Annotated in this window: 90 protein-coding genes, 1 tRNA gene, 2 pseudogenes and 1 riboswitch (1 of these 94 running past the window's edge); of the genes and pseudogenes, 48 read left to right on the forward strand and 45 right to left on the reverse strand. The window is 46.4% G+C overall.

All coding sequences use genetic code 11. The annotated features are described in order from the left end of the window. Positions 1-269: pseudogene (locus T491_RS15655) on the forward strand (hypothetical protein); the annotation flags it as partial. Positions 270-574: 305 nt separating this feature from the next. Here the strand turns inward: T491_RS15655 and T491_RS15660 are convergent. The 3 genes from T491_RS15660 to T491_RS0104485 are packed head-to-tail and all read right to left on the reverse strand — an operon-like array spanning position 575 to position 5902. Then, the gene (locus T491_RS15660) at positions 575-2587 is read right to left on the reverse strand and encodes an alpha-L-arabinofuranosidase C-terminal domain-containing protein (RefSeq protein WP_081773239.1); all 2013 of its coding nucleotides are present in this window, start codon (positions 2585-2587) and stop codon (positions 575-577) included. A gap of 14 nt (positions 2588-2601) precedes the next feature. Then, complete coding sequence (locus tag T491_RS0104480) at positions 2602-5001, reverse strand: beta-L-arabinofuranosidase domain-containing protein (RefSeq protein ID WP_231480177.1); 2400 nt, start codon at positions 4999-5001, stop codon at positions 2602-2604. 16 nt (positions 5002-5017) lie between these two features. After that, the gene (locus tag T491_RS0104485) at positions 5018-5902 is read right to left on the reverse strand and encodes a PfkB family carbohydrate kinase (protein ID WP_028902827.1); all 885 of its coding nucleotides are present in this window, start codon (positions 5900-5902) and stop codon (positions 5018-5020) included. A 169-nt stretch (positions 5903-6071) separates the two neighbouring features. Here T491_RS0104485 and T491_RS15665 point away from each other — a divergent pair, with 169 nt between their 5' ends. The 3 genes from T491_RS15665 to T491_RS0104500 are packed head-to-tail and all read left to right on the forward strand — an operon-like array spanning position 6072 to position 12076. Then, positions 6072-7352 (forward strand): glycoside hydrolase family 28 protein, encoded by a 1281-nt coding sequence (locus T491_RS15665; protein WP_231480178.1) that lies wholly within the window; start codon positions 6072-6074, stop codon positions 7350-7352. 55 nt (positions 7353-7407) lie between these two features. Beyond that, positions 7408-10422: a SusC/RagA family TonB-linked outer membrane protein gene (locus tag T491_RS0104495; protein WP_369699740.1), complete on the forward strand. Its 3015-nt coding sequence runs from the start codon at positions 7408-7410 to the stop codon at positions 10420-10422. Positions 10423-10441: 19 nt separating this feature from the next. Continuing rightward, complete coding sequence (locus T491_RS0104500) at positions 10442-12076, forward strand: RagB/SusD family nutrient uptake outer membrane protein (RefSeq protein ID WP_051522962.1); 1635 nt, start codon at positions 10442-10444, stop codon at positions 12074-12076. A 91-nt stretch (positions 12077-12167) separates the two neighbouring features. Here the strand turns inward: T491_RS0104500 and T491_RS0104505 are convergent, their stop codons facing one another. Next, on the reverse strand, positions 12168-13625 hold the full coding sequence (locus tag T491_RS0104505; protein ID WP_231480179.1) for a glycoside hydrolase family 28 protein: 1458 nt from the start codon (positions 13623-13625) through the stop codon (positions 12168-12170). Between the two features lie 82 nt (positions 13626-13707). Here T491_RS0104505 and T491_RS0104510 point away from each other — a divergent pair, with 82 nt between their 5' ends. From T491_RS0104510 to T491_RS0104530, 5 genes are all read left to right on the forward strand, one after another. Beyond that, a complete protein-coding gene (locus T491_RS0104510; RefSeq protein WP_155950033.1) occupies positions 13708-14667 on the forward strand; it encodes an ABC transporter substrate-binding protein in 960 nt (319 codons plus the stop codon). A gap of 16 nt (positions 14668-14683) precedes the next feature. Next, a complete protein-coding gene (locus T491_RS0104515) occupies positions 14684-16597 on the forward strand; it encodes a SpoIIE family protein phosphatase (RefSeq protein ID WP_028902832.1) in 1914 nt (637 codons plus the stop codon). A 170-nt stretch (positions 16598-16767) separates the two neighbouring features. Then, positions 16768-19110 carry a glycoside hydrolase family 3 protein gene (locus T491_RS0104520; protein WP_036915295.1) on the forward strand — a complete coding sequence of 781 codons (2343 nt, stop codon included), beginning with the start codon at positions 16768-16770 and terminating at the stop codon, positions 19108-19110. A 17-nt stretch (positions 19111-19127) separates the two neighbouring features. Continuing rightward, a complete protein-coding gene (locus tag T491_RS0104525) occupies positions 19128-20234 on the forward strand; it encodes an esterase family protein (RefSeq protein ID WP_028902834.1) in 1107 nt (368 codons plus the stop codon). Between the two features lie 27 nt (positions 20235-20261). After that, positions 20262-21503 carry an esterase gene (locus T491_RS0104530; protein WP_028902835.1) on the forward strand — a complete coding sequence of 414 codons (1242 nt, stop codon included), beginning with the start codon at positions 20262-20264 and terminating at the stop codon, positions 21501-21503. Between the two features lie 63 nt (positions 21504-21566). Here the strand turns inward: T491_RS0104530 and T491_RS0104535 are convergent, their stop codons facing one another. The 3 genes from T491_RS0104535 to T491_RS0104545 are packed head-to-tail and all read right to left on the reverse strand — an operon-like array spanning position 21567 to position 25097. Then, the gene (locus T491_RS0104535) at positions 21567-22016 is read right to left on the reverse strand and encodes an MgtC/SapB family protein (protein WP_028902836.1); all 450 of its coding nucleotides are present in this window, start codon (positions 22014-22016) and stop codon (positions 21567-21569) included. 2 nt (positions 22017-22018) lie between these two features. Next, positions 22019-23149, reverse strand: coding sequence for a hypothetical protein (locus tag T491_RS0104540; RefSeq protein WP_028902837.1), 1131 nt, complete (start codon positions 23147-23149; stop codon positions 22019-22021). A gap of 52 nt (positions 23150-23201) precedes the next feature. After that, positions 23202-25097 (reverse strand): AAA domain-containing protein, encoded by a 1896-nt coding sequence (locus T491_RS0104545; protein WP_028902838.1) that lies wholly within the window; start codon positions 25095-25097, stop codon positions 23202-23204. 76 nt (positions 25098-25173) lie between these two features. Between T491_RS0104545 and T491_RS0104550 the strand changes: the two genes are divergently transcribed. The 3 genes from T491_RS0104550 (at position 25174) to T491_RS0104560 (ending at position 29903) form a co-directional block, all read left to right on the forward strand. Next, positions 25174-25986, forward strand: a complete 813-nt coding sequence (locus T491_RS0104550; protein WP_028902839.1) for a bifunctional hydroxymethylpyrimidine kinase/phosphomethylpyrimidine kinase — start codon at positions 25174-25176, stop codon at positions 25984-25986. Beyond that, the gene (locus tag T491_RS0104555) at positions 25968-27335 is read left to right on the forward strand and encodes an RluA family pseudouridine synthase (RefSeq protein ID WP_369699739.1); all 1368 of its coding nucleotides are present in this window, start codon (positions 25968-25970) and stop codon (positions 27333-27335) included. Before T491_RS0104550 ends, T491_RS0104555 begins: the two co-directional genes overlap by 19 nt. A 63-nt stretch (positions 27336-27398) precedes the next feature. Then, complete coding sequence (locus T491_RS0104560; RefSeq protein ID WP_197018795.1) at positions 27399-29903, forward strand: M1 family metallopeptidase; 2505 nt, start codon at positions 27399-27401, stop codon at positions 29901-29903. A gap of 16 nt (positions 29904-29919) precedes the next feature. Here the strand turns inward: T491_RS0104560 and T491_RS0104565 are convergent, their stop codons facing one another. Then, positions 29920-32814 carry a DUF4450 domain-containing protein gene (locus T491_RS0104565; RefSeq protein WP_028902842.1) on the reverse strand — a complete coding sequence of 965 codons (2895 nt, stop codon included), beginning with the start codon at positions 32812-32814 and terminating at the stop codon, positions 29920-29922. 490 nt (positions 32815-33304) lie between these two features. On the opposite strand from T491_RS0104565, the gene T491_RS0104575 reads away from it, so the two are divergent. The 11 genes from T491_RS0104575 (at position 33305) to T491_RS0104630 (ending at position 42878) form a co-directional block, all read left to right on the forward strand. After that, positions 33305-34801: a site-specific integrase gene (locus T491_RS0104575; protein WP_036915297.1), complete on the forward strand. Its 1497-nt coding sequence runs from the start codon at positions 33305-33307 to the stop codon at positions 34799-34801. Between the two features lie 102 nt (positions 34802-34903). Further along, positions 34904-36328 carry an RNA-binding domain-containing protein gene (locus T491_RS0104580; RefSeq protein WP_028902844.1) on the forward strand — a complete coding sequence of 475 codons (1425 nt, stop codon included), beginning with the start codon at positions 34904-34906 and terminating at the stop codon, positions 36326-36328. A 20-nt stretch (positions 36329-36348) separates the two neighbouring features. After that, complete coding sequence (locus T491_RS0104585) at positions 36349-37236, forward strand: hypothetical protein (protein WP_028902845.1); 888 nt, start codon at positions 36349-36351, stop codon at positions 37234-37236. A 187-nt stretch (positions 37237-37423) separates the two neighbouring features. Further along, positions 37424-37723 (forward strand): helix-turn-helix domain-containing protein, encoded by a 300-nt coding sequence (locus tag T491_RS0104590; protein ID WP_028902846.1) that lies wholly within the window; start codon positions 37424-37426, stop codon positions 37721-37723. Between the two features lie 5 nt (positions 37724-37728). Beyond that, positions 37729-38553: a DUF6291 domain-containing protein gene (locus T491_RS16940; RefSeq protein ID WP_255327027.1), complete on the forward strand. Its 825-nt coding sequence runs from the start codon at positions 37729-37731 to the stop codon at positions 38551-38553. After that, positions 38531-39247, forward strand: a complete 717-nt coding sequence (locus tag T491_RS15675) for a DUF6633 family protein (RefSeq protein ID WP_197018796.1) — start codon at positions 38531-38533, stop codon at positions 39245-39247. The genes T491_RS16940 and T491_RS15675 overlap by 23 nt, the downstream gene beginning before the upstream one ends. Positions 39248-39335: 88 nt before the next feature. Beyond that, positions 39336-39845, forward strand: a complete 510-nt coding sequence (locus tag T491_RS0104605) for a hypothetical protein (RefSeq protein ID WP_155950036.1) — start codon at positions 39336-39338, stop codon at positions 39843-39845. A gap of 21 nt (positions 39846-39866) precedes the next feature. Then, on the forward strand, positions 39867-40328 hold the full coding sequence (locus T491_RS0104610) for a hypothetical protein (RefSeq protein WP_028902848.1): 462 nt from the start codon (positions 39867-39869) through the stop codon (positions 40326-40328). Positions 40329-40590: 262 nt separating this feature from the next. After that, entirely contained in the window at positions 40591-41037 is a 447-nt protein-coding gene (locus T491_RS15680; RefSeq protein ID WP_051522967.1) for a hypothetical protein, read from the forward strand. Beyond that, the gene (locus tag T491_RS0104625) at positions 41034-42347 is read left to right on the forward strand and encodes a hypothetical protein (protein ID WP_028902849.1); all 1314 of its coding nucleotides are present in this window, start codon (positions 41034-41036) and stop codon (positions 42345-42347) included. The genes T491_RS15680 and T491_RS0104625 overlap by 4 nt, the downstream gene beginning before the upstream one ends. Before the next feature lie 9 nt (positions 42348-42356). Further along, a complete protein-coding gene (locus tag T491_RS0104630) occupies positions 42357-42878 on the forward strand; it encodes a hypothetical protein (RefSeq protein WP_028902850.1) in 522 nt (173 codons plus the stop codon). Between the two features lie 79 nt (positions 42879-42957). On the opposite strand, the gene T491_RS18235 is transcribed toward T491_RS0104630, so the two are convergent. The 14 genes and pseudogenes from T491_RS18235 to T491_RS0104695 all read right to left on the reverse strand — a co-directional run bounded on the left by T491_RS18235 (position 42958) and on the right by T491_RS0104695 (position 62476). Next, entirely contained in the window at positions 42958-43977 is a 1020-nt protein-coding gene (locus tag T491_RS18235) for a helix-turn-helix domain-containing protein (protein ID WP_369699741.1), read from the reverse strand. 273 nt (positions 43978-44250) lie between these two features. Beyond that, positions 44251-46059, reverse strand: a pseudogene (gene recQ, locus T491_RS18010) (DNA helicase RecQ); the annotation flags it as partial. Positions 46060-46074: 15 nt separating this feature from the next. Beyond that, on the reverse strand, positions 46075-46833 hold the full coding sequence (locus T491_RS17855) for a hypothetical protein (RefSeq protein WP_197018797.1): 759 nt from the start codon (positions 46831-46833) through the stop codon (positions 46075-46077). A 29-nt stretch (positions 46834-46862) separates the two neighbouring features. Then, positions 46863-47381: a hypothetical protein gene (locus tag T491_RS15690; protein ID WP_051522968.1), complete on the reverse strand. Its 519-nt coding sequence runs from the start codon at positions 47379-47381 to the stop codon at positions 46863-46865. 2 nt (positions 47382-47383) lie between these two features. After that, entirely contained in the window at positions 47384-49582 is a 2199-nt protein-coding gene (locus tag T491_RS0104650) for an AAA family ATPase (RefSeq protein WP_028902852.1), read from the reverse strand. 6 nt (positions 49583-49588) lie between these two features. Further along, a complete protein-coding gene (locus T491_RS0104655) occupies positions 49589-49867 on the reverse strand; it encodes a hypothetical protein (protein ID WP_028902853.1) in 279 nt (92 codons plus the stop codon). A gap of 14 nt (positions 49868-49881) precedes the next feature. After that, positions 49882-51315 carry a BREX system Lon protease-like protein BrxL gene (brxL, locus tag T491_RS0104660; protein ID WP_028902854.1) on the reverse strand — a complete coding sequence of 478 codons (1434 nt, stop codon included), beginning with the start codon at positions 51313-51315 and terminating at the stop codon, positions 49882-49884. 9 nt (positions 51316-51324) lie between these two features. Continuing rightward, on the reverse strand, positions 51325-53748 hold the full coding sequence (gene pglZ, locus T491_RS0104665) for a BREX-4 system phosphatase PglZ (RefSeq protein WP_028902855.1): 2424 nt from the start codon (positions 53746-53748) through the stop codon (positions 51325-51327). Further along, entirely contained in the window at positions 53738-57175 is a 3438-nt protein-coding gene (locus T491_RS0104670; RefSeq protein ID WP_028902856.1) for a hypothetical protein, read from the reverse strand. Before T491_RS0104670 ends, pglZ begins: the two co-directional genes overlap by 11 nt. 3 nt (positions 57176-57178) lie before the next feature. Further along, positions 57179-57577, reverse strand: a complete 399-nt coding sequence (locus T491_RS0104675; protein WP_155950037.1) for a hypothetical protein — start codon at positions 57575-57577, stop codon at positions 57179-57181. Positions 57578-57632: 55 nt separating this feature from the next. Next, entirely contained in the window at positions 57633-60134 is a 2502-nt protein-coding gene (locus tag T491_RS0104680) for a phosphoadenosine phosphosulfate reductase family protein (RefSeq protein WP_028902858.1), read from the reverse strand. 5 nt (positions 60135-60139) lie between these two features. Further along, complete coding sequence (locus tag T491_RS0104685) at positions 60140-60364, reverse strand: helix-turn-helix transcriptional regulator (protein WP_028902859.1); 225 nt, start codon at positions 60362-60364, stop codon at positions 60140-60142. 229 nt (positions 60365-60593) lie between these two features. Further along, the gene (locus T491_RS0104690) at positions 60594-62069 is read right to left on the reverse strand and encodes a leucine-rich repeat domain-containing protein (protein ID WP_028902860.1); all 1476 of its coding nucleotides are present in this window, start codon (positions 62067-62069) and stop codon (positions 60594-60596) included. 149 nt (positions 62070-62218) lie between these two features. After that, the gene (locus T491_RS0104695) at positions 62219-62476 is read right to left on the reverse strand and encodes a hypothetical protein (RefSeq protein ID WP_028902861.1); all 258 of its coding nucleotides are present in this window, start codon (positions 62474-62476) and stop codon (positions 62219-62221) included. Next, a riboswitch (SAM-I-IV-variant riboswitch) is annotated at positions 62475-62588 on the reverse strand. Its footprint overlaps the gene before it by 2 nt. A 124-nt stretch (positions 62589-62712) precedes the next feature. Here T491_RS0104695 and T491_RS0104700 point away from each other — a divergent pair. The 5 genes from T491_RS0104700 to T491_RS18170 all read left to right on the forward strand — a co-directional run bounded on the left by T491_RS0104700 (position 62713) and on the right by T491_RS18170 (position 64518). After that, positions 62713-62928, forward strand: coding sequence for a hypothetical protein (locus tag T491_RS0104700; RefSeq protein ID WP_028902862.1), 216 nt, complete (start codon positions 62713-62715; stop codon positions 62926-62928). 24 nt (positions 62929-62952) lie between these two features. Beyond that, positions 62953-63189 carry a hypothetical protein gene (locus tag T491_RS0104705; RefSeq protein WP_155950038.1) on the forward strand — a complete coding sequence of 79 codons (237 nt, stop codon included), beginning with the start codon at positions 62953-62955 and terminating at the stop codon, positions 63187-63189. 10 nt (positions 63190-63199) lie between these two features. Beyond that, positions 63200-63421: a DUF1896 family protein gene (locus T491_RS15695; protein WP_091860488.1), complete on the forward strand. Its 222-nt coding sequence runs from the start codon at positions 63200-63202 to the stop codon at positions 63419-63421. A gap of 439 nt (positions 63422-63860) precedes the next feature. Beyond that, entirely contained in the window at positions 63861-64331 is a 471-nt protein-coding gene (locus T491_RS0104720) for a DUF559 domain-containing protein (RefSeq protein ID WP_028902865.1), read from the forward strand. Between the two features lie 55 nt (positions 64332-64386). After that, positions 64387-64518 (forward strand): hypothetical protein, encoded by a 132-nt coding sequence (locus T491_RS18170; protein ID WP_255327028.1) that lies wholly within the window; start codon positions 64387-64389, stop codon positions 64516-64518. Positions 64519-64668: 150 nt separating this feature from the next. Here the strand turns inward: T491_RS18170 and T491_RS0104730 are convergent. Beyond that, positions 64669-64742: transfer RNA gene (locus T491_RS0104730), tRNA-Ile, on the reverse strand. Between the two features lie 133 nt (positions 64743-64875). On the opposite strand from T491_RS0104730, the gene ribF reads away from it, so the two are divergent. Together ribF and T491_RS0104740 are read left to right on the forward strand one after the other, a co-directional pair. Next, positions 64876-65817: a riboflavin biosynthesis protein RibF gene (gene ribF / locus T491_RS0104735; RefSeq protein WP_028902866.1), complete on the forward strand. Its 942-nt coding sequence runs from the start codon at positions 64876-64878 to the stop codon at positions 65815-65817. Continuing rightward, positions 65814-66572: a CPBP family intramembrane glutamic endopeptidase gene (locus T491_RS0104740; RefSeq protein ID WP_028902867.1), complete on the forward strand. Its 759-nt coding sequence runs from the start codon at positions 65814-65816 to the stop codon at positions 66570-66572. The genes ribF and T491_RS0104740 overlap by 4 nt, the downstream gene beginning before the upstream one ends. Before the next feature lie 173 nt (positions 66573-66745). On the opposite strand, the gene T491_RS0104745 is transcribed toward T491_RS0104740, so the two are convergent. The 12 genes from T491_RS0104745 to T491_RS0104800 form a co-directional block, all read right to left on the reverse strand. Then, the gene (locus tag T491_RS0104745; protein WP_028902868.1) at positions 66746-67219 is read right to left on the reverse strand and encodes a hypothetical protein; all 474 of its coding nucleotides are present in this window, start codon (positions 67217-67219) and stop codon (positions 66746-66748) included. After that, positions 67209-67727, reverse strand: coding sequence for an RNA polymerase sigma factor (locus T491_RS0104750; protein ID WP_028902869.1), 519 nt, complete (start codon positions 67725-67727; stop codon positions 67209-67211). The genes T491_RS0104745 and T491_RS0104750 overlap by 11 nt, the downstream gene beginning before the upstream one ends. A 59-nt stretch (positions 67728-67786) precedes the next feature. Further along, entirely contained in the window at positions 67787-68560 is a 774-nt protein-coding gene (gene argB / locus T491_RS0104755; protein ID WP_028902870.1) for an acetylglutamate kinase, read from the reverse strand. A 17-nt stretch (positions 68561-68577) separates the two neighbouring features. Next, positions 68578-69624 carry a GTP pyrophosphokinase family protein gene (locus tag T491_RS0104760; protein WP_036915306.1) on the reverse strand — a complete coding sequence of 349 codons (1047 nt, stop codon included), beginning with the start codon at positions 69622-69624 and terminating at the stop codon, positions 68578-68580. Continuing rightward, the gene (locus tag T491_RS0104765) at positions 69624-69926 is read right to left on the reverse strand and encodes an STAS domain-containing protein (protein WP_028902872.1); all 303 of its coding nucleotides are present in this window, start codon (positions 69924-69926) and stop codon (positions 69624-69626) included. Before T491_RS0104765 ends, T491_RS0104760 begins: the two co-directional genes overlap by 1 nt. Next, a complete protein-coding gene (locus T491_RS0104770; protein WP_197018798.1) occupies positions 69923-72349 on the reverse strand; it encodes a SpoIIE family protein phosphatase in 2427 nt (808 codons plus the stop codon). Before T491_RS0104770 ends, T491_RS0104765 begins: the two co-directional genes overlap by 4 nt. A gap of 25 nt (positions 72350-72374) precedes the next feature. Then, positions 72375-73640, reverse strand: a complete 1266-nt coding sequence (locus T491_RS0104775; protein WP_028902874.1) for a phosphatidylserine decarboxylase — start codon at positions 73638-73640, stop codon at positions 72375-72377. 8 nt (positions 73641-73648) lie between these two features. Beyond that, complete coding sequence (gene speA / locus T491_RS0104780; protein ID WP_028902875.1) at positions 73649-75541, reverse strand: biosynthetic arginine decarboxylase; 1893 nt, start codon at positions 75539-75541, stop codon at positions 73649-73651. Then, positions 75538-76065, reverse strand: a complete 528-nt coding sequence (locus tag T491_RS0104785; RefSeq protein WP_028902876.1) for a shikimate kinase — start codon at positions 76063-76065, stop codon at positions 75538-75540. Before T491_RS0104785 ends, speA begins: the two co-directional genes overlap by 4 nt. Next, a complete protein-coding gene (gene topA, locus T491_RS0104790; protein ID WP_028902877.1) occupies positions 76062-78440 on the reverse strand; it encodes a type I DNA topoisomerase in 2379 nt (792 codons plus the stop codon). The genes T491_RS0104785 and topA overlap by 4 nt, the downstream gene beginning before the upstream one ends. Positions 78441-78526: 86 nt before the next feature. Continuing rightward, positions 78527-79060, reverse strand: a complete 534-nt coding sequence (locus T491_RS0104795; protein WP_028902878.1) for an NUDIX domain-containing protein — start codon at positions 79058-79060, stop codon at positions 78527-78529. Between the two features lie 5 nt (positions 79061-79065). Next, positions 79066-80517 carry a sialate O-acetylesterase gene (locus tag T491_RS0104800; protein ID WP_028902879.1) on the reverse strand — a complete coding sequence of 484 codons (1452 nt, stop codon included), beginning with the start codon at positions 80515-80517 and terminating at the stop codon, positions 79066-79068. 95 nt (positions 80518-80612) lie between these two features. On the opposite strand from T491_RS0104800, the gene T491_RS0104805 reads away from it, so the two are divergent. Together T491_RS0104805 and T491_RS0104810 are read left to right on the forward strand one after the other, a co-directional pair. Beyond that, complete coding sequence (locus T491_RS0104805) at positions 80613-81461, forward strand: alpha/beta hydrolase (protein ID WP_028902880.1); 849 nt, start codon at positions 80613-80615, stop codon at positions 81459-81461. A 10-nt stretch (positions 81462-81471) separates the two neighbouring features. Continuing rightward, a complete protein-coding gene (locus T491_RS0104810) occupies positions 81472-81765 on the forward strand; it encodes a DUF4491 family protein (RefSeq protein ID WP_028902881.1) in 294 nt (97 codons plus the stop codon). A gap of 76 nt (positions 81766-81841) precedes the next feature. Here the strand turns inward: T491_RS0104810 and T491_RS0104815 are convergent, their stop codons facing one another. Then, positions 81842-82996: a TlpA disulfide reductase family protein gene (locus T491_RS0104815; protein WP_028902882.1), complete on the reverse strand. Its 1155-nt coding sequence runs from the start codon at positions 82994-82996 to the stop codon at positions 81842-81844. A 167-nt stretch (positions 82997-83163) separates the two neighbouring features. On the opposite strand from T491_RS0104815, the gene pnp reads away from it, so the two are divergent. From pnp to T491_RS0104845, 6 genes are all read left to right on the forward strand, one after another. Next, entirely contained in the window at positions 83164-85506 is a 2343-nt protein-coding gene (gene pnp, locus T491_RS0104820; protein ID WP_028902883.1) for a polyribonucleotide nucleotidyltransferase, read from the forward strand. Positions 85507-85837: 331 nt separating this feature from the next. After that, positions 85838-86299, forward strand: coding sequence for a 50S ribosomal protein L13 (gene rplM / locus T491_RS0104825; RefSeq protein ID WP_028902884.1), 462 nt, complete (start codon positions 85838-85840; stop codon positions 86297-86299). A gap of 9 nt (positions 86300-86308) precedes the next feature. Further along, on the forward strand, positions 86309-86695 hold the full coding sequence (gene rpsI, locus T491_RS0104830) for a 30S ribosomal protein S9 (RefSeq protein ID WP_013063558.1): 387 nt from the start codon (positions 86309-86311) through the stop codon (positions 86693-86695). 123 nt (positions 86696-86818) lie between these two features. After that, the gene (rpsB, locus tag T491_RS0104835; protein ID WP_028902885.1) at positions 86819-87628 is read left to right on the forward strand and encodes a 30S ribosomal protein S2; all 810 of its coding nucleotides are present in this window, start codon (positions 86819-86821) and stop codon (positions 87626-87628) included. Positions 87629-87669: 41 nt separating this feature from the next. Then, a complete protein-coding gene (tsf, locus tag T491_RS0104840) occupies positions 87670-88668 on the forward strand; it encodes a translation elongation factor Ts (protein WP_028902886.1) in 999 nt (332 codons plus the stop codon). 59 nt (positions 88669-88727) lie between these two features. Continuing rightward, positions 88728-89687: a carbohydrate kinase gene (locus tag T491_RS0104845; protein ID WP_028902887.1), complete on the forward strand. Its 960-nt coding sequence runs from the start codon at positions 88728-88730 to the stop codon at positions 89685-89687. Positions 89688-89726: 39 nt separating this feature from the next. Here T491_RS0104845 and T491_RS0104850 read toward each other — a convergent pair whose 3' ends face one another. After that, a complete protein-coding gene (locus T491_RS0104850; protein WP_028902888.1) occupies positions 89727-91526 on the reverse strand; it encodes a DEAD/DEAH box helicase in 1800 nt (599 codons plus the stop codon). A gap of 65 nt (positions 91527-91591) precedes the next feature. After that, the gene (locus tag T491_RS17860) at positions 91592-91894 is read right to left on the reverse strand and encodes a hypothetical protein (RefSeq protein WP_028902889.1); all 303 of its coding nucleotides are present in this window, start codon (positions 91892-91894) and stop codon (positions 91592-91594) included. A 65-nt stretch (positions 91895-91959) separates the two neighbouring features. Between T491_RS17860 and T491_RS0104860 the strand changes: the two genes are divergently transcribed. Further along, positions 91960-92487, forward strand: coding sequence for a TIGR00730 family Rossman fold protein (locus T491_RS0104860; protein ID WP_028902890.1), 528 nt, complete (start codon positions 91960-91962; stop codon positions 92485-92487). Between the two features lie 40 nt (positions 92488-92527). Here T491_RS0104860 and T491_RS17620 read toward each other — a convergent pair whose 3' ends face one another. Both T491_RS17620 and T491_RS15705 read right to left on the reverse strand, forming a co-directional pair. Next, positions 92528-92632: a smalltalk protein gene (locus tag T491_RS17620; protein ID WP_155950039.1), complete on the reverse strand. Its 105-nt coding sequence runs from the start codon at positions 92630-92632 to the stop codon at positions 92528-92530. A 69-nt stretch (positions 92633-92701) separates the two neighbouring features. Further along, positions 92702-93256, reverse strand: coding sequence for a hypothetical protein (locus tag T491_RS15705; protein ID WP_051522972.1), 555 nt, complete (start codon positions 93254-93256; stop codon positions 92702-92704). Between the two features lie 546 nt (positions 93257-93802). On the opposite strand from T491_RS15705, the gene T491_RS0104875 reads away from it, so the two are divergent. From T491_RS0104875 to T491_RS0104900, 5 genes are all read left to right on the forward strand, one after another. Beyond that, positions 93803-94783, forward strand: a complete 981-nt coding sequence (locus tag T491_RS0104875) for a hypothetical protein (protein ID WP_028902891.1) — start codon at positions 93803-93805, stop codon at positions 94781-94783. Then, positions 94780-95631 carry a hypothetical protein gene (locus tag T491_RS0104880; protein WP_028902892.1) on the forward strand — a complete coding sequence of 284 codons (852 nt, stop codon included), beginning with the start codon at positions 94780-94782 and terminating at the stop codon, positions 95629-95631. The genes T491_RS0104875 and T491_RS0104880 overlap by 4 nt, the downstream gene beginning before the upstream one ends. 547 nt (positions 95632-96178) lie before the next feature. Next, positions 96179-96616 carry a hypothetical protein gene (locus T491_RS0104890; RefSeq protein ID WP_028902894.1) on the forward strand — a complete coding sequence of 146 codons (438 nt, stop codon included), beginning with the start codon at positions 96179-96181 and terminating at the stop codon, positions 96614-96616. Further along, positions 96595-98814 (forward strand): DUF3987 domain-containing protein, encoded by a 2220-nt coding sequence (locus tag T491_RS15710; protein ID WP_081773242.1) that lies wholly within the window; start codon positions 96595-96597, stop codon positions 98812-98814. The genes T491_RS0104890 and T491_RS15710 overlap by 22 nt, the downstream gene beginning before the upstream one ends. A gap of 48 nt (positions 98815-98862) precedes the next feature. After that, positions 98863-99429 carry a DUF5675 family protein gene (locus tag T491_RS0104900; protein WP_028902895.1) on the forward strand — a complete coding sequence of 189 codons (567 nt, stop codon included), beginning with the start codon at positions 98863-98865 and terminating at the stop codon, positions 99427-99429. Between the two features lie 35 nt (positions 99430-99464). Here T491_RS0104900 and T491_RS0104905 read toward each other — a convergent pair whose 3' ends face one another. The 4 genes from T491_RS0104905 to T491_RS0104920 all read right to left on the reverse strand — a co-directional run bounded on the left by T491_RS0104905 (position 99465) and on the right by T491_RS0104920 (position 106802). Then, positions 99465-101588, reverse strand: a complete 2124-nt coding sequence (locus T491_RS0104905) for a S46 family peptidase (protein ID WP_028902896.1) — start codon at positions 101586-101588, stop codon at positions 99465-99467. 10 nt (positions 101589-101598) lie between these two features. Continuing rightward, positions 101599-103059, reverse strand: coding sequence for a lipopolysaccharide biosynthesis protein (locus T491_RS0104910; RefSeq protein WP_028902897.1), 1461 nt, complete (start codon positions 103057-103059; stop codon positions 101599-101601). Between the two features lie 49 nt (positions 103060-103108). Next, on the reverse strand, positions 103109-104341 hold the full coding sequence (locus T491_RS0104915) for a nucleoside recognition domain-containing protein (protein ID WP_028902898.1): 1233 nt from the start codon (positions 104339-104341) through the stop codon (positions 103109-103111). Positions 104342-104486: 145 nt separating this feature from the next. Continuing rightward, on the reverse strand, positions 104487-106802 hold the full coding sequence (locus T491_RS0104920; protein ID WP_155950040.1) for a hypothetical protein: 2316 nt from the start codon (positions 106800-106802) through the stop codon (positions 104487-104489). A gap of 157 nt (positions 106803-106959) precedes the next feature. Here T491_RS0104920 and T491_RS0104925 point away from each other — a divergent pair, with 157 nt between their 5' ends. Further along, positions 106960-108294, forward strand: coding sequence for an LruC domain-containing protein (locus T491_RS0104925; RefSeq protein WP_197018799.1), 1335 nt, complete (start codon positions 106960-106962; stop codon positions 108292-108294). Positions 108295-108385: 91 nt separating this feature from the next. Here T491_RS0104925 and T491_RS0104930 read toward each other — a convergent pair whose 3' ends face one another. Beyond that, a complete protein-coding gene (locus T491_RS0104930; protein WP_155950041.1) occupies positions 108386-110644 on the reverse strand; it encodes a DUF4842 domain-containing protein in 2259 nt (752 codons plus the stop codon). Between the two features lie 281 nt (positions 110645-110925). Here T491_RS0104930 and purL point away from each other — a divergent pair, with 281 nt between their 5' ends. The 3 genes in view from purL to T491_RS0104945 are tightly spaced (at most 30 nt apart) and all read left to right on the forward strand, a layout consistent with a single transcriptional unit that may run on beyond the window. After that, entirely contained in the window at positions 110926-114636 is a 3711-nt protein-coding gene (gene purL, locus T491_RS0104935; protein ID WP_028902902.1) for a phosphoribosylformylglycinamidine synthase, read from the forward strand. 30 nt (positions 114637-114666) lie between these two features. After that, positions 114667-115209, forward strand: a complete 543-nt coding sequence (locus T491_RS0104940; protein ID WP_028902903.1) for a chromate transporter — start codon at positions 114667-114669, stop codon at positions 115207-115209. A gap of 16 nt (positions 115210-115225) precedes the next feature. Next, positions 115226-115343, forward strand: partial view of a chromate transporter gene (locus T491_RS0104945; protein ID WP_028902904.1) — the beginning only. The gene runs 458 nt beyond the window's last position; only the first 118 of its 576 coding nucleotides appear in the window; it begins with the start codon at positions 115226-115228; its stop codon lies beyond the right edge, outside the window.

The following is a 115343-nucleotide window of genomic DNA, read 5'->3' on the forward strand; positions in this document are numbered from 1 at the left end:
GTTTCCCTCTCCACATACCTGGTATCACTTCTGAGCAGCTGAACCAGGAGTTTTTGGATAAGAAGGACCTGGCAGAGATGTTTGTGGCCTGCTTCCGTCAGCCTATCGATGGCGAGAACGTAAAGACGATGAACTGCGACGAGTACGCCGAGGCCCATCGCCTGTTGAAATTCCTGCGCTATTTCATTCCCATCAGCGACAAGGAGATTCCCCCCACCAGCATCATGCGTGAGTTCGTAGGTGGCAGCAGCTTCAAATACAGGGGCTAAAGGATAGTTAGTATAATACTAAAGGGGCGTTAGTATAATACTAAAGGACCGTTAGTGTTATACCATAGGGGGAAGATGGGGAAGATATATATATAGGAATATGCGAAAAAAATACCTAAATCTCTCAATCGTCAATGCAAGTGATTTAGGTATTTAATTTTAATATTTTATAGAAAACATCTTCCCCATCTTCCCCCCTAGATGTAGTCATCCATAAAAAACTACCCATTTTTAACTGAATTAACTCGATTGATGAAATGAGTGCGTTCAATTCATCGATCGAGTTAATTCGTGTTTAGCCGGTGTTACAGCTGGTACTGCAACATGACCATAGAGTAGGGCTTCAGCTGGAGTGAGAACTTCTTCTGAGCCTTGACGGGGGTGCTACGAGGGAAGATGGGTTGGCTCTCGTAGTTGTTCTCATCGTTGGCCTGACCGGCAAGGACGGTCTGCAGGGCAACCTTCTTGATACCCTTGAAACGGCTCAGGTCGATGTTAGCCGTCTTAGGCTCGGCTGTAGCGTTGCAGAGCTTCACATATACCTGACGCTTCTTTACGTTGAGAACTACCGACTGGCCGTAGCGTACATCCTCCATAGGCTGGATGACATCAGCAGCGTCGCCCTCGAACTTCACGCAGTCGCCATAGTAGTACTGACCAGAGCTCTGTCCGAACATCTGCTGAACATAGTAGCTGCAAGTAAGATAGGTGCGCTGGTTGTCGAAGTAGATGAGGTCGGGATTCCAGTTGGTGGCATCCTTCTTGGCGAAGAGGGGGGCGTACGAGGTCATAGCTACCACGTCGCCGTTGCGCTCTACATGGAGCAGGTACAGACCCTCGGCCAGGGCGTCGATGAGCTTCTTGTCCTTAGCGGCATACTCGCCCAGATAAACCTTGGTCTTGCGGTCGCGTGGGTACTTGTCGTACTGGCGGCTCTTCAGGAAGTAATCGTGTGGCTCGTAGTAGTGCTCGTCGATGATAGGCATGCCTAACTCTTCGGCCAGCTTCCAGCCGTTCTCCAAGTCGGGGTTACCTGGATGTGAGCCAGGACCGGCTGTGCCTACAATCACAATCTCAGGATGTGCCTTGGTGACACGCTCGTAGATATACTTGAAGCGCTCGGCAAACTCGGGCGAGATACGCTCCTCGTTACCCAGACCGAGGTACTTCAGGTTGAAGGGTTTGGGATGACCGGCATCGGCACGCATCTTGGCCCATTTGTTGGTGGCAGGATCGCCGTTGGCCCACTCAATCAGGTCGATGGCCTCGGCCACCCATTCGTCCATCTCACTCATAGGAACAACGTCCTGTGCCTGATTCTTCATGCCCCAACCACCGTTGGTACCCTGACAGCTCACACCGCAAGGCAGGATGGGCAGTGGCTCCATATTCAGGTCTTCGCAGAACTGGAAGTACTCGTAGTAACCCAGTCCCATGCTCTGGTGGTAGCCCCAGGTGTTCTTCAGCTGTTTGCGCTGCTCCTTGGGACCGATGGTGGTCTTCCAGCGGTAGGTATTCCAGAAACCGTCGCCACCGCCATGAACCACGCATCCGCCAGGGAAGCGCATGAACTTAGGCTGCAGCTCAGCCAGCGCCTCGGCCAGGTCGGTACGCATACCATGTCCCTTATAGGTGTCCTGAGGCATCAGCGATACCATATCGACATCCAGGGTTCCCGTGTTCAGCACCAGTATCTGGAGGGCTGCCTTCTGACAGTACTCGTTGGTAGTCAGCTCGGCCTCGTATTTCTGCCATGACTTGCTATCGACCTTGATGGTTGCCTCCGACAGCAGTTTGGGGTCCTTGCCCCAGCCCTGTGGCTCTACAAGGGCAATGCGGATCTGCTTGGCGCCGCCGTCAACATTGCGGAAGAAGGCCGAGAACGTGTATTTCTTGCCATCTCTGACAGAGATACCGCTGAAGCCATCGTTCTGGATGCCATAGCCGGTCCAGCCGTTGTAGTCGTAATACTGCTTGGCACGCTCGATATGCAGACGCATATAAGTGGGGTTGTTAGGATGGATGCCGTTATCCATGCGAGGCTCGAGATAGCCCAGAGAGTGGCCTGGACGGATCTGGCGCCAGGCGGTGCCGGGGCCCCAGCCATCGCGCTCGGTGGGGTTGAACTCGAACGATCCGTTCTGTATCAGTTCGGCATAGAGTCCACCATCAGCCGAGCTGCTGATGTCTTCGAAGAAGATGCCAATGAGCTCGTCGCTGATGGCCTTGCCGCCAACAGGGGCTTTCATTGGTTTCTGGGCGTTGAGACCCATGGTGGCTGCCAGGAGGGCAGCGCTGAGAATAGTTCGTTTGTACATAGTTGATGTTATTGTTATTTGTTATTGATGAGTCTTACTTCGTATATCTCGCCTATCTGTTTCTTGGGTTTGGCCACAAACTTGATGCGGACCTGTTTCTTACCCTTCAGCAGCTGGGCTGGAATGGGATACTCCTCGTACTTGAATTCGGAGATGCGGTACTTACCTGTGTTGTTTACCGATGTCACCAGTACATCGTCAACCAGGATATCAAACTCGTGGCTCTTCCACTCGCCTACACCCCAGTATTTCAGTCGCAGGCTCAGGTCGGTCTGGCCGCCTGTCTGCATCAGGTAGCTGAAGTAATGGCCGTCGTTGGCATCGCGGAAGAACACATCGTTGGTATTGCCCACAAACGACTGGTCGGTCTCCATGAAGTGGTCTGACTCGGGCTGCTGCTCGCCTGGCTGCACCTTGTCGGTGGTGCGCGCCTCGAGTGCTTGGCGCTCCTGTTCCTGCTTGGCCAGGTTGGCCAGATAGCCCTTGTAGCTATCCTCGCTCAGCGCCAGCCAGTACATCATGTAGCGTGAGTCGTGCAGTTCGAAGAAGGGCATCAGCTCGTTGTGTATCTCGTTGACCATCTTGGTCTGCAGGGTGAAGTGCAAGGGTTTGCCAGCAATGGGTTGCAGCTGGTTGGCAATGCCCTCGATATCGTTGTTGATCAGGATGGGGGCCTGGTCGATAGGCAGTTTCTTGCCCACTGCCAGCTGACCGAAACGACTGTCGTCGGCTATCAGCATGGCCAGATCCTCTGTGCCTGTCTTCATGGCCAGCATAATCGGGCCGTGCATCAGGGCGATATACTGCGAGAGGTTAGGCATATACTTCACGCTGTTGTGCATGGGGAACTGGATATCGATGACGTCGCCCTTCTTCCATTGGCGGTCGATAGCCACATAGCTGGAAGGACCAGTGATGATGCTGACGGGCTTGCCGTTCACCTTGACGCTGAACTCACCGGGCTTCACCCAGCCTGGATAGCGCACCTGCAGGGCAAAACGTCCCTTACCCTGAGTGATGGTGATCTTGCTGTTCTCGCTATAAGGGAAGTTGGTCTCCTGACGCAGCTGGATACCTTTCTGCTTCCAGTTCAGTTCAGAAGCCACGAAGAGGTTGACGAACAGAGCGTCGCCTTTGTGGGTACATACGAACTGACCGTACTTGCCGTGGTTCTCCATACCAGTGCCCACACAGCACCACATGGCCTCGTTGGGGGCGGAGTAGTTGCGGTAGTGGCGCGGACGGGCTGAGGTGAAGTACACATAGCCGCCGTGCTCTGGATGCTGGGTAGAGAGGATGTGGTTGAACATCGCCAGTTCGTAGAAGTCGGCAAAGCGGGCCTCCGGGTTGCGGCGATGCAGGTCCTCTGTCAGTTTCAGCATGTTATTGGTGTTGCAGCTCTCTGGCCCGTCGATATCCTCAACGAAGTCCTTACAGGCCTCCTTGCTGGGGAAGTGCTCACGGCGACTGTTACCGCCAAAGGCCAGCGAGCGCTCGCCCGTCACGATATCCCAGAAATAGGCGCCTGCGGTATGGTAGGCCTCGTCGCCAGCCAGTTCGGCTATGCGTTCAAAGCCGATAACCTTGGGAACCTGGGTGTTGGCGTGCATATTGTCTAAGCAGTCGCGGCGCGCCATCAGCGGGTTGAGCAGTCGGCGGTGTGAGAATCGCTTGGCTACATCGAGGTATTTCTTATCGCCTGTGATCGCATAGGCATCGGCCAGTACCTCGTTCATGCCGCCATGCTCGGTGTCGAGAGCGCGTTCCATCTGGGCATCGGTCAAGTCGGCTGTCAGGTCGATGGCCCAGTCGCAGAAGCCTAAGAAGAGCTGTTTGGCCTGCTCGTTGCCGCAGTAAACCCACGCATCGCGCAGACCGGCATACATCTTGTGTATATTATAGAATGGCACCCACGCACTGTGATAAGCGCCGAAGTCGCCCTTCTTGAAGTTACCCCACACACGGTCGCTGCCAGGCACGCCGCCCACATAGCCACGGCCCCAGGCGGGGTGGTTCTTGGCGTTGGCATCGGCACAGCGCTGCAGTTCGCTAATCCAGTATTCCATGCGCTGGCGGCATGCTTCATTGCCTGTAGCGGCGTTGATGGCCATCGCGGTCAGATAATGTCCGCCCACATGTCCGTCGAGTCCGTCCCAGTTGGGGTACGACTTGGCCTTTGGCGTTAGGCCGGCCTCTTTCAGATAAGGTGCTAACAAACGGTCGTTGTCGTACTTCAACAGTACGTTGATGTTCAAGTCACGCGCGTGCTTCAACGGTCCGTCAAGTAGGGTTACATCTCCCAATGGGAATTCATCGGCATACAACCGATCCTGCGCATGAACGCTACCAGCTGCGACAAAAAGCAGCGAGGCGAGCAGCAGTCCATGCGAATGAGTCTTGAATAGGTACATCATGTTTGTTTATAAGTTGTTATTGATTCTTTCTGATGACGTGATACACATCTTCTATCTGATGGGTAAAAGGTCCGGTGTGTTCCAGTTTCAGTGTACACATGGCAGCCGCAAACTGGCCGCTCTCGGCATAGCCCATGCCTCGTGCTCTGGCATAGAGATAGCCTGCGCTGTAGGTGTCGCCGCAACCTGTGGCATCAACGAGCTTGGTGGGGGCATAGGCTGGCGTCTCGTAGAAGCGGTCCTCGGCTAAGATCATCGAACCGCCACCACCTAAGGTCACAATCACCTCGCGCACGCCCCAGTCGTGTATCTGCTGGGCAGCTTCGTAGGGATCGGTCATGCCTGTCAGCGTCTGGCATTCCCATTCGTTCACCTTCAGGATGGCTGTGTGTTTCAGCAGACGCAGCTTGTCGGCCCATTCGCAGGCCTTCACTTCTTCGCCAACCACCTCTCTCAGGTAGCCCTGCACATCGATGCTCACATCGCCTTTGCTGGCTAAATACTCCACAATCTCTGGTGCGAAATCGTCGGCCAACAGGGTGCCTAAGTGATATACACGCGCCTCCACATCCTTCAACTGGTTGAGTGTGAATGGGGCCGACTTGGCCAGCACCCGCTGGGTGCGGTTGTCCATGTTGGCGCCATATTTATTCTCGAAGAATACGTTGGTGTCGCTCTCGAAAGCCGTAACCTCGATACCTGCCTGACGCAGTTTCTCAACTTCGGGCATCACTTCCTGACTCACCGAGGTGATCATGTGGAAGAGGATGTCGCTTGGCAGCGATGCAATGGCCCACGCCATATAGTAGGCTGAGCCGCCTGCACAGTGTGTGGTCATGGGCGGAACCTGCGTGATAATCCTATCGCGAGTGATGTGCCCGATACAACAAATGTCTGTCATTAAAATCGCCTTTTTTAAAATAATAACTTTTTTTCGCTTGCAAAGATAACTTTTTTTTTCTAAAAGTTTTGTTTTATTCGGAAAATATGCTATCTTTGCATCAATAATTTGGTACTACTAATTGCAATTAATGGTAAAACGTACACTTTTCTGGGTTTTTATGCTTAGCATGACGGTCTTTCCGGCATGGTCGCAGACGATATATGATGTGATGAGTTTTGGTGCCGTTGGCGATGGCGTGACCGATGATGCCGCTGCCATTCAGCGAGCTATCGATCAGTGCTCGGATGAGGGGGGCGGTCGTGTGCTGTTGCCACGCTGTCACACCTTCCTGGCTGGTCCTATCCAACTCAAGAGTCATGTGGAGCTATACCTGGAGGCTACCGCCACGCTCAAGGCCCATCCTGACGAGGCTATCTATCACCTGAGCGCCTTTGGTGAAAACCGGGGCGAGGGTATGCTGTGGCTCTGGGCAGCGCATGCTGAGAACATCAGCATCTGTGGTAAGGGTACCATTCATGGCAACGGCATTGCCTTTATGGGGGCAGAGCTGAGCGACAGCTATGATCTGAAGCCCCTGAAGGATCAGACTTTCGATCCCCGTCCGCATGTGCTCACGCTGACCGATGTGAAGCAGCTCACCATCCGTGATGTCACCATCAAGGAGGGAGCCTATTGGACCGTTCACCTGATTGGTTGCGACGAAGCAGTGATTGAGGGTATCAATCTGCTGAATAACCTGAAGATCCGTAATGGCGATGGCATCGATATCGACCACTCTAAGCATGTGCGTATCGCCAACTGTCATATCACCAGTGGCGATGACTGCATCTGTCTGAAGAACCGCAGGGAGTTCGAACAGTATGGCTCGTGCCATGATATCACTGTGACCAACTGCGTGATGTCGAGTCGTTCGTGTGCCATCAAGATTGGTAGCGAGAATATGGACTCTATCTACAATGTAGTGTTCGATAACTGCATCATCACGGGTTCCAACCGTGGTCTGGGTATCCAGAACCGCGATGAGGGCACGGTGACCGATGTGGTCTTCTCGAATATCCAGCTCGACTGTAAGCTCTGGAGCGATGTGTGGTGGGGTAAGGCAGAGCCTATCTATGTGACCAGCTATCCACGTGCCAATGGTAATCACAAGGATGCCAACTGGCGATTCCCCAAGGGGCAGATTGAAGGTAAGTGTGGCGAGGTGAGCCGCATCTACTTCAACAATATCACTGCTACCAGCGAGAACGGCTGTTTTGTAGGCGGTGACGAGCCCGGCAAGGTGAAGGACATCTATTTTAATAATGTACGCGTGCGACTGTTTGGTGAGGGGCAGCGCTACATGGATAAGCGTCCGTGTAAGGGCGAGGGCTTTGTTGAGGCCAGTCTCAAGGCCATGAGGCGCATGAAGGTGCCCCTGCTAACCGAACATGCCACTGTTTATATGTAATCATACTAAGAATAAATATTTTTTTACTAACTTTTAATTTTAAATTATGCAAAAGATCCTAAATCTCAAACAAGGAATGCAGAAGACCATGTTTTTTGTGTTCTTTCTGTTGTGCAGTACAGTGATGCTGGCACAGAACAAGGTGTCGGGAACTGTACTGGACGCAACTGGTGAGCCTCTGATTGGTGTAAGCGTTCTGGAGGCTGGAACCAACAATGGTGTTGTTACCGATTTCGAAGGTCAATTTACACTGACCGTAAAACAAGGTGCTAAACTTACATTCTCGTATGTAGGTTATCTTACACAGACTCTTGCCGCTGCCAACGGCATGAAGGTTACACTTCAGGAGGACAACAAAGTGCTGAACGAAGTTGTAGTAGTTGGTTATGGTACCATGCGCCGTAAGGACGTTACCTCATCTATCACAACCGTTAAGGCCGAGGATCTGAACCAAGGTGTATTTACCTCGCCAGCAGAGTTGCTGCAGGGTAAAGTTCCTGGATTGGTAATCACCAACTCAAGCGATCCTAATGGTTCTTCAAGTATTTCACTCCGTGGTGCTTCTTCACTGCGCTCTGGTGAGGCCATGGAGCCTTACTATGTTATCGATGGTGTTCCCGGTGTAGACCTTTCGCTGGTTGCTCCTGAGGATATCGAGAGTATCGATGTGCTCCGCGATGCTTCTGCTACAGCCATCTATGGTTCAAAAGCCGCTAATGGTGTTATTATCGTAACAACTAAGAAGGGTAATAAGGCTGGTAAGACCAACGTTAGTTACTCTGGCTATGTTGCTATCGACAATACGCTTAAGACTTTGGACATGATGTCTGCAAGCGAAATGCTGAATTATGCAAAATCTGTAGGAAATACTAATTTGGTTAACTATTATGATCCAGCAAATCCTGCTGATACAAACTGGCAGGATGAGGTTTTGCGTACAGGTTTCTCTCATAACCATAACGTTAGTATCAATGGCGGTTTTGAGAAGACATCATATAGCGCATCAATCAACTATATGAATCGTCAGGGTGTTGTTCGTGGTACTGATATGAACCGCTTGAATGTACGTTCATTCTTACAGACCAAGTTCTTAAAGGATCATCTGGATGTTTCTATCAGTGTCAACGCAAGCGTTGGCGAGTTCAATACAGTTGCTACTGGTTATGACGGTACTCATGCTGGACAGAGTGTTATCGAGCAGATGTATACTTATTCTCCACTGGTTCCTGTGAAGAATGCAGATGGTACTTGGTATAGTAATACTACTATTTCTCAAAACTTTAACCCTGTTGCAATGATTAACGAAGACCAGTTCTCTGGAAAGAATAAGATGATTCAGGGTGTTGGACAAGCTGCTTTGCATATTATTCCAGGTCTGGATTGGAATCTGACAATGTCATATCAGAACAGACAGTATATCAATAATACTTATCACTCAAGTCAATCTCAGTTAGCAGGTTTCTCTTCTCGAAATGGTGAGGCTACACGTACTACATCTGAGGATGTTAAGAAACAGTTGGAAACCTATATTAACTGGTCAAAGGAATTTGGTGCTCATAATGTAGCATTAATGGCTGGTTATTCTTGGGAACAGAATGATAATGGCGACCGATTTGGTTTGACCGCTTATAATTTCTACAATGATAACCTGAAGTATTATAACTTGGGAATGGCTAACCAGATGGATATTGATGGCATTATCAGCTCACCAATGTCTACCCTTCGTATGATTTCATTCTATGGACGTGCCAATTATAGCTTCAATAGCAAATATCTCTTGCAGGCAACTATCCGTCGTGACGGTTCTTCAGCCTTCGGTAAGAGTAACCGTTGGGGTACATTCCCATCAGTCAGCGCTGCATGGCGTGTAATTGAGGAAGGCTTCATGAAAAATCAGACTATTTTTGATGATCTGAAGTTCCGTATTGGTTATGGTGTCAGCGGAAACTCTCTGGGTTTCGATGCTTATACTGCCCTCCAGACTTATGGCGCAACAGGTTGGTTCGAGCATATCGACCAGACGGGTGCCTCTATTAATTACCGTACATTGGCAGCTGACCACAATGCAAATCCTGACTTGAAGTGGGAGCGCACAGGAATGTTCAATATTGGCATTGACTTTGGTTTCTTCAATAACCGCCTGACTGGTACCATTGAATACTATGACAAGCGTACAAAGGATCTGATTCACGCTTACGCAGTATCTACAAACCGTTATCCTTATGGTTGGATTGATGCTAACGTAGGTGACATCAGCAACAAGGGTATTGAGTTGACATTAAATGCTGTTCCTGTTCAGACAAAGAAATGGAACTGGACAACCTCTTTGAACCTTTCTCACAACAAAAATAGAGTAGAGAAATTGTCTAACGAGACCTATTCTGTTGACTACATTGATGAGGCTAATCCTGATGTGGGTGGTTATTCTGGAGGTGCTGAGGTACAGCGAATTATGGAAGGTAGCCCAATTGGTCAGTTCTATCTGTGGGAGTGGGCTGGTTACGATGATGAAGGCAAGTCAATTTTCAATGACTATGATGAGGATGGAAATCTGATTGGAACAACAGATGCTCCTAATAATACCGATCGTCGTAAGCATGGTAGTGCGCAGCCAAAGCTCACCTTAGGTTGGAACAATACTGTTACCTATAAGAACTGGTCGCTGACTGCATTCTTCCAGGGTATGTTCGGACACAAGATTTACAATGCTACACGTAACTATTACAACAATGTAACATTAATTAATACTGGTAAGAATGTGCTCTCAGAAGTTGCTACTATACAGAAGGCTACTGATACACGTTCACAAGCTCCATCAGATCGCTATCTTGAGAAGGGTGATTACTTCCGTCTGTCAAGTTTGTCTATTGGGTATACTTTCAAGGAATTGGCTGGATGGGCAAAGAGCGTACGCCTCTATGCTACCTGTAACAACGTATTTACCATCACAGGTTATAAGGGTATTGACCCAGAGGTATATCTTGGTGGTTTGACTCCAGGTATGGATTGGCGTAATACCCGTTATCCTCGCACACGTACATTTATGTTTGGTGCTAACATTAATTTCTAATTTTAATTTCTTAGATAATATGAAGAAACTACATATTTTTTCAGGGGCGATGCTGGTACTTTTGACTGCTGGCTGTACAAATCTGGATGTAGATGTAAAATCTAGATTAACAGAGTTCCCGGATAACGAGATTGCTGTAGAGGCAAAAACAAACGATGCAATGTTTGCTATTCGTGGCATATTGGGACGTCGTTATGATGAAGCAATCTCTTTTAATAGTGATGAGTATACTGCCATAAGTTTTGATGGTGACTATCTGAATAATCGTGACTGTGCAAATTTCTCTCTTCATAGTGTAGATCCCTCTGCGTGTGCTGCTATGCTGAATGTCTTTAATGATATTCAGGCAGGTATTACAAGCTGTAATAACGTGATGAGTGACCCTGCGTTTGAGGAACTTGGTGGTGCTGATGCCGAAATTTTAGCACCTGTTCGTGCTGCACGTGCTTTTTATACATTCCTTTTGATGGATAACTGGGGAGATGCCCCGATTATTGATCATATTTTGGCCGATGATGAGGTCCTTGACCGCTCGCCTCGTGCAGATGTTGCCAAATGGATAGAGTCTGAATTATTGGCTGTTCGCGATAAGTGCCCAACCAATGTTGATGCCTCAACATACGGAAAACCAACAAAATGGATGGTTGAAGCATTGCTTGCAAAGTTGTATATCAACTGGAATGTATATACAAAGGATGTTACAAGTACAAGTTGGTCTTCAACAGCAGCAAATGAGAAGTTGAACGACTGTGTGGCTATGTGTGATGACATCATCAATAGTGGCTTATTTAATTTGAGCGATGATTTCAAGAAGAAGTTCTTGTATAACAATGGTCCACATATTAAAGACTTCATTTATGTAATGCCATACGATGCTATTACACAGCAGGGACTTACTTATTCTCGTTTCCGTACATGGCGTAGAGGACAGAATAATAATGGTTTCTATTCTGTAGAACTTTCTGGTTCTGTTGCTGGAAACTATGCGCTGACTCCTGAATATGTTGAATTGTTCACGCTCCCTGGTGATCGCCGTAATGATTGTATTGCTGGTGATGCAACTAAGGATGCAACTGATATATATCAGTACGATGTGACAACAGGTGAGAAAACAAGTGTTCGTAATACATACAAGGGGAAAGAAGTAACCTTTACTAAGTCGATTACTCTTAAGACGGAAGATGGAGACTTAAATACAGGTGCTGATCAGAATGGTTGGTGTCAAGGTTATAAGTCAATTAAGTTTATGCCTTATGTGCCAGAGGTTAATGCTCATAGTCGTAATATGAGTAACGACGTGCCCATTTTGCGCTATGCAGATGTAATTCTGATGAAGTGTGAGGCAATTACCCGTGGTGCAACAGCTACTAATGGCGATACACCAATGAGCCTATTTAACCAGATTCGTTCTTATGTAAATGCTCCTCTGATTGAGAATAATCCAACTCTTCAGGATATTCTTGACGAGCGTGGCCGTGAGTTCCTCGATGAGCACTGGCGTCGTAATGACTTGATTCGCTTTGGTGACTTTGAGCGTGATTGGGGATTCAAGTATCTTAACCCCAATAACAAGGCTTTGACAAACCGAATTCTTCCTCTGAGTGTTGATGTACTTAATGCTAACACCAACTGGAAGCAGAACGCAGGTTATTAATCTGAATACATACTGATTAGTAATATTCCCTAAACTTCGGGCGGAGATGAATCACATCCCCGCCCGATTATTTATATGTATTGATCATATATCAGTAAATCATGTTTTTAACATCCTCATCGACTATCATGGGGCGGAAGTCGGGAGCGGCGAGGGTGAGGTGGATGTTTTTGAGGGTGATGCCATCGATGTGACGGAGGTAAAGTCCCCAAGCAGGAAGTTCGCCAAACATGGTGAACTCAGGGTATTTCTGAATCTGCTCGGGTACATCGTGCTTACGCCAGAGAGGCACGTAGGCCATGCCTTTGGTGGCGCGACCTGGGTAGTGGATGTTGATGTCCTCGAGTGTGATATGCTCGATGCGATTGCCGGGAATGCCGCAGATACTGCTGGGGAAGGGGTTGTGGAAGAAATCGACCTCAGGACCACGCAGGTCGTAGGCTTCATCAGGACGACCAAAAGGCACTTCGCAATAAAGGTCGCGGATGGTGATATTCCTGATTGTACCCTTGCGCTGGCCTGCCCGCTGTCCTAATCGCACAAAAATAGGATTGCCGGTATTTGTGGCATTGATGCGTTCTACGAGAATGCTATCTATCTGTGCGCCATCTACGCTCTCGATGGCGATGGCCGAGCGGAAGGTGTCGCGTACTTTGATATCATGCACATAGACCTTGCGGAAGCCGCCCCACGAGGCGGTGCCGAACTTTACAGCCGAGGCGCTACTGCAGATGTTTAAGTGGGCTATCTCGATGTCGTAGCACTCGCTATCGACGTGATAGGACTTCAGGCATACGCCATCGTCGGCAGAGTTGATATTGCAGTCGGTCACCTTCACATGTTGGCAATCGGTCAGGTCGATACCGTCATTATTCCAATAGGCGCGATTCTCGATGTTGAGGTCTTTCAGTGTGATCTGTTGGCAGAGGTGGAATGAGAGCCCCCAGTTGGCACTGCTCTTCAGTGTCAAACCCTTCACCGTGATGTCCTTGCTGCGGTAGATGAAGAACAGCTTGGGGCGTGCCAGCTCGCTGGGGCGCTGGCGGCGCAGGTTGTAGTGGGGGTCGATGCGTTCGCCTGTATGATGCAGACTGTCGATGTTCAGCGCTACCTGCAGCCCCTGTCCGTCAATCAGTCCCTTACCTGTGATGGCTATATGTTCGGCCTCATTGGCCATCAGCAGCGCCATGGCGGCGTTGTCGCCCCGCTGGTCATCGGTCTGTGCTATCTGCATCGGCTGGTAGTCGTAGGGATTGGTGCTGCCTAACAGAGTGGCGCCTTCCTCGAACTCGAGGGTAACACCCGAGCGGAGCATCAGTCCGCCTGTGAGATAGCGTCCTGCCTTAAGCACCAATGTGCCGCCGCCTTTCTTGGCGATGCGGTCGATGCCTTGTTGCAACTGGGGGGTACAGAGCGCTTGTCCGCTGGCATCCAGATGCAGATCCTTGGAAGTCAGGGTGACCTTGGCCAGAGTCGAGCCTGGCAGAATGGCCATCATAGCGCAGACGAAATGGACAAAACATGTTCTCATGGTTGCAAAGATAGCCATTTTTGTTGAATGTTGTGTTGTTTTTCACATTTATTCTTATCATTTTGTTGGCGTTTCAGATATTTTTTTGTACATTTGCAAAGTGAATATAAAGATTAGGTTATTCGTCGCATTGATAGTTCTGGCAGCTTGTATGCCTATCGTGGCGCAGAAGACTCACAACGAAAAGATTATCTTCACGCCACAATGGACGGCGCATGCCCAGTTTGCCGGCTATTATGTAGCCTTGGAGAAGGGTTTCTACAAGGCGGCAGGGGTTGATGTGGAAATAGTTCATCCGTCTTTATCACAGACCGTGATAGACCGTCTGCGCAACAATGAGAGTCATGCCACCACCATGCAGCTTTGTCAGGCCATGGAGATTGTCGACAATGGTATCCCCTTGGTGAACATCCTTCAGACATCGATGAATAACGCCACCGTCATTGTATCGCGACGTGATAAGGATCCGCTGACTCAGAAGGGAGCCCGTGTGGGTATCTGGCAGGCCGGCTTTGGCCAGGTGGCTGTGTGTATGAGTCGTAAGGAGCATCTGAACTACCAGTGGATCCGCTTTACCACCAATTTCGACTTGTTTGTGAAGGGTGCCATCGACGGTACGCTGGCCATGAGCTATAATGAGTATTATCAACTGATGCAGATGGGCTTTACGTTTACGGAAAAGAACGTATATCGTTTCTGCGATCATGGCTATAATATTCAGGAGGACGGTGTTTACATGCGTCGCGACTATTATGAGACGCATAAGGCGCAGGCCCGCAAGTTTGCCCAGGCCAGTCGCAGGGGATGGGAATGGGCTTCGGCTCATCCTGAGGAAACGGTGGATATCGTGATGAAATATTGTCGCGAGAATCATATCATCACCAACCGCGTACTGCAGCGACTGATGTTGAAGGAGATCCTGAGATTACAGATTGACCGCGAATCGAAGAAGCGCGAGTTCCGTCTGCGTCCTGATATGGTGAAGTTGGCCAGCAAGCTGATGCTGGAGAACGAGATGCTGAAAAAGGAAGTTACCTACGAACAACTCATAGCGAGATAGCTGTATGATTAACCCGATGACATATGTCCGCCAGTCGCTTACCAAGAGGCTTAGCATCTTGATAGTATTCATTGCTACCATCATCTTTGTGGCAGCGATAGGATATATGTTCTTCGAATCGCGTCAGGCCGTCCGTGAGGAGGCTATCAGTCGTGCTACTGAGACGCTGGATAATACCGTGCTCCGTGTGAATGGTCTGCTCGACCGTGTGATCATTGCTACGGAGAACTTTGAATGGTTGCCAGTGCGTCATCTGGATAAGCCCGACTCGATGTTTACCTATTCGGCGCGTATCCTGAAGTGTAACCCTGACCTGAATGGTTGTTCAATCGCCTTTGAGCCTGATTTCTTTAAGAGTAAAGGACGTTATTTCTCGGCTTACAGCTATAATAATAAAGGTACGATTGAGACCACACAGGAGGGTAACGACCAGTATCAGTATTTCTATATGGACTGGTATCAGTTGGTGAAACTGCTCGATGGTCCCAGTTGGGTGGAGCCCTTTATGGATTATAATCCGGAGGACATCTATGCAGAGGAGATTATCGCCTCGTACTGTAAACCGCTCAAAGACGAGAAAGGTACCTATGTAGGCACTATCTCGGTGGATATCTCGATGGAGTGGATATCGGAGGTGATATCGAAGGTGAAACCCTATCCCAATTCCTACAGTATCATGATTGGTCAAGGAGGTACCTACTTTGTGCATCCTGATACCACGAAGCTGCTCCATGAGACGATATACACCCCGACTTTGGAACATCCTGACACCGCCTTGACCGCTCTTGGACATGCCATGCAGCGTGGTGAGCAGGGCATGCGCCAGCTGAAGTTTGAAGGACAGGATTGTTATGTGTTCTACAAGCCACTCGGTTCTACAGGTTGGAGTGTGGCTATTGTCTGCCCTGAAAGTGACATTTTTGGCAGTTACAACCGATTGTACCGAATCGTGATAGCCATCGTGGTGGTGGGACTGCTGCTGATGCGCTTTGTGTTCAGTCGTGTCATCAAACGTGAGCTGAATCCCCTTCATACCTTAGCGTTACAGGCTGAGACGATAGCCTCGGGCCAGTTCGACCAGACGCTGCCTGATGATAAGCGTATCGACGAGATAGGTAAGCTGAACCATTCGTTCAGCAATATGCAGCAATCGTTGGTTAACTATATCGACGAGTTAAAACGCTCTACAGCCCAGAAAGCGTCTATCGAGAGTGAGCTGAAGGTGGCCAGTGATATCCAGATGGGAATGATTCCCAGAGTGTTCCCACCGTTCCCTGAACGTCATGATATCGACCTCTATGCTTCGATGACGCCTGCCAAGGTGGTAGGTGGCGACCTCTACGACTATTTTATTCAGGATGAGCGACTCTACTTCTGTGTAGGCGACGTGTCGGGTAAGGGTATCCCAGCCGCGATGTTCATGGCCATCACCCGTGATTTGTTCCGTATCATTGCCCAGCAGAACCATTCGCCTTGGGATGTGGCTACGCAGATGAACTCTTTCCTGGTGAAGGATAACGAGCAGAGTATGTTTGTGACGATGTTTATCGGAATGATCGACTTGCGCAGAGGGTGCATGGAGTTCTGTAACTGCGGCCATAATCTGCCTATCCTTGACGGACAGTTCATGGAGATTAAGGATTGTAACCAACCTCTTGGACTGTGGGAGTGTAAAGCCTTTAAGGGTGAGGTCATTGAGGATATCCGTGACAAACGGCTGTTGTTCTATACCGACGGACTGAACGAAGCTGAGAATATGCAAAAGGATCGACTGGGCGACGACCAGCTGTTGGCGCTGATGGCCGATACCGATCAGATGGACTCGGAGCAGATTATTAATAGACTAAAGAACGCTGTAATCAATCATCGCGCTGGCGCAGAGCCTAATGACGACATGACACTACTGTGCTTGTCGATCAAGACCTTGTAATGGCCGTTTTGAACAAATCGAAAAGGATTTGAACGAATCGGAAAGCCAACGGCGCTTTTTGAACAACATCGAAAATTAAACGAACGCAGCAGAAAGACGGTTTGAGTTCGGCTTTGTAATTTTGCATCCGAAAACCAGAATTCTAAAGTAACTAAAAAATAAAATTAACAATGAAAATTTCGTTTCATCAAATTAGTTTGGTTGTAGTAGCTGTGGTTTCTTCACTTGGCTGCAGCATTAGCGTGTCGGCCCAGCAGCTAAGGGCAGAAAACATCGACGAGGTAATCAAGGCGTTAACCCTCGAAGAGAAATGCCACTTAGTGCTGGGACGCGGCATGCACTTCAACGACGAGGCTAAATTCCCAGGTACGGCAGGCAGTACTTTCTCTGTAGAGCGTTTGGGTATACCTGAGACTTATTGCGCTGACTCTCAGCAGGGCTTGCGCATGAACGCTACACGTGCGTGGGATCATAACGATTATTATCCTACCGACTTTGTGGCTTCGATGACTTTGGCTTCGACATGGGATCGTGAGGCCGCCTTCAAGGTTGGACAAGGTATCGGTAACGAGGTGCGCGAGTTCGGGCTCGACTGGATTCTCTCACCTGCCATGAACCTCATCCGTAACCCGCTGTGTGGTCGTAACCACGAGTATTACTCTGAGGATCCTTATCTGTCGGGTACCATTGCGGCTGGTTATGTACGTGGTGTGCAGAGCGAAGGTACGGCTGCCTGTCCCAAGCACTTTGTGGCTAACAATCAGGAGACAAACCGTAATAACAATATCTCTCAGGTGTCGCAGCGAGCTCTGCGTGAGATCTACCTGAAGGCTTTTGAGATCATGGTGAAGGAGAGCAATCCCTGGACTATCATGACCTCGTATAATAAATTGAATGGTCCATACGCTGTGCAGAACCGTGAACTGCTGACCACTATTGTTCGTGATGAGTGGGGATGGAAGGGTATGTTCGTATCTGACTGGAACGCTGGTGATGATGCGGTGGCTGCTATGCTCGCAGGCAACGATATGTTGCAACCAGGACAGCCCAAGCAGTATCAGGCTATCCTTGAAGCTGCCAAGAGTGGAAAGTTGCCCATGGAAGTGCTCGATGCCAACGTGAAGCGTATATTAGAATATGTGGTAAAGACTCATAACTTTAAAGGCTATCAATATCACAACGAGCCCAATCTGAAGGCGCACGCCCAGATAGTTCGTGAGGTAGGCGCTGATGGTATCGTATTGTTGAAAAACAGTGGTATCCTGCCTCTGACAGGAAAGCGTGTAGCACTATTCGGATGTACCTCGTATGACTGGATTTCTGGTGGTTCGGGTTTTGGTGGTACCTCAGTGGGGCACTATACCGTATCGCTGGTTGAGGGTATGCGTTCGGCTGGTTACGAGGTTTACAAGCCATTGATTCGTACTTATACCCAGCATATTGCTGCCGAGGAGAAACGTCTGTTCCCCAACGGTCGTCCTCCCTTCTCGCTGATGCCACCAGCACGTGCCGACGAGAAGCAGTTTACTGCCGACGAGCTGAATGCTGCTATCGAGGGTAGTGATGTGGCTATCATCTCATTAGGTCGTAAGAGTGGTGAGGCTGCCGATCGCAGCGAGAGTGACTTCTATCTGAAAGAGGGTGAGGCCAAACTGATCAAAGCTGTAAGTGAGGCCTATCACGCCAAAGGAAAGCAAGTGATTGTACTGCTCGATATCTGTAGTCCTATCGACGTGGCTTCTTGGCAGGATCAGATCGACGCATTGGTTTGCACTTGGCAGGGTGGTCAGGAGAGTGGCTTTGCTGTGGCTGATGTGCTTTCCGGAAAGGTAAATCCTTCAGGAAAGTTGCCTATGACCTTCCAGATTAAATATGGTGATGCCTATGCTGATAAGAACTTCCCCAGCAATGTTGATGACAAGACCTTAGGTGCCATGTTTATGTGGGGCTATAACAAGGATAAGGCGCCCAAGGAGCGTACACCTCAGGCAAACATCGACTTCACCAACTATGAGGAGGATATCTATGTAGGCTACCGCTATTTCGACAGTTTTGGCAAGCCAGTGGCTTATCCATTCGGATTCGGACTGAGCTACACCACCTTTGCTTATGAGAATATGAGCGTGAGCGAGGCCAATGGCATCTATACTGTAAAGGTAGATGTGAAGAATACAGGTAAAAAGGCTGGTCGCAACGTGGTAGAGCTCTTTGTGGCTGCTCCCAATAGCAAGAAACTGAACAAGCCGGCAAAGGAACTGCGTAACTATGCTAAGACGCGTTTGCTGCAGCCTGGTCAGACAGAGACTGTAACCATGCAGGTGAAGGCAGAAGATTTAGCCTCGTTTAATGAGAAAGCCTCGGCTTGGAAGACCGATGCAGGTCGCTACGACTTTCTGATCTGTTCATCGGCCAGCGATGTTGAGGCAAAGGCTTCGGCTCCTGTCAAGGCTTGGACCAAGAAGGTGAACAACGTGATGAAACCCAATGTGAAACTGAATCTGCTGCGCAGATAATCATAGATAGTATTAGAATGAAACAGTTTTTATCGATATTCCTGCTGATCTGTTGCACTGGGCCTATGTGTGCCCAGTGGCAGATACAGCCCACACCCAACGATACCCTACAGCCTGTACGCAATCTGGGGGGTGGCAAGGTGGCTTTTAGTATCTATGCGCCTAATGCCAAACAGGTTGGCTTTGGCGGTGATGCGATGCCTTGGGGTAAGCCTTTGCAGTTTACTAAGGCCGATAATGGTGTGTGGACAGCTGTCGTCAGCGATGTAAAGGATGGCGTTTATCGCTACAATTTCACTGTCGATGGCGTGAAAGTGCAGGACCCCAAGGGCGCTCTCTCAGCCGAGACCTCAGCTCTGGCCAATATCGGCGATGGTAAGCAGTTCTACGATATGCGTGCCGATGTGCCTCATGGTGCTTTGGCGCAGCGCTATTACTTCAGTAAGCCGTTGAAAGCCCTGCGTCGTATGCATGTCTGGACTCCCGCTGGCTACGAGAAGAGTGTCGACAAACTGCCCGTGCTCTATCTGATTCATGGTGGTGGCGATAACGATGCCTCATGGCCAGGTGTGGGGTGTGCCTGCAATATTCTCGACAATCTGTTGGCCGAGGGTAAGATGAAACCCATGGTAGTGGTGATGCCTAATGGTTCAATTCCTGCTAAGAACCTGATGGACGAAGTTCCCTTGTTCGAGCAGGATCTGGTGACTAGTATCATTCCGTTTATCGAGGATAACTATCGTGTGGTTGCTGATAAAGCTCATCGTGCGATGGCTGGACTCTCAATGGGAGGTATGGAGACGATGGAGACCATCCTTAACGATAACGATAAGTTTGCGTACTTCTGGGTACTCAGCGCAGGCTGGTTCCCTGCACAAAAGGAACAGTTCGAGGGCTATCGTCAGCGTCTGAACAAAGCGGCTGCCGGTATCAAGAAGAACGTGTGTCAGCTGGTGTTCACTCAGGGTAATCCAGAGGATATCGCCTATCAGAATGGTTTGGCTACGCTTAAACTTTTTGATGCTGCCAACATCAAATATGAGTATTATACAGCCCCAGGTGGTCATACCTGGTACACCTGGCGTAACAACTTACACCAATTAGCTCAGAGATTATTTAAATGAATAACGAATAGTGAATAATTAAAACGTATGAAAAAAGTAATGATGACTTTAGCGCTGGCAGCGATGTGCTGTGCTGGCGCTCAGGCACAAGAGAAGCTCTTCCAGAGTGCCAGTGTTAAATCTCCTGTTGTAAACAAGGACGGAACAGTAACATTCAACCTTTTTGCCCCTAAGGCTGTGAAGGTAGAGGTGACAGGTGATTTCCTGCCCACCCAGCAGATCGAGATTCCTGGTTATGGCAAATACGATGCCCCAGGTGTAGCTCAGCTGAAGGAAGGTAAGAATGGTGTGTGGAGCTATACTACTGACAAGCTGGCTCCTGAAATGTATAGCTATACCTTCAATATTGATGGTATGACTGGTGTGAAAGACCCTGCTAACATCTATGTGAACCGTGATATCGTTTCTTTTACCAATATCTTCATTGTCAGCGATGAGAAGGGCGACAAGGGTGATCTGTATAAGGTGAACGAGGTGCCTCATGGCAACCTCTCGAAGGTTTGGTACAACAGTCCTACGCTGAAGATGCAGCGCCGTATGACCATCTACACACCTGCTGGTTACGATAAGGGTGGTAAGTATCCAGTGCTCTATCTGTTGCATGGTGCTGGTGGTGACGAGAATGCCTGGAGTGAGCTCGGACGTGCTGCACAGATTCTTGATAATCTGATTGCTACTGGTAAGGCTAAGCCAATGATTGTGGTGATGCCTAATGGTAATCCTAACTGTCAGGCTGCTCCTGGTGAGTGGTCATGGGGTATGTACACTCCTGGATTCCGCGATGGTGGTACAGGTCCTACAGCTCCTGCTGCTGCTTCTATTCCAGAGAGCTTTATGGATATCGTAAACTATGTAGATGCCAACTATCGTACCTTGAAGGACCGTTCTCACCGTGCCATCTGCGGTTTGTCAATGGGTGGTGGTCACACGTTCCACGTAAGTCTGCTCTATCCTAACAAGTTCGACTACTACGGACTGTTCTCTGCAGGTCTGCACTTGGATAATGGTACATTCGAGGCTTCGTTTGCTAAGCAGATTGAGAATAGCCCCACCTTCGCTCAGCAGAGCGCAAAGCTCTTTGGTAGCAAGCCAAAGCTCTACTGGATGGGTATGGGTAAGACCGACTTCCTGTATCAGAGCACAGTTGACCTGCGTAACTACTGGGACAGCAAGGGTTATAAGTATGAGTATGTTGAGACTGATGGTGGTCATATCTGGCGCAACTGGCGTATCTATCTGACCATGTTTGCTCAGAAGATCTTTAAGTAATCCTCGCTGAGGATATCTTCAAATAAGAATCATAAACCCTCGCTCAAACGGGCGAGGGTTTTCTTATTTCTTGTGTTTGTCGATTTTCCGAAGGATAAAGTTAAAAGCTTCGAGACCTACCAGCACCAGTATGGTTGAAGCAATAGAGAGAACATACATACCGCCTCCACAAGCCAAACCGATGGCAGCAGTAACCCATAGACCAGCAGCGGTGGTCAGACCACGCACCACATTCTCGCTCTTATGGAAGATGATGGTTCCGGCACCAATGAAACCGATTCCGGAAACGACTTGAGCTGCTACACGCGACACATCCCAACGGTGCTCTGGGGTGTGCATAGCTCCTTCGAAGCCGTAGGCTGATACTATCATAAACAGGGCAGAACCTAAAGCAACAAGGAAGTGGGTACGTAATCCTGCTTCTTTGGCGCGATATTCACGTTCCAAACCAATGGCACCACCAAGGAGTGCTGCCACAAAGATACGCAATACAAATTCCAAATTCATGTCCATAATTATAGCTTTTTGCGATAGCAACGGTGACGGCGGTGAATCGTGGTCTCAAGATACTGCCACTGTGAGAGGACACCTTCGTTGGTTTCCATCTGTGGTCCTGTCTCAGCCCATTTGAAGCCATAGCGCTTGAACTGATGGATGAGATCGTCGAAGATGAGGGCATTGGCACCTTTGCCACGATAATCGGGCAGTACGCCAATCAACAGCAAATCGACGGTGTCGGTGTTGTGCCACTTCAAAGTCTTGAAGAGTTCCCACCACCCAAAGGGGAGAAATCGACCGTCGCGTGTGCGCTGAAGTGTTCGGGAGAAGGATGGGAAGGTTACACCAAAGCCCACCATTTTATCGCCATCCATGATACCGGTAACAAGGTTCATGTCGGCTATTTTGATATAATCGTTTACCAGTTTGTCTATCTGATGCTGAGAGAGTTCGGAGAATCCGTAGAGATCCTTATAGGTAGCATTGAGAAGATGGAACACTTCGCGCCCCCAACCACCGCTAACTAACTCCTTGCGTGTGAACTTGCGTACTCTCAGACCATAACGCTTGCGTACCATCTCGGTAACCTTGGCAAACTTTGCGGGTACTTCCTCAGGCACTTTTACCTTACACTCCACATAGTCGTTGTCCTTGACAAAACCATCCATCTGCTCCATGTGCTGAGGGTAATATGGATAGTTGTAGTTGATATACATGGTTGCCAACTGGTCGAAACCTTCAATGAGCATACCTTCGCGGTCGGTATCGATAAATCCTAACGGACCAGCAATCTCCGTCATACTCTTGGCCTTGCCCCATTCCTCAACGGCTTTCAGCAGAGCTTGGCTCACTTGCATATCATCGATAAAGTCGAACCAACCGAAACGTACCTGTTTGCATCCCCAGCGCTCGTTAGCGCGATGGTTGATAATGGCAGCCACGCGTCCTACTATCTCGCCATCCTTATAGGCTAGAAAATACTCTGCTTCACAGCATTCGAACGAGGGGTTCTTGTCGCGGCGCAGTGTTGCCATCTCGTCGAGATAGAGATAGGGCACAGCGCTATCGCAACCTCGGTATAGGTCGTAATAGAACTGTATGAACTGTTTCAGTTCCCGTTTGGTTTCAACCCTTTTTATCTTAATCATGGTTGCAAAAGTACGATAATTATTCGAAACTTACAAACAATTATTAAGTTTTTTATAATGCTTCAATGTATTCGTAAAGCTTTCTGTAGAAGGGATGTCGCGTCAGGGTAGAGGCATCGGCTAAGATGATCAGTTTCATTCTGGCACGGGTGATAGCCACGTTCATACGTCGTAGGTCGCGTAGGAATCCGATCTGTCCATCGTCGTTCGATCTCACCATAGAAATCATGATGACATCGCGCTCTTGTCCTTGGAAGCCGTCAACGGTGTTGATACTGATAAGCCCCTTGAATGGCTTGAAGAACTCACGTTTTTTGAGTTGCTGGCGCAGATACTGCACTTGAGCGCGGTATGGGGAGATGACGCCCACATCAATACGCTCGTTGAGAATGCGTTCTTTGCCAATCTTCTCGAAATATTGTTGCAGCGCCAACATGGTAAGTTCTGCCTCTGCCTTATTGATACGGCCATAATTCTCGCCAACAAATTCCTCTTTGAAGGAGATGCCACTGTCCTCAGGGAAGTCGAACTGTGAGGTGTCGATCCACGTCATGGGTACATCAAGATCCAGGATACTACGGAATTTGACGTCTGGCGCACTCTCCACCTGATTGTTGTAGAACCAGTCGCTTGAGAATCGCATGATTTCCTCGTTCATGCGATATTGCATCTTCAACAGGGTTACTACCTCTGGCTTGTTCTCTACAATACGCTCCATCAGCGTCTTGCCTAATCCTGCTTTCAAGGCTGCATAACATTTCACCGTTGGCGGCAACTGACAATGGTCGCCTGCTAAGATCACTCTCGAGACCTTGCGGATAGGAATCCAGCAGGCAGCCTCGAGTGCTTGGGCTGCTTCGTCTATGAATAAGGTACCAAACTTCTGGCCGTCGAGAACGCGACTTGTCGATCCTACCAGCGTACAGGCGATGACGCGTGCCTCGCTGAACAGGTCGTTCTTGATGCGCATCTCGAGTTCAGTAGCGCGTTCTTTCAAGCGTTCAACCTTCTGGTGGTATTTCTGGTCGCCTTTCTTGCGATTGCCTCTGACCTCGCGAATGGCCTTTCTCAGTGCCCAAAGCATCTCATAGTCTGGATGCGACTCGAAACGTCGTTCGTAAGTAAACGATAGCATTTTGTCGTTCACACGGGTGGGATTGCCGATTCTTAGTACATTGACGCCTCTGTCGACCAGTTTCTCTGAAATCCAGTCGACGGCCATATTGCTCTGTGCGCAAACCAGTACCTGACTCTCGCGTCGTAGCGTCTCGTAGATGGCTTCTACAAGAGTTGTGGTCTTACCTGTTCCTGGAGGTCCGTGTACGATGGCTACATCTTTGGCTCTCAACACTTTGTTTACTGCATCTTCTTGAGTGGCGTTGAGGTAAGGGAAGTGAAGGGCACCAAAACTGAATGTCTCGGCTTTGACTCTATTGTAGAAAAGGTCGCGCAGATAGGCTAGTCGTCCTTTGGCGGCAATGACCTTGTCAAGCGCATTGAACATCATTTTGTAGCTGGTCTCGTCGAAAAACAGTTGTACGCCAAGGTTCAGTGTGTTCTGTATTTCTATCAGTCCCATACCATCAGGTACGCATATCACCATTCTATTGCCATCCACATAGCTGACGGTGGCCGACTGCTTGAAATAGTTGATGTTATTTTTGATGTCTACACTGAAGAATACAACAGGCTTGCCATATTCAAAGTTGTGTTCAATCTCCTCGTCGGTGGTTTCGCGGAACACCTCTATCACTTTCTGGTTCAGCGAGTTGAAATAGATTTTTCCGATAGTGAGCGGGAACCAGACGTCGCCACGTTTTATCTTCCGCTGCAGTCCCATCTGTTCCGTCTGTTGGCGGAATTCTTCTTTTTCAGCTTCGTACTCCATTTGGAGCAATTGCCGTTGTTTTTGTAGTGCCAATATAGGCGAATCAAGTTGTTTTTCCATAAACGCTGGCAAAATTACAAAAAAACTTGTAATCTCGTATCACCATAATTAAAAAAGTAGTAACTTTGCAGCCGAAATGAAACAGATATTGTTGATTAATGACGTCGTAGGTTATGGAAAGGTCGGCATGGGCGCCATGTTGCCTATCCTGTCGTACTTAGGTATCCCTACCTATAGTCTGCCTACAGCACTCGTGTCGAATACACTCGACTACGGTAAGTTTAATATTCAGGATACCACCGAATACATCCGTGGAACGTTGCCTGTATGGAAGGATTTGGGTTTCGGCTTCGATGCCATCTGTACAGGACTGATGTTCAGCGATGAGCAGGCAAAACTGGTGGCTGGCTACTGCAAGGAACAAGGCGAGCAGGGTACAACGGTGTTCGTAGACCCGATTCTGGGAGATGGTGGACGGCTGTATAATGGTATGACGGAGCGTCAGGTGGAGCTGATGCGTGAGATGGTATCAGTGGCTCACCTCACTTTCCCAAATTATACAGAGGCCTGTTACCTCACCAATACACCTGTCAAAATGCAGGGAATCAGTTGGGAGGAGGCTGGCGATCTGTTGGATAGATTACGTAAGATCGGTACTAAGTCGGCGCTGATAACGAGTTGTAAGGTGGATGGCCGTAATGCGGTAGTGGGCTATAACCACTACGACGACAGTTATTTCCACTTGGAGTATCACGAGATTCCAGGTCTGTTTCATGGTACGGGTGATATTTTCTCTGCTGTGCTAATTGGCCATCTGCTGAATGGTGAAACATTGAAGGTGAGCACACGTACAGCTATGGATACGGTGTTCCGCATGATTGAGCGCTACAAGGATACTGATGATAAGAATCGTGGTATCCCAGTAGAAAAATGCCTCGACCTGCTATGAGGTTGCACCCCCTCAATTCCAACATACAAAAACCAGAACGGTTCACCTGGCCTTTCTGCTACGAACCTCATCCGCTGTGTTTGTTGGCTTGTGAGGAGGTGAAACATGAGATTGAGCGAATAGCTCCTCAGGAAGGAAAAATGTTTGGGGTACTGGTGGTGGAGACGGAGGCGTCATTAGGCTTTCTGGCTGCATATTCTGGCTTGTTGGAAGGTAGGAATGACTGGGAATACTTTGTTCCGCCAGTTTTCGATGCGCAACAGCCTGATGGATATTTTAAACAGAAAGAACGTGAGATATCTGCACTTAACCAACATCCTACCAACGGCAACCAAACCCTCAACCGCCAGATGTCGCAGGACCTGCAATTATGGCTTTTTCGGCAGTATCGGATGTTGAATGCCAAGGGTGAAGAGAGGGATTTGGTTGATATCTGGCGCGATTATCATCAGAATCCGAAGATTCAGAAGAGATTTCCATTACCACCAGGAGGTACAGGCGATTGCTGTGCCCCCAAATTATTGCAATATGCTTACCAGCATCATCTGAAGCCTGTATGCATGGCTGAGTTCTGGTGGGGACCTTCGCCACAGAGTGATATCCGTCATCATGGTGAGTTCTATCCGGCTTGTAGAGGAAAATGTAAGCCTGTGCTTACTTGGATGCTCCAAGGACTGGATGTGGATCCTGATCCAGAGCATTCCGGCTTCCTGCACCAAGGAATAGAGATTGTTTACGAAGATGAACACTTGGCGGCTGTATATAAGCCGGCAGGTATGCTGAGTGTGCCAGGTAAAGCCGATGAATACTCGGTAGCCACGTGGGCACAGGAACGCTGGCAGGGAGCCATGTTGCCCCATCGTCTGGATCTGCTCACATCTGGTATCATGCTGGTGGCTAAAACACCTGAGGTGTACCGCCAACTACAGAGTCAGTTTGCTGCGCGAACCATCAAGAAGAAGTATCTGGCGGTGGTAGAAGGAGAGGTGAAGGAGGATCATGGTATCATCGACCTGCCGCTGAGCAGCGATCCGCTCAACCGACCTCGTCAGATTGTGGATCATGAGAACGGCAAACGGGCTATCTCTGAATATCGGGTGATGGAACGCGGCATGCGTGACGGGCGACCTATTACCGTACTTGCCCTTTATCCCCATACTGGTCGTACACATCAGTTACGCATGCATTGTGCCCATCAGGAGGGACTGGGCTGTCCGATAATGGGGGATGAACTCTATGGGCATAAGGCCGACCGTTTATACCTACAGGCTGAGACCATCGCTTTTGTGCACCCCGTCTCCCAAAAACGAATGCGCTTTTTTTGCCCTTCCGACAAAAAAATATGGTAAATTCCGCTATAATCTGCTGATATTTTGCTAAATTTGCAGACAAAATTTAAAAAAATGTGTCGCATGAGATTATTAAGAGGTCTATTAGTAGTGGTGCTGAGCGTTGTTGTGCTTAGTGTCTGTGCACAGGCAGACAGTCGCAAAGGTCATATCAATGGCATTCTTTATCAGTTAACATTTAATATACCTGAGCAGGCTACGGACAAGGTGACAGGAAAGGCTGTTATTACCTTCGACCTCAGAACCAAGCAGGATGTAGCGCTCGACTTCCAGGGTACACCAGATGAAGTCATCGTCTATAAGGCCAACAAGAGTAAAGCTAAGAAGGCAAAAGTAAGGATTGAGAATAATCAGATAGTAATTCCTGGCAAGATGTTCAAGGCAGGTGCCACTAATAAGGTTGAGATAGACTTTGTCTGTCAGGACAAGGCCTTGTCGCGTAGTGGTAACGTGGTCTATACTCAGGTTCAGGCCGATGAGGGACGTGCCCTTTTCCCTTGTTTCGATGTCGAGGGCATGCGTGCTCAGTATCAGACCACAATTAATGCTCCCGCCGGATGGAAATCGGTGTCGGTAGATATGTCTGAGAAACTGGTGCCATCTGATTATATGTTCGTGACGGGTAAGTTCGACGAGAAGACATCGTCAGTAGATGGGCGCCATCTGCGTGTGCTCTATTCAGAGAGCACGCCTGATAAAGAGGCTGCTATTGATGATGTGTTCAATGAGGTGGCCAAGTCGATGAAGTGGATGGAAGGTTATACAGGCGTCAGCAACCCTTATGAGAAAGAGTGTGTCATCTTTATCCTGCCGAGTCTGGAGTTGGGTGGACTGGAGCGTCGTGGCTCTATTGCCTTAAGCGATAAAGCGGTTTTCTTAGGTAAGAAGCCCTCGAAGGAGGACCTGCTGAAGCGTACTGCCCTGATAGCCCACGAAACAGCGCACATCTGGTTTGGTAATATTATTGCTATCGATGAGCCTTGGGCTAAGGAGGTGCTGGCAAATTTCATGGCATCGAAGATGACACGTAGCCAGTACAGAAAGGGTGAGTTTGAGATAAACTTTATAAACAGCTATATGAGCCCTGCTATGGCATTGGATCGTACGGAAGGTGCCCATCCTATTGCCTGGGAGGTGGATAATCCCCACGATCCTGTGTTGTTTTACGATCATATCAACTACGAGAAGGCGCCTGTCATGATGCGTATGCTGGAGGAAGAGATTGGTGCTGAGGCTATGCAGAAAAGCTTGCAGCAATGTCTGCATGACTACTATATGGGGCATGTCGGCTGGGATGAGATTGTAGAAATGCTCGACAAACAGGCACCAGGAGCAGGTGTGCGTCAGTTCTGCGATGTCTGGGTGAAACAGAAGGGTATGCCTGTCATTACCACGGCTTATAAGAACGGACAGGTAGTGGTGACACAGACCGATCCTTACGGACGTGGACTTTGTTGGCCACAGAAATTCGAGTTGAAGGTGATTAGTAACTTAGGTGTGTCGCAGGTCATCAAGGTGGATATGAAACAGCCCACGATGACTTTCAAAGTGAAGGGTGGTGAGCCTGGCTATATCGTGCCCAACCAGGATGGTCGCGGTTATGGACGATTCGCATTGGATGATCATTATGTACAGATACTGCCCATGCGATTGATCATTACCCGTAATGACTTGAATCGCTATACCTTGTTGAATCTGATACATGATAACTATCTGCAGGGCAAACTGACACCTTCGCACTTTGGCGAACTGTTCCGCTTCCTAGGACGTGAGAAGAATCCGCTCATTATGGAGACGGCTATCAACCAGATGCATAAGATTGCCTCCGACCTTTCATTGCAGCAGCGTTATACCTTGGAACTGGTGATTATGGATCTGTTGGGCGAGAATAGAACAAAGGACTGTCGACAGCTGGTTCTGCGCAAACTGGGCACCAGCGCTATCTCGCCTGAGGTGCTGAATAAGCTGCAGACCATTCTGGATCGTCATGACGAAACGGTGCTCGACGAGCACGACTATATGGAGATGGCCTATCGCTTGGCTATTACCCGTCCAGAGCGTCGCAAACAGATACTTGAGAAAGAACGCGATCGCCTGATCAGTTCTGGTAATCAGGAACTGCTTCAGGAGTTCGACTTTGTGAGCAAGGCCACACATCCTACTGCGGATGCCCGTGTGGAGGTGTTTAAGAGTCTGCTGAAGGCAGAGAACCGCGTGAACGAGTCGTGGGCTTTGAATGCTTTACGCTTGTTGAACTCGGATGTGTTTGAGCCACAGAGCAATGTGTACATCGTTGAGGGACTGAAGGCGTTGCCAGAGATTCAGAAGACCAACAGTCTGGCCTTCCCTATGCGTTGGGTCAATACCCTGATTGCGCCCCACAAGAGTGAAGAGGCCAAGATTGAGATCAAGAAGTTCCTCGATGGGAATGCAGACTTCCCTGCCAATCTGAAGAACTATATCTATGAGTCTTCCTGGGTGTTGATGAACCAGGTTCCTTATATTGACAAGACTCCGAAGCCGGCACCTGCTCCTGTAAAGAAGACCACAACCAAAAAGAAGAAATAACAGAAAGGTTCGATGGCTATTGTAACGTGATAGCCATCAAACCTATAACCACATCATTGGATAGTGTACGTAGAGTGAGTGCCCTCAGGTGTTTCTGAGGGTTTAGCGGCATGATTAACAACTGCCCGGCTCCGTTAGGAATCTCTCGTCCGTATTCACCTTGCAGGCTGATTATCTGGCTCAGATCGCGACTGATATCGCCTGTGCCGAAGCATACACGATAGGGGCGTGGAGAGGGGGCGTTAAATGCCTTGCCGTCTATGTAATAATCCTGCTCGATAGGGCACCAGTTGTCAGGATTCCTCAGCGCTAAGGTATCGGCTGTTCCATCGGAATAGGTTACTATAACCTGTCCGTTGTCTATTCTGCTCTGCATGTGGTTGGTAGAGCCTGCCATCAGCAGATAGGCGCGACTGGCCTTGCCTTTTAATGGTATGTCGATGGCGTCAGGATAGTTTTCCCAAAGACTGGTATAGACAATGTTATGGCCTTGGGTTGGTGTCTTCATGGGTACACCAGCCAGGTTGAAGATGCCTTTCGATACCTTGCTGCGGAATACAGAGTCGTTAATCTCTGCTGTTGTCTTTGGGTGGCACCATTCGCCAATGCCTTGTGTGGGAATCTGCAGGGTGGTAGTCTGAGGGCGAGGGCTGAGGTACTTGTTCTTGAAGATGTCGCTCACGTTGGCGTTGAAATGTCTGCTCAGGTCGATGGGTTTGAAGCGTTTGCCCAATTCGATCTCGCCCAGCCCTAACTTGGCGATAGGAGATTGTTCGGCTACTTGGAAGGTGGTATCGCACCCCATATCCTCAAGCTCGTATTCAATCACCTGCTCTGGCTCGCTTGTTCCTGCGATGTCGTGATATGCTCCCTTTTTACTGTTCACCCTGACAATTATCTGCAACGCCTGCTTGAAATGCTGTTTGATGGCCAGACGTACCCTTCGCCCCTGCCGTGTATACTGATACTCCAGATAGGGTGTCTTGATGCTTGCCTTCTCCCAATCATCGGGGAATGCCGGACGGACGATACATTGGCCGTAAAGAGCCTGTGGAATAATGCCGAAGAGCCCCTGAATCAGCGTGCGACTGCTGATGCCGATACAATCGCCGAAGTCGCGATAGCACTCGCCACGAGCAGCATCGTAGTGGCTTATCTGTCCAAAGTTGGCTGGACTCTGTCCGTAGTACATCTGGTCGAGTATGTTGGCCTTCATCAGTTGGTAGCCCTCGTTGGCGCGCCCTGCCTCGAAGTAGGCCAGGGCAGTATGCATCACCTCGGCGGCGGCTACGTTGTTGATGCTCCACGAGTAGGGCATCCAGTCGCTGGTGGCGATGGTCTGATAGCCTGTCTGTTCGACAGCGATATGCGGAATGTGCTGATCGATATAACGTGTGGCTTGGTAGGCCTGTGCCGGACTGCTGGCTCCACAGTCGATAGGGGTGTAGATGCTCCATATGGCTGGGTGGTCGTGCGTGCGTTTCAGCCCCATAGCGTCCTGATATTCGGCCCAGACGCCTTTCTCTTTCAGCCATAACCGCTGGTTCATGGCCCGTAGTATTGCCTCGGCTTCCTGCTGATAGGGACGTGGGTCCTGACCTATCAGTTGGGCTATTCTGGCTGCCAGTTTGTTACCGCGGTAGTTGTAAGCCGAGCTGTGGGTGACGGCACCACCGCTATAGTAAAGGGCATCGCTGGCCCAGATGCAGCAGTAGGCATCGTACAGGTGGTCGCCATCGGGGTCGTAGTTACGTTTCTCCCATGCCAGGTGTCGTGTCAATACAGGCCACATCTGGCGCATATAGGCCGTATCAGCATCGTATTGGAAATGCCAGAGCAGTTCGTCGATATAGTTCAGGTTCATGTCGTAATGATGCATCTGATCATTGCGCTCGGGATTGCGACAGATATAGCCATTGGAGTACATCTGTGTGCCCCATTTCTTTTCAGCGCGGGCCATATTCAGCACGCTATCCTGAGAGGGATGCGGAATGGTGGCTGGCACGTTGGTGACTTGGCTCTTGGCATAGGCATCGAAGTGACTGATGGCGCGTTCGTTCCAGCCAAACACATCGCCCAGATAACCTGCTCGCCAACCTGCTAACGGCATGCGCCAGCCGATACAGCCGTGCAGCCACGTCTGACCGTCCCAATCGCCATCGGCAGCCAATACCAAGGCTCCACCAAGTGTGTTGATATATGGGTCGGGGGTATCGAACTGAATGCGATGCGATAGCTGCCGATAGTGGCGCTCTGCGCCCATGAACAGTTGCTGCCCTTCGGCTTTTCCTAAGGTCTTCATTACGTTCAGCTCTACTTGCATGTAGGCTGTTGTATCGTTGAGTGCTACTTCTGCGGTCTGAAGCACCTCGCCTTTGGGTTCGAGTACGCCAGGTTTGTCGGCACCGATATCGCCATTGCGCGAAAGCTTGGGTTGAACGATATCAGCTACCAATGCCTTGATGTGGGCACGCCCCTTGAGTGCTACTGAATGGAATGCCCAGATGGCGCTTTCGCTATCAGGCAGGGCAATGACACGGATGTCTAACTGAGCTTTGCCCCAACGGCTGTCGCTTAGCTGGTAGGTGCGCTGACCCTCTGTATAGTAGGCTGTGCATGGGGTAACAGCCTCTAACGGATAGCAATGTCCGTCAATCTCTGCCACGAATCGGATATTTCTGTGGTATCCCTTCTTCACCACAGCGAAGATAGGGCGGTCGCTGGTTTCCAGTCGCCAGTCGCTATGGCTGCCGTAAAGTGCTCGTGTGTAACGGTTGTTGCCATTCTTACAGACGAAAGCTCTGCCTTCGCCAGGCTCGTATTGTAACGTGCGAGGAGAGGGCTCGCCATGCGTCTGCGCCATAGCTGCTATACTGATGGTGAGGAGCCATAGGATAAAGATTTTCTGCATGCTACCTTTTTTTATAATCTTACCACACTTTTTATATTCCAGACTTTGAAACTTACATTTCAAACTTTGCAATTTGCATTTCAAACTTTGCAATCTACATTTCAAACTTTGCAATTTACATTCCCACGCTTTGGAATTATCTTCTACGGCGTGGAGCGGAATTTTTCTGCCGCAAAGGTAACGTTTTTCTCCGTTCCTGACAAGTTTTTCAAGGAAAATACAAAAAAATGGTCTCAAGAGAAATCTTGAAACCATTGTGTGGACCAGCCAGGGCTTGAACCTGGGACCTCCAGATTATGAGTCTGTTTTGGATATGTTTCAGGAAATTACAAATAATGTTAAACCCCGATAAATAAAGGGTTTTCTGTTATTGTACATTGCTAAAGATTTCGTAAATTTGCACCAGTTTTCAGTCAAAAAGGTCACCTGAAGGTCACCATTATGACTGACGGAGTATTTAATAAATATCCTATAAATGGAGGTTTTGAGCATGAGGAAAGATAATACAAAGGTCACCAAAGGTCACCAATCTGACAATTCTGGCACTAACAATAGTGTTAGGGGCGAGAAATGTCTTGCTAAATTTACATCTTCCAACGGAAGCGTGTATGGCTCTATAACGGTTGATATACGTAAAGCTGGAGATTATAGTAAGCCTTTACCTGTTGCCATTAGAATATGTCATGATGGCAAGAAAGCGTTCCTAAGACTTGGAGAGAAATACATGATGGATGATTGGATCCAATTATGTGAATATGAGAAGAGTGGTCGTAGAGTCCATTTGGCGGAACGAGAAGAGATGAAAGCGATAATGAACAAGGTCAAAGACTTGACCAATCAACTTATCAGTGAAGGTAGTTTCTCCCTCCAAAAACTCCAAGAACGTTATCAAGGTAAAAAGGATGATAGTACAAGTATTTATAAAATTTGGGATGAATACATTCAGGAGAAAACAGAAAAAGACTATATAGGTACTGCAAGTGTGGGTAGAGACTGTAGAAATAGGTTCATAAAAGACAATGGTGAGAATGTAGAATTTGCTGACATTGACCATACGTTCATACAGGAGTGGGAGACAAAGATGAAAAATGACCCAAACGTTAGTGTGTCATACGCAGGAATTAATTTGCGCACATTTCGAACTATCGTTAACATTGCCATCAAACGGAATCTAATAAATGGCAGTACAAAAGAAATGTTTAAGGGGACTGGCTATAACAAGAAAGCAAGTCGAAAGCATCAATTCTTGGATGTTACATCAATGCGCCTGCTCTATGATTTCTGGAAAAAAGGCGATGTAAAGGATAAGAATGGTAAGTCGCTCTATCCTAAAAGGGTCAAGGATGCTTTGTTTCGTGACCTTGGATTGTTTCTTTTCATGTACCTTGGTGACGGGCAGAACTTAGCTGATACGTTACGTTTGAAATATGGCGATTGGTACTACGCTACTCATGGTAAACAATTTCAATTCTTTCGTTATAAGACCGAAGAACGTAATGAGGAAGCGAGTGAGGTTATCTTCCCAGTTATGCCTGAGATTAAGATGATTCTCGACCGACATGCAAACGAGCCCAAACATAATCAACGTGTTTTCCCTTTTATGAGGGAAAATATTACTAAGAAACAAGAAAAGTGGGTGATACAGCGTTATAACAAGAATATCCGCAAGCACATTAGAATGGTTGCAGAATTGCTTGGTATGGAACAAAGTCCATCTCCAACATGGGCACGTCATAGTTTTGCTACAAACCTCAACAATTCAGGATGCGTACCTTATAAATATATAAGTGACAGTATGGGACATAGCAATAGCAGTGATATAACGTCGGCCTATATTGGCGATTATCCACTGAAGAAGATGTTGGAATATAATGGATATCTGCTAAAAGAGAGTGAGCCTGACGATAGCAGGGCTGCTCTTCTTGAACTCCTGAAAAGTATGAGCGCAGAAGAACGTAAGGCATTAATGAAAGAAGTAGAAAAGTAAGTGTTAATTTCGCCTATTTTTTGAGTATAGTAATCATAATACGACAATTATTGTGTAATTTTGCAACAGAAAAGTCAAATGGAGCCTATAATATAATAAGGTATGAATAAAGACGAGCTGAAGAATAAGATACGCTGTGGCGAGACAAGCCAAGTACAGTTTAAGCAACAGTTTTCCACACAGAAGGAGATTGCTGCAGAAATGGTGGCCTTTGCCAACAGTGAAGGTGGAGAATTGTTGTTTGGAGTGAAAGACAAGACTGGCGAGATTCTTGGTCTCGACTACGATGCTATCCAACAGATAAGCCGCGAACTGGGCAATACCGCCAACGAACAGGTACGCCCAACCATCTACATCCAGACAGACGTGGTGGATGTGGATGGGAAAATGATTCTGGTGGCTACTGTGCAAAGAGGGCGTAACAAACCCTACAAAGACTTGGCTGGTCACATTTGGGTGAAGCAAGGAGCCGACAAACGTCGGGTGACTGAAAACAGCGAACTGTTAAGCCTCTTTCAAGACTCTGGCGAGTATCACGCTGACGAAGCCAGTGTGAAAGATTCATCGGTGAGAGACATTGACACGCTGGCACTTGACCGCTTTTTCCAAAATGTATATGGCAAGCCCATGACAGAGTTTGACGTGCCGCAAGACCAGTTGCTGCACAATCTTCATATCACGGATTCGGAAGGAAGGCTTACCACAGCGGGACTGCTGTTTTTCGGCCAACGCCCGCAACAGTTCAAGCCAATGTTTGTTATCAAGGCCGTCTGGTTCTATGGAAACAGCATCGCAGGAACAGAATACCGTGACAGTCGCGATATAGAAGGTACCATTCCTGAAATGTTCGAGCAAGCAATGATGTGGTTGAAGTCATGCCTTCGCCGAACACAGAACGGACAGTCGTTTAATTCTATCGGACAGCTGGAGATTCCTGAAACTGTGCTGGAAGAGCTGCTTCAGAACGCCCTGGTACATATTGACCTGCTTAAAACAGCTGCTATCCGTCTGATGGTGTTCGATGATAGAGTAGAGATAGTGAATCCCGGCTGTGTGATGGGTGGCCATACGATAGACGAGGTAAAAGTGGGCAACTCATATGCCCGTAACCCATTGATGGCCAACTTCTGTTCCAAGACGATGCCTTACCGTGGTTTAGGTTCAGGCATACCACGCGTATTGGCCGAAGACAGCCACGTGGAGTTTATTGATAGCAAGGAAGGAAACCAGTTTACAGTACGTATAAACCGTCCACTTACTGCCTCAGAAGCAGGGAGTAACGCAGATTTGGCAGTAAGTAAAGGAGAAAAGGCAGTAAGTAAGCAGGGAGTAGCAGTAAGTAAAGAACAGATGATTCTTGCTTTCTGTGTAGAGCCAAAGTCATTGTCTGAAATCTGCAAGCATCTGGGATTGAAGGATAGATATAAGGTAAAGAAGAAGTATATTGACCCACTTCTAAACAAGTCGCTTCGTATGACAGAGCCAGAGTCGCCAAATAGTCCCACTCAGAAGTATGTAACCATTTAACAGAAGAGGATGTAATTATTATGGAAGCATATAATTTTATCGATGAGTGGTTGAAACCCTTGTTCAAGGGCGACTATCAGGATTTTAGCTCAAAGAAAGTTGAGGGATATTCTCTATTTGTCTCTGAAAAACAAAAAACACCTGTACAAGCGATGGTTAGAAAAAATATCATGGAATTACTTCAAAACATTGAACTCAAATACAGGGAGATTTCAAAAAAAGAAGCTAATCTGTACAAGTCCCAAATTAGCCGTTGGTATGTCAACGGATTTACTGAAACATACAATGCTTGTCGTAGAAATGATTTGCGGCATCCTCTTGAACATCAGGATTATTTGACCCTGGCAGACAAGTTTAAGCTTGTAGAGGATTTGAATAGTGGTAGCTGGAGTAATGATAAGTTTCGCAAATACACAATAAACCTCGGACAACGTGAGGGCATTCTATTTTATATTGCAGAAAGAGACTTAACTCTTTCCATGAATGACAGCCCCCATAAAAAGAAGAAAGTTCCTATAGACGACGAGAACAGCTTACCTGAAGATAATGTTGTTTCAAATCCAGATTCCCCCAGTGATTACTCAACAATGCCCAGTTATCAGTCAATAAGAAATGATGGGCCAGATTTACACCGATTATATAGTTATCTTCGTGAAAAAAAAGTTGTTACTCATGCTGACGAGAATAAGTTTATTCAAGATGTTACACATGCAGTTTTTTCCCCAATGTACGTTAATGGCAATAGAATCAAAGTTCTATATGTCATAAGGAAATTAAAAGATTATTATGAAAAGGGGTGGTTGACTGCTGTTTGCAAAAATCTTGATATCACGTCTGCTCGCATCACTAAGCGAATGCCAACAGATGATTTTACAAAAAATTTCCCTTCCCTAAATTTCAAAAAGTAAAAAACCACACTCCACACCACACTTTTTCCACACCTCAAAAGGGTGTGGATTTTTGTTATGTTGTTCATTGTTAGGTGGTTACGACACAAATCAAAAACCACACCTCCACACCTCAATATACCAGCTGAAATGCCGAAATTTGCAGAAAAATTCAAGAAATATCAGTAAACTAAAATACAATTGGTATATGGAAAATTTAATAGTATTAAAAGAGAGTCAGTTAGCAGAGATGATCTATGAGACTCTATGCCGATGTTTCGACGAGAGGAATATCGGCAAACTTGAAAAGCCCGTTGAACATGGCTTTTATGAGCGCGACGAGCTGTGTGAATATGGACACATCTCGTTAACCACTCTGTGGCGTTTAGAGAAGGCTGGTGTTTTGAATAGTGTAAAGGTTGGCAGAAGAAAACTTTATGCCAAACAGGATGTAAACCAGTTAATAGAATCAGGACAACTTGCTAATTTTAATGATAAAAATAAGTAAGGTATATGCAAAGAGATACATGTATATTTTACCGATCTTTCCTTACAGCAGTTGATATGCTTCCTGACATGGGAGAAAGATTTGAGTTATTAATGGCGATTATAAGATACTCGCTCGATCAACAAGCCCCTTCTTTTTCTTCCGTTACCTGCTCTATCGCATGGGAGTTAATTAAACCTATCATCGACAAAGAGTGGATGTGTTACGTAAATGGGAAAAAGGGTGGCTGCCCACGTGGCACAAAGAAACCTTCTATGCTTGGCAACAAGAATGCGGCAAAGAAATCTACTCCAAACCCAAACAAAACCCAAACAAAAGCAGATAAGGATAAAGATTACGATAAGGATAAAGAATGTGATGGGGATGAAGAGTGCGATAAGAAAGAAACACACTCTATGAGTGTGGTAATTCGCCCACGCGAAGCTGATAATGGTAGTAGGCATTGGTCTAAAGAGGACCTGATGGTGTACGACGATGTTGACGAAGAGGTTGAGATGATGCTTAAAAGTCCCTCGTGGAAGGAACAGGTTTTCGTGCGCTTCAAGTTCCTAAATTGCAGTGATGAGCTCCTTAACGAGTATTTGGAGCGTTTCGCTGGCGAACAGAAGATTGGCAGTAAGCATCACCTGCATCTTAGGGATGCCAAAAACCATTTCGTGAATTGGATGATTATCCAAGAGGAAAAGTTAAACAAAATAAATAAATCAAATGGAACAGACAGAAATAACGGTTATCGCACCCGCGAAGACATCTATAAAGGAGCAGCCCGTGTTATGTCAGAGCTTAAAGACGAAGGCTGTCAACCTCATGAAGAGCTGCCCGTCGTATAATTCTTTTTGTATAAGGTTCAATCCATCCAGACAGGTTGACTTTGGACTGGATGAGAAAAAGACCATTATGGGAGAATACTCGCCCATCGCTGTAATTGATGCTGCGTTTGGAAACGGATCTACTGCAGCTTGGCTTGTTGAACATATTGGCGATTTGAACACGTTTTCTGGCTCAAAGAATATGAATGATGAGCAGACCAAGGTTCTTGCCAGGATGCTTGCTGCTGAGTATAAAGACATGAAACTCTCCGTGATGATGTTGTTTTTCTTTCGTTTCAAGTGTGGACATTTCGGAAAGTTCTATGGGAAGGTTGACCCGATGGTCATCACCTGTGCCTTGAAGGACTTTGCTGACCAATGTGAACAAAAACGCCAAGAATATATCAACGAGGAGATTATTGTCCATAGGCAGCAAGTGACTGACTTGAGGAAATCCGTTTTCCAGAAGTGGTATGATTTCACTTTTAAGCTGTGTGAGCAGACGAAGTTTGATGAGCATCGTCGTATTTATTCCACCCTTTGTATTTATGACCTATTCATTGAGAATCGGTGTATTCGTATTTCTGTTACTCGGTATCAGTATGAAATGTTGGAGGGTGAGTGCTATCCATTTTTTTCTGAGATTTTCAAAGAGTTTTTCCCCAGCTTCAACATCCGGTATATCGTTCATGATTCCGATGTATCTACTAAGTGAACTGCTATTTATGATGTAATCTCATAAATACACTATATATAGTAGAGTATAAGAGTAATTCCAATAAGTCGAAGATATAATGTTTATTATGGCAAACGAAACAATTTTCGCGCGTCAGGACAACAAGGTTGTCGCTGTCGCAGACTCCACAAGGAAGGAGTCAACAGGTAAAGAGTCAAAGACTCTGAGTGAGAAAGACGCCAAAGTTATTCGCAAATTCTTGCAGGAGGTTGGCCCATACGAGGCTGATGCACTGAGAATAGCGATAGCCATGGCTGATGGTAAGGTTGATATCACCACCCTTACAAGTGATGAACAACTCGCCCTGAATCGTTTTATGAATAACGGCGTGAATAAAGGGCAGAGTGACTCTTGGGAGGTGGAATTTCACCGTAGTCATCGGGCTTTGCAGTTGTGCAAGCGTATGGAAGATTATTGCAACGAGCTACAGCTGCTTACTATCTTTGTAGATCTGACGGAATTTGCATTTAACACCGCTCACGTTGAAGAGGCACGGGCAGGCTTGGAGAAGATTGCGGGCACTCGAACTGGGCAGTCGATATTAACGTCTGTGGCAGGAAATAGTGTTACTAAATAGTGTTATAGCATGAATAATGTAATGGCATCGAACAAGGAACGCTATCAGTTCCGCACACTGACAGGGTATGATGAACTCATCATACACCTGTCAGGGCAGGCTGGTGAATGGCTCGTAGGAACAACGAACACAAGTGATGGTTTTATTGTTGGTAATCGTACTCTATTTTGTGATCTGCTTTCGCGTATGCAGTTGACTCCCACAACTGGCAACGGATTTCGTAGGCCTCTGTCGCTTAATGCTGGGCAGGCTCAGTATTCAGAGTTACAGCTTCAGGCTGAGTGGAGGATTGGTCGCAAGGTTATCCGACGCATACTCGACGAGATGGAGAAGGTGGGACTTATAAAAGTGGAGAAGTCAACTGTCGCTTCAACCCTTACATTTCCTTGTATAAGAAAATGGCGATTTGGCGATACAGTAATCGTCAATCCATATCGCGGATCACTATACACTGACGAATGCGGTGGAGTGAAAGGAGAATAGCAATGATTCAAAGAAAATTCTGTAACATGATTAGTAGTCATTGTCTTCACGTGTTATTTCATGTTCAGCCAACTTGGTACTATGATGCCTCTGGCAGAGTTAGAACGTTTTTTACAGAGCGAGATATGCCAAGGTAGCACCAGCCCTAAAGGGGCTGTCTACTTGGCACTCTCGCTTGACTCCCAAAAGGTCGCAGGGAAGGATAGTGCTCCTTGACTCGCACTATATATATTAATAAGGTATAAAAATTAAAGTAATTGATATGAACAACTGGAATAAGGAAAAAAAAACTCGCAAGGCTTTAGACCCAAAGGACAAACGAAGTGAAGTGGTCCATTTTAAGGTGAATCCACGTGAGAATCATGAAATCTACACGACAGCCAAGAAGTGTGGAATGACGGTGAGTGAATATGTTCGTTCGCGTGCATTAGGTTATGAGCCAATAGCACGCATGGCTACTGATGAGAAAGATCTCATCACTAAGTTGGCTCAGACTCGTTCAGACATCGCCAACTTCATAAACGCCATCAATGGTCTGACCTCTGAGGAAAAACGCAAACTTTTCCGCAACCGTCAGCTGATGGAGAAATGGTACAGCGAGGTAAAACCAATTTCCGATGCTGTAAGTGAGTTTATCCGTGACATTAGGAACAAGAAAATGCTTCGTCCACGAACAACGAACAATACAGAAAAGGAGGTTATTTCATGATAGGAAAAGCAAAAGCAATATCCCACGGAATAAACAATCTTCGTTACATCATGGGGGAATCTGAGAACAAGAAACACCCAGAGAAGATTGACTTAATTTGCACCCAGCATCTTCCACTGGGGCTGGATGCGATGGGGGTATGGGAATCTATGCAGGCTTCGTTGGCTGGTCATGACAAACTAAAGAATACTCTTATTCAAGTAGAACTTAGCCCAGCTAAGGAACATACGGAGCATTTCACTATCGAGGACTGGAAAAAGCTGTGGATGGATTTCATTGAGGAATTCGACAAACAAACAATCAAAGATAATAGTGACAAGGTAAAGTCTAAGACAACCAACCTTGCCGGAAGTAAGAGCGTTGTTTACCTACATCGAGAATCCAAGGGTGAGATACCTCATCTGCATGGTGGTGTCTGTCGCGTAGATGAAGATGGTAACGTAAACAATGACCACGAGATTCATCTCCGCGCACAGCGAGCAGCTGAAGCGGTAGCTATTAAGAGAGGCTGGAATACAGCGATGGATGTTCGTGCTTCTAATGCTGAACATATTGCTTCCGTCTGTATGAACGTTTTGAAAGACATGCCGAAATGGTCATGGGAAGACTATGTTACTCGTATCGAACATGCCGAAGGTGAAAACCTCAAAGTTAAAGCGAGGACAGACAGCCAAGGTAATGTCAAAGGCTATGCTATCATCTGTGGCAAGGCAAAGTATAAAGCATCGGAACTGGGCAAGAATCGGTCACTTACCTGTTCTAAACTCGCAGCTACATGGTGGAGATTTCACCCAGCATCTGTCGCCAAGCAGGAAGAAACTCGTCCTTCAACCTCACGTTCTTTCCACACGATCAATGACGCTTCAAAAGTATTACCTGTTACTCCTAAACCTAAGAGAATAGAGGTAGACAAGTGGAATGATAGCCCAAAGAGAGATGTTTATAGAGAAAAGAACTCATCCTTTAATGTAGATTATACCACATGGACGCCTGACCGGAGCCCAGTGGACATTGACATAGAAGGTTCTGTGTATAAGCGATATCTGCCTACGGAAGTCCTTAATCTTTTCGATGATATCTTTGACTATCGAGAGGTGGAGAATTGGAAACCACTGGTTAACCTTGCATGTGCATACTTTGCCGCTTTACTTGCGCCGGATGGCAATGTCTCTGCCGGAGGTGGTCCAACCAACAACACAGGTTGGAGAGACAAAAAAGATGAAGATGAACTTGATTTCGCCCGGTGTTGTGCGCAAATGGCCAAGTCTAAGTTGGGTGTGAAGAAAAAAACATTTGGCTTAAATAGATGATAATGTATTATGGCTAATGATAAGATAACAACTGATGATCTTAGAAAGATGCTTGACGATTATTCGCCTGAACAGCAGATGGAGATTGATGCCCAAGCTATCAGAGATGGTGCGAAAATCATGTCTGATACTGTGGCATTACTTGACAGTCGTCTGACAAAGATTCAACAGGTTGCCGAGATATTTAATCAGGCAACTAAGATTGAGCTGTCTGTGGAAACGAAGAATGAGATAATAGCTATAGGTAAGCTCACAGGGAAGGAGGCTGCTGATGCATTTCGAGAAGAAGTAGAACCAGTCATTGCGAAAGCTCAGAGAAGAATAGATTACATTTCAATTCCAGCCCCAGCCTACTATTGCCTAATACTGTTACTCCTTGCCTTGTTTGGCTTTGCTGTGGCCATCTGCATAGTTAACTATGGATATTGGAATAATCATTTCATATGGAGGATAACAAGGATCGTTTCAGGAGCGTTTGTCTTATTTTCCATCTTAACCCTATTCCTTTTTAATAAAGGATGGCTATCATAGAAGTACCCCGACTGTGGTTGTTGCTTAACCGCAGTCAGGGCTCTTAAATGTATTCGATGGATATCTGTAGCTTTATCCTTTATTTTGTTTTTTTTCTTTTCAAGTCAGCTATTACCATTCGGATGATGTTACGCTTAATTTCTTCAGGACAGTTACTTTTTATCCTTTTTATTGTTACACCTTTGGGCAATTCTTGAATAACATTGGATATCAATGTGTATGTATGGCTATCTACGAAATCAAGTACGTCAACAAAACCGTGTAGAATAAGAAACGAAAGATGTTGTGAGATAGTAAATAATGACAATTCGCGTTTCGAGGCTATTGCTTCGAAAGTATAACCTTGCATGGCAAGATACAGAGTCTCCCGTATGCTTTTGGGGATTTTCTCCTCTTTCTTAGAGCTAAGTAATTCGTTCAGAATTACCTCATCAGGCATTACTATCTTTTCTATAATCTCCTCGTATGACATCCCGAAGGTCAAATTGTAATAACCAAGGTATTTTTTTACTTCATTGGCCGCTTCTATACCGCCCTTTCGAACACTTGTTAGGACTTGCAAATTTTCTATTTGGGTAATATCTTCAAAAGTGTCATACCCTAAATCAATGAGGAATTTAGAAGTTTTGTCAGAAAGTGGTAAATGTCTTATAGCGGTATTAAAAAGTTTCGCCAATTCTGGGGCGAGTTCTGGTTCTTCGACATCTTCTTCTTGAACAACAGACACAATATTCTTACGGATAACAATGTCTTCTTCAAATTTCTCTAATTCGCCTCTGTTCTTTGGTACGTTTGCAAACTCAACTGCTAAATTCTCAAATAGAATCTTTTCTTCATCTGTGGTTGCTACTAATCCATGACCAACTTCTCTATGCCACTTTCTCAGTGCAATCTCGTCGTGTTCACCATCCATGAAAGGAAAACGTTTATTCTGCATTACGAACAAACGGAAGCGAGACAGAATCTCGAAGAAGGAACCTGACGGGAACTCAACTACTTGTCCTTCCTTATCGTAATCGAATTTCTGGGCAACTTCCACTATACCAGCTTGCTCATTTACATTCAGACCAGCCCCTTCTTTTAATATATGGCACAGCATAGAGATAATCCTCTCTCGTTGCTTTGTTTCTGGAGTGACGTAATCACTCAAACGAATTACGAGGTTACCATAATAATTCCAATAAGCTTTATCTCTTATGTCTTTCAAAACCTTGCGCCATTCTATCGAATCCCAAATATCTTTGTCAACATCAAATGACTTTCCTTGTATAGTTATTCGATTCTTGGGCTTCCTCTTTTTCCCTTTTTGGAGGTCTTCTGTCGATATGGTGTCATCTTCATCCTCGACAGGATTTTCCTCATCTGCGGGGGTATATTGCTTAATAATTGCAATAAATCTTTCACCATAGGTGTCGCGCTTGTGCTCGCCTATACCAAACGTGTTGCCAAACGCATCAAGAGTTGTTGGCATATCGGTAGCCAGGGCATGAAGAGTCTTATCAGACATCACAACAAAAGCAGGACTCTTCAATTCATCTGCTATTTCTTTTCTCAGCACTTTTAAGCGCTCGAACAACTCCATATTCTCAGTTTTGTCACTACTGGTCACAGCCGAGGCATGTTCTTCCATCATCTGACTACGGCGGCTTTTTACACTATAGTCTTTTCGGCTGATAACTACCAGTTGTACTTTTGTTTTCCCATGAACCACATCTTGGCCAAGTGGAGTAACATGCAGATGGTTGTCTTCATTGTAGGCAATTTCGATATATCCCATCTGCAAAAGTTGAAGCAAATAGTCGTGCCAGTCTCTTACAGGAACGTCTCTTCCAGCAGCAAAGGTCTTAATCTGAGCATAACCTCGCGTCACTACGTCTGGGGAGAAGTTTCCATGGAGTATATCTATTGTCAAGGTGAAACCCACTTTCTCGCCAGTCCTGAGTATGGCTGAAAGTGCTTTTTGAACAAGTTCTGTTCCGTCAAATGTCGATGGCGGAGTATGGCAGACATCACAGTTTCCACAGCTTTTGTCGCTTATCTCACCAAAATAGTTCAACAGAATGCGTCGGCGGCATACTTGTGCTTCGGCATATTCCTGCATGCGCAGCAATTTTTCCATGTTGATTTCCCTCTGACCGCTTTCCTCTGCAAAACGACGTAGAGTGATAATGTCCTGTAGATTATAAAACAAGATTGTCTCACATGGTAGTCCGTCGCGGCCACCACGTCCTATCTCCTGATAGTAATTCTCAATGCTCTTGGGAAGGTTATAGTGAACAACAAAGCGTACGTTACTTTTGTCAATCCCCATTCCAAAAGCAATCGTTGCACAAATTACCTGAATGCGGTCATTGATAAAATCCTCTTGTATGCGATTGCGTTCATCTGTAGGCAGCCCTGCGTGATAAACGCCTACAGATACCCCTTCTTTCATAAGCTTTTCTGCAACTTTTTCTGTGGTTTTCTTTGCCAGACAATAGATGATTCCGCTCTCACCAGGATGGCGATAAATCAAATTCAGTATTGTGCGAATTTTCTCTTTGGCAGTATATCCTCTTCTCACATCCAGACTCAGATTTGGACGGTCAAATGAACTGATAAAGATTTCCGGCTCCTTGAGCTGCATCTGTGTAATAATGTCGGCCTTTGTAATCTTGTCGGCAGTGGCCGTGAGAGCCATAATAGGAACATTGGGAAAAAGATCATGCAGATTGCCTAACTGTGTATATTCTGGTCTGAAGTCGTGCCCCCATTGCGAGATGCAGTGTGCTTCGTCAATGGCAAAGAGCGAGACTTTCAGCATTGTTTTCATCCACCTCAGTTCTGACATCAGTCGTTCGGGAGATATATACAGCAGTTTTATTTCGCCTCGCAGGCATCGTTCAGCTATCTGTCTATTGGTTATTTCGTCATTAGCGCTATTCAGTGCTTCTGCGTCTATACCATTGGCACGCAACGCTTCAACCTGATCCTTCATCAAGGAGATGAGCGGCGAAATCACAATTGCAGTACCCTCCATCATCAATGCCGGAATCTGAAAACATAACGATTTACCGCCACCTGTTGGCATCAGTACCAGCGAATCCTTTCGCTGGAGCACATGATTAATTATTTCCTCCTGCAAAGGGCGAAAGGAGTCATAGCCGAAGTAGGATTTGAGTATCTGCTTTGATTCATCCATCGTTATATTACCAAGTTAATCCAAAGGTCTAACAAATGAGTGTATTCTGAAACTGTCTGTTGACTGCTTATTTAAGTCTGTTTCTAAACCTATTGGATTGTCAATGTTATTATTAGGGTCATAAATAAAGCAATACAGTGATTGACACTTTGGGTATTGAGAATATTTTGATATATCAACAAGAAGTTCTTCACCTATTCTCTTTTCACAATGACACTCTTTTACATATTTTACTTCAATAGCTGTTTTACAATCGTTAATAAAGAAATCCATCCTATTACTTGAACCTGCATATTGAGGGAGCCAGACTTCTGGACGGACATCATTGAAGTGTAGCTTTAAAACGGCATGTAGCAAATCCTGCACGTCGTATTCATCGGAAATAAAACTCTCTCTATTATCGTGTCTCTTTCTCTTTAATTGACATACAAAACGGTTGAAGTTGTTAAAAATGTCCCTCAGTAACAAGTGAGCATCACTATCGTATTCTAAAGAGGGATTAATAATATTGAATGCTTTTAGTATGCCCATCAAATTTTGGTAAGTCGACAAACGCGCAACCTGGTTGTCCTCTTCAATTATTTTTTCGAATTCGTGAGTTTGAGGATGATGCGGATACTGTGTTTGGAGGTGCATTAATGCAACTCTTTCCCATTCAAAAAAGAGTTGCTGAGATTGAATGTTTAATCGATAGCTATTTATTCCAAGAGAAACATAATTCATGTCAAGCCCTTCTCCTAATTTGATTAGTTGTTCTAAATTCACGTTTGGCATATTTTATTAATAACAATTCAATAAAAACTCTATGGACAAAATCTTTTTATAAAATCCAATAATCCGGTATTCTCAAAGAAAACATCTGGATTTTTGTCAATTTGTCCCTTCATTAATTGGAAACCAGAATTTGCGTATTCGTTGAGAGTTGTCATAAGGACATCGCAGACCTCGTTAACGTCGATATCACCTTTGTCTAAAGCAAGTAAATCTACATCTGACTTCGCAACGAGAGCTGTAAAAATGTACTTCTGCAGAATGGTATAAGACTTTCTTCCTATCTCATTCTTTTTCCTGCCCCATGTGCTCATCTCCATACGAAATTTGAGTTTTTCTCCAGAAAGTGGCTTGCGTTCACCATAATATAAGCCGATGAAAAAGGCATATATAAATACTTCATAGCCTGCATTGAAGATCTTTCCTTTTGCCATTCTGCCGTCGGAACTACCGCCGCCGTATTGACATAGGAAGTCAACAACAGGTTCTTTATACTTACTTTCATAGTAAGAATCCATTCTATTTAGCCATGTCTCATATAATGATTCCATATCTATGCCTCCTTTATTTCTTCTACTATGGTATCGATAGTCGTGATATCCAACTTGTCGAAACCTGTAAGTTTCTTAATACGATACTTTTGGCAGTTAAGCTTGCTTAAAGCCTTGGTATCTGTGACATATTCTCCTTTATCGTCCTTATAAAGAAAACTCTTTGTAACGACAATACACTGCTTATTGACCTGCGTGTTAAGACACTCATAGAAAGTTTTGTCCTTACCTTCGTCGAAAGATGACGTGGGGGCATCGAAGATAAGGGGATATTCCGCATCTTGGTTCTCCTTCGTCAATTCTGATATGGCAAAGAGGATACTAATATGCATGGTCGTGAGTAACGAGGTGTTGGGATTAGTAATCAACTTACCATTCTTATCCTGTAATTCGATTTTCAGATCATTGTAACGGTCAAGATAAATCTTGATAACGCCTGTAAAATCATCCACATTCAGATGGGCCAGGAATACATTGGCCTCCTTACCCAATCTTTCAAGGAATTCTTCGTAGGTTGCTGCTTCCGTATTATCAATAGCATCGCAGAACAGGCTGAAGAACTCATTCACCATCATCATTGGATTTCCACCAGATGCTTTTACATTCTTCTTTTGATCCTCACGCTTTTTCTTAAGCTGTTCCTTTAGGTTGGGAATGGTACTTGTAAGAAGCTTGTTCATCGCAATAGCCGAAGCCTCTTTCTGGTCATGCCAACGGTTGACAACTGCGATATTGGCAACGTATTCCTTAAGATTCTCTCCGGAAGTTGAGCTGGCATATAAATCTGCAATACTCTTTTGCAGTGCATCAACTTGCTTTTTCTTCTGAGCAATCAGCTTTCTTATCTCGTCATTCTCGTGATAAGTGCTTTCTATTTCGTCAGGAATACCACCGAGATCCTTACCTGTATGAGCAAGGCTAAGCCCTATCTCCTTCATCTCCTCAATGTTGCGGGCATAGAAATAACGCTTGATCTCAGGACGTTTCTCCTCTGGTCGTGGTGTGAGAAGGTCTATTACATCATTGATACGCTGCCTGATGAAGTCATAAGTCACGCTTCCTTCCGGGGCGGCGCTGCCACAATAGGCGCAACGATGTGTGACGAGCATCTGTTTCATTTTCTCAACGTCAGAACGGTTCCAGGCAATCTTTTCCAATTCGGTCTTTGCTTTTTCAATTTTAGCCTGATTAAACTCGTCTTCCTGTTTTTTTCTGTAGTCCGACTCGATGTTATTCTTACTGTATGCCAGTGATTCAAGTTTATTATTAAACTCCTTTAGGATAGAACTAAATCCCATGAGGATCCACTGCTCATCAAGGAGTTTAAAACTATACTCTTCATCTATCTTGTCGGATAAACGTTCTATTTCACTTCCAGCCTTGGAAACATCCTTCTCCAATTTATCGGCTTCTTGAATAATTTCATAGTCATTGTCAATAGCATCTATATGCTCCTTTGCCTCATTAAAATCCCTTTTGGCTAAGGCGAGTTCTGACTCTGCCGTTTCCAGTCGCTTAGACAAAGAGGTGATATCATTCTGGATTTCAACAACCTTTGCATTCTGCTTGTTAGCTTTGTCCTTGGAACCTGAGATAGCTTTCTCTGAGGTATTTTTAGCATACTTGGCAAATTGTTTGAAAGGCTCTAAATCTTTGATTTCCGAGAACATGTCTATCAACGTCTGTAACGTTGTTTTGTCGTTGAAGATGTTAAGACGGTCTTCACCCTTGAATATATGGTATTTCTTGATGATGGCAGGGAATGCGTTTTCCTTCTCAAAAACATCTTTTACAGAGAACATTTCTTTGCGGATAGACCCTACAATCTGATACGCTTTGTGAGTACGTCCATCAATACGCATTTTACCATCTGGTGTCTTAGAAACATTGAAAGCTCTCTCAATGATGCGTAGAGATCCTGAGTTATTCTTCAGTTTCATTGATACCAATACTCTGCTGCTCTCTCCTGCTCTGAGTTCACTGAACATCTTGGCAGAGACAAGTGAACTTTCTTCCGGCATCTTGTCTTCCTCAGACTTTGGTACATAGTCTGGTGTTAAGACCCAGTTTATAGCATCAAAGAATGTGGTTTTTCCGTCGCCATTCGAACCAAGTATAAGGTTGAGATGGTCGGAGAAGACGAATTTCTTCGTGCCATAATAACTGCGGAAATTGTATATTGTAAGTTCCTTGATAATCATAGGCTTTTATTTTGATAGTAATGAAACTGCCTTATTGTAAATCGGCTTGAAATCGGCTTCTGTAAATACTACAGGACCAACCTTATTACGAATCCTCATTTCGGATTTGGCTTCATAGATTTTCTTGTTTAACTGGTCCACCATCTCGGCAACGGCCTTAACATGTGGATTCAAAGCTCGTTTACCCTCGTCAAGACTCTTGTATTTCGACGGGACGACATCAAAAGTGCTTGCAAATCGCTCATCACTTATGATTTTCAGGAACATGTTATCAAGTTTATTCATAGGCTCTTGTATTATTATACTAAATAGACATCAGGCATCCTTGATTTGAACTCTGGATCAATATTGCGGCATTGCTCCTTGATGATGCCGCGACGATGAATAGCAGGATTGAGACAATACATCTCAAACTCCTCCTTATTGACATCGTTAATGCTTCTCCATTGCGGGAAAAGTAGTTTCATATAGCCAGTAGCAATTCGCTTAATGGCCTTGGAGTCACGAACATCAGCCTTTTCTTCAAATCGACATAGCTGGTCAAACAGCAAACTATATGCATTGTTTGTACGCATGGTATGTAATATTTCTGAGAAATACTCTACATTAATAGTCCATCCCTTGAATATCATGCTTGTGTCGATTCGTGGTAACAGCCATCCTTCTATAAAACAATGGAATCGGTCAAGTAAAGCTGATTCACGGAAGTTTTCAGGCAATGAACCGAAATATTTGGGAGAAATTGGACGTCGCTGCTCATTTAAGGGAATGTTACCCATCAACATTAGACCACACTCCGAAGAGAACTCATTGTTGTCAATAGTAGTCTTACCACTTTCGAGGTATGACTTAAGGGCTGCTTGTATTTCGGCAGGTTCCTGGAATACTATAGTCTGGATCTCATCGAAAACGGTGAAGTCGTGATTCTTGATGATTCCGTTTTGTTGCTTAGATTTGTCGTAGAACAGTTTGGCGCGTGTCACCTTACCGCCACTAACAAGCCAACCATACTTTGACAGATTGCCAAAAACGTAGGATTTTCCGGTTCCTTTCGGGGCCAGTTCAATGACATTTAACCTTGGTTCGGCGAAAATAAGAAGTCGGGTAAGAAATTCCAACTTCTGTGTGGCATTGGCAAAACCGTCTGGATCATATTCCATTGCAGAAAGGAGTAAGTCCATCCACTCGTCAGTGGTAAAATGCTGTCGTGCTTCAGCAAGATAGTTGATGTCTACGGAACTATAAGGTTTGAAGGGCTTATAGTCAACCATCTGGACGTGGAACTTTTTACCATCGCTATCAGGTAACAAACACAGTTTTACGATGCCCCATTTTTCGCCATCAACAAGCTCTCCTTGATGTTTATTGTAAACAAATTCAGGGATGATTCCTTCTCTAAGTTTGATGCCGTAGTCGGGTATGGCAAACTGCTTTTGTCCCTTTACAAGGTCGATATAAATGATGAAACGTGCAAGAAGTACCACTTCTTGACCCGAAACGATTCTGTCTTTAACCGAACCTGTAACCGTCGGTATAACCTGATCAAGGAACTGTGTCAGCCCAAGGGTGTCAATCTCTCCAGTTTGAACGTTCAAATAACGCTTCAACAGGAAATCCTTAACAAAGGCCGGGAGATTGCGGCCAGCAAATATACTATTGGTTTTCTCTGGGTCTTTATATATAGACATTTGTGAGAAATACGTTCTAATCTTTTCACTGATATCTGCCTTCATAATCCTTATTTATAAAAACGCACCAAAGGGGTCGTCCTCCTTGGCACCGGTAGTTATACTTATATTGAAAATTCTTATAATACTTCCAATTACGAGTTCAACGGTATTACAATTTTCATTAACTGCAATTGGCTCACTTTCGTAGATTTCACCATCTACCTGATGCAATGCATATCTAATACCATCATACTCAACAACTGGAATTTCAACTGATGGAATGTTCTTAATGCGGAACTGTACCACGGGATTAGCTCCATTAAGTTCTATTGTAAGAATATCTGCTGACCATTCCGTATTATTAATGTTACTTGAGATAATGAAAATCGGCACAAGTACCTCTTCTGGGGTGCAACCACCATGAATTCCCTGGCCTTTGGGTACTTTGTTGCACAAGGAGCTATGTCGTAAGGCACATACAGTAGTCCCGTCCTCCAGGCGGAAGTAGTTGTCATCTTTAGTCCATCCTCCGTTTTTCTTAATTGCAACACGGCCATGATGATCGGATTCAACGCCATTAAGACCAAGACCTTCGCATAACTGAGATAGATAGGTCAAACCGTGATCTGATATAATGGCGATTTTCTTACTATTATATTTTGCAATTATTTCCTCTATAATATCCCTTACAAGTTTGACTTCTTTGATAATAGTGTTTGGCCAAAGATTGGTAGACTGGTGTGCAAGATTGTCCAGGTCACCCATCTTCATGAGTTGCTCGTATTCTGGTAATAGCTTTTGCAAGTCAGTCTTATTAACATCCGTCTTTGAAGGTAAAATCGCTCTTGCAATTTTAATATCATTTAGGAATATGTTTTGACTATTCTTCTCTCTAATTATTTCCTTTATCAATGGAATCCATTCTATCCCGAGACCATCCACCCAATAGAATACTTCAATATCCTCTCTACCTTGTAGTATCGTTCTGGTAGTACTGAATCCTTGATACCAAGTATCAAAAGCAACTTCCGATCCATTAATATTTTTGATTTGAATATCAACTTCTTTAGTGTATGTGTTAGACACTTTCGCCCTTTTATATTCTTTCATGTATTCCGGTAACCACTCTGGAATATTCACAGAAACACCAAGTGGAGTGGCATAGTAATGGTACATGTCAGGATAGAAGTCTTTTATTTGATCAACACTAATCAGTCCTTTACCCAACCAGGAAATAGCAAGCTCCTTTTCCTTCTCTGTAATGCCTGTACAGTATTTAAGTGCACTTGCCGCATTATATTTTTCCGCTATAGATTGTAGTCTTTTGTTTAAAGTAGACTCAACACCTTCACGCAAAACCACATTCCGCTTTGCTGCTTCTCTTAAGCAATATTGACGCACGACCATCTCGGATTCGATTTCTGTCATATCCAAAACCATCTGTTCAATGAAGTCATTTCCAATTAAAGTGGTCGTTTTGGTTAGTATTCGGCAAATAAATCCTTCTCCATTTTGTTGTAGTTGATAGAACCTGGCAAGTAGCCATCTTTCATATTGCCCTGGGTAATCAAACCACAGTTTAATGAAGGCTTCATGTGAGTCAATATCAGTTATGGAGAAGTAATTCTTGACGTATTTACTAAAACTAAAGCCATTACTAATGTCAATTTGGGATGCTAAATTTTGCCAGTTGCCACCATCACCCAATGCCTTTGTCATTCCACCAAATTGTAGTTGTAAACCTTTGGTAAGGAAATCGTAAGCATCCCGACATAGTACAAAAGCGAACGCGTTATCGGGTTGTGCAAATTTTGCATTCCCATAAATAGAGTTAGAGGTACAAATGATATTGGGTGTTACCTGTTTGTCGGCATCTTTCCAAATGTTCAACCATTCATGAATATTATGAACTACTGTATAATGCTTCTCTAATCCATTTACGCCAAATGTTTCACCATTTGTTAAAATCAACCGATATGTTAGCCCTTTGTCTTCGGCTCTTAATCTCCAAATAGTACTTTGTGAATCGTTTTTAAAAGACTCCATCTTGCCCTCCAAACCAACAATTGGTACATAGACTCGTTGGTGAGTTTCAAAAGACTTGCTACTTGCTTCAAAAGCTTTTATTGTTTTGAGAAGGGCATCGAATGTCTTCTTTTCGTCGTTATCGTAGAATCTGGCCAACTCAGAGAATGGTGCGATAACACAATTTACCCCATCCATCTTTTTTATATGTGCTTGTATGCGCTCAGCCAGTTCTGTGTAAGTAATCATGATGTCAGGATATTCAGGATCTATCCATTTGTCAACACTTTGAACGATGGCATCCATTTCCTCCTGTACGTAATCAACAAACTGACTGCAATCTCGGAAATTGTCAAACAACACGAACCTAATTGGGTATCTGTTCCGTGTAGAGACATCCAAGCCTGTCTGCTCCCAGTCTGCTATGACCTGGGCTTTCAGTTCTTCGAGGGAATTATATTCACTGTACATATTTTAATAAGACATCAAGTATGAAGCCATTTTCTTTTTCTATGATCTCACTAATGATTTCTTTTATTTCATTAGAAGGAATCATTTTAATCTTTCCGGCAAGTTCATTTCGTTTCGAAGAAATATCAACGGGTTCTTCTCTTACGCCAATGAAACCTCCTTCGCCTGTAGAAGTAGGAACGTATCCGCCACCAGGGTTTGGACCACCAAAAGAACCTGCACCAGTAGGCTGTTGCGAGATGCGCCAGTCTTTAAGTTTTTCTCTAACATCCAATTCCTTCCATAGTCCAACTTCACCCTCCAAATGCCCCTGAAGATAATCCATAGCTTCAGAAATCTCACTATCTTGAAGATTGACGATTTCAACTCCTTTCATAAAGTTGTCAAAACCTTCCTTATAATTGCCTCCGTTTTTCTCTATCAACAGATTTCCCCATTCAATCTTTTGCTCTTCATAGCCACTGATGGTATTGTTTAGCAATTGAGGATTCTTCATGCTTTCAGGATCACTGACAACTTTGATAACATCATCGACAAGCTGTTTCATCTTATCTGTGTTATACTCGCTGGAACTGTATTTCAATGCCCAGAGAGGATAGCCTTTATCCTTGGCATACTCATGTTGAATAGCCCATCGAGCATCTTTCAAAGAACTAATGTCGGAATAACCTTTTAGTTTCTTCAACGAGAACATAGAGATGAGATGCTTACAAAGCTTACCAGCCTCTTTGCTTTCAAACATGAAGTTCAATTTCTGAGAGGTTTTACCAGATTCCCATGCCTTAAACATCTCTACAACATCATCAACAAGATGTTGGGCGGTACGTTGCTTTCCATTAGTATCGAAAATTTGATTTATATATTTCCTCATAGCAAAAGCAACCATAGCCATTGATGCATAGCTCTGGAATAGTCCATAGGGGGGCTCTGTAAGTCCTATAAGCTTTTCCCCAAGATTAAATGTTTGGTTCTTATTGGTGTGGCGTCCCGAGAGCCATTCGTCGACATAATCGCATACCTTCTTCAATGGATGGTTGGGATCTATGTCTGATTTCCATTCCAAATTGTCATCAACGCTATCTTGCAAGAGGAATTCCACATGCCTTGCCTGACCACCACATGATGGTGATGCAAGAATGTCTTGCTTGGTATTGAATGATAATATGGCATCAACAGTTGCCTTCACAGATGCCTTTTTCCAATAGGTCACAGAACTTTTTGAACGAACAATCTCTAACGACTCTGGACCAGCCTCAAAGATAGATGGGGCTATTGTCATATTAATGGTTGATGACATCTTACTACCTGAAATAGTCATGGAGTCGCCACGCAGATAAAAGGTAACATTACTGCCCTTCATTCTTGTTGTCCATTCTGTAATCATGTCAGAGGCATTTTTTGCATATGTTTTCTGCTGATTTGCTAAGCCATGACGTTGAGCACATTGTGCATTGGCCTGATATTCTATGAAACGCTCATAGTTTTTATCAGTGAGGTAGGCCTCCATCACAACAAAGACCGTGTTCTTAAATCTTTCTTCGTTACAGTTACGCTCTGCAATATCTTTCAACTCAAACATTTCAGATTGGGTCTTAGCCACCAAAATGGCAAGGTATATCTCATAGCCTTTGGCATCGCGTTGAGTATTTTCTATCTTGCTTAGCAAAGTATATTCGTTACCTTGTTTGGAAAAGAATTGATAACTCAGTGGACGATTAATCTGCTTGAAGTTTTTGTCAAAACTCAAGCGTGCAGAATCACCAAACTTGATAACCTGATCAGTGTAGAGGTAGTTACTCGACATCAATTCTTCCTTAATCTTCTGGATTTCTTCTCCAGGTAAAGCCGTGAATAGAATAGAATAGTTACCATTTGGCTGCCTCTGTATTATACTCTTGTCGTTAAGGAACTCAAGAATATCATTTAATTCTTGTTCAACTTCTGTACCAACAAATAATGATTCTATATTCTCTATGCTTGGTGTAACGGTATCACTATTGGCTATATTATTTAAAGCATTTAAAAGCAGGATTCCTTTAAAAACCTTCAAATAGTTCTCACCTGCTGCTTCTACTGCGAGGTGGTGGCTATTATATCTTTCAGTCACGGCACCAAATCGTGTTGTGTCACTTTCGAAATACTCTTGAACGTAGTCCCACAACAAGTCACAGGTAATAGTTCGCTCGTTAGCAAAGTTGTCTTCATCGTCAAGGAATTCCCTTACAGTGTCGCTTGCAAGGAATTCAAATACACTTCGGCTGGAACTACCTGCTTCACGGGCATAGTAAGTCGCAAGGTTTGCAGTTGATGGATGAAGAGGGAATAGATTCTTGATGTTGTCAATAGTCTCTTCTGTGTTTGCCGAGGTCTCAGAGAAAACGTCGAGTAGGTCACTATGGAGAGAGAAAAACCTGTCTTTACGCAGTCTATAAGCTTCGTCATCAACAACCTTAAATTTCTTCGACATAATCTTAAATGCCGAAACAGGTTCCATATTATAAGATTTATAATGATAGCGCCCTTTTGTCTTTTCACGCTTTTGTTCTTCAAGGGTCAAAATTGCAGATGGATGTGAGATTAACAGAAAGTAACTATTATTTTCCGGATTCATCATTGCTTCGTTAATCTCTTGTAGCTGATGAATTAAAGGATTTGCAATACTTGAAGTCATAATCTCAGTAAACTCATCCCAAATAATAAGTAGGCCATCATATCCTTTTTCTTTGATTTTATCTTGAACTTCAAAGATCCATTTCTGAATGTTATTGCCTTGTAAGCGGATATCGATACCTGCTATACGTTGAGCATTGCGCACACGATCAAGTACTTCGGAATTGCCAGCCATAAGCAATTGCTTTAGCTTTTTCAAATCAGGGGCAACGCTACTTAATATGATATTATTATCAATAAGCGACTGCCAAATCACCGGCTGTTCATCTATGTGTTGTACAAGTGTATCAAAATCTGTTTGAACAACGATGTCAAGACCGGCAGCGTTGAGAGCAGACTTTATCTCTTTCTGAAGCTGAAGTGACAAATCCTCTTCGTGGGCAATACTCTGCTGACCATACATATTTATAGGGAAGAGTCGTTTCTGCATACGAACGTTCAGAATGGCAGAACGTAGCTTATCATATTTATCCTTCTTGTACTCTTCTTCGACATATTCCCTGATATCTTCCACTGGGTCACAGAACAGATGTTTTAGAACAGCACCTGCATGTGATTTTCCTGTGCCATATGTTCCTGCTATCCACAAAGACTTGTGATTGTCTGCATCGTTGTTACGCACAGCCTTAATCATGCAATTAAGAATTTCATTGAACTGGTCATTGGCGATGAAGGTCTTCCATTCGTCATGTCCTTCTTCCTGAATGTTATAAGCAGGTCGCATAGACCTAAGTGTTACGATATCACTGTATTTCATACGTTAGATGTTTGCTGTTTTGAGATAATGACTTACTATTAGTTCGCAGAACTCGTTTCTGATATACTTGTCTTGAAGAAGATCCCACAGACCGTCGTCAAGAAATGCATATTCAATGTTCTCCTTTATAAATTTAGGCGAGGGGGTATGCCATGTATGATCTGGAATCTTACCTCCCTTCCATTTGATGTTATAGTAATGCTCTTTGGTAGAGTGATAGAATGGCTTGTAAAAGGGAGCCGGCTTCCTGTTGGGTTCATAGAACGAACATAACTCCTTATAAATTGTTTCCAGTTTTTCCTCATATGAAAACTTATTCCCAATGATTATTCCTTCTTCTATACCTTTGATAATCGAAAGTAGGAATAGGGGTTTAGCATTGGAGGGGATTCCAAATGCCAAACCTCTATTGATAGAGAGTATACTGTTTTTATAATATGAGGTCTTTAGGTTCATCTTAAAGAAGGGATTCTAAACAAGAGATGGAATTAAGGTCCTCACGAAGAGTGATACTATCAAGGCCCATCGCCAATTCTGCAATAAGAACGCGATTGTTGGCAGAGTTCAGAGACTTCAAGGTGTTGTTGAAAACCTGTTTACTGATACCAAGGACACGGAAAGGCCCGCTTGTACATTCATCATTATAAAAGTCTGAGACTCTCAACGAATGAACACCTTTCTTTTCTGCATACTTGTATAAACTGTAAGCTAAACCTTCTTTTGTTATTTCTTCATATCCACCTCTTACTTTGTTTTTTCCATCAGCTTGCATACTCATATTCAATGTATCGCCAATAGGGGAATAATCAAAGGTTTGGATAAGAGCCGCTACCGCATTAGGAATTGTCTTTCCTCTTGATGAATAACCTTGTTCGTTAATCATACCCTCCAATATCTTTCGATTATATTCTTGACCTATCTTAATATTGTTAGCAAACCAGTCAATAACAAATGAATTGTAGGATAGGTTAGTTAAAATTAACTCCCATGTCAAGTTCGTGTTGTCAATATATATTTGTTGAAGTAATTCGCCAAAACGTGTCAGATTCCTCTTGGCATCAACAATCTCGGCATCTTTCAACCACTCCGTGAATCCTGACTCTTGAGCAGGGCCCAGTGAATTGCTTTTCCAAAAATACTCAGGGTCTACAAGAAATTCATGCAGCCACTCTTCATGGAATCCAAAGGTCTTATAACCTCGAATTTTTGTTTCTTCATTGTTGTTCATATTTCTTATCATTCTTACACAATCAGCTGATATACAACCTAAATCATGTGAGTTTAGGCATTTGTGACAATGGATACATTTGGTTTTGTCAATATAGACGTTAGGAACAATGGATAATGCTCCTGTGGGGCAGTCCACTTCGCATACTTCACAATGTACACAGTATGCACTTTTATATATAACACGCCTTAGCAGAAAACTCAACTGGGTAGAAGGGTTCTCTACAACAAAAGCAAATTGGTTCTTTTCTTTCTCATGTTTGAGATGAAAATCATAAACGTTGCCGTCAAAACGCAATGAGCCTTTATCTACGTTGTCTTTTTGTTCAATGGTATATTCGCACAGTGCTGGCAGCCATTCATAAACTGGATGAAGTGAATTTTTAACAATAGCCGTAAAGGTGTTGTTGGCATCAGAGAAGGAGACTACAGTCTTTACCAAATCCGTATTTCCTATCGCTTTGATCTTCCAGCGCCTTTCCTTAATAAATTCATCAATCTTACCAATCTTACTATCCTTGGACCATTCAACAAGCCTATCTGTGAATGGTTTAAGTTCTTTGCCATATCGCTTTGATGCAATCATGTCATCCCACGCCGTGGAGAACGGACATATCAGACATCCTACGCGTGCTTTTCCGTAGCGATAGGCTTCGTTGATTGGGAGGTTGTATTTAAAGATATACAGGAAAATTTCAACTGCGTTCCAGTTGATTATTGGGTGAGCGTTTGTGATAGTCGTGTGTTTACCTTTGCCAACACGCATATATGCACCTCGTTTAACGCTTTCTTCTGCTCTTACGCCGTCGAAAGTAAGTACTTTGGCCTGTTTGTTGGTGCCATCCAGCTTCAACCCTCTATATAGTGGTGCTGTTTTCATAATAGAACAACACCATCTATGGGTATCGCTTGGCGTACCTATCTTGTCCCAATAGTTCAAAACGCTTTCGTGGTTGCGGGCCACGGAAAATTTTAAATCGGGATATAGCTCCCTATAATGGTTTTGTACGTCCTCATAAAGACTGAGGGAAGGAGGTAATTCATAGCCGGTATCGCTATAAATTACTTCGAAATCTGTGCTTGGGATGGCACGTGTACAGAGATCCAGAACAACCTGACTATCCTTGCCACCAGAGAAGGATGCAAGGAATTTGTCAATTTTGGTGGTCTGGTATATTTTACGACCTTGTTCTTTGGCTTTGTCAAGAGGTACAATCTCAAAAGAGTCGCAGTCTTCCTTGACAATCGCCATTTTCGTCTTAGACTTTTTCTCTGCTCTTGCAGCCAAGGCCTCATAGTCGAGCTGATTGGAAGCAACGTTTTGCACGCTTTTACGTGCTCCTGCATATTGACTGTATGTCTCGTGGATGAATTCTATGGCTTCACTTTCCAAAAGGAACATATACTCTTTGCAGTTTTCCAGCATCTTCTTCACATTGACGGGTTTTAATTTCAATGTTTCCATTCCTTGCTGGAATTCTACAGTTGCATCGTCATAGATATTTGCTCCCTTAGTTTCGAAAACCATCTCACCACGATACCAGTACTGTTTGTTGATAGCCCATAGCAGCGGCTCCTCACTATGAGGATATTCCCACCCAAGCTCATTCAACCTTAATAAATCAAGTTCTTCCCAGAACACAGGACGTGGAGAAGTACCAAGTGTACCTTCCACTATACGGGAGTGCAAAAGCACCCCACCAGTCTCTTTGTCCCAGGTTATTTTATACATACTTCTTATTCATTTTTATCAAGTTCTTCAAATCTGACGAGATCCTTAAGGTCTACGTCAAGCAATTTTGTTATCTTCATCAGCATCTCCAAAGGAGGTTGAGATGAATTAGTACACCATTTGGATACGGTTGTGGGCGAACATCCCAACTCTTTGGATAACCAAAGGTTGGATTTCTTTTTCTCTGCCAGTATCACTTTTAAGCGATTGAGATCTTTGTTTGCAGCCATATCTTCTTTTATATTGTCGCAACAAAGATACAAACTTTATTCTAAATGAGAGGCTAAAAAGGGTAATAATTTGAGAAATTTAATGAAAAATATTCATTTACTCGCTAAATACGTGTCAAAACAATAAAGCCTCACCATCTTCTCAGACAACGAGGCCCATTTGAGGTTTCAAATAGTCGACCAAACTTGTTGTAACCAACCTCGGCGGGATGCGCCTATATTTGTTTTTCTAATTGCCTGATATTATTGAAAGCCGAATAGTGGTGTTACACTCTGTTTCTAATACAATTTCCGAGGAACCTTCAAACGATTCTTCCACGAACCAATCTGTCTTAAGTTTCTCTAAATCGAAGAAAGGAGGTAGTTTAACCTCGCGAAGAAACGGGTTATACACAAATACATTCCGAGTTATGCTTTTAATTATATCAGGTACTACATATATCTTATCTTTTTTTTGAGGAGGATAGAAGATTAAATCCCCATCACTTGTAAACACAACTCCATCAACAGTAACATAGTCCTCATTATCCTCTAAATTAATTTCTTGCAGGTTCTTTGTTCGAGGAATTGAATGGCCAAGTTCTCCAGAAAATGATCCGCGAATACTCAATTTCTTAAGTTTCTGGCATTCATAAAACATTGGTAACACATGTATCAAACAAAAGCTGATCTCTTTGATGTCATTATTACCATTAAAAGCACCATCTATTCTATAGAAACAATGCTCATATCTTATGCTTTTGATGTTGCGGCAACCAGAAAAACATCGTGGGGCAAGAAGAACTTTATCTAAATTCAATTCTGATTTATTTAATGCAGCTGGAACACAAATTATTTTGTCCAAATGAGAATGTGAATATCCGTCGCAATCGGAATCTATTGCGGGGACGTCCTTCTCATAAAGTATTCCATGGCGAGAATAATAGAAATGGTTTTCTGAATGCACTCCTATCCACTCGAGACTTGCACAGTTCTCAAAAGCAAAATCCTGAATTCGTACAACCGAAGCGGGAATGACAATTTCTTCAATATATGGATTATGCTTAAATGCTCTTTCTGCAATAACAGTTGTTCCTTCTGGAATTTCATATTTTTCGATTTTCAAAGCAGGAGGGAATGCGATGAGAATCCTTTTATCTGATGAAAAAAGAACACCGTCGCATACCACAAAATATTGAGATCCATTAGGGAATTTGAATGATTTTAACGAGTTGCAACCGACGAATGAGTCTGGAGAAATCTTTTCCAATGTACTGGGTAAACTAACATTACTAAGTATTTCCCATTTACAGAAAGATTCTTGATTTATCATTTTCGACCCTTCTGAAACAACTAAAGACGAAGTAGTGGTATTGGTATCGCTCTTCAAATACCACCAGTTGACATATTTAAGATCATTTGGTAGAATAATAGACCTTAGTCCTCTTATCTCATCCAGTTCATTGAGATTAAAATTTTCTGGATATACTTCTGAGAGATCTAAATCTATAGTTCTCCATCGTCCTACATCGGGTAAATATTCGAAGGCACCATAATCTTCATTTAGGACTTCTGTTGAAGAATATCCATTTAAAAAACGAATATCGTCTTCTCCTATTTGACCAGCTAACTTAAGTGATACATGCTCATAGAATTCTTCCTGTGGGAATTTATATCTCAGAGTATCTTTTTCTTTTAAAACTATTGTCAACTGTAAATTGTTCATCTTCGTCTTTGTTTTAGGTTATTCAATACACAAAGATAATCAAAATAAAGTAGATATGAGTAAATAATGTCAATATTTAATAGTTTTTACACAAAAAATGGTAAAAATCAGGGCCTGTCAAGAGCAGACGACAAGGTCCCGTGTGGTATTTAGTCTATAGCAATCAACAGATTGCGATTAATATCATACTTGACTGGCTTAGCAAAATTGATGGTGTGTCTGTCGCTGATTGCGGACACATCGATGCCACGATTCTTAAATTCATCAATAAGTGCCTTGTCGTGATAGGCTCGCATACTTGACCATGCACGGCTTTGCACCAATGCGTTGAACTCATTAACTAACTCTGGAATTTGCATGTCTGCGAATTGCAGGGCATACTTTGTGTAATAAATGTGCTGTTGCATAACTTTTTGTTTTTGAAGTGAATACTAATCTTCCGCATCGTACTGACCACCGTGGCTAAGCTAAAGCTCGGTTGGCGAGTCACCCTTTCGGGTACTGCTCTTGATGCTTCGGGTGCAAAGGTACGCAAATGTTCTGAAACGACCAAATTTTATAGTCAAATGATTATCTTTGATTATTTTGTTAACGTTAACAGAATTGTTGTACCTATCTCCATAATTCTTTGTATATTTGCAACATGGAGAAAGAGCATACCATCACAGAAGAGCAGAAGCAGCTACTTCAGCAGACGAAGTTAGAGAACGGCACGAACGCTTGGGATTGGGTGCTTTCGCAAAGGGAGGAAGACCAATACTGGGCGATCGCTGGGATACTATCGTGTATGAAGAAGGGCTACAACCTCAATGTTCTGACGATTTGTTGGGAAGCTCGTGACATTCGATATTCAAAGTAACTAATTAACATAAGCTTTATAACAATGGAAAAAATGACACTCGAAAACAGATTTTACAATCCAAGCGAACTCGCTCGGATGTTGTATGATGAGAAAATCACAGGTTTGGATTATGTAACACATCAGTCCGAAGAGCAAACACGTGACTTCAAGGAGTACTGCGCTCGACGTGCAGTTCCTGAGAACGAAGAGTCTTCAGGGAACTATCTGAACCACCTTCTGCGTGAAGAGGAGAGAAGTCATACAGAAGGCTTAGATTGATTATTAACACGTGAAAAAGGAGGTTTATATGGCAAAAGTAGATTTCAACTATTATGCGCTTTATCTGAAAAAGTATCTTGTTGATAACGATGATCCAAGGGCCAATGATGCCGAATTTATCAATGACCGTGCCGATTTGGCTGGCCAAGAGTATGAGAATAACCGACTTAGTGGCCTTGAAGTATTCCAGGCAGAGGAACTGGCCATGGAAGTACTGATGTCAGGTTTATAGTAGGGCAGGTTATTCCTGGGTATTTTTATAGAGTGTCTTTCTAATGAAGAATGGCACTCTTTTTTGATGGCTATATCCTTGATAGTCGAATAAATAGCGTTCCATAGCGGGTAGCCTGCAATGGACTGCTATGTCCATATATACATTATTATATATTAGCGATACGGTTGTATCGAACTTGATAGAAGGGAGAGTTGATTCCAACTCATGCAGGGCAAATGTCATCTGACCTAAATTTCTATGCAAAGGTACGAGCGACCGTCTTATGTGCAAGGCCAAGCCTGTGGTTTGCTTCGAAAATCTCCACACCTGCGGGTAGTATTTTCGATCAAAGTCTTGCGCTAAAGCCTGTCTTTCCTCGTCCTTTCTGCAACGAAATTTTGGTTAGATGCCCTTTACCCCCTGTGGCGGGTGGGGGATAAATTTTAGTTTTTGAGCGATGGAAAGTATATACAGAAATTTGACTGCATGCGATAAAATGCATGAAAAGAAACAGAAAGTCTGCCGAACAAAGAGTGAGCGGGCCGCATATAAACTCCTGCCTGATAGTATGAAAGCAAGGGTGGAATGCAATCCTCCTATTGCTTTCAAGGATTGCAAGACAGCTTTCTTCCCAGATTTATTCTTCAGAGAGGAGAAGATTTGTGTTGAAATTGATGGCGAATACCATCGTAGGCGTTTACAAAAAGACATGTTACGCGATGAGGTTTTTGCAAAACATGGGTTCGTAACTATCCGTATTAATAATTGCGATACCTATATCAATGTGTCTTTTTGGGAAAGGCTGGTGGAGGGAATGGATAAGATAAATAATAGAACCGCATCGGTAAATGCTTTTATCGATGAATTACGTAAAATGATAGACGATGAGATTAAACACTGGATAATAATTGATGATGAATGCGAATAATGGTTGAAAGAATTAGTAACAAATAAAAAATAAACTTATGACATTTATTATTTTAATGATGATTATTGTCGCGCTCTTTGATGATCATGATAAGAAGCCAAAGCATAAAAAGAAGTCTCGTAGGAACAAAAAGGATAAATCATGGCTTGACAATGCCTGGTTCCATGATCATGGTCAGCATATTTAATTGTGATTAATATTTCATGAGAATTCACGAAATTTTCATTCATTTCAGAATGCTGAAACGACCCAGTTTGGACTTGAAAAGGTCACCTGAAGGTCACCATGAAAGAAAAAGAGAGTCACGAAATTCTCGTAACTCTCTGATTTTCAGGGGTGGACCAGCCTGGGCTTGAACCAGGGACCTCCAGATTATGAGTCTGTTGCTCTAACCAACTGAGCTACAAGTCCGATGCTTTGCCTAAAAAGCGGTTGCAAAGGTACGTGAATTTCTTTAAATATCCAAATTTTTAAGAGGAAATAACTAAAAATCATTGATTTGTAAAGCTAAATTGGGGATTTTTGAGTAACTTTGCGGCCAATTATGAAGATAATAAACGATATAGATAGCATTCAGATACCTTGTGAATGCACTGCTACCATCGGTGTGTTCGATGGCGTGCATCGCGGTCATCAGCACTTGATTACGCTGATGATGGCCGAAGCCAGGCGGAAAGGTACAGCTTCGATGGTGATTACCTTTGATCGCCAGCCACGCGAGGTGTTTGATGCTACGTATCAGCCGCAGGTTTTATCGACACTCGACGAGAAGCGTGCGTATGTCAGTCAGTTGGATGTTGATTATCTGGTGGTGCTGCCTTTTACACGTGCGTTGGCCTCCCTGACGGCTCAGGAGTTCATGCAGCAGGTATTGCGTGAGAAGCTCAACGTGACAACATTGGTAACGGGCTATGACAACCGTTTCGGCAAGAATCGCACAGAGGGATTCGATGACTATGTAGTGTATGGTCGTGAATTAGGCATGGAGGTGCTACGAGGCGATGCCGAGATGATGACTGATGGTAGCTGTGCTGTCAGTTCTTCTGTGATCAGGCAACTGCTGACAGAGGGTAAAGTAGAGCAGATGCCAGCCTGTATGGGGCGCTACTATCAGCTGTCGGGAACGGTGATGCCGGGTGAGCATATCGGCAGTACACTTGGATTCCCAACGGCAAATCTGGAACCGGGAAATCCTCATAAACTGATTCCTGCATCAGGGGTTTATGCCGTATGGGCCAGTATTGGTGACGCTCCGAAGAAGGCTGCTATGATGAATATTGGTACCAGACCTACTTTTAAAGGACACCATACCACCCTTGAGGTGAATATTTTTAATTTCGAGGGTGATATCTACGGGCAGACGGTGACCATTGATTTTGTGGCCCGGCTGCGCGAGGAGCGCCGTTTCGATTCGCCTGAGGCGCTGGTCAAACAGTTGGAAGAAGACAAAAAGCAAGTAGAACAGATATTAAACCAGACAAAATGAAGAATGCAATAATCTATACGATAATTTTTGCCTCAATACAGTTTGTGATGGGAGGCATAGTGATGGGGGTGTTTAAGCTGATAGGACTTGATCCGATAGGATCGGTGAGTCTCATCACAGGTAGCATCCTGTCCAGCATATTGGCGTTTGCATTGTTTATAATATATAAGTGGGCGGAGGTTAGTCCGCATTGGCTGCGCACTCGTCCTTGGACGGTACTGCTGTGGACTGTGGTGGCATCGTTAGGTGCACTCACGCCATCGATATGGTTGCAGGAGATGCTGCCTGAGTTGCCAAATGTAGCCGAAAAGGGTTTGGAGAGCATAATGGGCAATCGCTTAGGATATGTAGTGATAGGGCTGCTTGCACCATTGGTAGAGGAACTGGTTTTTCGTGGAGCTATATTGCGCAGTTTGTTGCGCTGGCATCATAATCATTGGGTGGCTATTGCCATATCTGCTCTGCTGTTTGCTCTAACTCACGTAAATCCTGCACAGATGCCGCATGCATTCTTGATAGGTATGTTGCTGGGCTGGATGTACTATCGCACAGATAGTATCATACCTGGGGTGGTGTATCACTGGGCTAACAATTCGGTAGCCTATGTGATGTACAACATATCGATAGCATTATACGGTACGGGTGATCCTACGCTCGAAGATATGTTCGGCTCAAGTGTATTGTTGTCTGTAGGATTTTCGTTGCTGATAATGCTGCCGGCGATATATCAGCTTAACCTCAGAATGAAAAAGTAACCCCAAGCGTATAGCATTGAAGAAGGCTGCAGCCCCATTGTAGTGGGAGTGCAGCCTGAACTTCAGCGTTAGTATTTCCTGAAAATTTGAGAGAAATGAACGAAGCTTCACAGCTTCTTCTTCCTAATTGTTTTACTTGTTTTTATTATAAAGAAAGCATAGAAAAAAATATCTTATTCAACGAGGGTGGTTCGCTCCGTATTTCCAACCTTAATCGTGTCGGTGATGTTCTCGGCCTGGATGGTACCAAGTGAGTTAACGGAGTCTGTTACCTGCTGCTGATGGAATTTGGCATAAGCCTCTTTGGGGTCGTCCCATCCACGGTCCCAAGGTGCCTGAGCGGCATTGCCTAAGGTCAGGATGATGGCTACGACTGCGGCAGCACGGAATAACGGCATGAGGCGTGAGGTAAAAGTGATAATCTTTGCCTTAGGCTGCTCAATGCCCACCTTCTCAAGTATACGGGTGTCAAAGTCATCGCCCAGTGTCTCCTTCTCCTGCTGGAGAGTAAACAGCGCTTTGTACTGCTGCAGGCAGGCAGGAACATCATCCTGACTGAAGAATGTGCGCAGTATAGACTCTTCTTGGAGTGTGGTCTCACACTGCCAATAGCGTTCCAATAACTGTTCGATGTACTTATAGTCCATATTTCTCTGATTCTATATATTTCTGTCGGATGGCTTGTCGAGCTCGGAAGATGTTGACTTTCACCTGTTCTTCGCTGATGGCCATTATCGACGCAATTTCTTTATAACTCTTGCCTTCGAAGTCGCGTAGTTGCATAACGCTCCGCTGTTTCTCTGGCAGCTCATTGATGAGGCGGCGTATCAACTCAACGCGGTCGCGCTGCATTGCCTGCTCCTCAGGGTTGGAGGCGTAGCTGCTGTCAGGCGAATCATGCTCGCCTTCTTCCAGACTTTGGTTCTGGTTTTCCAACTTTCGCATTCTGTCGAGCGACAGATTGCGGCAGATAGTAAGACAAAAGGATTCTATTGATTCGATGTTCTCCCATTGCTCTCTGCGGTTCCAGACCTTAATCATCGTGTCTTGTACTACATCCTCTGCCTCTGCAGGGTTGAGGGTGATGCGGAGGGCAAGCCTGTAAAGCTCGTTCTTCAGCGGCAAGATGTCGTTTTGAAAACTGATCTTTTTCATCCTCTTCTTTTTATATGACGATTAACCTGGGGCAAAAGTTACAAGTAAAACGGAAAAATTTATAAAATTGTTGTGCCGCTTGTTCCATCAATGGCTGTAGCGAGGGTGATAATCACACGATTAACACCTGCATCGATAGCGCTAAGCGCATTTTCAATCTTAGGCAACATACCGCCACTGATGGTACCGTCGGTCTTATACTTCTCGAAGGCGGCACGTGTGATAGTTGGTATCACAGAGTTGTCGTCATCGGGATTACTAAGCACGCCTTTCTTCTCGAAGCTGAAGATCAGGGTGACATCGTAATATGGGGCTAATGCCTTGGCCGTCTCGCTGGCGATTGTGTCGGCATTGGTGTTCAGGATGTGTCCTTGCCCATCGTGAGTCAGCGGTGCCATAACAGGCGTAATGCCTGTCTCGATGAGCTTGTTCAGCATCTCGCCGTCGGCCTTGTCTACATCGCCTACAAAACCAAAGTCGATACCGTCTTTGATGGGACGTTTATGACTGCGTATCACATTGATGTCAGCTCCCGTCAGGCCAAGGGCATTTACACCATTGGCTTGCAAGCGTGCCACGAGGTTTTTGTTGACCAATCCGCCATAAACCATCGTTACTACGTTAAGCATTTCAGCATCTGTGATGCGGCGTCCACCAACCATTTTTGACTCGATGCCCAGACTGGCAGCTACCTGAGTAGCTCGGCGTCCACCGCCATGGATCAGTACTTTACGCCCTTCGATGGCGCTGAAATCTTTTAGTAACTGGTTGAGCTGGGCTTCGTCTTCAACAATGGCCCCGCCAACTTTGACGATTGTGAGTTTCTGTTTCATGTTCTATTCTATAATGTTTACGACTGTCCAATGGCAGTATACTGATGTATGATGCCATCAGCCAGATACGCATTAGAGTCATTGGCACCATAGATGGTGTCGTAGATAAGTTTAACTTCCTCGCGATTGCCACCGTGTTTAAGCGTCCATACGATGCAGAGGTTCTGCAGACCCACGCTTTCTGACAGGATGTCGAGATCGGTTATAGCCAATTGCGACAGCGCTAACTGATAAGCTGTATCGCTGAGTTCATCGACCATAGCCTGAACCTCGCCAAGCGACTCCATGCCGAAATGCTCAAGAACAGGGAGAAAAGGCATGAGTGAGGCTGGGAATAGCTCTGCTTGATTGACGGCTGCAATGCGTTGATTGAGTCGATCAAAGGGGCGTAGATCCAGATAGCTGCGGAACGAGTCGGTAGAGAGCGTTACTTCGTTCAGATTACCTGACTTGACTAACGTCTGAATCTGGCGGCGATATTCCGTCATGGTGGTGCGTAGCCGACTGAATTCATCGTCGGCCAGTTCGAGCATACCTGCCAGACGACTGAACTGGCGGCGATACTCAGGTGGCAGTTTTACTGCCCCTTTATAGCCTATGTCGTGTTCTATAGCCGACCAAGTGTGTTGCAGGGCAGTACGTATCTGAATCTCGAATGGTATGCTCCCCTCGTGCAGGCGGCAGATGTAGTGGAGTGAGTTATAGCCGAAACTGGTAAGCTGATGTAGCTTGCGTTTGTCTACTGAGTTGCTCCAATCGATATCGAATAGCTGGCTGACAATAGCGGCAACCTTGTCAACATCGTCGGTGTAGAAGGTAACGATACGTAGACCAACCAGATCGGTAATGTCGCTGAGTGAGCGGTATTTCTCGCCTTTTAGCTCCAGTTTGCCTGCTAACGACTGCTCAGTTTTCACACGGTGTTCTATGCTATTGAGCTCGATGCCCTGATGACGTAGCGTCGTTTGCAGCAACTCAAAGACCTTGTTTTCAAGTTGCTGCAATTCAGGTCGCTGGTTGTGGAACTCCTGCAGCAATGCTTCGCAATGAGGCGATAGTCGCATTATTTAAACTCGAACAGGTTGATGAAGCCCGTCATTGCGAACACCTGACGGAGATCTTCGTTAAGACCACGGAGGAATACATGGCTGCCTTTGGGTTTTGCTGCTTTAAGTAGGCCAAGGAACAGGCGCAGACCACTTGAGGAGATATACTCAAGGCTGGTGCAGTCGAGGATAACATCATGACCGTCACAGTTGTAGAGAGGTTTCATTTCTTCTTCGACTTTTGCTGAAGCTGCTGTGTCGAGACGACCTTCGAAATACATGACGAAGTTCTTGTCTTCTTCTTTAAACGTTGTTTTCATAATGATAATTTATTGGTAAATTTTTTGCGGAGCGTCAGGACGTTCTTTCCGTCAATACGCTCATAGTTAATTGTATCCATAATCTGTCGGATCAGGTGGATGCCTAATCCACCGATACTTCGTTCTTCTGCAGAGAGTGTAGTGTCTACTTCGCTCTTGGCAGTAGGGTCGAAAGCGGTACCATTGTCGCTGATGACAAATTTCAACCGTTCATCGTTTGCTTGTGCGGCAATGTAAACATCGCCTTTCACGCCAGCGGGGTAGGCATAATTCATGACGTTGACTACTGCCTCTTCGATAGCGAGGTTTAGTTTCATCGTCGTACTCATGTCGAATCCAACGGCCTCGCAGACTTCATCTACGAAAGCGTTAAGCTGGGGTACTGTCTGCACATCGTTAGGCAGAGTGATCTGATTTTGATAACGCACGTCGAGTTGCTTTTTGGTGTATTGTATTGCTAACATGGTTAAATCGTCACTTTGTTCTGCGCCGTCAACAAAAGACTGTACAGCCAGTCTCATCTGATCTATGACGGCATGTGGTGCACAACAATATGATGCCTGAATGCTATTCGCCTGATTGAGAATGCGATCCATGCCGAATAGCTCGTGACGATTGTTTTCGGCTTCACTTAGTCCATCGGTAAACAGGAATATTGTAGTTTGTGGCTTAATCATGACCTCCTGGACGCTGAATCGCCAATCGGGCATAACACCTACGGGGATGTTTGAATCGCATGGTAACGTTTCTACATGAGCCGTTTGGTCGAAACTGACGAGTAACGGTGCATCGTGGCCGGCATTACAATATCGCATACGGCCTGTTGGCAAATCGAGTGAACCTACAAGGAGTGTGACAAACATGTTAGAGTCGTTGCCATCGGCCATGGCATCATTAATCGTGGTAATGATGCGGTCAGGTGCCGCCTCATGGGCAGAGACGGTACGGAACTGGGCACGGGTAACAGCCATTACCAGAGAGGCAGGTACACCCTTGCCGCTGACGTCGCCTATGCAGAAGAAAAGTTTCTCGTCGCGGATATAAAAGTCAAACAAGTCGCCACCTACAGATTTTGCAGGGGTTAGTTCGCCATAGATATCGATATCATTACGATCAGGATAAGGTGGGAAAATCTTGGGCAGCATCGACATTTGGATGTCACTGGCCACACGTAGCTCACTTTCAATGGATGCCTTAGAGGCTGTAGTCTGCTGTAGTTGAGCAATGTATTTGGCTATTGAATGCTGCATATCGTCAAAAGAGTCGCGTAGATGACTAATCTCGTCTTTTGAATCGAATACAGGTAGTTCTACATCGAAGTTACCTCGTGAGATCTCTTTCGTTTTTTCTGATAACAAGCTGAGTGGCCACAACTGTGAGCGGATGATATAGTAAAGCGATAAGGATATCGCAACTACTAATATGGCCAGTAGCAGAAGCATATAGGTTCGCAAACGGTTGGGACCTTCCAGAATCTTGTCTTCAGGTAGTGTGAAGCAAATAGACCATTGTACGCGGTCGACGGGCGCGTAATAGACAATCGAGGAAGAAAAGTCTTGCCTATTTGACTCATTCTGTAGCTGACCTGACATGTCAACCGTATCTGTTCCATCTTGCCAACTCAGCATTTTTCTGGTCATCTCAAGGAATGTGGAATCGTGTTGCTGTCGTGCTTGATCAATCACATTAATTGATTGGACCCAATCTGTATTCGGATGGCAGATATACTGTGAATCGCGCCCTACAACAAATACGGTGGAGTAATCGTAGGGCTTGGCTTTGTCTACCAGATTCTGTACCCAGTCGAGTGAAACATCGGCACATAGTACTGCGTAAGTATGCCCCGTCTCGTCGTGAAGTGGTACGGAATAGGTAACCATAGCACGTTTGGTCGACATGGAGTCGATATAAGGCAGGCACCAATAACCCTTGTCGAGTTTGTTGGTATAAATCCAGTTACTATCTGTTTCCAGATAGCAGAAGTCGTTTTCCGGGCCGCCTATCTCATCTTCTTCAAAGGTATCTTTGGCTGTTCGATAAATGGTTGGTGCAAAATAGCGGTCATTATGTTCAAAGTAATTAGCCTCATAAAGCAATGTTACTGCTGCTATGTCCTCATTGGCCTCAATGAGTCGTTCCATCAGAGGGCGGCATAGTGTTTCATGAGGCGCAAACATGTGAGCGTAGGATGCTGCTGTGTTGACAGCTGTCTCAACATTTGACAGACGGTTGTCAATCACCTTGATGGCACCAGTCATAGAACGACCTGCCTGGCGGTTCACTTCTGTGATGACGATGTTGCGTACATAGTTCATCTGCCATAAGCCTGCCGTGAGCAGGATGACGGTGATGACTACAAGCACAAGGCATGTGGTACGCGCTGCTACCGACTGGTTCAGAATTTTTGATAATCTGGCTTTCACATGCTCCATACATTATTGTTTTTAGTTACTCGTTTCGTTGCAATTTGGCATAAGGTTCACCCATTAGTGTCAGGTTTTCATTGTGCACAATATTGACATCGATGCCCTTTTGGAAAATCATGACGACATCAGAGCCTCCGAATTGGAAGAATCCCATTTCATCGCCTTTTTTGAGTTGCTGACCTACTTGTAGTGAAGGAAGCCAGTTAACACTACATATCTGCGACATACCCACAGGCATCATAGCCACCAGCCCGTATTGCTCTGTCTCGATGATTGCGCAGGCTCGCGTCTCTACCATCTGAAAGCCTATGTCGTTTACGTAGTAGTAGAGTTTGGAATTATTGTCCCAAAGTGTATAACCGCCTCCAGCCGATACGCCTGGTATCGTTCTTAGCTCCTTGAGTACACCATCAACGGGTGCGTGATAACGATGGTAGCAGTTAACATCGAGGAATGTGTGAGTAAGTGTACCGCCTGCGAAGGCGTTCTTGTACTGCGAGTCGTTGCCTATCAGTTGGGCTATGTCAGAAATCTTAGCTGTTTTAATCTGTAAACTATCAGGATATTGCAACTGGTTATTATCGTCAATCTGCCAAGTAAGTTTGGGCCAAGAATCAACTGGACACACAACCTCTGTGTCGGCAATTGGTCGCATGGCGGGTGAGGCTAACTTACGAGCAAAGAATTCATTGAATGTACGCCATTGGTTGCCTTCGCCGTACCAACCTTCTGTGAGTCCCCAATCTGGGTCATCCTTTACCATATTATAATAGGTGTCGTTCCAACTGTCTTCTGTCGACAGGAATTCCCCCCAGGTATTGCTGTAGATAGAAAGCCATGAGGCAAACGGTTCAACAAACTCTACTGTGGGATAGAAAAAACCGCGATTACGAAGTTCGTCGAGAGGTTGATCGACGATGAACCAGAAGTAGCCAATGCCTTGGTCGGTACGACCGTAGAGTCCCCTCCCGTAATCGTTGGGAGCTTGATGAATCATCACGTTCCAAGGCAACTGATGTACATTCCAGTCAATGAAATCGTAGAACTCATTGAGTGATTGGGCTGGGTTGTATTGACGGTCAGGATTGATTTCGGCAGCCTGAGCGATGGCGTGTTCCAGTAGCGACTTAATCTCGTCATTCTCATTGCATATCTTGATGAGGGCTTTCGTTGCCTCTGTATGTTGATGCCCTGGCGGTATGACAGGGTCATCATCGTTGCTACATGCAGAGAACTGCATGCTGCATAGCAAGATGGTTAGCAACAACCAAAGATTAAGTTTCTTCATAGGCGCTATTACTCAAGATAGGTATATCCGTAGAGTCCAGAACGGTAGTTCGAGAGGAACTCTTTTCCCTCGTCGAGACTGATCTTACCCTGCTTAACACTCTTGGCTACCCATACCTCTAACTGACGAACCAGCTTTTTGGGGTTGTACTGTACATATTCGAGAACCTCTTCTACCGTCTCACCATCGATAATCTGGTCGATGTGATAGCTGCCGTCTTTTTCAGAGATATGTACGGCATTAGTATCGCCAAACAAATTGTGCATGTCGCCTAAGATTTCCTGATATGCTCCTACCAGGAACACACCTAAATAGTAAGGCTCGTTCTTTTTCAATGCATGAACGGGCAGCGAGTGGGTGTTATGGCGGTTGGTGGTGAAGTTGGCTATCTTGCCGTCGCTATCGCAGGTGATGTCCTGAATGGTAGCGTTGCGTGTTGGACGCTCGTCTAATCGCTGGATGGGCATGATGGGGAATACTTGGTCAATAGCCCATGAGTCGCTGAGACTCTGGAACAATGAGAAGTTGCAGAAGTACTTGTCGGCCAAAAGCTTGTCAATCTTCATCAGTTCCTCTGGAATGTGCTTCAGACTCTTGGCTAAAGCATGGATCTCATGACAAACACTCCAATACATTGCTTCTACTTCTGCGCGCGTTTTCAGATCGACGATACCATGCGAGAACAAATCGAGCACTTCTTCACGAATCTGTTCAGCATCGTGCCAATCCTCAAGAACATTACGTGGGCTCAGGTTGTCCCAGATTTCATAGAGGTCCTTTACCAACTGATGTGAGTTCTCGTCGGGTTCAAACTCTTCTGGCATCTCTGGCAGAGAAGCTGTCTCTAGTACATCGATGATCAATACTGAATGGTGCGCAGCTAATGAGCGCCCGCTTTCGGTGATGATATTGGGATGTGGCAGATCGTTCTTGTTGGCTGCCTCAACAAAAGTATAGATACAGTCATTAACATACTCTTGGATAGAGTAGTTCACCGAGCTCTCACTCGATGGTGAACGGGTCCCGTCGTAGTCAACTCCAAGACCTCCTCCGCAATCTACAAAGTCAACGTTGTAACCCATCTTGTGGAGTTGGATATAGAACTGTGATGCCTCGCGTAGGGCTGTTTGGATGCGACGGATTTTGGTGATTTGTGAGCCGATATGGAAATGGATCAAACGTAGGCAGTCATTCAGTCCCTTCTTGTCCAGGAAGTCCAGTGCTTCCAGCAGTTCTGCACTTGTCAGACCAAATTTGCTGGCGTCGCCACCACTCTCTTCCCATTTTCCTGAGCCTGATGAGGCCAGCTTGATACGGATGCCGATATTGGGACGGATGTTCATCTTCTTTGCTTCGCGAGCAATAATTTCCAGCTCGTTCATCTTCTCTACAACTATGAATATCTGCTTGCCCATCTTCTGTGCCAGCAGTGCCAACTCGATGTAACTCTGGTCCTTATAGCCGTTGCAGACAATAATCGAGTCGCTTTGACATTGCATGGCAATCACAGCGTGTAGCTCAGGCTTTGAACCGGCCTCAAGGCCAAGGTTGAACTTGCGGCCATGCGAGATAATCTCCTCAACGACTGGTTGCATCTGATTTACCTTGATAGGATAAACCACATAATTCTCGCCTTTATAGTCATATTCTTCTGAAGCCCTTTTAAAACAGCTCCAGGTCTTTTCAATTCGATTGTCGAGAATATCTGGGAAGCGTAGCAGAACTGGTGGCGTCACATCGCGTAGTGCCAGTTCGTCCATCACTTCGCGCAGGTCTATCTGCGTATTGTTCTTACACGGAGTGACGTAGACATCGCCTTTGTCGTTGATGCCAAAATAAGAAGTGCCCCAACCATTGATGTTGTAAAGCTCTTTCGAGTCCTCAATTGTCCATTTCTTCATAATCCCAATAATTCTTTTATTTTTGCCACGCTGATTTTTATTTTCTCATAATTGTCCATTAGGCTGACGTCGAGCGTATATTTTGCCTTTGTATAATAGGGCTCGCGCTTATCCAGTTGTTCTCGAATATAGGCTATCAGCTCTTCAGGGGTTTTACCCTTGATAAGTGGGCGTTCAACCTTACCCATCAGTAAGTGGTTGTACAGTACTTCTGGATCGGCTTTCAGATACACGGTCTGACCTTGTTGGTTCAGATATTCCATGTTGTCAAAAAAGCAAGGGGTGCCTCCACCACAGCTGATAATCACATCCTCAAATTCGGCTACCTCGTGCAGCATGCTGTGTTCCATCTTACGGAAACCTTCTTCCCCTTTTTCTGCAAAGATCTGTGCCACACTCTTGTGCATTCGGCTTTCTATATACCAGTCAAGATCGTAGAAGGTGATACCCAACTCTTTCGAGAGTGCCTTGCCGACAGTGGTCTTTCCGGCTCCCATGTAGCCTATCAGGATTATACGCTTCATGCCTTCTTCGTTGTCTTTCTTGTTGTCCTCTTCGTTGTCTTTTTGACGCCTTTCTTCTCCTTGTCTTTTTCAAGTTCTCGCGCCTCCTCGATGAGTTTCATGCACTCGTCGTAGGTCAGGTCCTTTGCTTTCTCGTGAAGACTCTTAGGTAGACGGTAGTTTTGTCCGTCATACGATAGATAAGGACCATAGAGTCCGTTCATGACCTCCAACTTGGGATCTTCCAGGAAGAATTTGAGGTGCTTGGCGGCTTCTTGTCTGCGCTTTTCCTGAATCAGTGTGATGGCTTCATCCAGTGTGATGGCCATTGGGTCGGTATCCTTAGGAAGTGATGCAAACATGTTTTCATGCTTCACGTAGGGACCGAAACGGCCAGCTCCGATAATAACTGTCGAACCCTCGAAATCACCTAACTCTCGTGGCAACTTAAATAGCTCCATTGCTTCTTCGAGGGTGATGGTCTCCATGCTCAGTTCTTTGGGTAACTGGGCAAACTGCGGTTTCTCCTTGTCTTCTGATGAGCCAATCTGTACTACGGGTCCGAAGCGGCCAATCTTTACAAATACGGGACGTCCGCTTTTAGGATCATTACCCAATACACGCTCGCCGGCTTTAAATTTCTGGCGACTGTTCATGGTCTCTTCTACAGTAGGCTCAAAACTCTTGTAGAACGATTTCATCATGTCGGTCCATTTTTCGTCGCCTTCGGCTATCTTATCGAAATCCTGCTCCACCTTTGCGGTGAAGTTGTAGTCCATGATTTCACTGAAGTTCTCCATCAGGAAGTCGTTTACTACAGTACCAATATCTGTGGGAATCAGTTTGCCTCTGTCGGAACCAGCCCACTCCTTGCGGGTTTTCTGGGTAATCTGCTTTCCTTTCAACTGGTATATGGAGTATGAACGCTCCTCACCTTTTTTATCGCCTCGCATCACATACTCACGCTGCTGAATGGTAGAGATAGTTGGTGCATAGGTTGATGGACGACCAATACCAAGCTCTTCCATCTTGTGTACCAGACTAGCTTCAGTGTAGCGCTGTGGACCAGCACTGAAGCGCTCAGTGGTTATAATCTCACGACGCACCAACTCCTGACCTTTCTTCATGGCAGGCAGGGTGTGGCTGTAGTCTTCGTTCTGTTCGTCGTCGTCGATAGATTCACGATATACTTTGATGAATCCATCGAACTTCACTACCTCGCCCTGAGCGGTAAATACCTCTTCTATATCATCGCTTTTGATGGTAATAGTGGTTTTCTCGATTTCAGCATCAGCCATCTGGCTGGCAATAGTGCGCTTCCAGATAAGCTCATATAGGCGTTTTTCCTGTGCTGTTCCTTCTATGGCATTCTTGTCCATATATGAAGGACGGATGGCCTCATGGGCCTCTTGTGCACCCTTTGAACTGGTGTGGTATTTGCGTAACTTGCTATAGTTCTCACCATACAGGTTTACAATCTCTTTTTTGCTGGCGTTCAGACATAGCTCCGACAGGTTTACAGAGTCAGTACGCATGTAGGTGATGCGTCCGCTTTCGTACAAGTGCTGAGCTACCATCATGGTCTGGCTGACAGAAAAACCAAGTTTACGTGCAGCTTCCTGTTGCAATGTTGATGTGGTAAATGGGGGAGCGGGCATGCGCTTCATAGGCTTCTTGGTGATGGCATCAACTGTAAAGGTGGCTGTCTTGCACTTTTCCAGGAACTCCATGACCTCTTCTTCTGTCTTAAACCGTTTGCTAAGCATCGCTTTAACCTCTGATGCAGATCCATCAGGGTTGGCAACGGCAAATACACCGCTGACGCTATAGAAAGGTTCGCTCTTGAAATTCTGAATCTCGCGTTCACGCTCTACAATCAGTCTGACAGCAACACTCTGTACGCGTCCTGCTGAAAGGGCTGGCTTCACTTTGCGCCACAATACGGGCGAGAGTTTAAAACCTACCAAACGGTCCAGTACGCGACGGGCCTGCTGGGCGTTAACCAAATCCATGTTGATATGGCGAGGATGCTCGATGGCATCCAGAATGGCAGATTCTGTGATTTCGTGGAATACGATACGGTTAGTGTTCTGCTCGTCTAATCCCAGCACTTCACACAAGTGCCAAGAGATAGCTTCTCCCTCGCGGTCCTCATCGGATGCCAACCATACGGTCTGAGCTTTGCTTGATTTATCTCTGAGTTCATCAACCAGTTTCTTTTTCTCGTCTGGAATCTCATATTCAGGCTCCAACGTTTTTTCGTCGATGCTGATTTCCTTTTTCTTTAAATCGCGGATGTGTCCGTAGCTCGACATCACCTTGAAGTCCTTTCCTAAGAATTTCTCGATGGTCTTAGCCTTTGCAGGCGACTCCACTATCACTAAGTTCTTTTGCATATTCTGACTCGTTATATTTCTTTTGGGCTGCAAAAGTAAGCAAAAAACTCTCTACCACCTTATTAATATAGCATTTTTTGTTTTTATTAACAATTCTGAGTCAAGAAACGGTGTACAGCCTGACGTATGGAACGTAATCCGAAACGTTCTACATAGACCTCTCTGAGTGGAACCCATTGCAGGTCGGCAGCATCATCGTCAGCCCTCAGTAGAGAGTCGTCTTCTACGTGACAGATGAAGAATAAGTCAAGTGTATGTATGTCCATGCCAGAATAGCGGTAAACATTGGGGATGGAGAATTGATACTTTACATTCTCCGGGTTGATGATGAGTCCTGTTTCTTCTTTGATTTCTCTTACCATGCCTTCTTCTGCGTTTTCATCGTTGTCGACAAAACCGCCTGGTAGGTCCAGAGTTCCCTTGGCAGGATCTTTGGCCCGTTTGGCTACCAGCAATTCGCCTTTGGCGTTTAGGATAAAGGCTGCTGTCGAGGCGCGTGGGTTTTGATAGAATGTGAAGCCGCATTGTGTACAGTGACGACTCAGGGCATTATGAATTTCAAAGTTCTGACTGCCGCATCTCGGACAGAAGTGGAATTGCTCAAGTGGATGCTCGCTCATAATTTTCACCAATTATCGGTTCTGAATGGGAATAATGGCAGATTGGCGCCGTTCTTGACGTTGCCAATCTGGAAATTTTTAAAACAATAGCGTACGGCAACAGGCTTTTTGACTTGGGGCGAGGAAATCTTGATGGCTTCGTCCCAATAGCCTCCGCCTGGCTGCCAGATGTGCTGGGCTGTAGCGGGATAGAATACTTTGTCTTCGCCAGCAATCTCAAAACCCTGTATATCTTCGAATGGGGCATCGGTGTGATAGTTGTTGTCCAAGTGGATATATATGGCATCACCCTGAATGTTCATGTCCTTATAGCTTGAACTCTGATAAAGAATTCCTTCAAATCCGTAGTCGCGATTCAAGGCGGTGTAAGCTAATCGTTCGCCTACTTGTTGTTTCTGGGTAGGATGTATCTGACTGAACTCGTAGGGATAAACCAGATCGTTGATACATACCAGCGAACTGTTGGGTATCAGCTTCTGGGCTTTGAACTGTTGCTCACGCAATAGAGCACCACTGATGGCGTTGTTGTCATCGTCGTAGCGGTAGGGGGCGATCTGTACGAAGTAAAATGGAATCTCGCCCAGTCCAAACTGACTGCGCCACTGTTCTACCAACAACTTCAAGCGCTCAGAGTACTGGTTGCCAGGATCGCCTACGTTGGAGCAGCCTTGGTAATACAGAATACCTTTGACAGTAAATTTCAATATGGGATTAAAAGTTCCGTTGCCCCATAGCAGTGAACGGAGATAGTCGTATTGTGCCCACTTCTTGCTGATCTCAACAGAGTCGGTTGGGTCGTTGGTGTACTTCTCCAGATTCTCCTTGGTGAGCCAACTTTCTACACGTGAACCTCCTTTGTTGGCCTCGATGAGTCCGATGGGGATGTCGAGTGCCTGATGCATGGTGCGTGCGAAGAAATAACCTGTTGCAGAGAAGTCGCCAACGGTCTTGGGAGAGCAAATGCGCCATTCGCACTGGGCGTCGTTCTGTGGTTTGGCTGACATGACGCTGGGAATCTTGACTGAGCGTACGCCCTCATGGTTCTTGGAGTCAATTACTACTTGGTTATAATCTTTTACAGGGCACATCCAGAATCCTTTTACGGGCATCTCCATGTTTGATTGTCCTGCACATACCCAAACCTCACCGCTTAATACGTTGTTGATAGTTACCTTCTCGCCGTCGTCAAAAGTGATGGTTAGTGGGGTGTAGCTGGCTTTTGGGGTTTTGACTTTTACCAGCCAATTTCCCTGTTTGTCGGCTTTTGCGGTGGTTGTCTCGTTACTCCACGAAGTGGTTACTTTCACCGTCTGGCCAGGTTTCGCCCATCCCCAGAGACGGGCGTCTGTTTGTTGTTGTAATACCATGTTGTCGCCAATCAGATGGGGCAACTTTACCTTGGCTTGGGTGCCGAGTGATAACACTACGAGTGTGACGATTGTTAGAATTTTCTTCATTTTTTTAATGTAAAGTTTCAAGTTTCTGTGGGCAAAGATACAAAAATAAAAATAAAATCATTACCTTTGCACCGTCGATTAACATATTTAAAGCAATGAAAAGTCTAAGAACGATGATTTCTGTCTTATTGTTGGTTTTTTCGGCCACAACTTATGCACAGAAAGGTACAAAAATGAAATTGTGGCCTGATGGTCCTGAAGTAGTGAGCACTGACGAGAACGATCAGGCAGAGCTGACTGTTTATCTGCCCGATGCTAAGAAGGCAACAGGTCGTGCTGTGGTATGCTGCCCTGGTGGTGGGTATCAGCATCTGGCTATGGACCATGAGGGGCATCAGTGGGCGCCTTTCTTCAATATGCAGGGTATCGCTCTTATTGTAGTTAAATATCGTATGCCTCATGGTAACCGTCTGGTGCCCATCTCTGATGCTGAGGAGGCTATTAAGACTGTACGACGTCATGCGGCAGAGTGGCGTATTAATCCTGATGATGTGGGCATTATGGGGTTCTCGGCAGGTGGTCACCTGGCTTCTACCATTGCCACCCATGCTAAAGATGAGGCTGCACCCAATTTCCAGATTCTTTTCTATCCGGTTATTACTATGGATTTAGGTTTTACCCATAAGGGATCGCATGATAATTTCTTAGGGACAATGCCTGAGGATAAAAAAGGACAGAAGGCGTATAAGCAGTTAGAGTTTGATTATAGTAATGATCTGCAGGTGAACCGTACTACACCACGTGCTTTTCTGGCGTTGAGCGATGATGACAAGGCTGTGCCTGCTGCTAATGGCTTTAACTACTATCAGCAGCTATATAAGCACGATGTACCTGCTTCTATCCATATCTATCCCACGGGCGGTCATGGCTGGGGATATCGTGAGACATTTGAGTATCATTACCAGATGGTGTTTGAGTTGAAGAGCTGGTTGAAAAGTTTCTGAGTTATAGCGTATGTATTTTACAGGTATTATTATAGCGGCCAGTACATTTCTGGCTATAGGCATCTGGCATCCGATTGTTATTAAAACCGAATATTACTGGGGTACCCGCCCTTGGATTATCTACCTTATCGTAGGCCTGGCCTGCATTGCTGGTGCGCTATTCATTGAGAATGCTATCATTTCGTCGATAGTCGGCGTATTCGGTGCTTCAGCCTTGTGGGGCATTGGCGAGCTGTTTGCACAAAAGAAGCGTGTAGAGAAAGGCTGGTTTCCCAAGAATCCTAAGAGGTATAAAAAACTCTAACTGGTTTTCAAATGCAAAGCACTTAGAGCGCAATTGTTCTCTAAGTGCTTTGCAAAATAAATCAAAAATACAACTTTTACAGTAGATTCTTGATTTCTGTTTCGAGGTCGGCAATCTGTGCAGCGCGCTTAACCAGGTTGTTGCCGCGGTCGATAATGAAGAAGTCGGGTACAGCCTGAATGTTGTACATGACGAGACGAGATGAATTGACGCCTTCCTCGTCGCGAACGTTGATCCAAGGCAGAGCTGCTGTCTGTTGCTTCCAGAAGTGCTCGTCAGAGTCGAGGCTTACCTGGAAAATCTCAAGGCCCTGTGCGTGATATTTGTTATAGAGCTCGCGCAACTGGATGATGCGGGCGGGAGAGTTTTCCATAGCGAAGATGTGGAAGTCGAGCAGAACAACCTGGCCCTTTAGATTGGTGAGGCTGCGCATCTGACCTTTGTTGTCGAGCAACTGGATGTCGAGAACGCCGGCCTGCTGAACCTTGCTGGCATCGATGGTTATGTCGGCATTCTTGGCCTCAACAATGCGCTGGTTCTTCATGCCTTCGATGGCAATGTTGTGCAGATTCTGTCCGCGCTCGGCATGTGGATAGTAGGTGTCCCAGCTGGTAGCAACGGCGGCAAATGCCTTGATATCTTCCTTGTTGGTACGAGGATTGAAAATCAGATAGTTGCCGATGGCCTGGAATAAGGCAAAGTAGGCATAAGCCTTATAGGGCTCCTTATAGATGTAGTCGCGCTTTACCTCGTTCTTATAGGCCTCAATGAGTGTCTGGATGCTATCGTTGGCTTTAACGATGCCTAACTCTGTGTTGCTCTGCAGGGCAATGGCCTTAGACTGCAGGTCCATCTGCTTCAGAGCTAGCTCGCGGATCTTCTCGCAGTTGTCTGAGCCACTGATGGTATAGTTAGATGCCATTTCCGGGTACTGGCCTTTTACCTGTACGGTCTCTGTAGAGTCGATGCTCACGTTGATAATCTGGTCGGCAATACGAAGACGATAGAACTCAGGAACTGTAGTGGCATCCTGGCTGAATGAGAAATCGCCAGCTTCGCTTAACTTTACAGAGTCGAGCACGTTGATGCCCTCCAGACCTACATTCTCGAAGTAGAGCACAGAATCCTTTGCACCAGCAATCTGTCCCTCTACGGTGAACTGATTCTTATTGCACGAGGCAATTGATAATGCAGCCAATGCTACGGCTGCTGCTTTACAAATATGTTTCATCTTTTTAATTAGAATTTCGCTTTGTGGGTGCAAAGATATAACTTTTTTGGTGAATAGTGAATAGTGAATAGTGAAAAATTAAAAAAAATATGGCGTTTTCTCGTTTATTAATATAATTATGTGTAACTTTGCGGCTGTTTTTTATATATTAGATGTTTTTAAACAAGATGAACGTAATTACAAAAACCCTTCAATTGGCTGATGGACGTACCATCACCATTGAAACCGGGAAAGTGGCAAAACAGACCGACGGCTCTGTTGTTCTGCGTATGAACAACACCGTATTGCTCGCCACTGTTTGTGCCGCAAAAGATGCAGTTCCCGGAACAGATTTTATGCCTTTGCAGGTAGATTATCGTGAACAGTACAGTGCAGCCGGTCGTTTCCCCGGCGGATTTACCAAGCGCGAAGGCAAAGCCAGCGACAACGAAATCCTGACATCAAGACTGGTGGACCGTGTGCTCCGCCCGCTCTTTCCTTCGAACTATCACGCTGAGGTGTTTGTGAATGTGATGCTGCTTTCAGCTGATGGCGTTGACCAGCCCGATGCTTTGGCAGGTTTTGCTGCCTCAGCCGCTCTGGCATGCTCTGACATTCCTTTCGAGTGCCCTATCAGTGAGGTTCGTGTAGCCCGTATCAACGGTGAGTATGTTATCGATCCAACCTTCGAGCAGATGAAGGAGGCCGATATGGATATCATGGTTGGTGCCTCGGCAGAGAATATCATGATGGTTGAGGGAGAGATGAAAGAGGTGTCAGAACAGGATATGATCGGCGCTCTGAAGGCTGCTATGGCTGCTATCAAGCCTATGTGTGAGCTTCAGGCTGAACTCTCAAAGGAACTTGGTAAGGATGTGAAGCGTGAGTACGACCACGAGGTGAACGATGAGGAGCTGCGTGAGCGTATGAACAAAGAGCTGTACCAGCCCGCTTACGATGTTACCAAGCAGGCTCTTGAGAAGCAGGCACGTGCCGAGGCTTTCGAGAAGATTCTTGCTGACTTCAAGGAGAAGTATGCTGCTGAGCATGCCGACCTGACTGAGGACGAGCTCGAAGAGAAGTATGCTATGATGGATCGTTACTACCACGACGTGGAGCGCGACGCTATGCGCCGTTGTATCCTCGACGAGGGTATCCGTCTCGATGGTCGTAAGACTGATGAGATCCGTCCTATCTGGTGCGAGGTTTCACCTCTGCCCATGCCTCACGGAAGCTCAATCTTCACTCGTGGTGAGACACAGTCGCTTTCTACCTGTACACTGGGTACCAAGCTCGATGAGAAGATGGTTGACGATGTGCTCGACAAGAGCTACCAGCGCTTCCTGCTTCACTATAACTTCCCTCCATTCTGTACTGGTGAGGCTAAGGCTCAGCGTGGCGTAGGCCGTCGTGAGATCGGTCACGGACACCTGGCATGGCGTGGACTGAAGGGTCAGATTCCTGAGGACTTCCCTTACACCGTTCGTCTGGTAAGTCAGATCCTCGAGTCTAACGGTTCTTCTTCAATGGCTACTGTATGTGCCGGTACTCTCGCCCTGATGGACGCTGGTGTTCCTATGAAGAAGCCTGTTTCGGGTATCGCCATGGGTCTGATTAAGAATCCTGGAGAAGATAAGTACGCGGTATTGAGCGATATCCTCGGCGACGAGGACCACCTGGGTGATATGGACTTCAAGACCACTGGTACAAAGGATGGTCTGACCGCCACTCAGATGGATATCAAGTGCGATGGTTTGAGCTTCGACATTCTTGAGAAGGCTCTGATGCAGGCTAAGGCTGGTCGTGAGCACATTCTGAAGTGCCTCACCGATACTATCGCTGAGCCACGTGCAGAGATGAAGCCTCAGGTTCCTCGCATCGTTCAGATGGAGATTCCTAAGGAGTTCATTGGCGCTGTGATTGGCCCTGGTGGTAAGATTATCCAGCAGATGCAGGAGGATACTGGCGCTACTATCACTATCGACGAGGTTGATGGTGTAGGTAAGGTTCAGGTATCAGCTCCTAACAAGGAGAGCATCGATGCTGCTATCGGTAAGATTAAAGCTATCGTAGCTATTCCTGAGGTAGGCGAGGTTTACGACGGTGTGGTTCGTTCTATCATGCCTTACGGATGCTTCGTGGAGATTATGCCTGGTAAGGACGGTCTGCTGCACATCAGCGAGATCGACTGGAAGCGCCTTGAGACCGTTGAAGAGGCTGGTATCAAGGAGGGCGACCACATTCAGGTTAAGCTCCTGGAGATTGATCCTAAGACAGGTAAGTACAAGCTCTCTCATCGTGTACTGATTGAGAAGCCTGCCGATTATGTTGAGCGTCCTGCCCGTGGTGAGCGTCGTGAGCGCCCAGAGCGCAATGGCGAGCGTCGTGACCGTCGTCCGGACCGTGGCGATCGTCGCAACGGAGAGCGTCATGGAGAGCGCCGCCCACGTCCTGAGCAGCAGCAGGCTGAGGCTCCAAAAGAGGAACAGCCAAAGGACTTCAGCGACTCGTTAGATAACATGGATTTCTAAGAAAGAAATCTTAAAAATAAAGAAAAGCGTTAAATTTCTCTAAATTTGACGCTTTTTTCTTTTGCGCGTACCTTATATAATAAAAATAGTTAGTACCTTTGCACACCGATTTAGGGGAGAGGCTTAGAATCCCCGTGAAATGTTGTGTGAATAGCGGTGTCTTTGGCCGGGCATGGCGGTTCGTGAATCAGCGTTTCAATGATCCCCGTCAGGGAATTAACCCGAGGGGGTGCGACGTTAGACTGACAACCGGGAGTTAGACCCTGGGAGTGAGTTTATGCGCGTACATATTTAATTATAAGTTAAACTGTTTTTTAGTAGTAAATTTAAAATGAACACTTTGAGTTACAAGACACTTTCTGTAAACAAGGAAACAGCAAAGAAGGAGTGGGTGGTAATCGATGCCACAGACCAGGTAGTTGGTCGTCTCGCTTCAAAGGTAGCTAAGCTGATCCGCGGAAAGTACAAGCCAACTTTCACTCCACACGTTGACTGTGGTGACAATGTAATCCTTATCAATGCCGATAAGGTAGTTTTCACTGGTAAGAAAGAGACCGATAAGGTTTATACCCGCTACACAGGTTATCCTGGTGGTCAGCGCTTCAATACTCCTGCTGAGCTTCGCAAGAAGGACGGTGGTGTAGACAAGATGCTGCGTCACGCCGTTAAGGGTATGCTGCCAAAGGGTCCTCTGGGCCGCAGCCTGCTGAACAACCTCTTCATCTATGAGGGTACCGAGCATCCACATGCCGCTCAGCAGCCAAAGACTATTGATATTAACCAGTATAAATAATAAGGAAAGATGGAAGTAATTAACGCAATAGGTCGTCGTAAGAGCTCTGTAGCCCGCGTATACGTAACAGAGGGTACTGGTAAGATTACGATCAACAAGAAGGATTTAGAGGTATATTTCCCATCAGCTATCCTGCAGTACGTGGTTAAGCAGCCACTCGCTCTGCTCGAAGTAGCTGAGAAGTATGACATCAAGGCTAACCTCGACGGAGGTGGTTTCACAGGTCAGAGCCAGGCTCTGCGTCTCGCAATTGCCCGCGCCCTCGTGAAGATCAACGAAGAGGATAAGAAGAAGCTGAAGGATGCAGGTTTCATGACACGTGATAGCCGTGAGGTTGAGCGTAAGAAGCCAGGTCGTCCAAAGGCACGTCGTCGCTTCCAGTTCAGTAAGCGTTAATCCGCCGAAGAACTTAGCGAAGAGTTTAGTATCTAAACCCGCTGGATTCCTTTGGACTACCATCGGGCTGATTCTGGACAAAAGAATTAAAAAGAAAGTAAACAATTTAAAAGCATTAAGAAAATGTCAAGAACAAATTTTGATCAGTTGCTGCAGGCTGGCTGTCATTTCGGTCACCTGAAGCGTAAGTGGAACCCCGCTATGGCTCCTTACATCTACACCGAGCGTAACGGTATTCACATCATCGACCTGCATAAGACAGTAGCCAAGGTTGACGAGGCTGCTGAGGCCCTGAAGCAGATTGCCAAGAGTGGCAAGAAAATCCTGTTCGTCGCTACTAAAAAACAGACAAAGGAAGTGATTGCTGAGAAGGCTGCAAGCATCAACATGCCATACGTTATCGAGCGCTGGCCTGGTGGTATGCTCACCAACTTCCCCACAATCCGTAAGGCCGTTAAGAAAATGGCGAACATCGACCGTCTGATGCAGGATGGAACCTATTCAAACCTCTCAAAGCGTGAGCTGCTGCAGATCACACGTCAGCGTGCTAAGCTGGAGAAGAACCTGGGTTCTATCGCCGATCTGACTCGTCTGCCAAGCGCACTCTTCGTAGTTGATGTAATGAAGGAGAACATTGCCGTTCGCGAGGCTAACCGTCTGGGTATCCCCGTATTCGGTATCGTTGATACCAACTCTGATCCTAACAATATCGATTTCGTTATCCCTGCAAACGACGATGCTAAGGACTCTGTAGAGGCTATCCTGAATGCCTGTTGCACCGCTATCGCCGAGGGTATCGAGGAGCGTAAGGTAGAGAAGGCCGACGAGAAGGCTGCCGACGCACAGGCTGAGGGCGAAGAGGTAAAGGCTAAGCGTGCTCCACGCAAGGCCCGCAAGGACGCTGAGCCAAAGGCTGAGGAGGCTGCTGAGTAATTATAAAGGTAAAATAGTAAAAAGGTAAAAAAGTAAATAAAATGGCTATTTCAATTGATGATATCAAGAAGCTTCGCGCAATGACTGGCGCTGGTCTGGCTGACGTAAAGAAGGCTCTGACCGAGGCTGAGGGCGACTTCGACAAGGCCAAGGAGCTCCTGCGCGAGCGTGGCCTCGCTATTGCTGCTAAGCGTAGCGACCGTGAGACATCTAATGGTTGTGTACTCGTAAAGAGCGTTGATGGCTTCGCTGCTATGATCGCCCTGAAGTGTGAGACCGACTTCGTTGCTAACGGTGCCGATTTCATTGCTCTTACTCAGAGCATCCTCGACGCTGCTATTGCTGCTAAGGCTAAGGATATTGAGGCTGTTAAGGAGCTTACTCTGGCTGACGGTCAGAAGGTTCAGGACGCAGTTACTCAGCGCTCTGGTATCACCGGTGAGAAGATGGAGCTGGATGGCTACCTGACACTCGAGGGTGAGAACATCGAGGTTTACAACCACATGGGTAAGAACACCCTGTGCACTATGGTACAGACCAACAAGCCCGCTGCTGAGCAGGGTCACCTGGTAGCTATGCAGGTTGCTGCCATGAAGCCAGTAGCTCTCGACGCTCAGAGCATCGATCCAAAGATTCTCGACGAGGAGTACAAGACCGCTGTTGAGAAGTCAAAGCTCGAGCAGGTTCAGAAGTTCGTTGATATGAAGCTCAAGAAGGCTGGTTTGAACCCCAACCTGGTTGATTCTGAGGATCACATCGAGAGCAATATGTCAAAGGGCTGGCTCACACAGGAGCAGGCCGACGAGGCTCGTAAGATCATTGCTGATGCAAAGGTTGAGGGCGAGGCTAACCTGAAGATGCCAATGATTGAGGGTATCGCTAAGGGTCGTGTTGAGAAGTTCAAGAAGGAGAACTGTCTGGTTGACCAGGAGTTCCAGTTCGGCGATGGCGACAAGGCTACTGTTGCTCAGTGGCTCGCTAAGCAGGACAAGGATCTGAAGATCGTTGCCTTCCAGCGCTTCACACTCGTTGCTGACTAATTTTTAGCAATATAGACAGGATCGGCATTGCGCAAGCGGTGCCGATTTTTTATTCGATTATGAGAAAAGTAATAGGAATAGGAGAAACTATACTGGATATCATCTTCCGCGACGATCAGCCTGTTGGTGCTGTGCCTGGCGGTTCGATGTTCAACGGACTCATCTCGTTGGGTCGTAGCGGCGTTGATGCGGCTTTTATCAGCGAAACGGGCAACGACCGTGTGGGTCGTCGCATCATCAGTTTCCTGGAGGAGAATCATGTCGATGCCTCGAACATCAGCGTGTATCCCGAGGCTAAATCGCCCGTATCACTGGCGTTTCTGAACGAAAACAACGATGCCGAGTATATCTTTTATAAGGACCATCCCCACGACCGTTTGGAGTTTATCACGCCCGATATCCAGCCTAACGATGTGGTGATGTTTGGCTCGTTCTATGCCATCAACCCCGTTATCCGTCCGCAGATGTTGGCTTTCCTGCAGTATGCGCACGAGCAGGGTGCTATTCTTTACTACGATGTAAACTACCGTGCGTCGCACCTAAAGGATCTGGTGAAGGTTACGGCCAATATCCTTGAGAACTTTGAGCTGGCTGATATCATTAAAGGCAGCTCGGAGGACTTTGAGAATATGTATAACAAAACGGGCGCCGATAGTGTGTACCGTTCGCAGATAGACTTCTACTGCAAGAACTTTATCTACACGCAGGGTGCCCAGCCTATCGAGTTCCGTGCGCAGGGTGGCTTTGCCAAGCAGTACCCCGTGGCGGCTACACAAACGGTTAGTACCATTGGCGCAGGCGACAACTTCAATGCCGGCTTTGTGTACGGACTGCTGAAGTATGGCGTAACGCGCGATATGCTCCACGAGGGCGTCGATGCAGCCATCTGGGATAAGGTGATAGCCGAGGCCCAGCAGTTTGCTGCTAATGTGTGCGGTAGCATCAACAACAGCGTTGAAACCGCCTTTGGCGACAATAAGAAAGCCGAATACCAGGCCGCACTTGCTGCTATGGAATAAAATTAAAGCCTCGCAAACTGCGAGGCTTTTTCTTTTCTCTTATTTCTTTTTCTTTCGGGGTTTGCGCATGGCCCAGCCTTCTTCGCTGAAGTCGGGCTCTTCGCCTTTAAATCCACGCTGGGCTTTATCCATCAACTCACGCCAGTTGTCTTTCTTCTGGCGCTTGGGCTTGCCACCCTTGCCTGCTCGCTCGCCACGTTCGTCGCCCTTGTTGGCATCGTTGGCATCATTGCAGCGCACCGTCTGCCCCTTGTAGCGGATACCTGTCAGCTGCATCATCACCTTCTTAGCATCCTTTTCGGGCACCTCAAAGTACGAAATGCTATCCAGCAGGTCGATATGCCCCACCTCCTGTCGTCCGCCCACAAAGCGATTCAGCGTCTGCATCAGCTCACCAGGATAGAAACCGTGGCGCTTGCCAAGGTTGATAAACAGGCGGCGGTAACCCTTCTGGGGCTTATTCTGCACCTTCTGCTTGTCGCTCTGCTGGCGACGGTCCTTCTTCTCAGGCACCACGGGCTCAATCTCTGGTGCATCGGCATAGTAGGCCAGGAATTTGCCGAACTCAAGCGATACAATCTTTTTGATAAGCTCGTCCTTGTCGATATACTCAAAGTAGCGGTTGATGTCCTGCATGAATGGGGCAATCTCCTCGTCGTCAACATCCGTCTTTACTATCTGATCCATCACCTTGTAGAGCTGCTTCTTACAGATTTCTTCGGCCGAAGGAATCTCTGCCTTCACAAACTCCTTGCAGATAATCTTCTCGATGTTACGTATCTTGAACTTCTCGCGGCTGTGTACAATCGAGATAGATGTGCCCTTCTTGCCTGCACGGCCTGTACGACCAGAGCGATGGGTGTAGCTCTCGATGTCATCAGGCAGTCCGAAGTTAATTACGTGCGTCAGATCGTCAACGTCCAGTCCGCGTGCAGCCACATCGGTAGCCACCAGCAGCTGTGTCAGGTGGTTGCGGAACTTCTGCATCGTCTGGTCGCGCTGCTGCTGGTTCAGGTCGCCATGCAGCGATTCGGCATTGTAGCCGTCTTTAATCAGCTTATCGGCTATCTCCTGTGTCTCCACTTTGGTGCGACAGAAGATGATGGCAAAGATGCGCGGATAGTAGTCTACAATGCGTTTCAGTGCCAGGTATTTATCCTTGGCGTTTACCATATAGTAAATGTGGTTAACGCTCTCGGCGCCCTCGTTGCGGCTGCCCACAACAATCTCTTTGTAGTCGTGCAGATACTTCTTGGCCACACGCTCCACCTCTTTGCTCATAGTGGCTGAGAACATCAGTGTGTGATGATCGGCCGAGAGCGACTCGAATATCTCGTTGATGCTGTCGGAGAAGCCCATATTCAGCATCTCATCAGCCTCGTCGAGCACAATGTTTGTTACCTGACTCAGGTCGGCCTTGCCGCGATGCATCAGGTCAACCAATCGGCCTGGTGTGGCCACGATAATCTCCACACCCTTTTTCAGCGCGCGCATCTGCGGCTCGATGGCAGCGCCACCATACACGGCCTCTACGTGCAAGCCGTCGATGTATTTAGCAAAGTCGCGCAGGTCGTCGGCTATCTGCAGGCACAGCTCACGTGTGGGCGAGAGCACCAGTGCCTGAGTGTATCGCTGTGTTGTGTCGATGCGCTCCAGCAATGGTATGCCGAACGCTGCTGTTTTTCCGGTACCAGTCTGGGCCAGGGCTATCACATCGTTTTCGTTGCCCAGCAGGTATGGTATTACTGCCTCCTGTACAGGCATGGGATGTACAAACCCTAACTCTTCGATGGCTTTGCGAATCTGCTCGCAAACGCCTAATTCTTCAAATGTCTTCACTTCTTACTTTTTTACTTTTTTACCTTTTTATTTTTTTACTTTTTTACCTTTTTACTTTTTTACCTTTACCTTACTACTTCTGTAAATTCCGGTTTGCCGCCCTTTTCTACGGTTATGTAGATGGTAGCGGTGGCCTCTTGGCCGTTAGCCCGCTCCTTGTTGCCACGCTGGATGGTAGCCTGAAAATCGCCTGTATAAGGCTCTACAGCCTCTACAGCCTCGATGTCAGCACCCAGCTGTTTCTGGATTTCCTCGGCTACGGTCTTGGTTGTACCATTCTCTGAGTAGTAGAGCACCAGCTTCTGCTGTGCGTAACTCGTTGCAATGCCTGTCATCATTGCCAATGATAAAAATAGTTTTCGCATCATAATTTTGTTTATTTAAACTTAATCGTTTGCAAAGATACAAAATTATTTGTAATTTTGCAAGCATTATGAAAATATGTGTGTTTTGTTCTGCCAACGAGCAGATTGATGCCAAGTTTTTTACGCTGACTGCCGAGCTCGGCAAGTGGGCTGCCGAGAGCGGTCATAGCATAGTGTATGGCGGTGTTAACCAGGGCCTGATGGAGTGTGTGGCCAAGGCTGCCAAGACGGCTGGTGGCCGTACCATCGGTGTGGTGCCTACCAAGGTGGAAGAAACCGGACGCACCAGCGATTACGTGGAGATTGAAATTCCTTGCGACAACCTGACTGACCGCAAGCAACTGATGATGGACCAGAGTGATGTGTTTATCGCCCTGCCAGGCGGTATTGGTACACTCGATGAGATATTCACTGTTGCAGCATCTGCCACCATCGGCTATCACCACAAGCCTGTGATTCTTTATAACATGAAAGGCTTCTGGAATCCGCTGATACAACTGCTGGATGAATTAGATTGCTGGCACATGATCCGTGGCGAGTGGCACCAGTACATCAAAGTGGCCGATTCCTTAGATGAAATCAAACAGCTGATATAAACCAAAGAGCCCCGCTTTTTAGCGAGGCTCTCTTGTTTTTTTACAGGCTGTTCACACAACTGGTGGCGCCCAGTGCAGTAATAATGGCAGTGGCTATCGATGCAATCATCTGCAGGATAAACTTCATGGTTTCTTTCTTGCTCATAATGATAATTTTTGATGGTTAAAGGTTAATGGTTGATGTGTTAAGCGATGGGGCCGAAGCCCCCGCTTGCTAATCTTCGGTCGGCCCGTTGTCGTCGGGGTTACCGCCTCCGCCGGTGTTGCCACCCTGGTCGCCGCTTGAACCGCCTCCGGTGTTACCGCTCTGGCTGCCGCCGCCCTGATTGGTGGGCTCGTCGTCGGCCTCGCTGTAGTCGGTATAGTTCTTAGGCAGCTCGGTCACGTTGCCGGCTTTGGTAAGCTCTGCGCGGGTAAACTCGCCAGTGGCACGTGCGCGCAGGTACACGCTGTCGATGTGCTTGTTGGTCGAGAAATCCTCGCTCTTCAAGGCTCCGCCCTTGGCAGTCTCGATGCCAGCCGAGAAGATTGCCAGGTTAGGCAGCTTAACGGCCTTGCCCTCCAGCACCAGCTCGCGTATGCACTCTACCATGTCGGTAAGCATACCCTTGATGGCTCCCTTAGAGTAGGGCGTGTTGTGGTTCGACATGTGCTTGGCCAGCTCGTCGAGGTCGATGGTCTTGCCGATGGTAACGGCGCGTGCAAACCAGCGTCCGTACACGGAGCTCTGCTTGTTTTTGTTCTGATACTTACGATAAAATACACTCATAATGGTTAAATTTTAAATGGTTAATACTTAATGATTTTTACGATGCAAAGATAGCACTATTTTGCTTCGGAACCAAATCCGCAAGCCCCTGCATTGCAAAAAATTGTTAACGCTACGTTTACGCCTCGCAAACATATTTTTTGACCCTCGCAAATGTATCGTTTGCCAATCGTACCTGCCCCGCATACTTTGTGACTGTGATTTTGTGACAATAAGCCCCTCGCAAAATCGCAGCCACCGCCATCCATATAGTTTAAAAATAATATAATAATATTATATATTATTATATTATTTTTAAGTACTCGCCACCACCATTATCGTACCTCCTTAATGTCACAAAGTCCAAGTCACAGAGTATTGATAAAGCGCTGGCGAAGTGGCAAATGCATTATTAATAATGTGTAAAAATCGCTGCTGGTTGCAAATTATTTCAAGGAATGTTGTATCTTTGCCACACAAACATAAACGACAGATGAATTTCGAATCTCTTGTAGGCTGCATTCAAATTGCTTATCACCAAACCTGTAGATTAAAAAAGAATAACAAATGGCACAGATAAAAACAGCCAGTGCGGAACTGGCATGGATACAGAAACATTTCTTTAAAGGGGCGGGCCTGGATAAGGCCAGCCGTTTGGAGGGCGAAGAGCGCAGGGCTTACGTGCTTGCGCAGGTTGAGCGATTGCTGGCAACGCCATGCGGGCATACTACAGCGGCTATATGGCTGTCGGATAGATTCTGGACGTGCGATGAGGGCAGGAAGACATACGATGTAGATCCTACGCCGCTGTTGATTCTGAAGGAGCAACAAACGCTTACGGCCAGGCAGATGGCGCGCCTGCGCCTGATACTGGAGGTGGCTGGCCTGTGCCATGACCTGAGTCTGGACTTTACGTTCGACCTGAAGGAAGCTTTCGGTGTAGAGAACGCTTTTCGGGTATCAAACAAACAACTTGTGGAGTGGCTCACAACAACCGAATATGAAAACATAGCAAAGTATACGGCATATATTATGAAAAGGCAGGCTACCATTGTGTATGCATATGGCCGCTACCTGCCTGCGCAAGACGCGCTTGCTGAGTTATTTTCGTCGGAATACAGTTGCTTGATACGCGAACCCCAACTTACTGATATACCTCCTCGAGCCTATGTAAAGACTGTCATCGACGAACTGCAACGCATAGATGAGCATTGGCAACAGGGACGTAACAAGAGGCTGAAGCCCGATTTGATAATGCTTCACGACGAAATATATGGCGAGGTGCCCGACCTGTTTGATAAGGATGTACTGAAGGCTGCAAGGGTACTCTACGATTATATGGACAAAGAAGTGTACGGACGAATGACAGGCAACAATCCGTTTGGCCCTGAGGCGTTGAAACTCTTTGCCAAGAAGGTTTGCGAAGTGCGTGCAGAGTATCTGGCTGAAGGTTGGATTGCCGACGATTCGCTGGAGTTCAATTATCTGATGGCTCATGCCGAAAGTTGTGCTGATGGTTGGTGGCGAGAGGAGGACGAAGCCTTATGATGAGTAGTAATCGTAGCGACTATAAGTCGGCTTCGGAATGGCTTTCAGCACTCTTACACGATGAGGCGTGGCTTACACAGCAGGAGCGACTACAGTCAGCAACAACTGCCGAAACAATCGTTCATCGCGAGGACGCCATCAGGCGTATTGGTATAGGTGAGACTTATGAGTTCTGGGAAATCTACGACCATCAGGTGGAGAAGGCGGTTAGCGAGGTTTGGGAGATAGCAGAGTTGTCGCTCCCAAAACTAAAGATTCAAACCATAGGCATGCTTTCCATGGCGTGGCTTGAGCAGCATTCTAACTCAGAAGTTAAAAGTGAGGTAAAGAAAACCTCGGCAAAGAAAAAGCCTGAGAAACCTCAAAAGCCTCGTGAAACGATGACGTTTTATCGGAAGAGTGGCGTAACTGAAGGACATCTGATATTACTCTACCAGAAGTTGGTTAAAGAAGAGTGGATAGAGGGCAACGAGGCTGATTTCAAAGCTCTGTTCTCAAATAAGCGAGACGAGAGTTGTGTTTTGACTTGGAAAGGTAAATTTGGTAAAGGTACGCTCGTAGAGATTTTCAAGCAGTTTGTTGGTGCCGGTATGATAACTGTAGCCAATGGTTTTACCATTCCTTCCATTTTAGAAGGTCATTTTGTGGATTCCAACGGCAAGTGGTTGACGGGACTCGACAAAGGCAATGCGGCTAACGACAAGGCGCTACCTATTATTAAGGAATGCGTAAAACTACTGAAAGCCGACCCTGAACAGCTAATCTATGGCGATTATGAAGAGGATGAGGATTTTCTGTCGAAGTATGACCCTTACGACCATCAGGATTTGAACATTCACAAGCGATAAAAACGCCCCCCTAAGGAGTTCTTTAGGGAATCAAATATTTTTTTTGAGAAAATTTTCGCAATAGCGGAATCTCTTTGAAACACAAAGGGTTCCGCTTCTTTTTGTTTGCCAGAATAACACATGTTTGTGTCCTTCCCTAAAGTACTCCCTGAATAATTCCCTTAAACAAGCGACTTTGGCTGGGTATTATGGAAGCTGTCTCACACGGAGCCCAGCTAACAAGTAACAATATGTGTCGCTTTAAGGAGGCGACGTTAAATAAAAAAATAATTATGAGTCGTACACGTAATCACATTGCAATCGCACGAGGTATTATGGCTGAGAATTCACGTCGGCAGATGTCGTTGATAAACAGGTGCCAGATGCCTTACTCACAGAAGAAGGATTATCGCTTCATGAACCACAAGTTCTAAACCAACGGAAAGGATAGTCGAAAACCAACAATTAACATTATTACTAATTTGAGCGAAGTGAGCTGAAGAAATCTCATGAGTTAAAGCTGGCCAGCGTTTCGCAAGGCTTCTTCACTCGCTAAATCGTTCAAAAAATGCGAAAGGAATTTCTTACAAAACAGCTTTTACAGCAGAACGTCAAGATGGACGGCGACGTTAACTTTATGGTGAATGGTGATATTAACATTCAGCCCTGCCCTTGGGAGCAGGATGTGGACCTGACCGACGGGCGCCCCGTTCACTACCGCGCCAACCTTGAGGTGATGGCCGATGGTCAGACACGCGTAAAAGCCAAGCGTACAGGCAGTCGTGGACCACTCTATCAGACGCTGTTCGAGACGGCTCACGGCGTGGTGAAGATAGTGCCCCAGCGCAAGCACCGCCGACCCGAACGCGAAAAGCTGATAGTGGAATTCAAGTTCCCGCGCCGCTATGGACTGGAGCTAACCAAAAAGCTCTACGCCGAGGAGGCCGATCAGGTAATGTCGTACTTTAAAACACGAAAGGAGGAATGTTTATGGAATCAGCATTAATCAGCACCATTAAGTTTACATGTATTGGCAAGGGGCACGGCGCTCCTTGCCTCCCAGCCACCAAGGAAGACTGGGAAAAGCTTCGCCGCGAATCGTGGCTCGCGCAGATGTGCGCACGTATAGAGAAAGGTGACGATGAGTTGAAACATCGGTTGCCGGTGTGGACACCGCATTGCGCAGAGTTTAAGGACAACCACCGCGCCATAGCCGATGCCGTTAAGCCGCTGAACCGACTGATGCTCGACTTCGACGAGAAGGGGCATACCGATGAAATCTGTGCCCGACTGTTGGAAAAGTCGCCACTGGTGCCGCTGCTCATTGAGGAATCGGTGCGCCATGGTACGCATGTGCTGGTAGAGCTACCCGATGGGATGACTGCCGAACAGGCGCAGCAGCTGATGCAGCAGGCTACGGGATTTGCACCCGATGCTGCCGTAAAGGATGTGTCGCGTTGTATCTACATGGTGCCCGAGGATCATACCCGCTACGTTAGCGAGAAGTTGTTTTTAGCAACGGAAAACAGGACTGACAGGTCTGAGTGTATTGCTGAACAGCCCCAAGCAATAGTCATAGAGTCATGTAGTCCGTTGCAAAACGTACACCCGCTTGAGTTCAAGGGCATACCCTACAGCTCTATCATAGCCGAGTGGTGGCACCGCAACGGGGGCGAGCCTGCCGAGGGCGAGCGCAACGTGAAACTGCACAAACTGGCTGTAAACCTGCGCGCCATCTGCGATAACAAGAAAGAGGTGCTGATGCAGGTGATGCCCCGATTCGGACTATCCGATGCCGAACTGAAATCAGTAGTTGATTCGGCTTGTAAGGAAGAGCCCAAGGGCATCAGCAAAACCATGCAACAGATACTGGATGCACTGGAAATGGGTATTCCATCGGATGAAATCGACGATGCCGAAGCCGCCGCACAGGAAACGGGCGTAAAAGTAAACGTAAAAGCCCTGCCCATCGGACTGAAGGAGTCGTTGGTTGGTGTGCCTGTCAGTATGCACATGCCCGTACTCTGCGGCGTGCTGCCCATTGCTGCTGCCTATGCCGACCAGGTAACGGTGGAGTATTGCGACGGCAACGCCCAGCGCTTAGGTCTGATGTCGATAATCCGTGGCGAGCAGGCCAGCAACAAATCGGTAGTAAAGAGTGCTGTTGACATCTGGAAACGGCAGCTCGACGAGGAGGATGCCCTGGCACGCAAGCGCGAAGAGGAGTGGAAGGAGCGCAAAAAAGGCCGTAAAGCCAACGAAAAGGCGCCCGAAGATCCACATGTGTTGATTCGCGTGGTGCCTGTAACCGTTAGCTGTTCTACGTTGCTTAAGCGCTTTAAGAACGCCCAGAACCACACGCTGTACAGCTTTGGCGAGGAACTCGACACGCTGCGCAAAACCAACGGAGCCGGTTCGTGGTCGAGTAAATACGATATCTATCGCTTGGGCTTCGACTATGGCGAGTGGGGACAGGATTACAATAGCGATGCAGCCGAGAGTGGTGTGGTAAACGTGGCTTACAACTGGACCATGCTGGGAACCAATGGCGCCCTGCGCAAGTGCTTTAAGGCCGATAACATTGAGAACGGACTATCCAGCCGAATACTGGTGGCCGAAATGCCCGACAGCAGCTTTGCCAAGATGCCCAAGTTCCGTAAGCGAACGGATGAGGATGTGGCTAAGATACAACAGGCCGTGAACCGTCTGCGTAGCTATACCGGCCTGGTCGACACGCCCCGTCTGCGCCGGGCCATCGAGGGCTGGGTAGAGCAGAAACGCATAGAGGCAGCCAAGGATATCGACCACGTGAAGGATACCTATCGCAAGCGCGCTGCCGTCATCGGCTTCCGCTGCGGCGTGGTGTTCCACCTGCTAAGCGGTTGCAGCAAGGAGAGCAAGGCCTGCATGGAGTTTGCACTCATGATGGCCGAATACTGCCTGCAACAGCAGATAAAAGCTTTTGGTGAGACACTCGAAAGTCAGTTTCTGGATGCCCGCGACGAGGGTGTGCGCTATGGCTCTAACCACTCTATCTTCGACCAGCTGGCGCCTACGTTCACCATGGACGATCTGCGTGCGCTGAAGCGAGGATTCTGCGGCGAGGCCGGGCTGCGGAAAATCATTTCGCGCTGGTACCGCGACCAGTGGATTGAGAAAACCGACCGCACGCACTGGAAGAAAGTGAACAGTGAAACTTTGTGACTTTGACTTTGTGACATTAAGCAAATTGTAAATTGTAAAAATGTAAATATGGAGATAGTATTAACCCGCATAGCTAAGCGCCAGCAGTACACGATAGGTAGGCTGGCCATTGTAGAACGCACCGACGACGAAATGACGGAGCAGCGAGAGCAGAGCCAAGCTTGCTTGAGCTATGCCGAGTCGCGACGGAATTCGAATGAAATTCAATATCTGGCTGGTGAGCGCAAGGTGTACTTTTGCGATACGCTCGAGCCGCCTGTCATCGAAACCAAAACCACCGTATCGCTGGCTACGGTGCTGCGTTCGCCCACCAAACTCAAATCCATCAAGCCCGTAGCCATCCCCGAGGGCCGCTACGCAGTAGTCATCACCTACTCGCCAAAGTTCCAGAAGTGGCTGCCGTTGCTGTTGGGCGGGCTGGATTTCAACCGCCTGTGGCAGGGCATACGCATACACTTCGGCAATACCGTGGCCGACACGCAGGGCTGCATACTGCTGGGGCGTAACCAACGCGTGGGCAGGCTGTTCGAGAGTCGTAAATGGGTGTACGAGCTGAAACAGAAAATCATCGAAGCCAAGGCCCGAAAAGAAGCAGTGTGGATTACCATCAGGTAGTCCACACTGGCTTTTATCATCGTAAGTGCTAAGGCTTACTTGGCGCCGATCTCTTTAATCAGACGGTCGGCTTTACCCCAGCTTTCCATCATGTAAAGCACGTAGCGGATATCAACGCCGATGCAGCGGGCCAGCTGCTTGTCGAAGAAGATATCGCTCGAAAGGCTGTCCCAGTTGCCGTCGAAGGCCAGACCGATGAGCTCGCCCTTGCCGTTGAACATAGGCGAGCCAGAGTTACCACCGGTGATATCATTGTTTGACAGGAAGCACAGGTGCATCTTGCCTGTGGTCTTATCGGTATACTTACCAAAGTCCTTCTTAGAGAGCAGCTGCTTCATGATAGGCTCGGCCTCGTAGTCGATAACGCCGTTCTCGCCCTGCTTCATCTTCTCAACGATACTCTCGGCAGTGGTGTAGTAGCCTGAAGGCTTGCCTGCCAGCAGGTACTCGCCTACCTGACCATAGCTTAAACGCATGGTGAAGTTGGCGTCGGAGTAGTTAGGCATATCCTCCTCCATGCGCAGCTTGGCGGCACACAGATAGCGCTCCTGCACGGCGATAGAATCGTAGCCCTCGGTAGCCTCGCCTATGATGGCAAACAGGGTGTTGTTAAGGCTCTCGCCAAAGGCCACGCCTGGGTCGTTCTTAAAGCTCTTTTTGTTGATGTAGATCTTCTTGCCGTTCTTCATCAGCTGCGACTTCTTGAACAGATAGTCGATATACTTCTGATAGTCGCCGCCAAAGTCGCGGTCAACCACCTGATAGAAGCTGGGCAGGTATTTCTCCTCCACCTGCGTGCGGTAGAACTTCATGGCAGCTGCCTGAATCTCCTTGTCGGTAGCCTCGTCCCACTCGCTGCTGTTGTCTTTGAACTCGATATACTGTTTCTTGGGGTTGTTCTCATCGCCCTTGACAACAGCGCCGTTGTGGGCACGGTAAGCACGGCGTGTCAACTCGTCGGCGCTACGGCCGCCAAAGGTCTCGCTGAAGTAGGTCAGCGCCTTGATGGCCTTGAACTGCTTGGCATACAGGCGCTCCAGCAGGTCGAAGTCGAGCTTGCCCTTCAGGAATCCTGTTGAGTCCTGCCACTGGCGGATCTTCTGCTCAAACTGAGCTTTCTGCTGGATAAGACCGATGGAATCGATACATTTGTTCATACCGATAGAGTTCTTCCAGTAGTTAGAGCTCTGGGCGTACTTAGAGTCGTACTTGATACGTACAGCCTCGTCGGCACGCATGTGGCGTATCATAATGTCCTGCTTAACCTCACGGGTCTTATAGCGTGGCTCGTTCTCAGCGTCGCGGCGCTCGCGGATACCGTAGCTTGACAGGTAACGGTTAGTGCTGCCAGGATAGCCGATGGTCATAGAGAACGAACCTGGCACATAGCCCTGCAGCGAAACGGGAGCCCACTTCTTTGGGTGATAGGGCACGTTGTCCTTAGAGTACTTGGCAGGACCGCCAGTCTTCGGATCTACATAGATACGGAATACAGAGAAGTCGCAAGTCTGTCGGGGCCACATCCAGTTGTCAGTCTCGCCACCGAACTTACCCATCGACTTAGGCAGGGCGAACACCAGGCGCACATCCTCAAAGTCGCGATAGGTGGTCAGGAAGTAGCGGTTGCCCTCGTAGAAAGGCTTCAGCTCTACACGCAGGGTAGAGTCCTGCTTGCGGATGTCCTTACTCATTGCGTTCTCGAGCGAATCGACAAACTTGGCGCGCTTGTTCTGTGCCAGTTTGTTCAGACCTAATGAGTCGAGATAGGCTGTTACATCCTTCTGTTCAATCATAAAGCTTACAAACAGGCGCTCGTTGGGCAGCTCCTCTTCGTAAGAGTTGGCCACGAAGCCGTTCAGCATATAGTCGTGCTCAACGGTAGAGTGCGAGCGGATGGCCTCGAAACCGCAGTGGTGGTTGGTAAACACCAGTCCGTCGGGCGAAACTACTACACCCGAGCAGAAGCCGCCAAAGTTAACCACGCAGTTCTTAACGGCATCCTCACCATAGTAGAGTGCGCTGTATGGCAACTCAAAATTCTCCTGCTTCATGGTCTCATAAACGGCATTGGGCAGATTGTAAAGTGTCCACATGCCCTCGTCGGCCTTAACGCCGGTAAGGCTGCATGCAGCAAGTAAAGTAAAAAGTAATTTTTTCATAAAAATATAATTAGTTTTTGAATTTTTTTCCGATAACGGGCAGGCTGCTCAGGGGCATGTCGGTTTTGATGATACGGAAGATGAAACCTGCAATCATCAGACTGTTCCAGATGAGTGATGCCCAGGCAGGCAGTCGCTGCTCGCCCCATTTCATCAGGGCAAAGAAGGCACCTGCGGCAATAAAGTAAATAATGATATCCTTCATAGGATAGGGGATAGGGTTCTGTTTCTGACCAACCAGATAGCTCAGCACCATCGCTGTGCCATAGCCAGCCAGTCCGCCCCAGGCGCACGCCCAGTAGCCTATCTGGGGGATGAAGATAACGTTAACGGCAAACAGCACCGCGCAGCCAGCCAGCGAGAACCACGCGCCATAGATGGTCTTGTCGATCAGCTTGTACCAGAACGACAGGTTGAAGTAGATGCCCATAAATATCTCGGCCATCATGACTATCGGCACAATGCCCAGTCCCTCGCGGAACTTGTCGCCCACCAGGTACTTGAAGATATCTATATAACCCATGACACACAGGAATGCCAGCAGCGTAAAAATCACAAAGAACTTCATCGACTTGGCATACAGCTCCTTGCTGTCTTTCTCCTTGGCCGAACCGAACACGATGGGTTCGTAGGCAAAGCGGAAGGCCTGGGTAATCAGGGCCATTATCATTGCTATTTTGATGCAGGCGCCATAGATACCTAACTGATGGCGACCCTCCTCGGAGTCGAGGATACGTGGCAGCAGTATCTGTCCTGCCACCTGGTTCAGAATGCCTGCAATACCCAGTACCAGCAGCGGCCATGAGTAGCTGAGCATCTGCTTGCACTTCTGGCCGTCGAACTGCCACTTAAAGCCTACCAGCTCGCTGATGAGGCAGAACGATATAATAGTGGTACACAGCAGGTTGATGGCAAAGGCATAACCGATGTGTATCTGCCACTCAGGGTTGATCTTTGGCATGAGCCAGTAAGCCACCACATTCAGCGTAACACTCATAAAGATAAAGAGCAACTTGAGCGATGCAAACTTGAGTGGCTTGTGCTTGTAGCGCAGATAGGCAAAGGGGATGGCCTGGAAGGCATCCTGAGCCACGGTAACAAACATCATACCTACGTACCACTTGTGGTTGGGATAGTCGAGCACGCTGGCGATGGGGTTGATAAACAGCAGTACCAGCGCAGCAAACGTGAGGCAAACGCCGCCAACCATTATGAGCGCCGTGCTGTACACACGCATCTTGTCGCCCTCCTCCTTATTCATAAAGCGGAAGAAGGTGGTTTCCATACCGAAGGTCAGCAGCACCATGAGCAGTGCTGTCTGGGCATAGATATCGTTGTAGATGCCGTAGTCGGCACAGCTCTTCAGCGTGTAAGTATAGAGTGGCACCATCAGGTAGTTCAAGAATCTACCCACAATGCTCGAAAGGCCATAGATAGCCGTGTCTTTTGCTAATGATTTCAGATTTGCCATTTTTACTTTTTTACCTTTTTTACCCTTTTACCCTTTTACCCTTTTACCTTTACCCAAAGAACATGTATGCTATTGCGATGGCAGCGATGATGCCAGCCAAGTCGGCTAACAGACCGCAGGCCACAGCGTGACGGGTTTTTACAATGCCCACGCTACCAAAATAAACTGCAAGTATATAGAATGTGGTATCGGTAGAGCCCTGGAAAATACAACTCAGTCGACCTACAAACGAGTCGGCGCCATAGGTGGTCATCGCATCAACCATCATGCCACGGGCGCCACTGCCACTCAGCGGTTTCATCAGCGCAGTAGGCAGCGCACCAACAAAATCGGTGTTGCCACCGCAGGCCTCCACGCCATATTTCACACCATCAATCAGCATGTCCATCGCACCCGAAGCACGGAACACACCAATGCCTACCAGGATGGCTACCAGGTAAGGGATGATGCGCACGGCAGTAGTAAAGCCCTCTTTGGCGCCCTCGATGAATGCGTCGTACACATTGATTTTCTTGCGAACGCCTGCCAGTATGAAAGCGATGATTATCAGCATCAGCATAATGTTTGCGGCGCTGGTGCTCACTTTGTTCATCAGCATCGAGTCCATCTGTCCGAAGCCCCATATAACTGAGGCAACCACTAAGGCTGCACCGCCAAGGGTAAGCAGCATGGTGCGATTGAGCAGATTGATCTTCTGGAAACAGCTGGTAATGATGATACCTGCCAGCGTAGAGAAGAACGTGGCCAGCAGGATGGGAATAAAGATGTCCGTGGGCTGTGCAGCACCCATTTGGGCACGATACACCAGGATGGATATTGGTATGAGTGTAAGTCCGCTGGTGTTCAGCACCAGGAACATAATCATCGGATTGCTGGCCGTATCTTTTTTCTGGTTCAAATCCTGTAGCTGCTCCATGGCTTTCAGACCTAAGGGCGTGGCTGCATTGTCCAATCCAAGCATGTTGGCAGCAATATTCATAAATATCGAGCCCGTTACAGGATGGCCCTTTGGGATGTCAGGGAACAATTTGGTAAAAACAGGACTCAACAGCTTAGCCAGCACGTTTACCACGCCGCCCTTCTCGCCTATCTTCATGATACCTAACCACAGCGACAGTACGCCTGTAAGGCCAAGTGATATTTCGAAGGCGGTTTTCGACGAAGAAAACGTTGAATCCATCATGGCAGGGAATACATCGAAGTCTCCCCAGAATACCAGTTTTATCAGGGCAATTACAAATGCGATGATAAAGAATCCTATCCAAATCCAATTTAATACCATAACAGCGTGCAAAGATAAGGTATTTTCCTGACATACGCAAGCATTATAGCCAATAATAATAAATAGAAGAGCACCTGCTCACGCAGATGCCCTCCTCAACCATTTTATTAAAAGTCCTATTCTTGTTTTTTGATAGTTCGCAATTTTAAGGAATCAGCTCAACCTTGGTTAATATGACGCTTGCGCCCTGCACAGTGATGTTGTTGTTCTGCAAGGTGCTCAGGTAGTTGCCAATCGTGAACTCTACATAGCCTGCTGAAGGCCAATCTGCACCTTCATAGAACTTCACGATGTCCTGCCAGCCATCGGTCTTCAGCCAGAGCTGCTTCCAATCGCCAGCGGCGCTTCCGTAGAATCTCAGTTTGCTGGTGCTGCTTGCGTTAGCAAATTTATCCTTGGAGATCAGAATGTCCAGATTAAATGCTACAGTCTTCGAACCGCTCCAGATGACTGTTGCTGAACCGCCTCCGCCCTGTGGCTCGTCGGCTGTCTTCTGGCTGTTGTCATAGGTAAGAGCCAAGGCTGTTACGCCTCCGCCTTGGAAAATCATACCGTTCTGCTTGAAGCGGTTGGCTGTGGTCGTGTTAAGCTTAAACTCTACATAGCCGTTCTTGGCATTGCCTTGGGTGGAGTTCTCGTTCCATCCGGTATTGCCCAGGTCGAAATTCCCCCAAGAAGAGTCTGTGGCTTTGATAATATAGCCGTTCTGGCTGGTGAAGTAGAAACGAATGATGGTTCCGTTGCCGATTTCAGCTGTCTTCAGGTCATTGGCAGATACTGAGACGTAACCGTTCCAATTATCGAATGTGGTGCTACCACTGGTATCGCTCCAAAGCGTATGCTCGTGACTCGCATCAGCTAATGTGTAGCTGTATGTGGGGTTAGAGGTCCTGCTCACCTCTTCATAGCTGACGGTGCCGGTCTTGTCGGTCTTCATGTCGTAGTCAACACCTTCCAGTGGATAGAGATTGTCCTCTACGCCAGTGGTGGTCCAAGGCTCTGCACCGCCACCTACATACGCTACGAATCCTGTATAGGCTTCCTTGATGTCTGTGCGCTCGTAAGCCCAGCGGGTTCCTACAGGTACACATATCTTATGGGGCGCTTTTCCTTGATAGGCCTCCAGCTGGTAGACAGCTAATGAAGAGCGAACCATCACTACAATATTATTGACGGTAGCCTCGTCGGCTGAGGCAAAATCGATACGGCTGGTAACACCTGCTCTGCCCTCAACGTGCTGTAAGGAAATCGACTGATCGAACCGGCAGGTATTAATGAGGGTGTTGTCGGCAGTCGATGGGTTGAACATCTGGTGGACATTCTTATTCAGCGCATTGAATTTTATAGCCAACTCGCCACCTGCTGCCAGTGGAGTAACCTCAGCATAGTAGGTGCTGCCTGGCTCGCTGGTGTAAACAGCCTCGTTGCCATCAGCATCTCTCTGTACCTTATGCTCCTCGATAATCTTTGCATCGAATACCAGGTCGTTGTAGTCGTAGTCCTTATTGCTCGACGAGCTGCCCAGGTCTTCGCAGAACACCCACTTATGTGTTACTACGGTTTTCTTCTTATAGACTTTGGTTACTTTATCGGAAATAACAGTGCTGCCGTTGCCGGGAACCACTTTCAGAATCCAGTCGTCGCAGTACTGAAGCTCCTTCATGTCGTTGTTGAGCTTCTGGTCGCCATTGTCGTATTTCTCGCCATACATGCACAGACCCACATACCAGCCTTTGCCTACGCCTGGTACATCAATTTCTGCACACTTAAACAGCTTGTATTCCTCGCTGCACCAGCTGCTGTGATACTTAAAACTCAGCGCCGAACTGTTCTCCATGTAAACCATCTTCCAGCCTGTTCCATTGTCGTTGGCATTGAAGTCAAGCGCGTGGGTATAGTTGGCGCCGTCGCCAACACAGAGATAGTCCATGGTGGCCTGGGTCACAAAATCGTCGCGGTATTCATTCGACGTGGCACTTGGGTTATTGGCCATGCGGTTCTGGTCGAAACGTTTCCAGTACACATTATAATCCTTGCTGGCCTGGCCCCATACATGCTGGATGTAGAAGTTGCTGATGTTCAGACCAGCGGTAAATCCGGGATGCTCCTCAAACCACTGCTTGACATAAGCACGCTCTGCCTCTGTGATAGGTGCAGGTGTGGTGTAATTAGGATATTGACTTGAGTAATTGGGGAAATTAGGCATGTCGGGCTTGATGCATGTGCCGCATGAATTGTCGCCTTGGCTACGCGTCATGGCTCGTGCAGCCGATACGCCTGCCTCACCAAAACCCCAGTCCTGCTGTGGAGATGGCTTACAATAGAAGTCGTTAAAGTTATTTGCAAATTGCTCTTTCTTAATTTGCTCAATGTTTGTGTAGCCATCTATGTCTTCATGGCAACTGGTCATCAGGCCGTTGCAAATGAGAGCTAATGCTCCTGCTATCAAATACTTCTTCATTTTAGGACTCTAATAAATTGTTACGTAACTATTCCTTTTTTCGGGTGCAAAGTTACCACTTTTTTCCGCAGGTTGTATAATATTTATGGTTAAAATCTGTAAATATTTAGAAAATATGCGTCACTTATCAGATTATTTTGTAATTTTGGCCTCAAAAATGAAATTAAATATGCGTAATTGTCTGATTTTTACCATTATAGCAACCCTGGTAGTCGCATCCTTCCTGTCGTCGTGTAAAAAGGATGTTTACGACGAGAAAAAGCATGAGGAACTCATTCATTATTTCTCACCAATGGATAGCGTCGACCAGCAACATATGTGGATGCTTTCAGATGACCAGGTTCTGCATTACCAGGTGCCTTCGGGGGCGGGGTATGAACAGTTATGTGTCTATTCGTCAGATCCCTTGACGGATAGTAAGGCTGAGCTGATGAGCCGGATTTTTGTGACTGGCGGTCAGTCGGGTTCATTATTGGTCAATGTACCCTATCTGCAGTCTAAACTCTATGTGGCGCTTGTCGATGCGAGTGGTAATATGGCTGTGACCTCTATATCTTCTGATCAGACGTCGGTTGATTTCTCGAGCGTCACTACAGGAGTGGCTAAGTCTGGCTTGAAACCATTGACCTACACGTACCTCTATGAGGAGAACTATCCGGAACCAGGCGACTATGATTACAATGATGTGGTGCTCCGTATCTCTCAGCAGCGTACCGCAGTCAATCAGATTACTGTCAGTGTGACGATTGCTGCTGTCGGTGGCGACAAACAGATTGCTGGATTTATCCGATTAGTGGGCTATTCGTACGAGGAGATAGATTCGGTATATACCACTTCTGGCGAGACGTTTAATGCTGGTGTTAATGAGCAGACACTCTATCCTTTTGGAGATCTCTTCAGCGACAAAACGCTCGTTCACTCTCACCTTATGAAGGGAAGGAATCAGGAAGCTGTACTGAATCTGTTCTGTGATGCCCATTGGGCTATGGCCTTCAATCTGGATGCCGACTATGGTCTCTTTACCCGTAAGAAGTATAATGTTATGACTGGCGACTATGACGTGAATTATTATCAGTCGCGTGCCACACGTACGCTTAGCTATGTGATTACGTTTAAGGAAGATAATCAGAATGTGATCCGCTCGCTCGACAATTTTACGCTGAACACATTGGATCCGTTTATTATAACCTATTATAATGGTGGCAATTGGGAGACGCACGTCGAGGAGTATAAGTCGGCTAAGGTGCTTTGCGACTATTCGGTAGCTAATTTCAAGGACCTGCCTTGGGCGCTGATGGTTCCTCAGGCAAACTTCCATTATCCATTAGAGGGTAAGGGGCATGAATTGGGCTATAGAAAACGTACGGATGGTGTCGTTGCTTCGTTTGGCGTCTATGCAGAGCCAGGACATTCGTTTGGTGAGTGGGCTGAGGATCATACACGTTTCTACGATTGGTATCTCTATCCCAATTTGGATATGACGTTTAATTAATATGGACAGGATATAAAGGGCGGAGGGGCATTCACATCACGTGAACACCCCTCCTTCATTTAACTATAATAGAGTTTGAAAAATATACTGTTTATTTGCTGTAAACATAATCCTCTTCAGGTGTCTGATACCAGCCACCTCTTTCTGCTCTGAGGGTCAGGTCGGCCTGCTTACCCCATCCAATAAAGCCTGTATAGGCATTGGTGACATTGATGCGCTCCAGTGGCCAACGCCATTTGTCGGGGATTGCGATGCCTAATGGCGCCTCGGCCAAACCACTTGGATTGCCTTCCTTTATGATTTCAATGAAACCGGTGATGGCGTTTGATTCCACTTCTGGATCGGCATTGATATGGAATGGAAGGATCTTCAGTCCTGGGTTCTGGAAGTCAAATCCCACAGGCTTATCAATGGTGGTGGATACGGCATCAGCATCAACACCTCTGCTACCAGTGTTTACCATGGTGCCCTTGGCTACCCCGAGGGCATTGTGTACTTCGGCATTGCCATTCCATGTCAGGCGGGTATTGCCCAACCATACATAGTTGTCATATTCACATCCGGCAGCGACCAGGGTTACAATCAGCTTGCTGGCATCGCTCTCGCTCTCTCTGATCTGAATGACAACGTCGTTCATATCGAAATCACATCTGGTCTTATTATCCTCAAAGGCATAGGTCCATGTCTGATTCTCTGTAACAGGTGTCTCTACAGAGGGGTTGGATGCCCATGAGGCACCGCAATCGGTAGAGTTATAGGTAGGATTCAGCTCGCTGAAATCTACTCTTGTGGTGTTCTCGTTCAACTGGACGGTGGGCCATACACCACTGTTACCTGCTCCTAATTCTACAAGGTTGTAGAAGCCAATGGTTATCTTGCCTGTTGTCTGAAAGCTGTATCTATGGCTGGCAACGGTGGTGGTTCCGCCTAAGCGAACGTAATTGTTCTCGCCTGTTGCCATAAAGCCTTGGTAGGTTCCATCGCCTTGTTCTCCCCAATAACTATCTCCTTTGATATTAAAGCCGGTATTTCCTTTCATGTTGACCTGGAAGTTGTTGCAGTCGGCTGAGGCTGCTTCCATATAACCTCCCGTCATGAGGTTAAGCTGACCATCGTGCAGATAGGCATCCTCTTCAACAATCAGCTGGCAGAAATTATAATAGGTTCCGTTCCATGCTTGAATCTTGAATTGTTTGGTGGTGTAGTGACCTTTGTTAATCCACCATATCTGGCCATTTCCCTGAGTGCACTCCGTTAAGCCGCCAACAGTTACTGTACCTTCATTATAGAAGTTGGCACAAGAGTTTAATTGAAGTGTACCTGTGATATTCAGTTCACCGAAGTTGTAGAAGTATGAAGGATGGCCATCGCCAGGTTTGCTGGTGATATTTTTGGCGTTCATGACGCCTTCGTTATAGACGGTGATATCCTGGTTGGCCTCAAAGTTCGTGCTGAAGTTAACCTCTCCTCGGTTGTAAATGCATGACCTTACGTCTTTTCTCTGACCATTCTCCCATATCTCATTGGTTTCAAGCTTTGAGGGGTTGTAGTTGAGGGTACCGCCAGCAGAAACGTAGATGGCACATTCATAGTTGGCTTGCCTGTCCATCGTAAGGACTGCGCCTGGCAAAACATAGAAGTTTGCAGAGTAGATATAAGCACTGCTTGGCATGGTTACATTGCCATTGATATAAATGTCGACAGCAGGTCCTTGCCACAGGTTTACATCTGAGCGCATGCCACTGGTTGCAACCAGTTTGCCTGACATGATACAATCGTAATTACTGGTTGTGTTAATATCCTTGGCGTTGCCTGGAATGTCGGCTACGGTCTTATAATAGCTATTTGTATTCTCGAATGTAAAAGGATCGCCCTCTACTGCAGCGCTGGCTCTTGTGCGGGCTTGGGCAGGGGTGCTGAAATCGTAGTTAGCAGTAATCTGATTGTTCTCAACATCTACATATTTGTACACCATGTTGCCGTTACTCTGCTTTAATCCAACATACACCGACTTGTAGTGCTGGGGAATGCGGAAACCGCTGATGGTAGTTGTGGTGCTGGTCATTGGTGCACTTGCCAGTACGCTTCCGTAGCCATCGGAATACGGATTGTTCGAGAAGACATACAGTGTAGCTCCTGTGTCGCTCAATCCTTCTACGTTGAAGGTTGCTGTGGCTGTCGATGTCATCACCCAGTCTTGGTTGTCTGGAATATAGAAACCAAGCGCCTGCTGGGCATTGTCAAGCGATGCCTGCTGCTCCTGCTGCTCAGAATCAATTTCTTTCATGCAGGAGGTTATAGCCAGCCCCATTGTAAGGACTGCTAATCCGTTTAAAAGATATCTTTTCATACTCTAAAAAATAGTTAAAATCAAACAAAATGAACTAATTCGGCTGCAAATTTATGCATTTTATTTGAAAAATCCAAATACTTTGGCTTTTTTTATGTCTTAGGACGTTGTTTTTAACAATCATCCCATTGCCCTTATTGGGCAATAGATGTTTTATGGGTTTTGGACAAATAATTGAAATATAATTTAAAGATACAAATGTTTTGGGTATTATATTTGTGTGTTACGATAAAAAGTAGTACCTTTGCACGCAAATTTGGAAATTTATTAATTTAAAAGGTATGATACGTTTCTTTCAGACCCCACAGAAATCGGTGATTGCCACTGAGGTAAATCACGTACTAAGTGAACAGGAAATCAAGGAATTGAACTGGCTTTATGGTGATGCCGCCATGCTGGATGCAGAGCAACTGGATGGATACTTCGTTGGTCCGCGCCGTGAGATGGTGACACCATGGTCGACAAATGCCGTTGAGATTACACAGAATATGGGCCTCAGCGGCATTTCTCGTATAGAAGAGTATTTTCCCGCTGCCACTAAGGACGCTGAGCACGACGAAATGCTGCAGCGTATGTATAATGGCTTGAATCAGGACATCTTTACTATCAACATAAAGCCTGAGCCTATTAAGTATGTGGATAATCTGGAGGAATATAACGAGCAGGAAGGTCTGGCTCTGAGCCCTGAGGAAATAGAATATCTGCACGGACTGGAGAAGAAGAACGGACGTCCATTGACCGATTCTGAGATCTTCGGTTTTGCACAGATCAACTCTGAGCACTGCCGTCATAAGATCTTCGGTGGTACATTCATCATCGATGGTCAGGAGATGGAGTCAAGCCTCTTTGCAATGATTAAAAAGACTACACAGGAGAATCCTAACAAGATTCTTTCGGCTTATAAGGATAATGTAGCTTTTGCACAGGGACCTGTGGTTGAGCAGTTCGCTCCAAAGGATCAGAGTACCAGCGACTATTTCCAGGTAAAAGATATCGAGAGTGTTATCTCGCTGAAGGCTGAGACACACAACTTCCCCACAACCGTAGAGCCATTCAATGGTGCCGCTACTGGTACTGGTGGTGAAATCCGCGACCGTATGGGTGGTGGTGTTGGTTCATGGCCTATCGCAGGTACAGCTGTTTATATGACTGCTTATCCACGTCTGACTGACGATGACAAGCTGACACGCGACTGGGAGGATATCCTTCCTGTTCGCCAGTGGCTGTATCAGACACCTGAGCAGATTCTGATTAAGGCTTCGAATGGTGCTTCCGACTTCGGAAATAAGTTCGGTCAGCCACTGATCTGCGGTTCTGTACTTACCTTCGAGCATCAGGAGCCCAATGATACCAAGTATGCTTACGACAAGGTAATCATGCTGGCTGGTGGTGTAGGTTATGGCACTAAGCGCGACTGTCTGAAGAAGGAGCCTCAGAAGGGCAACAAGGTGGTTGTAGTTGGTGGTGATAACTACCGCATCGGTCTTGGAGGTGGTTCTGTATCATCAGTTGATACAGGTCGCTACAGCAACGGTATCGAGTTGAACGCCGTTCAGCGTGCTAACCCTGAGATGCAGAAGCGTGCCTACAATCTGGTTCGTGCCCTCTGTGAGGAGGATGTGAACCCCGTTGTTTCAATACACGACCATGGTTCAGCCGGACACCTCAACTGTCTCTCTGAGCTCGTTGAGGAGTGCGGTGGTGAGATTGATATGACCAAGTTGCCTATCGGCGACAAGACCCTTTCAAGCAAGGAAATCATTGCCAACGAGAGTCAGGAGCGTATGGGTCTGCTCATCGACGAGAAGCATATCGAGCATGTACGTAAGATTGCTGAGCGCGAGCGTGCTCCACTGTATGTAGTTGGTGAGACTACTGGCGATGCTCACTTCTCGTTCAAGCAGGGCGATGGTGTGAAGCCATTCGATCTGGATGTGGCTCAGATGTTCGGTCATTCACCCAAGACTATTATGAAAGATAATACTGTAGAGCGTCACTATAGTGATGTAACCTACAGTCAGGATAAGATTAACGAGTACCTCGACCGTGTGCTTCAGCTGGAGGCTGTGGCTTGTAAGGACTGGTTGACTAACAAGGTCGACCGTTCGGTAACAGGTAAGATTGCACGTCAGCAGTGTCAGGGAGAGATTCAGTTGCCTCTGAGCGACTGTGGCGTTGTAGCCCTCGACTATCGTGGTGTGAAGGGTATCGCCACAGCACTGGGTCATGCACCTCAGGCTGGTCTGGCTGATCCTGCTGCTGGTTCTGTACTTTCTGTAGCTGAGGCTCTCACAAATATCGTATGGGCTCCACTCGCCGAGGGTATGGATTCGCTGAGTCTTTCTGCCAACTGGATGTGGCCTTGCCGCTCTCAGGAGGGTGAGGATGCCCGTCTGTATGCTGGTGTAAAGGCGCTGAGCGACTTCTGTTGCGACCTGCACATCAACGTACCAACAGGTAAGGACTCGCTGTCGCTCTCTCAGCAGTATCCTAACGGCGAGAAGATTATCTCTCCAGGAACAGTGATTGTATCTGCTGGTGGTGAGGTTTCTGACATTAAAAAGGTGGTAAGCCCTGTATTGGTTAACGATAAGAATGCATCACTTTATCATATCGATTTCTCGTTCGACGAGCAGCGCCTTGGTGGTTCTGCTTTCGCTCAGAGCCTGGGTAAGGTAGGCGACGATGTGCCTACTGTAAAGAATGCCGAGTACTTTGCCGATGCCTTCATGGCTGTTCAGGAGATGATTAACCGTGGATGGATTATGGCTGGTCACGATATCTCTGCCGGTGGTTTGATTACCACGCTGCTTGAGATGTGCTTCGCTAACACTAAGGGAGGTATGCACATCAACCTGCACGACATCTGTGCCGATGGCGATGTTGTTAAGGCTCTCTTCGCTGAGAACCCTGGCGTAGTTATTGAGGTAAGCGATGAGTACAAGCAGGAGTTCAAGGACTTCATGGAGGAGCAGGGCATTGGCTATGCTAAGATTGGTTATCCTGTTGAAGATGCCCGCACTATCGTTGTGAAGGCTGGTGATGCAGAGCATACATTCGACATCGATGCTCTCCGTGATACATGGTATAAGACTTCTTACTTGCTCGATCGCAAGCAGAGCTTCAATGGTAAGGCTGCCGAGCGTTTCACTAACTATAAGAAGCAGCCTATCGAGATGCAGTTTAATAAGGACTTCACTGGTAAGTTGGCTCAGTATGGTATCTCTGCCGATCGCCGTCAGCCTTCAGGTATTAAGGCTGCCATCATTCGTGAGAAGGGTACCAACGGTGAGCGTGAGATGGCTTACTGCTTGTATCTGGCTGGTTTCGACGTGAAGGATGTGATGATGACCGACCTGATTTCTGGTCGCGAGACTCTCGAGGATATCAACATGATTGTATTCTGCGGTGGTTTCTCTAACTCCGACGTACTTGGTTCGGCTAAGGGTTGGGCTGGTGCCTTCCTCTTCAATCCTAAGGCTAAGGAGGCACTCGATAAATTCTACGCTCGCGAGGATACCCTCTCATTAGGTATCTGTAACGGTTGTCAGCTGATGGTTGAACTTGGCTTGACTGGTGCTAAGGGTGCTAAGATGCTGCACAACGACTCTCATAAGTTCGAGAGTGAGTTCATCTCGCTGAGCATTCCTCAGAACAACAGCGTGATGTTCGGTTCACTGAGCGGCAACAAGCTCGGTTTGTGGGTTGCTCATGGCGAAGGAAAGTTCTCACTGCCCGAGGCTGAGAGCGCTTACAACGTGATTGCTAAGTATAACTATGCTGGCTATCCTGCTAATCCTAACGGATCCGACTATAATGTAGCTGGTATCTGCTCTGCTGATGGTCGTCATCTCTGCATGATGCCTCACTTGGAGCGAGCCGTATTCCCATGGCAGAACGCCTGGTATCCTGCCGATCGTCGTCAGGATGAGGTTACTCCATGGATTGAGGCCTTCGTCAATGCACGTAAATGGGTGGAGGCTCACAAGTAAGTGAAAAGTTTACAGTGAAAAGTGAATAGTATTTATTGGGAATCATTTAAGACCTTCTTTAAGATTGGCATATTCACCCTTGGCGGTGGATATGCCATGATACCTTTGATAGAGGAAGAGGTAGTGAACAAGAAACAGTGGGTGTCAAAGAACGAGATGCTCGACCTGATAGCCATTGCCCAGAGTTGTCCTGGTGTATTTGCTATCAACATCGCCACCTTTATCGGCTATAAGTTGCGCAAGACGCGTGGCGCCATCTGTACTACACTTGGAACGGCTTTGCCTTCGTTCCTGATTATTCTGGCTATTGCCATGTTCTTCAGTCAGTTTAAGGATAATAAGGTGGTGGCAGCTATGTTCCGTGGTATCCGTCCTGCGGTGGTGGCCTTGATTGCTGTACCGACCTTCCGTTTGGGACAGCGGGCTAAACTCAACTGGTACACCATATGGATTCCTGTGGCTTGCGCCTTGGCTATTTGGGCCCTTGGCATTTCGCCAATCTATATTATATTGATAGCAGCTGTTGGAGGCTATATCTATGGCAGAATAAATAAGACTTCGTGTAATTCGTGAAATTCGTGGCTGAAATATGATTTTCGTTAGTTTATTTATCACATTCTTCGAGATTGGCCTCTTCGGCTTTGGTGGAGGTTATGGTATGCTTTCACTCATTCAGCACGAAACAGTTGAGGCACATCACTGGCTTT

This window comes from Prevotella sp. P6B4, from assembly GCF_000619985.1.
GTDB lineage: Bacteria > Bacteroidota > Bacteroidia > Bacteroidales > Bacteroidaceae > Prevotella.

What these genes read in the sequence shown, in the direction of transcription:
- T491_RS15660 (WP_081773239.1), bottom strand. Translation starts at nt 2,587, where the DNA reads ATGTACAAACGAACTATTCTCAGCGCTGCCCTCCTGGCAGCCACCATG.
- T491_RS0104480 (WP_231480177.1), bottom strand. Translation starts at nt 5,001, where the DNA reads ATGATGTACCTATTCAAGACTCATTCGCATGGACTGCTGCTCGCCTCG.
- T491_RS0104485 (WP_028902827.1), bottom strand. Translation starts at nt 5,902, where the DNA reads ATGACAGACATTTGTTGTATCGGGCACATCACTCGCGATAGGATTATC.
- T491_RS15665 (WP_231480178.1), top strand. Translation starts at nt 6,072, where the DNA reads ATGACGGTCTTTCCGGCATGGTCGCAGACGATATATGATGTGATGAGT.
- T491_RS0104500 (WP_051522962.1), top strand. Translation starts at nt 10,442, where the DNA reads ATGAAGAAACTACATATTTTTTCAGGGGCGATGCTGGTACTTTTGACT.
- T491_RS0104505 (WP_231480179.1), bottom strand. Translation starts at nt 13,625, where the DNA reads ATGGCTATCTTTGCAACCATGAGAACATGTTTTGTCCATTTCGTCTGC.
- T491_RS0104515 (WP_028902832.1), top strand. Translation starts at nt 14,684, where the DNA reads ATGACATATGTCCGCCAGTCGCTTACCAAGAGGCTTAGCATCTTGATA.
- T491_RS0104520 (WP_036915295.1), top strand. Translation starts at nt 16,768, where the DNA reads ATGAAAATTTCGTTTCATCAAATTAGTTTGGTTGTAGTAGCTGTGGTT.
- T491_RS0104525 (WP_028902834.1), top strand. Translation starts at nt 19,128, where the DNA reads ATGAAACAGTTTTTATCGATATTCCTGCTGATCTGTTGCACTGGGCCT.
- T491_RS0104530 (WP_028902835.1), top strand. Translation starts at nt 20,262, where the DNA reads ATGAAAAAAGTAATGATGACTTTAGCGCTGGCAGCGATGTGCTGTGCT.
- T491_RS0104535 (WP_028902836.1), bottom strand. Translation starts at nt 22,016, where the DNA reads ATGGACATGAATTTGGAATTTGTATTGCGTATCTTTGTGGCAGCACTC.
- T491_RS0104540 (WP_028902837.1), bottom strand. Translation starts at nt 23,149, where the DNA reads ATGATTAAGATAAAAAGGGTTGAAACCAAACGGGAACTGAAACAGTTC.
- T491_RS0104545 (WP_028902838.1), bottom strand. Translation starts at nt 25,097, where the DNA reads ATGGAAAAACAACTTGATTCGCCTATATTGGCACTACAAAAACAACGG.
- T491_RS0104550 (WP_028902839.1), top strand. Translation starts at nt 25,174, where the DNA reads ATGAAACAGATATTGTTGATTAATGACGTCGTAGGTTATGGAAAGGTC.
- T491_RS0104555 (WP_369699739.1), top strand. Translation starts at nt 25,968, where the DNA reads ATGCCTCGACCTGCTATGAGGTTGCACCCCCTCAATTCCAACATACAA.
- T491_RS0104560 (WP_197018795.1), top strand. Translation starts at nt 27,399, where the DNA reads ATGAGATTATTAAGAGGTCTATTAGTAGTGGTGCTGAGCGTTGTTGTG.
- T491_RS0104565 (WP_028902842.1), bottom strand. Translation starts at nt 32,814, where the DNA reads ATGCAGAAAATCTTTATCCTATGGCTCCTCACCATCAGTATAGCAGCT.
- T491_RS0104575 (WP_036915297.1), top strand. Translation starts at nt 33,305, where the DNA reads ATGAGGAAAGATAATACAAAGGTCACCAAAGGTCACCAATCTGACAAT.
- T491_RS0104580 (WP_028902844.1), top strand. Translation starts at nt 34,904, where the DNA reads ATGAATAAAGACGAGCTGAAGAATAAGATACGCTGTGGCGAGACAAGC.
- T491_RS0104585 (WP_028902845.1), top strand. Translation starts at nt 36,349, where the DNA reads ATGGAAGCATATAATTTTATCGATGAGTGGTTGAAACCCTTGTTCAAG.
- T491_RS0104590 (WP_028902846.1), top strand. Translation starts at nt 37,424, where the DNA reads ATGGAAAATTTAATAGTATTAAAAGAGAGTCAGTTAGCAGAGATGATC.
- T491_RS16940 (WP_255327027.1), top strand. Translation starts at nt 37,729, where the DNA reads ATGCAAAGAGATACATGTATATTTTACCGATCTTTCCTTACAGCAGTT.
- T491_RS15675 (WP_197018796.1), top strand. Translation starts at nt 38,531, where the DNA reads ATGAAGAGCTGCCCGTCGTATAATTCTTTTTGTATAAGGTTCAATCCA.
- T491_RS0104605 (WP_155950036.1), top strand. Translation starts at nt 39,336, where the DNA reads ATGGCAAACGAAACAATTTTCGCGCGTCAGGACAACAAGGTTGTCGCT.
- T491_RS0104610 (WP_028902848.1), top strand. Translation starts at nt 39,867, where the DNA reads ATGGCATCGAACAAGGAACGCTATCAGTTCCGCACACTGACAGGGTAT.
- T491_RS15680 (WP_051522967.1), top strand. Translation starts at nt 40,591, where the DNA reads ATGAACAACTGGAATAAGGAAAAAAAAACTCGCAAGGCTTTAGACCCA.
- T491_RS0104625 (WP_028902849.1), top strand. Translation starts at nt 41,034, where the DNA reads ATGATAGGAAAAGCAAAAGCAATATCCCACGGAATAAACAATCTTCGT.
- T491_RS0104630 (WP_028902850.1), top strand. Translation starts at nt 42,357, where the DNA reads ATGGCTAATGATAAGATAACAACTGATGATCTTAGAAAGATGCTTGAC.
- T491_RS18235 (WP_369699741.1), bottom strand. Translation starts at nt 43,977, where the DNA reads ATGCTGTGCCATATATTAAAAGAAGGGGCTGGTCTGAATGTAAATGAG.
- T491_RS17855 (WP_197018797.1), bottom strand. Translation starts at nt 46,833, where the DNA reads ATGCCAAACGTGAATTTAGAACAACTAATCAAATTAGGAGAAGGGCTT.
- T491_RS15690 (WP_051522968.1), bottom strand. Translation starts at nt 47,381, where the DNA reads ATGGAATCATTATATGAGACATGGCTAAATAGAATGGATTCTTACTAT.
- T491_RS0104650 (WP_028902852.1), bottom strand. Translation starts at nt 49,582, where the DNA reads ATGATTATCAAGGAACTTACAATATACAATTTCCGCAGTTATTATGGC.
- T491_RS0104655 (WP_028902853.1), bottom strand. Translation starts at nt 49,867, where the DNA reads ATGAATAAACTTGATAACATGTTCCTGAAAATCATAAGTGATGAGCGA.
- brxL (WP_028902854.1), bottom strand. Translation starts at nt 51,315, where the DNA reads ATGAAGGCAGATATCAGTGAAAAGATTAGAACGTATTTCTCACAAATG.
- pglZ (WP_028902855.1), bottom strand. Translation starts at nt 53,748, where the DNA reads ATGTACAGTGAATATAATTCCCTCGAAGAACTGAAAGCCCAGGTCATA.
- T491_RS0104670 (WP_028902856.1), bottom strand. Translation starts at nt 57,175, where the DNA reads ATGAAATACAGTGATATCGTAACACTTAGGTCTATGCGACCTGCTTAT.
- T491_RS0104680 (WP_028902858.1), bottom strand. Translation starts at nt 60,134, where the DNA reads ATGTATAAAATAACCTGGGACAAAGAGACTGGTGGGGTGCTTTTGCAC.
- T491_RS0104685 (WP_028902859.1), bottom strand. Translation starts at nt 60,364, where the DNA reads ATGGCTGCAAACAAAGATCTCAATCGCTTAAAAGTGATACTGGCAGAG.
- T491_RS0104690 (WP_028902860.1), bottom strand. Translation starts at nt 62,069, where the DNA reads ATGAACAATTTACAGTTGACAATAGTTTTAAAAGAAAAAGATACTCTG.
- T491_RS0104695 (WP_028902861.1), bottom strand. Translation starts at nt 62,476, where the DNA reads ATGCAACAGCACATTTATTACACAAAGTATGCCCTGCAATTCGCAGAC.
- T491_RS0104700 (WP_028902862.1), top strand. Translation starts at nt 62,713, where the DNA reads ATGGAGAAAGAGCATACCATCACAGAAGAGCAGAAGCAGCTACTTCAG.
- T491_RS0104705 (WP_155950038.1), top strand. Translation starts at nt 62,953, where the DNA reads ATGGAAAAAATGACACTCGAAAACAGATTTTACAATCCAAGCGAACTC.
- T491_RS0104720 (WP_028902865.1), top strand. Translation starts at nt 63,861, where the DNA reads ATGGAAAGTATATACAGAAATTTGACTGCATGCGATAAAATGCATGAA.
- T491_RS18170 (WP_255327028.1), top strand. Translation starts at nt 64,387, where the DNA reads ATGATGATTATTGTCGCGCTCTTTGATGATCATGATAAGAAGCCAAAG.
- ribF (WP_028902866.1), top strand. Translation starts at nt 64,876, where the DNA reads ATGAAGATAATAAACGATATAGATAGCATTCAGATACCTTGTGAATGC.
- T491_RS0104740 (WP_028902867.1), top strand. Translation starts at nt 65,814, where the DNA reads ATGAAGAATGCAATAATCTATACGATAATTTTTGCCTCAATACAGTTT.
- T491_RS0104745 (WP_028902868.1), bottom strand. Translation starts at nt 67,219, where the DNA reads ATGGACTATAAGTACATCGAACAGTTATTGGAACGCTATTGGCAGTGT.
- T491_RS0104750 (WP_028902869.1), bottom strand. Translation starts at nt 67,727, where the DNA reads ATGAAAAAGATCAGTTTTCAAAACGACATCTTGCCGCTGAAGAACGAG.
- argB (WP_028902870.1), bottom strand. Translation starts at nt 68,560, where the DNA reads ATGAAACAGAAACTCACAATCGTCAAAGTTGGCGGGGCCATTGTTGAA.
- T491_RS0104760 (WP_036915306.1), bottom strand. Translation starts at nt 69,624, where the DNA reads ATGCGACTATCGCCTCATTGCGAAGCATTGCTGCAGGAGTTCCACAAC.
- T491_RS0104765 (WP_028902872.1), bottom strand. Translation starts at nt 69,926, where the DNA reads ATGAAAACAACGTTTAAAGAAGAAGACAAGAACTTCGTCATGTATTTC.
- T491_RS0104775 (WP_028902874.1), bottom strand. Translation starts at nt 73,640, where the DNA reads ATGAAGAAACTTAATCTTTGGTTGTTGCTAACCATCTTGCTATGCAGC.
- speA (WP_028902875.1), bottom strand. Translation starts at nt 75,541, where the DNA reads ATGAAGAAATGGACAATTGAGGACTCGAAAGAGCTTTACAACATCAAT.
- T491_RS0104785 (WP_028902876.1), bottom strand. Translation starts at nt 76,065, where the DNA reads ATGAAGCGTATAATCCTGATAGGCTACATGGGAGCCGGAAAGACCACT.
- topA (WP_028902877.1), bottom strand. Translation starts at nt 78,440, where the DNA reads ATGCAAAAGAACTTAGTGATAGTGGAGTCGCCTGCAAAGGCTAAGACC.
- T491_RS0104795 (WP_028902878.1), bottom strand. Translation starts at nt 79,060, where the DNA reads ATGAGCGAGCATCCACTTGAGCAATTCCACTTCTGTCCGAGATGCGGC.
- T491_RS0104800 (WP_028902879.1), bottom strand. Translation starts at nt 80,517, where the DNA reads ATGAAGAAAATTCTAACAATCGTCACACTCGTAGTGTTATCACTCGGC.
- T491_RS0104805 (WP_028902880.1), top strand. Translation starts at nt 80,613, where the DNA reads ATGAAAAGTCTAAGAACGATGATTTCTGTCTTATTGTTGGTTTTTTCG.
- T491_RS0104810 (WP_028902881.1), top strand. Translation starts at nt 81,472, where the DNA reads ATGTATTTTACAGGTATTATTATAGCGGCCAGTACATTTCTGGCTATA.
- T491_RS0104815 (WP_028902882.1), bottom strand. Translation starts at nt 82,996, where the DNA reads ATGAAACATATTTGTAAAGCAGCAGCCGTAGCATTGGCTGCATTATCA.
- pnp (WP_028902883.1), top strand. Translation starts at nt 83,164, where the DNA reads ATGAACGTAATTACAAAAACCCTTCAATTGGCTGATGGACGTACCATC.
- rplM (WP_028902884.1), top strand. Translation starts at nt 85,838, where the DNA reads ATGAACACTTTGAGTTACAAGACACTTTCTGTAAACAAGGAAACAGCA.
- rpsI (WP_013063558.1), top strand. Translation starts at nt 86,309, where the DNA reads ATGGAAGTAATTAACGCAATAGGTCGTCGTAAGAGCTCTGTAGCCCGC.
- rpsB (WP_028902885.1), top strand. Translation starts at nt 86,819, where the DNA reads ATGTCAAGAACAAATTTTGATCAGTTGCTGCAGGCTGGCTGTCATTTC.
- tsf (WP_028902886.1), top strand. Translation starts at nt 87,670, where the DNA reads ATGGCTATTTCAATTGATGATATCAAGAAGCTTCGCGCAATGACTGGC.
- T491_RS0104845 (WP_028902887.1), top strand. Translation starts at nt 88,728, where the DNA reads ATGAGAAAAGTAATAGGAATAGGAGAAACTATACTGGATATCATCTTC.
- T491_RS17860 (WP_028902889.1), bottom strand. Translation starts at nt 91,894, where the DNA reads ATGATGCGAAAACTATTTTTATCATTGGCAATGATGACAGGCATTGCA.
- T491_RS0104860 (WP_028902890.1), top strand. Translation starts at nt 91,960, where the DNA reads ATGAAAATATGTGTGTTTTGTTCTGCCAACGAGCAGATTGATGCCAAG.
- T491_RS17620 (WP_155950039.1), bottom strand. Translation starts at nt 92,632, where the DNA reads ATGAGCAAGAAAGAAACCATGAAGTTTATCCTGCAGATGATTGCATCG.
- T491_RS15705 (WP_051522972.1), bottom strand. Translation starts at nt 93,256, where the DNA reads ATGAGTGTATTTTATCGTAAGTATCAGAACAAAAACAAGCAGAGCTCC.
- T491_RS0104875 (WP_028902891.1), top strand. Translation starts at nt 93,803, where the DNA reads ATGGCACAGATAAAAACAGCCAGTGCGGAACTGGCATGGATACAGAAA.
- T491_RS0104880 (WP_028902892.1), top strand. Translation starts at nt 94,780, where the DNA reads ATGATGAGTAGTAATCGTAGCGACTATAAGTCGGCTTCGGAATGGCTT.
- T491_RS0104890 (WP_028902894.1), top strand. Translation starts at nt 96,179, where the DNA reads ATGCGAAAGGAATTTCTTACAAAACAGCTTTTACAGCAGAACGTCAAG.
- T491_RS15710 (WP_081773242.1), top strand. Translation starts at nt 96,595, where the DNA reads ATGTTTATGGAATCAGCATTAATCAGCACCATTAAGTTTACATGTATT.
- T491_RS0104900 (WP_028902895.1), top strand. Translation starts at nt 98,863, where the DNA reads ATGGAGATAGTATTAACCCGCATAGCTAAGCGCCAGCAGTACACGATA.
- T491_RS0104905 (WP_028902896.1), bottom strand. Translation starts at nt 101,588, where the DNA reads ATGAAAAAATTACTTTTTACTTTACTTGCTGCATGCAGCCTTACCGGC.
- T491_RS0104910 (WP_028902897.1), bottom strand. Translation starts at nt 103,059, where the DNA reads ATGGCAAATCTGAAATCATTAGCAAAAGACACGGCTATCTATGGCCTT.
- T491_RS0104915 (WP_028902898.1), bottom strand. Translation starts at nt 104,341, where the DNA reads ATGGTATTAAATTGGATTTGGATAGGATTCTTTATCATCGCATTTGTA.
- T491_RS0104920 (WP_155950040.1), bottom strand. Translation starts at nt 106,802, where the DNA reads ATGAAGAAGTATTTGATAGCAGGAGCATTAGCTCTCATTTGCAACGGC.
- T491_RS0104925 (WP_197018799.1), top strand. Translation starts at nt 106,960, where the DNA reads ATGAAATTAAATATGCGTAATTGTCTGATTTTTACCATTATAGCAACC.
- T491_RS0104930 (WP_155950041.1), bottom strand. Translation starts at nt 110,644, where the DNA reads ATGAAAAGATATCTTTTAAACGGATTAGCAGTCCTTACAATGGGGCTG.
- purL (WP_028902902.1), top strand. Translation starts at nt 110,926, where the DNA reads ATGATACGTTTCTTTCAGACCCCACAGAAATCGGTGATTGCCACTGAG.